General features: G+C 54.6%; 112 protein-coding genes, 1 tRNA gene and 1 pseudogene (1 of these 114 running past the window's edge). 92 read left to right on the top strand and 22 right to left on the bottom strand.

Annotated elements, in window-relative coordinates; genetic code table 11:
- Positions 1 to 17: 17 nt before the first annotated feature.
- The 21 genes from pilL2 (at position 18) to Y5S_RS03065 (ending at position 22134) form a co-directional block, all read left to right on the top strand.
- Positions 18 to 512, top strand: a complete 495-nt coding sequence (gene pilL2 / locus Y5S_RS03165) for a PFGI-1 class ICE element type IV pilus protein PilL2 (RefSeq protein WP_269319426.1) — start codon at positions 18 to 20, stop codon at positions 510 to 512.
- Positions 512 to 739 carry a hypothetical protein gene (locus tag Y5S_RS03160; RefSeq protein WP_035230329.1) on the top strand — a complete coding sequence of 76 codons (228 nt, stop codon included), beginning with the start codon at positions 512 to 514 and terminating at the stop codon, positions 737 to 739. The genes pilL2 and Y5S_RS03160 overlap by 1 nt, the downstream gene beginning before the upstream one ends.
- Positions 740 to 746: 7 nt before the next feature.
- Positions 747 to 1547, top strand: a complete 801-nt coding sequence (locus tag Y5S_RS03155) for a TIGR03759 family integrating conjugative element protein (protein WP_197055085.1) — start codon at positions 747 to 749, stop codon at positions 1545 to 1547.
- Positions 1548 to 1559: 12 nt separating this feature from the next.
- Positions 1560 to 2120, top strand: a complete 561-nt coding sequence (locus tag Y5S_RS03150) for a lytic transglycosylase domain-containing protein (RefSeq protein WP_035230325.1) — start codon at positions 1560 to 1562, stop codon at positions 2118 to 2120.
- A 37-nt stretch (positions 2121 to 2157) separates the two neighbouring features.
- Positions 2158 to 2676, top strand: a complete 519-nt coding sequence (locus Y5S_RS03145; RefSeq protein WP_052041391.1) for an integrating conjugative element protein — start codon at positions 2158 to 2160, stop codon at positions 2674 to 2676.
- Positions 2673 to 4802 (top strand): type IV conjugative transfer system coupling protein TraD, encoded by a 2130-nt coding sequence (gene traD / locus Y5S_RS03140; protein WP_197055084.1) that lies wholly within the window; start codon positions 2673 to 2675, stop codon positions 4800 to 4802. Before Y5S_RS03145 ends, traD begins: the two co-directional genes overlap by 4 nt.
- A gap of 5 nt (positions 4803 to 4807) precedes the next feature.
- Positions 4808 to 5536 (top strand): TIGR03747 family integrating conjugative element membrane protein, encoded by a 729-nt coding sequence (locus Y5S_RS03135; RefSeq protein ID WP_156107568.1) that lies wholly within the window; start codon positions 4808 to 4810, stop codon positions 5534 to 5536.
- Positions 5537 to 5634: 98 nt separating this feature from the next.
- Entirely contained in the window at positions 5635 to 6036 is a 402-nt protein-coding gene (locus Y5S_RS03130; RefSeq protein WP_035230319.1) for an MbcA/ParS/Xre antitoxin family protein, read from the top strand.
- Positions 6033 to 6737 carry an RES family NAD+ phosphorylase gene (locus Y5S_RS03125; protein WP_035230317.1) on the top strand — a complete coding sequence of 235 codons (705 nt, stop codon included), beginning with the start codon at positions 6033 to 6035 and terminating at the stop codon, positions 6735 to 6737. The genes Y5S_RS03130 and Y5S_RS03125 overlap by 4 nt, the downstream gene beginning before the upstream one ends.
- Positions 6738 to 6742: 5 nt before the next feature.
- Positions 6743 to 7360, top strand: a complete 618-nt coding sequence (locus Y5S_RS03120) for a 3'-5' exonuclease (RefSeq protein ID WP_035230625.1) — start codon at positions 6743 to 6745, stop codon at positions 7358 to 7360.
- Positions 7350 to 13637 (top strand): AVAST type 3 anti-phage nuclease/ATPase Avs3a, encoded by a 6288-nt coding sequence (gene avs3a / locus Y5S_RS03115; protein ID WP_331280426.1) that lies wholly within the window; start codon positions 7350 to 7352, stop codon positions 13635 to 13637. Before Y5S_RS03120 ends, avs3a begins: the two co-directional genes overlap by 11 nt.
- On the top strand, positions 13564 to 14373 hold the full coding sequence (avs3b, locus tag Y5S_RS03110; RefSeq protein ID WP_197055082.1) for an AVAST type 3 anti-phage proein Avs3b: 810 nt from the start codon (positions 13564 to 13566) through the stop codon (positions 14371 to 14373). The genes avs3a and avs3b overlap by 74 nt, the downstream gene beginning before the upstream one ends.
- Positions 14374 to 14610: 237 nt before the next feature.
- Positions 14611 to 14913, top strand: coding sequence for an integrative conjugative element protein, RAQPRD family (locus tag Y5S_RS03105; RefSeq protein ID WP_035230314.1), 303 nt, complete (start codon positions 14611 to 14613; stop codon positions 14911 to 14913).
- Between the two features lie 8 nt (positions 14914 to 14921).
- The gene (locus tag Y5S_RS03100) at positions 14922 to 15152 is read left to right on the top strand and encodes a TIGR03758 family integrating conjugative element protein (RefSeq protein WP_014704108.1); all 231 of its coding nucleotides are present in this window, start codon (positions 14922 to 14924) and stop codon (positions 15150 to 15152) included.
- 111 nt (positions 15153 to 15263) lie between these two features.
- A complete protein-coding gene (locus tag Y5S_RS03095) occupies positions 15264 to 15641 on the top strand; it encodes a TIGR03745 family integrating conjugative element membrane protein (protein ID WP_027948935.1) in 378 nt (125 codons plus the stop codon).
- Positions 15642 to 15679: 38 nt separating this feature from the next.
- The gene (locus tag Y5S_RS03090; RefSeq protein ID WP_035230310.1) at positions 15680 to 16060 is read left to right on the top strand and encodes a TIGR03750 family conjugal transfer protein; all 381 of its coding nucleotides are present in this window, start codon (positions 15680 to 15682) and stop codon (positions 16058 to 16060) included.
- Positions 16032 to 16709: a PFL_4703 family integrating conjugative element protein gene (locus tag Y5S_RS03085; protein WP_035230308.1), complete on the top strand. Its 678-nt coding sequence runs from the start codon at positions 16032 to 16034 to the stop codon at positions 16707 to 16709. The genes Y5S_RS03090 and Y5S_RS03085 overlap by 29 nt, the downstream gene beginning before the upstream one ends.
- Positions 16706 to 17539 carry a TIGR03749 family integrating conjugative element protein gene (locus Y5S_RS03080; RefSeq protein ID WP_035230306.1) on the top strand — a complete coding sequence of 278 codons (834 nt, stop codon included), beginning with the start codon at positions 16706 to 16708 and terminating at the stop codon, positions 17537 to 17539. The genes Y5S_RS03085 and Y5S_RS03080 overlap by 4 nt, the downstream gene beginning before the upstream one ends.
- Positions 17540 to 17573: 34 nt before the next feature.
- Positions 17574 to 19010: a TIGR03752 family integrating conjugative element protein gene (locus Y5S_RS03075; RefSeq protein WP_035230304.1), complete on the top strand. Its 1437-nt coding sequence runs from the start codon at positions 17574 to 17576 to the stop codon at positions 19008 to 19010.
- Positions 18955 to 19401 (top strand): TIGR03751 family conjugal transfer lipoprotein, encoded by a 447-nt coding sequence (locus tag Y5S_RS03070; protein WP_065130252.1) that lies wholly within the window; start codon positions 18955 to 18957, stop codon positions 19399 to 19401. Before Y5S_RS03075 ends, Y5S_RS03070 begins: the two co-directional genes overlap by 56 nt.
- A 9-nt stretch (positions 19402 to 19410) precedes the next feature.
- Positions 19411 to 22134: a conjugative transfer ATPase gene (locus tag Y5S_RS03065; protein ID WP_035230302.1), complete on the top strand. Its 2724-nt coding sequence runs from the start codon at positions 19411 to 19413 to the stop codon at positions 22132 to 22134.
- A 14-nt stretch (positions 22135 to 22148) separates the two neighbouring features.
- Here the strand turns inward: Y5S_RS03065 and Y5S_RS03060 are convergent, their stop codons facing one another.
- On the bottom strand, positions 22149 to 22976 hold the full coding sequence (locus tag Y5S_RS03060; RefSeq protein ID WP_027948929.1) for a nuclease-related domain-containing protein: 828 nt from the start codon (positions 22974 to 22976) through the stop codon (positions 22149 to 22151).
- 228 nt (positions 22977 to 23204) lie between these two features.
- Here Y5S_RS03060 and Y5S_RS03055 point away from each other — a divergent pair, with 228 nt between their 5' ends.
- Genes Y5S_RS03055 through Y5S_RS03035 form a run of 5 tightly spaced genes read left to right on the top strand, consistent with a single transcriptional unit; the run spans position 23205 to position 27878 of the window.
- Positions 23205 to 23576, top strand: a complete 372-nt coding sequence (locus tag Y5S_RS03055) for a TIGR03757 family integrating conjugative element protein (protein WP_197055081.1) — start codon at positions 23205 to 23207, stop codon at positions 23574 to 23576.
- Positions 23573 to 24598, top strand: a complete 1026-nt coding sequence (locus Y5S_RS03050) for a TIGR03756 family integrating conjugative element protein (protein WP_035230301.1) — start codon at positions 23573 to 23575, stop codon at positions 24596 to 24598. The genes Y5S_RS03055 and Y5S_RS03050 overlap by 4 nt, the downstream gene beginning before the upstream one ends.
- On the top strand, positions 24595 to 25935 hold the full coding sequence (locus Y5S_RS03045; protein WP_035230300.1) for an integrating conjugative element protein: 1341 nt from the start codon (positions 24595 to 24597) through the stop codon (positions 25933 to 25935). The genes Y5S_RS03050 and Y5S_RS03045 overlap by 4 nt, the downstream gene beginning before the upstream one ends.
- Positions 25925 to 26293: a hypothetical protein gene (locus Y5S_RS03040; protein ID WP_197055080.1), complete on the top strand. Its 369-nt coding sequence runs from the start codon at positions 25925 to 25927 to the stop codon at positions 26291 to 26293. Before Y5S_RS03045 ends, Y5S_RS03040 begins: the two co-directional genes overlap by 11 nt.
- Positions 26294 to 26309: 16 nt before the next feature.
- The gene (locus Y5S_RS03035; protein ID WP_035230299.1) at positions 26310 to 27878 is read left to right on the top strand and encodes a conjugal transfer protein TraG N-terminal domain-containing protein; all 1569 of its coding nucleotides are present in this window, start codon (positions 26310 to 26312) and stop codon (positions 27876 to 27878) included.
- 7 nt (positions 27879 to 27885) lie between these two features.
- Here the strand turns inward: Y5S_RS03035 and Y5S_RS03030 are convergent, their stop codons facing one another.
- Positions 27886 to 28095 (bottom strand): hypothetical protein, encoded by a 210-nt coding sequence (locus Y5S_RS03030; protein WP_008296020.1) that lies wholly within the window; start codon positions 28093 to 28095, stop codon positions 27886 to 27888.
- 263 nt (positions 28096 to 28358) lie between these two features.
- Here Y5S_RS03030 and Y5S_RS19620 point away from each other — a divergent pair, with 263 nt between their 5' ends.
- The 45 genes and pseudogenes from Y5S_RS19620 to Y5S_RS02815 all read left to right on the top strand — a co-directional run bounded on the left by Y5S_RS19620 (position 28359) and on the right by Y5S_RS02815 (position 74668).
- Positions 28359 to 28712, top strand: a complete 354-nt coding sequence (locus Y5S_RS19620; RefSeq protein WP_152025194.1) for a hypothetical protein — start codon at positions 28359 to 28361, stop codon at positions 28710 to 28712.
- A 132-nt stretch (positions 28713 to 28844) separates the two neighbouring features.
- Complete coding sequence (locus Y5S_RS03020; protein ID WP_023659436.1) at positions 28845 to 29345, top strand: DUF411 domain-containing protein; 501 nt, start codon at positions 28845 to 28847, stop codon at positions 29343 to 29345.
- A gap of 11 nt (positions 29346 to 29356) precedes the next feature.
- A complete protein-coding gene (locus tag Y5S_RS03015) occupies positions 29357 to 30694 on the top strand; it encodes a TolC family protein (RefSeq protein ID WP_035230297.1) in 1338 nt (445 codons plus the stop codon).
- Positions 30691 to 32292, top strand: coding sequence for an efflux RND transporter periplasmic adaptor subunit (locus tag Y5S_RS03010; protein ID WP_035230296.1), 1602 nt, complete (start codon positions 30691 to 30693; stop codon positions 32290 to 32292). Before Y5S_RS03015 ends, Y5S_RS03010 begins: the two co-directional genes overlap by 4 nt.
- The gene (locus Y5S_RS03005) at positions 32289 to 35417 is read left to right on the top strand and encodes an efflux RND transporter permease subunit (RefSeq protein WP_035230295.1); all 3129 of its coding nucleotides are present in this window, start codon (positions 32289 to 32291) and stop codon (positions 35415 to 35417) included. The genes Y5S_RS03010 and Y5S_RS03005 overlap by 4 nt, the downstream gene beginning before the upstream one ends.
- Positions 35418 to 36556: 1139 nt before the next feature.
- The gene (locus Y5S_RS03000) at positions 36557 to 37075 is read left to right on the top strand and encodes a MerR family transcriptional regulator (RefSeq protein WP_331280424.1); all 519 of its coding nucleotides are present in this window, start codon (positions 36557 to 36559) and stop codon (positions 37073 to 37075) included.
- A 20-nt stretch (positions 37076 to 37095) separates the two neighbouring features.
- The gene (locus Y5S_RS20135) at positions 37096 to 37413 is read left to right on the top strand and encodes a heavy-metal-associated domain-containing protein (protein WP_331280423.1); all 318 of its coding nucleotides are present in this window, start codon (positions 37096 to 37098) and stop codon (positions 37411 to 37413) included.
- A gap of 15 nt (positions 37414 to 37428) precedes the next feature.
- The gene (locus tag Y5S_RS02995; RefSeq protein WP_035230294.1) at positions 37429 to 39774 is read left to right on the top strand and encodes a heavy metal translocating P-type ATPase; all 2346 of its coding nucleotides are present in this window, start codon (positions 37429 to 37431) and stop codon (positions 39772 to 39774) included.
- 24 nt (positions 39775 to 39798) lie between these two features.
- On the top strand, positions 39799 to 40152 hold the full coding sequence (locus Y5S_RS02990; protein WP_035230293.1) for a cupredoxin domain-containing protein: 354 nt from the start codon (positions 39799 to 39801) through the stop codon (positions 40150 to 40152).
- Between the two features lie 13 nt (positions 40153 to 40165).
- Positions 40166 to 40504, top strand: a complete 339-nt coding sequence (locus tag Y5S_RS02985; RefSeq protein WP_035230292.1) for a P-II family nitrogen regulator — start codon at positions 40166 to 40168, stop codon at positions 40502 to 40504.
- Positions 40505 to 40512: 8 nt separating this feature from the next.
- Positions 40513 to 40806 carry a DUF2933 domain-containing protein gene (locus Y5S_RS02980; protein ID WP_035230291.1) on the top strand — a complete coding sequence of 98 codons (294 nt, stop codon included), beginning with the start codon at positions 40513 to 40515 and terminating at the stop codon, positions 40804 to 40806.
- 25 nt (positions 40807 to 40831) lie between these two features.
- Positions 40832 to 41482: a methyltransferase family protein gene (locus tag Y5S_RS02975; protein ID WP_035230290.1), complete on the top strand. Its 651-nt coding sequence runs from the start codon at positions 40832 to 40834 to the stop codon at positions 41480 to 41482.
- A gap of 10 nt (positions 41483 to 41492) precedes the next feature.
- Positions 41493 to 41918 carry a hypothetical protein gene (locus Y5S_RS02970; RefSeq protein WP_035230619.1) on the top strand — a complete coding sequence of 142 codons (426 nt, stop codon included), beginning with the start codon at positions 41493 to 41495 and terminating at the stop codon, positions 41916 to 41918.
- 47 nt (positions 41919 to 41965) lie between these two features.
- Positions 41966 to 42313, top strand: a complete 348-nt coding sequence (locus tag Y5S_RS19370) for a hypothetical protein (RefSeq protein ID WP_068812743.1) — start codon at positions 41966 to 41968, stop codon at positions 42311 to 42313.
- 12 nt (positions 42314 to 42325) lie between these two features.
- Positions 42326 to 42694, top strand: coding sequence for a hypothetical protein (locus Y5S_RS02960; protein ID WP_027948911.1), 369 nt, complete (start codon positions 42326 to 42328; stop codon positions 42692 to 42694).
- A 111-nt stretch (positions 42695 to 42805) separates the two neighbouring features.
- Entirely contained in the window at positions 42806 to 44158 is a 1353-nt protein-coding gene (locus Y5S_RS02955) for an APC family permease (protein WP_035230288.1), read from the top strand.
- A 74-nt stretch (positions 44159 to 44232) separates the two neighbouring features.
- A complete protein-coding gene (locus tag Y5S_RS02950; protein ID WP_051230004.1) occupies positions 44233 to 45741 on the top strand; it encodes a thymidine phosphorylase family protein in 1509 nt (502 codons plus the stop codon).
- On the top strand, positions 45738 to 46664 hold the full coding sequence (locus Y5S_RS02945) for a ribose-phosphate diphosphokinase (RefSeq protein WP_052041365.1): 927 nt from the start codon (positions 45738 to 45740) through the stop codon (positions 46662 to 46664). Before Y5S_RS02950 ends, Y5S_RS02945 begins: the two co-directional genes overlap by 4 nt.
- Positions 46661 to 48016, top strand: a complete 1356-nt coding sequence (locus tag Y5S_RS02940; RefSeq protein WP_035230287.1) for an MBL fold metallo-hydrolase — start codon at positions 46661 to 46663, stop codon at positions 48014 to 48016. Before Y5S_RS02945 ends, Y5S_RS02940 begins: the two co-directional genes overlap by 4 nt.
- Positions 48017 to 48048: 32 nt before the next feature.
- Entirely contained in the window at positions 48049 to 48507 is a 459-nt protein-coding gene (locus Y5S_RS02935; protein ID WP_035230286.1) for a hypothetical protein, read from the top strand.
- Between the two features lie 47 nt (positions 48508 to 48554).
- Positions 48555 to 48818 carry a DUF5676 family membrane protein gene (locus tag Y5S_RS02930; RefSeq protein ID WP_052041364.1) on the top strand — a complete coding sequence of 88 codons (264 nt, stop codon included), beginning with the start codon at positions 48555 to 48557 and terminating at the stop codon, positions 48816 to 48818.
- An 11-nt stretch (positions 48819 to 48829) separates the two neighbouring features.
- Positions 48830 to 49999, top strand: a complete 1170-nt coding sequence (locus Y5S_RS02925) for a hypothetical protein (protein WP_052041363.1) — start codon at positions 48830 to 48832, stop codon at positions 49997 to 49999.
- Positions 50000 to 50008: 9 nt separating this feature from the next.
- Positions 50009 to 52375, top strand: coding sequence for a phosphoketolase family protein (locus Y5S_RS02920; protein WP_035230285.1), 2367 nt, complete (start codon positions 50009 to 50011; stop codon positions 52373 to 52375).
- A 1-nt stretch (position 52376) separates the two neighbouring features.
- Positions 52377 to 52959, top strand: a pseudogene (gene petA / locus Y5S_RS02915) (ubiquinol-cytochrome c reductase iron-sulfur subunit).
- A 53-nt stretch (positions 52960 to 53012) separates the two neighbouring features.
- A complete protein-coding gene (gene hflK / locus Y5S_RS02910) occupies positions 53013 to 53993 on the top strand; it encodes an FtsH protease activity modulator HflK (protein WP_035230284.1) in 981 nt (326 codons plus the stop codon).
- The gene (gene hflC / locus Y5S_RS02905; RefSeq protein ID WP_035230283.1) at positions 53990 to 54937 is read left to right on the top strand and encodes a protease modulator HflC; all 948 of its coding nucleotides are present in this window, start codon (positions 53990 to 53992) and stop codon (positions 54935 to 54937) included. Before hflK ends, hflC begins: the two co-directional genes overlap by 4 nt.
- Before the next feature lie 16 nt (positions 54938 to 54953).
- Positions 54954 to 55451 (top strand): YHS domain-containing protein, encoded by a 498-nt coding sequence (locus Y5S_RS02900; RefSeq protein ID WP_052041362.1) that lies wholly within the window; start codon positions 54954 to 54956, stop codon positions 55449 to 55451.
- A 10-nt stretch (positions 55452 to 55461) separates the two neighbouring features.
- Entirely contained in the window at positions 55462 to 57324 is a 1863-nt protein-coding gene (gene ftsH / locus Y5S_RS02895) for an ATP-dependent zinc metalloprotease FtsH (RefSeq protein ID WP_035230282.1), read from the top strand.
- Between the two features lie 81 nt (positions 57325 to 57405).
- Positions 57406 to 58665, top strand: a complete 1260-nt coding sequence (locus tag Y5S_RS02890) for an MgtC/SapB family protein (RefSeq protein WP_035230281.1) — start codon at positions 57406 to 57408, stop codon at positions 58663 to 58665.
- A 29-nt stretch (positions 58666 to 58694) separates the two neighbouring features.
- Positions 58695 to 59327 (top strand): LemA family protein, encoded by a 633-nt coding sequence (locus tag Y5S_RS02885; RefSeq protein WP_052041361.1) that lies wholly within the window; start codon positions 58695 to 58697, stop codon positions 59325 to 59327.
- A complete protein-coding gene (locus Y5S_RS02880) occupies positions 59320 to 60009 on the top strand; it encodes a TPM domain-containing protein (protein ID WP_035230280.1) in 690 nt (229 codons plus the stop codon). The genes Y5S_RS02885 and Y5S_RS02880 overlap by 8 nt, the downstream gene beginning before the upstream one ends.
- Positions 60009 to 60626, top strand: a complete 618-nt coding sequence (locus Y5S_RS02875; RefSeq protein WP_035230279.1) for a TPM domain-containing protein — start codon at positions 60009 to 60011, stop codon at positions 60624 to 60626. Before Y5S_RS02880 ends, Y5S_RS02875 begins: the two co-directional genes overlap by 1 nt.
- 46 nt (positions 60627 to 60672) lie before the next feature.
- The gene (locus tag Y5S_RS02870; protein WP_035230278.1) at positions 60673 to 61668 is read left to right on the top strand and encodes a type I glyceraldehyde-3-phosphate dehydrogenase; all 996 of its coding nucleotides are present in this window, start codon (positions 60673 to 60675) and stop codon (positions 61666 to 61668) included.
- 11 nt (positions 61669 to 61679) lie between these two features.
- On the top strand, positions 61680 to 62918 hold the full coding sequence (locus Y5S_RS02865; RefSeq protein WP_197055079.1) for an SAM-dependent methyltransferase: 1239 nt from the start codon (positions 61680 to 61682) through the stop codon (positions 62916 to 62918).
- Between the two features lie 65 nt (positions 62919 to 62983).
- A complete protein-coding gene (locus Y5S_RS19980) occupies positions 62984 to 63100 on the top strand; it encodes a dicarboxylate/amino acid:cation symporter (RefSeq protein ID WP_231552613.1) in 117 nt (38 codons plus the stop codon).
- 15 nt (positions 63101 to 63115) lie between these two features.
- Positions 63116 to 63775, top strand: a complete 660-nt coding sequence (locus Y5S_RS02860; RefSeq protein WP_035230277.1) for a methyltransferase family protein — start codon at positions 63116 to 63118, stop codon at positions 63773 to 63775.
- On the top strand, positions 63768 to 64922 hold the full coding sequence (locus Y5S_RS02855; protein ID WP_231552612.1) for a phospholipase D-like domain-containing protein: 1155 nt from the start codon (positions 63768 to 63770) through the stop codon (positions 64920 to 64922). Before Y5S_RS02860 ends, Y5S_RS02855 begins: the two co-directional genes overlap by 8 nt.
- A 14-nt stretch (positions 64923 to 64936) precedes the next feature.
- On the top strand, positions 64937 to 67231 hold the full coding sequence (locus Y5S_RS02850) for a fatty acid cis/trans isomerase (RefSeq protein WP_081939638.1): 2295 nt from the start codon (positions 64937 to 64939) through the stop codon (positions 67229 to 67231).
- A gap of 35 nt (positions 67232 to 67266) precedes the next feature.
- Positions 67267 to 68454 carry a cation:proton antiporter gene (locus Y5S_RS02845; RefSeq protein WP_035230276.1) on the top strand — a complete coding sequence of 396 codons (1188 nt, stop codon included), beginning with the start codon at positions 67267 to 67269 and terminating at the stop codon, positions 68452 to 68454.
- Entirely contained in the window at positions 68451 to 69152 is a 702-nt protein-coding gene (locus Y5S_RS02840; protein ID WP_052041358.1) for a lycopene cyclase domain-containing protein, read from the top strand. Before Y5S_RS02845 ends, Y5S_RS02840 begins: the two co-directional genes overlap by 4 nt.
- Positions 69153 to 69180: 28 nt before the next feature.
- Complete coding sequence (locus tag Y5S_RS02835) at positions 69181 to 69627, top strand: ion channel (protein ID WP_027948889.1); 447 nt, start codon at positions 69181 to 69183, stop codon at positions 69625 to 69627.
- 79 nt (positions 69628 to 69706) lie between these two features.
- Positions 69707 to 70669, top strand: a complete 963-nt coding sequence (locus Y5S_RS02830) for an HlyD family secretion protein (RefSeq protein ID WP_035230275.1) — start codon at positions 69707 to 69709, stop codon at positions 70667 to 70669.
- Positions 70670 to 70675: 6 nt separating this feature from the next.
- The gene (locus Y5S_RS02825) at positions 70676 to 72475 is read left to right on the top strand and encodes an ATP-binding cassette domain-containing protein (protein ID WP_035230274.1); all 1800 of its coding nucleotides are present in this window, start codon (positions 70676 to 70678) and stop codon (positions 72473 to 72475) included.
- Positions 72472 to 73566, top strand: coding sequence for an ABC transporter permease (locus tag Y5S_RS02820; RefSeq protein ID WP_027948886.1), 1095 nt, complete (start codon positions 72472 to 72474; stop codon positions 73564 to 73566). The genes Y5S_RS02825 and Y5S_RS02820 overlap by 4 nt, the downstream gene beginning before the upstream one ends.
- Before the next feature lies 1 nt (position 73567).
- The gene (locus tag Y5S_RS02815; protein ID WP_035230273.1) at positions 73568 to 74668 is read left to right on the top strand and encodes an ABC transporter permease; all 1101 of its coding nucleotides are present in this window, start codon (positions 73568 to 73570) and stop codon (positions 74666 to 74668) included.
- Positions 74669 to 74859: 191 nt separating this feature from the next.
- Here Y5S_RS02815 and ppk2 read toward each other — a convergent pair whose 3' ends face one another.
- The 7 genes from ppk2 to Y5S_RS02780 all read right to left on the bottom strand — a co-directional run bounded on the left by ppk2 (position 74860) and on the right by Y5S_RS02780 (position 80661).
- Positions 74860 to 75603: a polyphosphate kinase 2 gene (gene ppk2, locus Y5S_RS02810; protein ID WP_035230272.1), complete on the bottom strand. Its 744-nt coding sequence runs from the start codon at positions 75601 to 75603 to the stop codon at positions 74860 to 74862.
- Between the two features lie 36 nt (positions 75604 to 75639).
- Positions 75640 to 76494, bottom strand: coding sequence for a DMT family transporter (locus tag Y5S_RS02805; RefSeq protein ID WP_269319427.1), 855 nt, complete (start codon positions 76492 to 76494; stop codon positions 75640 to 75642).
- 98 nt (positions 76495 to 76592) lie between these two features.
- On the bottom strand, positions 76593 to 76958 hold the full coding sequence (locus tag Y5S_RS02800) for a hypothetical protein (protein ID WP_035230267.1): 366 nt from the start codon (positions 76956 to 76958) through the stop codon (positions 76593 to 76595).
- A 67-nt stretch (positions 76959 to 77025) separates the two neighbouring features.
- Positions 77026 to 77607, bottom strand: a complete 582-nt coding sequence (locus Y5S_RS02795) for a c-type cytochrome (RefSeq protein WP_035230265.1) — start codon at positions 77605 to 77607, stop codon at positions 77026 to 77028.
- Positions 77608 to 77625: 18 nt separating this feature from the next.
- The gene (locus Y5S_RS02790) at positions 77626 to 77919 is read right to left on the bottom strand and encodes a hypothetical protein (RefSeq protein WP_035230264.1); all 294 of its coding nucleotides are present in this window, start codon (positions 77917 to 77919) and stop codon (positions 77626 to 77628) included.
- A 52-nt stretch (positions 77920 to 77971) separates the two neighbouring features.
- Positions 77972 to 78817, bottom strand: a complete 846-nt coding sequence (locus Y5S_RS02785; RefSeq protein ID WP_035230263.1) for a copper resistance protein B — start codon at positions 78815 to 78817, stop codon at positions 77972 to 77974.
- A complete protein-coding gene (locus Y5S_RS02780; protein WP_035230262.1) occupies positions 78814 to 80661 on the bottom strand; it encodes a copper resistance system multicopper oxidase in 1848 nt (615 codons plus the stop codon). The genes Y5S_RS02785 and Y5S_RS02780 overlap by 4 nt, the downstream gene beginning before the upstream one ends.
- 170 nt (positions 80662 to 80831) lie before the next feature.
- Between Y5S_RS02780 and Y5S_RS02775 the strand changes: the two genes are divergently transcribed.
- From Y5S_RS02775 to Y5S_RS20070, 6 genes are all read left to right on the top strand, one after another.
- On the top strand, positions 80832 to 81524 hold the full coding sequence (locus Y5S_RS02775) for a heavy metal response regulator transcription factor (protein ID WP_035230261.1): 693 nt from the start codon (positions 80832 to 80834) through the stop codon (positions 81522 to 81524).
- Entirely contained in the window at positions 81511 to 82968 is a 1458-nt protein-coding gene (locus Y5S_RS02770; RefSeq protein ID WP_081939637.1) for a Cu(+)/Ag(+) sensor histidine kinase, read from the top strand. Before Y5S_RS02775 ends, Y5S_RS02770 begins: the two co-directional genes overlap by 14 nt.
- Positions 82946 to 83368, top strand: coding sequence for an Hg(II)-responsive transcriptional regulator (gene merR / locus Y5S_RS02765; protein WP_035230259.1), 423 nt, complete (start codon positions 82946 to 82948; stop codon positions 83366 to 83368). Before Y5S_RS02770 ends, merR begins: the two co-directional genes overlap by 23 nt.
- 72 nt (positions 83369 to 83440) lie before the next feature.
- Entirely contained in the window at positions 83441 to 83800 is a 360-nt protein-coding gene (locus tag Y5S_RS02760; protein ID WP_035230258.1) for a mercuric transporter MerT family protein, read from the top strand.
- 38 nt (positions 83801 to 83838) lie between these two features.
- Positions 83839 to 84126 (top strand): mercury resistance system periplasmic binding protein MerP, encoded by a 288-nt coding sequence (gene merP, locus Y5S_RS02755; protein WP_035230257.1) that lies wholly within the window; start codon positions 83839 to 83841, stop codon positions 84124 to 84126.
- Positions 84123 to 84350, top strand: coding sequence for a GDCCVxC domain-containing (seleno)protein (locus tag Y5S_RS20070; protein ID WP_081939636.1), 228 nt, complete (start codon positions 84123 to 84125; stop codon positions 84348 to 84350). Before merP ends, Y5S_RS20070 begins: the two co-directional genes overlap by 4 nt.
- On the opposite strand, the gene Y5S_RS20160 is transcribed toward Y5S_RS20070, so the two are convergent.
- The 8 genes from Y5S_RS20160 to Y5S_RS02715 form a co-directional block, all read right to left on the bottom strand.
- Positions 84342 to 84644: a YkvA family protein gene (locus tag Y5S_RS20160; RefSeq protein ID WP_197055078.1), complete on the bottom strand. Its 303-nt coding sequence runs from the start codon at positions 84642 to 84644 to the stop codon at positions 84342 to 84344. The two genes, Y5S_RS20070 and Y5S_RS20160, sit on opposite strands and share 9 nt — an antisense overlap.
- Before the next feature lie 137 nt (positions 84645 to 84781).
- Entirely contained in the window at positions 84782 to 85024 is a 243-nt protein-coding gene (locus Y5S_RS02745) for a DUF6316 family protein (RefSeq protein ID WP_156107554.1), read from the bottom strand.
- A gap of 31 nt (positions 85025 to 85055) precedes the next feature.
- Positions 85056 to 88202: an efflux RND transporter permease subunit gene (locus tag Y5S_RS02740; protein WP_052041357.1), complete on the bottom strand. Its 3147-nt coding sequence runs from the start codon at positions 88200 to 88202 to the stop codon at positions 85056 to 85058.
- Positions 88203 to 88215: 13 nt separating this feature from the next.
- Positions 88216 to 89430: an efflux RND transporter periplasmic adaptor subunit gene (locus Y5S_RS02735; RefSeq protein WP_035230255.1), complete on the bottom strand. Its 1215-nt coding sequence runs from the start codon at positions 89428 to 89430 to the stop codon at positions 88216 to 88218.
- A 23-nt stretch (positions 89431 to 89453) separates the two neighbouring features.
- Complete coding sequence (locus tag Y5S_RS02730) at positions 89454 to 90764, bottom strand: TolC family protein (RefSeq protein WP_009575229.1); 1311 nt, start codon at positions 90762 to 90764, stop codon at positions 89454 to 89456.
- Between the two features lie 63 nt (positions 90765 to 90827).
- A complete protein-coding gene (locus tag Y5S_RS02725; protein WP_035230254.1) occupies positions 90828 to 91175 on the bottom strand; it encodes a hypothetical protein in 348 nt (115 codons plus the stop codon).
- Between the two features lie 138 nt (positions 91176 to 91313).
- Positions 91314 to 91637, bottom strand: coding sequence for a YkvA family protein (locus tag Y5S_RS02720; RefSeq protein WP_081939635.1), 324 nt, complete (start codon positions 91635 to 91637; stop codon positions 91314 to 91316).
- Positions 91638 to 91720: 83 nt separating this feature from the next.
- Positions 91721 to 91996, bottom strand: coding sequence for a metal/formaldehyde-sensitive transcriptional repressor (locus Y5S_RS02715; protein WP_022960217.1), 276 nt, complete (start codon positions 91994 to 91996; stop codon positions 91721 to 91723).
- Positions 91997 to 92069: 73 nt separating this feature from the next.
- Here Y5S_RS02715 and dmeF point away from each other — a divergent pair, with 73 nt between their 5' ends.
- Complete coding sequence (dmeF, locus tag Y5S_RS02710) at positions 92070 to 92996, top strand: CDF family Co(II)/Ni(II) efflux transporter DmeF (RefSeq protein ID WP_035230249.1); 927 nt, start codon at positions 92070 to 92072, stop codon at positions 92994 to 92996.
- A 385-nt stretch (positions 92997 to 93381) separates the two neighbouring features.
- On the opposite strand, the gene Y5S_RS02705 is transcribed toward dmeF, so the two are convergent.
- Positions 93382 to 94338, bottom strand: a complete 957-nt coding sequence (locus Y5S_RS02705) for an arsenic resistance protein (RefSeq protein ID WP_035230247.1) — start codon at positions 94336 to 94338, stop codon at positions 93382 to 93384.
- Between the two features lie 545 nt (positions 94339 to 94883).
- Between Y5S_RS02705 and Y5S_RS02700 the strand changes: the two genes are divergently transcribed.
- The 9 genes from Y5S_RS02700 to Y5S_RS02660 all read left to right on the top strand — a co-directional run bounded on the left by Y5S_RS02700 (position 94884) and on the right by Y5S_RS02660 (position 101578).
- The gene (locus tag Y5S_RS02700; protein WP_035230245.1) at positions 94884 to 95222 is read left to right on the top strand and encodes a hypothetical protein; all 339 of its coding nucleotides are present in this window, start codon (positions 94884 to 94886) and stop codon (positions 95220 to 95222) included.
- Between the two features lie 259 nt (positions 95223 to 95481).
- Positions 95482 to 96039, top strand: coding sequence for a translation initiation factor IF-3 (infC, locus tag Y5S_RS02695; RefSeq protein ID WP_035230243.1), 558 nt, complete (start codon positions 95482 to 95484; stop codon positions 96037 to 96039).
- A 53-nt stretch (positions 96040 to 96092) separates the two neighbouring features.
- Positions 96093 to 96287 (top strand): 50S ribosomal protein L35, encoded by a 195-nt coding sequence (gene rpmI / locus Y5S_RS02690; protein WP_035230240.1) that lies wholly within the window; start codon positions 96093 to 96095, stop codon positions 96285 to 96287.
- Positions 96288 to 96312: 25 nt separating this feature from the next.
- On the top strand, positions 96313 to 96672 hold the full coding sequence (gene rplT, locus Y5S_RS02685; RefSeq protein ID WP_035230238.1) for a 50S ribosomal protein L20: 360 nt from the start codon (positions 96313 to 96315) through the stop codon (positions 96670 to 96672).
- A gap of 262 nt (positions 96673 to 96934) precedes the next feature.
- On the top strand, positions 96935 to 97954 hold the full coding sequence (gene pheS, locus Y5S_RS02680; protein WP_035230236.1) for a phenylalanine--tRNA ligase subunit alpha: 1020 nt from the start codon (positions 96935 to 96937) through the stop codon (positions 97952 to 97954).
- A 30-nt stretch (positions 97955 to 97984) separates the two neighbouring features.
- Positions 97985 to 100360, top strand: a complete 2376-nt coding sequence (gene pheT / locus Y5S_RS02675) for a phenylalanine--tRNA ligase subunit beta (protein ID WP_035230234.1) — start codon at positions 97985 to 97987, stop codon at positions 100358 to 100360.
- A gap of 20 nt (positions 100361 to 100380) precedes the next feature.
- Complete coding sequence (gene ihfA, locus Y5S_RS02670) at positions 100381 to 100683, top strand: integration host factor subunit alpha (protein ID WP_035230232.1); 303 nt, start codon at positions 100381 to 100383, stop codon at positions 100681 to 100683.
- On the top strand, positions 100664 to 101023 hold the full coding sequence (locus Y5S_RS02665) for a MerR family transcriptional regulator (protein ID WP_035230230.1): 360 nt from the start codon (positions 100664 to 100666) through the stop codon (positions 101021 to 101023). Before ihfA ends, Y5S_RS02665 begins: the two co-directional genes overlap by 20 nt.
- Before the next feature lie 478 nt (positions 101024 to 101501).
- A tRNA-Pro gene (locus Y5S_RS02660) sits at positions 101502 to 101578 on the top strand.
- A 386-nt stretch (positions 101579 to 101964) separates the two neighbouring features.
- Here the strand turns inward: Y5S_RS02660 and ylqF are convergent.
- The gene (gene ylqF, locus Y5S_RS02655) at positions 101965 to 102909 is read right to left on the bottom strand and encodes a ribosome biogenesis GTPase YlqF (protein ID WP_035230228.1); all 945 of its coding nucleotides are present in this window, start codon (positions 102907 to 102909) and stop codon (positions 101965 to 101967) included.
- 205 nt (positions 102910 to 103114) lie between these two features.
- Here ylqF and Y5S_RS02650 point away from each other — a divergent pair, with 205 nt between their 5' ends.
- Together Y5S_RS02650 and Y5S_RS02645 are read left to right on the top strand one after the other, a co-directional pair.
- Entirely contained in the window at positions 103115 to 104317 is a 1203-nt protein-coding gene (locus Y5S_RS02650; protein WP_035230226.1) for an acyl-CoA dehydrogenase family protein, read from the top strand.
- A 25-nt stretch (positions 104318 to 104342) separates the two neighbouring features.
- Entirely contained in the window at positions 104343 to 105467 is a 1125-nt protein-coding gene (locus tag Y5S_RS02645; RefSeq protein ID WP_035230224.1) for an acyl-CoA dehydrogenase family protein, read from the top strand.
- Between the two features lie 274 nt (positions 105468 to 105741).
- Here Y5S_RS02645 and roxB read toward each other — a convergent pair whose 3' ends face one another.
- On the bottom strand, positions 105742 to 108033 hold the full coding sequence (roxB, locus tag Y5S_RS02640) for a rubber dioxygenase RoxB (protein ID WP_156107551.1): 2292 nt from the start codon (positions 108031 to 108033) through the stop codon (positions 105742 to 105744).
- Between the two features lie 449 nt (positions 108034 to 108482).
- On the opposite strand from roxB, the gene Y5S_RS02635 reads away from it, so the two are divergent.
- Positions 108483 to 109109: a TetR/AcrR family transcriptional regulator gene (locus Y5S_RS02635; RefSeq protein WP_035230222.1), complete on the top strand. Its 627-nt coding sequence runs from the start codon at positions 108483 to 108485 to the stop codon at positions 109107 to 109109.
- Between the two features lie 96 nt (positions 109110 to 109205).
- Here Y5S_RS02635 and Y5S_RS02630 read toward each other — a convergent pair whose 3' ends face one another.
- The gene (locus tag Y5S_RS02630; RefSeq protein WP_052041355.1) at positions 109206 to 110093 is read right to left on the bottom strand and encodes an OmpW/AlkL family protein; all 888 of its coding nucleotides are present in this window, start codon (positions 110091 to 110093) and stop codon (positions 109206 to 109208) included.
- A gap of 10 nt (positions 110094 to 110103) precedes the next feature.
- Entirely contained in the window at positions 110104 to 113430 is a 3327-nt protein-coding gene (locus tag Y5S_RS02625; protein ID WP_035230219.1) for an Ig-like domain-containing protein, read from the bottom strand.
- A gap of 296 nt (positions 113431 to 113726) precedes the next feature.
- Between Y5S_RS02625 and Y5S_RS02620 the strand changes: the two genes are divergently transcribed.
- Together Y5S_RS02620 and Y5S_RS02615 are read left to right on the top strand one after the other, a co-directional pair.
- Complete coding sequence (locus Y5S_RS02620; protein ID WP_035230217.1) at positions 113727 to 114620, top strand: oxygenase MpaB family protein; 894 nt, start codon at positions 113727 to 113729, stop codon at positions 114618 to 114620.
- Positions 114621 to 114629: 9 nt separating this feature from the next.
- Positions 114630 to 115343 carry the beginning of a class I adenylate-forming enzyme family protein gene (locus tag Y5S_RS02615; RefSeq protein WP_035230215.1) on the top strand. 957 nt of this gene lie beyond the right edge of the window, so 714 of the gene's 1671 nt are visible here — the first part of the coding sequence; the start codon lies at positions 114630 to 114632; its stop codon lies beyond the right edge, outside the window.

Raw genomic sequence — 115343 nt, 5'->3', positions numbered from 1 at the left:
ACGATCGAGGCCAAAACATGTCTTCGTTTAAACATCGCGGAATCCCTCGTCTCCTAACGATACTGGTGTGCTGTTCTGGTGCTGCCGTCGGGAGCCATTCGGTAGTGGCGGCAGAGCGGCCCGTCACAACCATAAGTACGCTGACCCAAACGGGTCGCTATTCCGTGATGGTCGCTCAGCCGACCGCCGGGCAGCGGGATCTGTTATCGGTGACGAGAGCGATCACCATTCCAGGCGACATCGAAAGTGTGGGGGAGGCCTTCCACTGGATGTTGCGAGATTCCGGCTATCGCCTGGCGGCCGATATTGTGCTGTCGGAGGAGGCGAAAGCCATGCTGGAGCTGCCGCTGCCAGCGGTGCATCGTCGCTTTGAGCCCATGCCACTCCAAACCGTGATGGGACTTATGATCGGTCCTGCTTTTCACCTTATCCAGGATCCCGTTCACCGCCTCATTGCATTCGAGCGTTGCGCGGATATTTCAGCCCCCAATGCGACGGGAGGTACACAGTAATGGAAGCCTTTGTCATTGCCATCGTTTTTGTTACCGCATGGGTTATGGGTGCTGAGTCCAGGCAAGTTGATCCGGAACCGCGTGCTGAAAGCGAGGCGGTTTCGATCAGCGATCGGGTAGACGACCGAGAACGCGCCGTGCGTATTTGTGATCAGGATTATCAGCTGGTCATTCAGCGTGATCTGACCGTGCCCGTCGATCAACAGGTAAATAAAGATGGCCATTGAGCATCGCATGAGAAAACCTGCCATCGCATTAATCGGGTTCTGTCTTTGCATCACGTTGCCCGTTAACGCGGATACTCCACAGGTAGCCGAATCACAATCTTCGAACACACTGGCGATCGAGCAATCTGCGACAGAACGTATCGACTCTCAGCCGTTTCGTGCTGACCAGTGGGGATTAGATGAATCGGAATGGCAGCGTTACCAATCTTTGCTGCAGGGTATCCGGGGCAGCGTGAGTCCTGCGACCTTGTCACCTCTCGAAGTGCTGGGCATCCACGCCCGTAGTGCCGATGAACGTCGGCGCTACGCAGAACAGTGGGCAGTGATGATGCGTGACGATGCCGAGCGCATCCTGGCATTTCAGCGGGCCTACGACGACGCCCAGCGGCGCTTGTTCCCCAACGGTTTGTTGATCGACCCCGGTGTTGCCGCGTCCACCAAGCCGGATCAAGGTCTCGCTGGAAAATTCGCGTGGCAGTCGTCTGACCGGGTGTTGTTCTTTACCGATACTCAATGCCCGACCTGCGATGCGGTGCTGGAGCGATTGGTCAGCCAGATCAATCAGTTCTCCGGCATTGATCTGTACCTGATCGATGTGTTTGCCGGTGAGGAATCCCGCATACGTGACTGGGCGGCCTCGAAACAGATCGATCCCCAATGGGTGAGCGAGCACAAGATCACCCTGAACATCGACGCCGGTGCGCTTGGTAAGGTGTCCGCACACACGGGCTTACAAGGACAAGATTTGCCCGTACTGATACTGCGGCGGGATGATCGCTTGATGCCCTTGCCGCTATCACGATTCTAGCGGGCGCCGGTCATGGTGAATTGGCCGATCATACCTTGTGTCATCGGTTTGCTGTGGTGGTCGACGGCCGCGCAGTCGCAATCCGTGCCAGTGGGGTATCAGCAAGTCGCGATCGAATACGGCCTGCCTCCGGGCCTGCTCTACGCGGTGGCCTTGACCGAGAGCGGACAAAGCTCGCTCAGCGATGGACAGTTCCGCCCCTGGCCGTGGGCGCTCAATATTGATGGGGAAGGGCACTATTTCCCGTCGCGCCAGATGGCATGGCAGGCCCTGCAGGCGGTGTTGACGCAAACGAGAACCTCGGTGGATATCGGGCTGATGCAAATCAGTTGGCGTTACCACCGTTCAGTCCTGGGTTCATCCTGGCAAGCACTGGATCCCTACCACAACCTGCGTGTGGCCGCCGCGATCCTACGCGACTGCTTCATCGAGCACACCCACTGGATTCAAAGCGCCGGCTGCTATCACGCACCCAACGATCCTGCCCGAGCTGATCGATACGGTCAGCGGGTCAAGGCGCACTGGATGCGGTTGACCGATACACCACAGGAGGTTCGCTTTGAGAATCCGTAGACAACGATCGTTGCCAGTCCTCGTGCTCGGGCTGGTCATGAATTCCTCCGTATTGGCTGAGCTGGCGGTGATTTATGACAGTCGTCATACTCGGCCTTTAGCGCAGTTACTCAGCCCACTTTTGTCAAAGAAGACTCAATCGACCGCCCCGGCTGAATCGGGCGATCAGAATCTATCTTCAAAGTCCTTACTCGGTCCGGCGACTCTCAGCAATTTATTGCCCATACGGTCACCCGGATTGGCCGTCGGCGATACTGCCGATAGCCAACTGAATCCCGAGACCCTGGCGCGTTTGGCACAAGGGAATCCTCGTCCCTTCTTTCTCATCGGCTCGGATGCGGTGTCAGTGCAATGGCTGGCGACTCACCACGACACTCTCAAAGCCCTGGGTGCGGTGGGCATGCTGGTACAGGCCGATACCGAGGCGGATATGCGACGGGTTGCCGAGGTGGCACAGGGCTTATCCATCACCCTGGGCTCCGGGAGCGATCTGGCCGCCGCACTGGGTATTCATCATTACCCGGTATTGATTACCCGTGATGGCATCCGGCAATGAGCCTGCATCCGATGGAAGCGCTGTTGCGGCCTCCCGTGGAGTTGTGGTCCACCTGTACGGCGTTTGCGGCGGGTACGCTGGCCTGGCTCGCCCCCTGGGCCTTGATGATGCCACCGGGTATCGCAATGGCCACCAGCCTGACCTTTTTCGGCTTTGGCTTGTGGCGGGGCCGTCAAGCATGGCGTGTGTTGCGCTACCAGCATCACATGAAGCGGCTGCCGGATTACCAAGTGCGGGCCAACCAGATCCCCGTCAGTCGCCATAAGCTGTTTTTGGGCAAAGGCTTTCGCTGGACCCAGCAACACACCCAGCGCCTGCGCGATACCCTGAAGCCCGAGGTTCAACGTTACGTTCAGCCGGGCGCGCTTTACCAGTGGGCGCGACAAAAGGAAGTGGCCTGGGAATCGATTCCTGTCCTGTCTTTGCTGGCCAAAGCCCTCCGCAGTCGCAGCCGTTGGAACCCGTTGGCGCCACTACCGGCCGTCGGCGGCAAGCCCGCCCTGCACGCGGTTGAACCGCAAGAGCAGCCGGTGTGGATGGATCTGGGTGAACGGGTCGGGCACACGCTGGTGTTGGGCACCACGCGCGTCGGTAAGACACGCCTGGCAGAACTGCTGATTACCCAGGACATCCGCCGGGGTGATGTGGTCATTGTCTTTGACCCCAAAGGGGATGCCGATCTGTTGCGTCGTATCTACGCTGAGGCGAAGCGCGCCGGTCGGCTAGAGGATTTTTATCTGTTTCATCTCGGCTTTCCGGAACTGTCGGCACGTTACAACGCCATCGGTAACTTCTCCCGCATTACCGAGGTCGCGACCCGCATCGCCAATCAGCTGCCCAACGAGGGCAACTCCGCTGCCTTCAAGGAGTTCGCCTGGCGCTTCGTGAATATCATTGCGCGCGCCTTGGTGGCCCTGAAACGCCGGCCGGACTACCAGCAGATCCGTCGCTACATCAACGACATTGAGCCCTTGTTTGTGGAATACGCCGGCCATTGTGCTGGCGTTGCCGGCATAGAAGCCTGGGCGTCTCTGGTTGAAGCGCGCGCGGCGGATATTAAAGAGCGCAACCTGCCCAATGCCCTACGTGGGCGGTCGATGGAAGCCATCGCCTGCATGCGCTTGCTGCAGGAGAAGGCCATTTACGATCCCGTGCTGGACGGACTGATTTCCGCGTTCAAATACGACAAGACCTATTTCGACAAGATCGTCAGCTCCGTCGGCCCGCTGATGGAAAAGCTGACCACCGGCACCATTGCCGGGCTGATCTCACCGGATTACCAGGATGAGCACGATGCCAGGCCGATCTTTGAGTGGATGGATGTGGTGCGCCACAAGGGCATCGTGTATGTGGGACTGGATGCACTCACCGATACCACCGTGGCCAGTGCGGTGGGCAATTCCATGTTTGCGGATTTGGTGTCCGTTGCGGGGCATATCTACAAACACGGTGTCGTGGCTAAGGGTACTGATGCACCAGACCCGGAAACCACATCACGCTCGACCCCCACCATCTCACTGCATGCGGATGAGTTTAATGAGCTGATCGGTGATGAATTCGTGCCACTGCTGAACAAGGCAGGCGGGGCAGGCTTTCAGGTCACGGCCTATACCCAGACCTGGTCGGACGTGGAAGCGCGAATCGGCAGTCGGGCGAAAGCGGGGCAGGTGGCCGGTAACTTCAATACCCTGCTGATGCTGCGGGTGAAAGAGCTGGACACCGCCGCCATGCTGACCGAACAGTTACCGCGGGTTGAGGTCTTCACCCTGATGAGTGTCTCCGGCGTCGATGATTCGTCGGATCCCGGTTCCGGGGTCGACTTCAAATCCCGCAACGAAGACCGGATCAGTGTTTCGGAAGTGCCGATGCTGACTGCCGCCGATATGGTCACCTTGCCCAAAGGGCAGGCCTTCGCCCTGCTGGAAGGCGGCCAGCTCTGGAAAATCCGTATCCCGTTGCCGGACGACCGCGAGGATACGGCCATGCCTGATGACTTTGAGGCGATAGTCGAGGCCATGCGTCGCAGCTATATCACCAACGATCACTGGTACCGGGTCACCGATCACTGGTGGCACGCCGTCTCCGAGGCCGCGATCCGCACCTCAGACGCCGGTGAGCAGGCTTGAGCACGGTGGAGCCCCGTGATCCCCGACGGCCGGTTGCACAGCCGGGTACCGTGTCCCGGTTGCTGACGGGTATCGCCCAGTGCCTTAAATGGCTGTTTCTCTCCCTGATGTTCTCCATCCTGGTGGAGTGGATCGGCATGGTGTTCTGGTGGGAAGAGCAAGGACTTGGCCACAGTCGGCAGATGCTGGTGAATGAGCTTCAGTTCCTCGGCACCGACTTTCATCGCAGCTGGTTAACCGCCCAGCCGATGGTGTTCGCTAGTAACCTCTCGGATCGCATCTACCAGTTTGCCTTCGAGTGGACGGGCCTCGTGGATCTGATTCATTGGATCACACCAGTACCGTCCGCGGAGGAAACCGGTCTGAGACCGGTGCTGCACCGGTTTTACCGCCCCGTCGCCGACTATGTGCTGGCGGGTATGCAAATCACCCAGGTCTTTGCGGTACGACTCGCCATCCTGACGCTGGCCACGCCGGTATTTGGGCTGTTCACCCTGGTGGCGCTGGTGGATGGACTGGTGCGGCGCGACCTGCGGCGTTGGGGCGGCGGCAGGGAAAGTTCTTTCGTGTACCACTACGCCAAGAAAGCCGCCATACCGCTGATCATCATGGCCTGGGTGTTGTACCTGGCGCTGCCGTTCAGTTTGCACCCGTCCTGGATCATCCTGCCATTCGCGCTGGCGTTTGCCTTTGCCGTCACTATCACAGCCAGTACCTTTAAAAAGTACCTTTAATACAAAGTCATTGAACCAGTTGACTGTACCGTTACAGTCTGCTAGGCTGCATTTAAGCACTGTAAAAATACAGTCTGAGTGCTGCTTAGGAGGTAATCATGATCGCTCAAGCCGAACAGCTGCTGCAACGCGGTTCCAGTGTCACCAGTTCACTGCTGCCGGCGATTTTCAATATCTTCAGCCAGTGGCGCCTCACTGGTGCCCAGCAGATGACGCTATTGGGGCTCAGTAATGAGAAGACCCTTTACAACTGGAAGAGCCAACCCGAGAAGGCCAAGCTGACGCGAGACCTGTTGGAACGGGCCAGCTACATTTTGGGGATCTACAAGTCCCTGCAAATCCTGTTGCCTGATCAGGTGTTGGCTGACCAGTGGCTGGCCACACCGAACGACAACCCGCTGTTCAATGGCACGGCGCCGCTGGACCGGATACTTGCTGGTCAGGTGGTCGACCTGGCCGTGGTCAGGGATTTTCTCGATGCGGAGCGGGGTGGCTGGTGATTGCAATCGATACGCTACCCAGCAGCGAGGTCAATGAACCGGTCTATCGGGTCATACTGTCGCGCTACCCGCAGATCAACCTGTTTGAGCGCGTCTCCAACCCACAGGATTGGGAGGTGCTCTACGCTGTCGAGTCCCTGACGAATCCCAGGCTACGGGATGAAGTCGGTGATATTCGCCTGGTGCCGCCGGAAGACCGCGTCTATGGCGATGGTGCCTCCTGGATCATGGCGGCCTTTACTCACCCGCCAGTCGATGGGCGAGGTGGTCGCTTCAACCGGGACTTCGGCATCTATTACTGTGCCGCCGATGAAGCGGTCGCCATTGCCGAATCGTCTTTCCACCGGGCGCGATTCCTGCGTGAGTCCCGAATCGACAAGACCACTCAGGAAATGCGTGTGATTCGCGTACAGCTGGGTCCGACAACCCTTCACGATGTACGTCACCTGGCCGAAGACGCCATCTACGATCCCGAGAATTACGGCGAAGCCCAGCAGCTCGGTTACGCGTTACGTGATGCCAAAAGCTTCGGTGTTCACTACCAAAGCGTGAGAGCGCAAGGGGAATGCTACGGGGTGATGCGTGCCCGAGCGCTGTCCGATGCGATCCACTGGCGTTATCTGCGCTACCACTATGACCAGGGAGCGATAGTCAACGTCGAATCCATCAATGGCAATAGTGGCGGCAGTGGCAGGAGGTGATGGCAATGTACAAAGAACTGCTGTGGATCTTCACCCAACTCCCGGACGATTACATCGTCCTTGATACCGAAACCACCGGACTCCCTGACGAAAACGGCCCGCCGGATATCGTGACACTCGGTATCACCGTGGTAAGAAATCGAGAGATAGCGGAATCCGTCGAATTTAAAACACGGCCACAAAAACACATTTCAGAAGAAGCACAAAGAATACACGGGATCACCAATGAACAGGCCGCTGAATTCGAATCCTTCGACGCCCAATGGAACCAGATTGCCGAATACCTGAAAGATCGGCTTATCGTCATTCACAACGCCAGTTTTGACTGGCCGATTATGCTGGATCACGTTGCCCGCTACGGTTTATCAATGCCGCCAATTCAAGGTGTATTTTGCAGTCAGAAAGCAGCCATTCCCTGGGCGCAGGCAATGAACCTGTCGTGCAGCCACAGAGGACCGTCGTTAGATACTCTGACAAAAGTATTGGATGTTGAAGATCTTAGAGCTAAGAGTGGTGGAATTCATGGGGCGGGGATTGACAGCCGGATGGCGGCTCGCGTTATAGATGTAATGATACGTTATGGAAGAATGGATGGGATCTCAACGTTGAATAATGATGTCTAAAACTAATTTAGTCCGCCCGAGTCGCGACGGAGATCAATTTCACTACCTCTGGGCTGCCCGACGCTGCCTAAAGCTACTCACTGCAGAAAGTGGTTTGATGGCCGTGAGCATCGAAGGTCCGTCGCCAGGTGAGCAGCCAGGCGCCGAGCCAGTCGACGCCGGTGAAGAGCTGATTGATATTGCGGAGTATTTCGAAAACGAGGATATCGGACAAGCACGGTTAGTCCGGTACATGCAGCTCAAGCACTCAACGCTGCATGCAAATGATCCGTGGACGGCGAGTGGGCTAGAAAAGACTATAAAGGGATTTGCGAAACGGTATGGAGAACTACAGAAGGCGTACACCCCAGCACACTTGGCAAGAAAACTGGAATTTTGGTTTGTCACGAATAGGCCGATCAGCACTAGTGTGCTTGAAGCTGTCACCGACGCTGCTGGAGAGGCGAATCCCCGTCATCCGACTGAGCTGAAGAAGCTGCAGAAATTTACAGGGCTTACGGGAAGCGAATTGGCAGCATTCTGCGATCTTCTCCACTTCGAAGATAGCCAAGACGGGTATTGGGATCAACGCAATATCCTGTTCCAGGAGGTCAGTGCTTATCTGCCTGATGGAGACGTTGATGCACCGACTCAATTGAAGGAACTTGTTACCCGCCGGGCTCTTTCTGAAGGAGAACAGAATCCAACGATAACGAAGATCGACGTCTTACGAGCGCTGAAAACTGACGAAAGCTTATTGTTCCCCGCTCAATGTCTTATCGAAAACTACGGAGAAGCCGTTTCACGCGAGCAAGAATTCGAAATCATCGGCCAAATTGTTAGCGCGACGGGTCCGATCGTCATCCACGCTCCCGGTGGTGTCGGTAAATCAGTCTTTGCAACTCAGATTGGCAGAACCCTTCCTGATGGCTCAGCTTGTATTCTTTATGACTGCTTTGGTAACGGGCAGTATCGAAATGCGACCGGCTATCGTCATAGACACAAAGATGCCCTTGTTCAAATCGCAAACGAACTAGCTGCAGATAGTCTGTGCCACCCTTTAATTCCGACGATACACGCAGATGCAGCGGCATATGTTCGAGCGTTTATTTATCGGTTGAGTCAAGCGGTGAAAATCCTGCGCTCGTCTAATCCGAAGGCCTACTTATGTATTGTAATAGACGCAGCGGATAACGCTCAGATGGCAGCGGAGGAAGTTGGAGAGGCTCGATCTTTCGTACGCGACCTCATCCGCGTGAGTATTCCCGAAGGGGTTCGCCTCGTCTTTCTATGTCGCTCGCATCGTCAAGACCTTCTTGATCCACCGATCAATACGATACCAATTGAACTAAACCCATTCAGCCGTGATGAGACGACAGTTCTTCTACGGGAGACATTTCCCGAAGCAAATGAACACGATATCGATGAATTCCATCGCTTAAGCTCACACAATCCACGCGTCCAAGCCCTGGCCTTGTCTCGAAAGTTGCCATTGCAGGAAACATTACGACTTCTCGGCCCCAATCCTACAAGCGTAGAAGATACAATTTCGGACTTATTGGATAAAGCCATCGCGAATCTCAAGGATGCTTCCGGACCGATTGAGAAGGGACGCGTTGAGAAAATCTGCGCAGGACTGGCGGCGCTGAGGCCATTAATTCCAATCCGCATCCTTTCGGCAATGTCCGGAGTCGAGCAAGAAGCCATCAAAAGCTTTGCCTTTGATATTGGCCGACCTCTTCTCGTAGCTGGAGAGACCATTCAGTTCCTGGATGAGCCTACCGAAACGTGGTTTCGTGATAAGTTCAAGCCTTCTGCGCAAGGGATGGCGGGCTTCATTGCCAGCCTAAAGCCTTTAGCAAATGGAAGTGCATATGTAGCATCCATGCTACCTCAACTGATGCTGGAAGCTGGACAGTTCTCTGAACTGGTAGAGCTGGCGCTGTCTTCATCTGCTCTTCCGACAGGAAGCCCCCTTGAAAAGCGCGATGTCGAATTGCAACGACTCCAATTTGCGCTGAAAGCGGGGCTTCGATCCCAACGCTATCTTGAGGCAACCAAGCTAGCCCTGAAAGCAGGTGGAGAAACGGCTGGTGATGAACGACAACGTAAACTGCTTCAAAATAACACCGACCTCGCCTCAGATTTTCTTGAGCTTGACCTCATTCAAGAAATTGTTTCCCGCCGCACATTCGGCTCCGGATGGATCGGCTCTCATCATGCATACGAGGCTGCACTTCTTTCAGGTCGAAAGGAGCTAGCGGGAGACGCTCGCAGTCGATTGCGTATGGCCTACGAATGGCTAAGAAACTGGGCACGCTTGACGCCAGAAGAGCGCGAAAACGAACATATTTCCGATCAGGATATAGTTGAGCTTACCCTTGCGCACCTGAATATTCACGGCCCGACAGATGCTGCCGAGAGTTTAAGGCGCTGGAAACCACGGGAAATCTCATACAGAGTTGGTCGGCTTGTAACTCGACGCCTGATTGACCATGGGCGTTGGTCAGATGTTGAGGCAATTGCTCGTGCTGCCGGAATCAATTTTAATCTAATCCTTGCTGTCGCCGCTGAATTGCGTGAGGTTCATAAAACGCCTCCTGACAAAATTACCCAAAAAGTGCTGCGCCAACTTTCCAGAGGCCGCATCAAACTTAGCAATCGCAATGGGTGGGATGACGGAGAGCCAGCAATTGACGCCGTGACGGCTGTAGTTGAAGCCGCATTGAAGAATAACCTATGTACTCACAGCGACGCAGTTACGATACTGAACCATTATTTGCCCCCGGACCCACCCCGAGGATTCGCGTCACGGCTCTCAAAATTTCGCCAGCCTCTTCTGCGCGCTTATTGCTTGCGGGCCGCTCTCGAAGGAGCGACAATCGAGTTGATCGATGTTGCCCATTCCGAGTTGAAAAAGGAGATTGAAAAGGCTAACAAACACTCAGCATCTCGCGATCTTCAGGAATTCAAAGAGGATATTGGTGCGCTACTCCCATGGCACAAGCTCTGGGCGTCAGTGTTACTTGGACAGGTGAAGAAAGAAGACGTTACGAGCGAAATAGAGAAAGTGGCCGCTGCGTCCAGAAAAGCCGAGCGTTTCCGATACGGCGAAGAGTCTCACACCTCGAATGAGATTGCCCTACTCTGGATGGATATCCTGCACCACTCTGAATCCACGAATGAAGAGTCGTTGGCGGCATTCAACCAATGGAAAGAGCAGCTCAAAAGGCCATTGTTCACCCCAATACTCAACGCGCTCTGTCGGCTGTGCGCACAGCGGGACGAAACGAAGCCTGCTTCACTGGCCTATGCAACAGAATCCTACACGCTAAATAAAGAAGAGCGTTCAGAGGCGGAAAGCACTTCCGACGGGTATCTAGAGGTGGCGCGCGCAATTCTCACCACAAGCAAATCAGACGCAAAGGCCTATTTCAATGAAGCGGTGAAAGTTGCAGGAAAAATAGGCGAGGAAAATCTGGCTCGATGGGATGCCATGCTTGATCTTGCCGATCGTGCTGCATGCATTGACCGGCCATCTCCCAAAGTCGCCTATCAATTCGCGCGTTGCGCCGAGCTGACCTACCACTTTGTTGTGCGGGACAAGCATTTCCCCTGGGATAGCACCATTAACGCCTTATGCGGATTATGTCCGTCTTCCGCTGTCACCATCTTAAGCCGATGGCGAGACCGTAGTTTCGGATGGCACGAAAGGTTATTGCCAGTTGCGATCAGCAATTTAATCGACTGGGATGTCGTTGACCCTCGCGATGCTCTGCCGTTGATCGGTTTCCGAGCGCAGTGGGACTATGCCGAGCTACTTGAGCCGGTACTGGCAAATTCGAGTGAAGCACAAGAGAAGGCTTTAGCGAGCTGCATTCTCTATCGCTATGCCCAGTTCTCCAACCTCACTTCGTCAGAACTAAGAAGGCTTCAACAGGTGACGTCAAACCATGGCGTAATATTGGAAAACCTGGCCGATACAATTGTATCGTCTGAACGGGAGGAATCAACACGGACAAAGACTTCTCAACAGCAGTCACCATTCCTGACTGATAATGAACACAAGATCCCCTCATGGGATGATATCTTCGCAAACAAGGATATGGAGACAACAAGCGGCCTCACTCAAGCTTACCTTGCCTTCAAACAAACCGAGGCGCCTTGGCGTCATGAAGATTTCTTCACAGAGGCGATGCGTCGCATTCCTGTTGGTGCGGAACCCGGCTTTATTGGAGCCGTCGCAGATACAACTGAACTCAGCCTATACAGCTTTAGAACCTTTCTGGAGAGAGTACCAGAGAATTGGAAGGGACGACCAGCCATATCTCACGCCATAGCAAGTGCTCTAAAAGTTATCTGCCGCCGATATTGCATGGATGTGAGGAAAAATCGGTATTACGAAGTCATGCCTTTTGAAGTGGCGTGTTCGCTGGCGGATGTAAGCCAATCCGAAATTATCGATGTTGTGCTGGCCGCAACTGGTGAAATACCCGATCTAATCGAAACAGGACAACTGTTTTCTCTTGTCGGGCTTCTCGCGATCAAGCTATCGAGCGACGAGGCCGTGAGCGCATTGGCATACGGACTGGATCTGTTCAGCACTGCCTTGGAAGAAAATGATGGTGATGGGCCCTGGAGCGACGCATTTTCTCCACCCGTCGATCCTCGGGAAGCTATTGCTGGCTATATCTGGTCCGCATTGGCCGCACCGGAAGCTGTATTGCGCTGGGAGGCAGCGCATGTCGTTCTCGAACTTTTCCGTCTCGGCAGAGAGGATGTTACTGATTATTTGATGAGGATGGCCAATACTAAGAATGGTGGTCCATTTGTCGATGCACGGCTACCGTTTTATAGTCTTCATGCACATCAATGGCTACTCATTGGCTTGGCCAGAGCGACATTGGAAGCGCCGGGGTCGGTCGTACCCTACGCCAACCAGCTTGCCGACTGGGCACTGAAAGGCCAGCCCCATGTATTGATACGACAATTCGCCGCGCGCGCAGCACTTCAACTTATAGAAAGCGGCCATCTGGCTGATGAAGACGGACTTTCGGATCGTTTGAAGTGTGTCAACAAATCGCCGCTGCCCATTGTCGATTCCACAAACCATGAACGAAAAATTTTGCATAAGCACGATAAAAATGCCGAAACAAATGAAGATCAGTTCTATTTTGGTATAGACATTGGTCCTTACTGGTATGCGCCGCTCGCCCGGGTGTTTTCCTTATCCCAGGGTGACATTGAGGCGGAAGCCCTGAAGATCATACGGCACGATTTTGGCTTTAGCGCGAAAGGCCGCTGGGACGACGACGAACGGGCTCGACGTAGACTATACGATGATAACCGCTCCTATCCATATAAAGGTGACTATCCTCGGACCGACAATCTTCATTTTTACCATTGCTACCACGCAATGATGATTGTCGCGGGACGATTATTAGTGACTATGCCGACACATCGAAACCCGGATTACGGCGATGACGATGAGTTCACAGAATGGTTATCGGGTCACGGCCTCACGCACCAGAGTGGCCGTTGGCTCTGGGATCGGCGTGATCCAGAACCACTCACAAAGGGCGCGTGGTTATGTCGCGACAAAGAACATCCTGACCACTGGCACATAACGGATGGCGATTTTGACGATGCGCTTCGAACGCAAGACTGCCTTAACTTGTGGGGACACTGGACGGAAGCGGATGAAAAACGAGAACAATCTATGTCCATCTACAGTGCCTTGGTTACACCAGAAAAATCGGAAGCGCTTCTGCGTGCTCTGTCCACTACCAAGGATCTCCATGACTATGCAATACCGAGCGCCGGCAGTGATATGGAGATTGATACATCTGGTTTCGAACTGGAGGGGTGGGTCTTCGATCAGAGCAGAGATAGAGGGCTGGACAAATATGACCGTTGGTCGGGAGGAATTACTTTACCACCGCCACGACCGGCAGAATTCATCATTGAACAAATGAAACTTGAGAGCGACTCGGACCTTCGCATCTGGATAAATCAAACTACATCGCCGGTCATGGAGAGCCAGATCTGGGGCTACTACGACGAGGCGAAACGTCATGAAAGCACAAATCCCAACAGGGGCAGCCGTCTACAGGCGCGTGCTTCATTCATGGCATCAATATTGAAGTCTTTGGACCGAGACCTCATCATTGAAGTGCAAATAGATCGGCGCCGCCGATATCAGCCATATACAAGTAGTGAAGAAGATGACAACGAACGAAAACGAACCAGAGCAAAGCTCTTCCTTCTCGACAAAAACGGACAAATTCGTACCTGCTAATAGCCTCCTGGCGCTTGGTCAAAAGCTTGTTCAAGAGCTGGGCCTGGAAGAGTCAACCGACACGCTCGGACGCTGGATGGCTCATCATATTGCCGATCTCATGATTAATGCTGAGAACGCAATTGGAGATGAAAAGGCCGCCGCCGAACGCAAGTGTTTCGATGCAATTTTGGAGTTGTGGAAACACCGGTCGGAATTACCAAACGGCAAGCGTCCATTTGAGGATCTGGAACCTGTTATGCGGGCGATTGAAAGTCTCGATCCAGAAGACGATACTCCGCGCTACTATCGTGCGGTCCGCCCACCGAAGGGCGAGACAGTGGAAACTTCTGAACAAGAAGAATGGTTGAGTCTAGTCGACGGGCTGGACTATACGGCCAAAGTACTCATTGGCTACTGTCTTACTGAGGCCGCTGATGCTGCGTTAGATAAATCGAAGGAATGGATAGAACTTGCGACGGCAATTGATGATCAAAGCGTACCTGAAATTGTCATCCGTTACGTCTCGACAACTGCGGACGTCAACAAGGAGCCTGACCCGAATAAGGAGATCCGTTCGCTTCTCGATGACAGAATAAAGCGGTTACGGGGTTTTTTACGAATATCAGAATCCTTAGCCAACACTCTTGAACAGCGCATTCAGTCATTGCCCGCTGCCGAGGAAGAACCAGCAGATGAAGATACGTTGGTTATAACACCGCGACCAAGGCCACCTGATGACTTCCCTTCTGGATGAGCGATAAGGGAAAAAGCGGGTATAGGATATTCGAATATAATCAGTTAAGGGCACGTTTGGCGTCATTTTTTTAAAGTAATAATTTTAATATTTGCCTGGACAATCTCTCACTCTGGCTCAAAGTAAACTTTACATAAAAATTCAAAAACCACCCCACCCACCGAATAGATTTCCCATCGTCCATCGTCCCTAATTCTCGCATTATGCCCCGTAACAACTTGCGGGAGCAGCAGTGCCATGAAACGCCATCTCTGGCTACCTTCTTTTCTGATTATAGGCTTGGTTGTCACGCCGGCGGCTTTTGCCGATGCAGACGCCGAGCGCGAGGCGCTCGCCAAAGTCATCCATGAGATCAATGCCCTCGACTCATTAATCAAGCGTGCCGAGGCCAACGCCGAGCAGGATTCCCGTATCCGATTTCGTTATGACTGGTTGCGTCAGGACCTGAAGAACATCAAGGACGGCATCCAGTCACACATCGACTCTCCCCGTGCTCAGCCTCGCTCATTTCCGCCATTGCGCGGCGATTACCGTCGATAGGTTTTGTCATGAACGCCGCACAACAAACAGCTTTTCAAGCCGGTTCCGGTATTACCCCAGCCACCATGCTGACGGCCATCGCGTCGATGGTGTTGGTGTTGGCGTTTGTCTGGGTGATTTGGGTGGCTTTAGGCACTTTTAGGGCATGGCAGGAAGGGCAGGCCACGCTCTTTGATCTGACCTGGAGCACTCTGCGGGCAAGCATTGTGTTGATGGTTTTGGGCTTCTATTTGCGGTGAGTCGATCGAGTTGAGACCGAGAAAGTCCGGTAAGGGCAAACGGCGATGCAGCGCAGTGGGATGCGGGGATGGTTCCCCTTTTTATCAGCATTACAGAAGAGGACATTTGTTATGGACACATCAAATACAAAAAACGATTTCAACAAGCAATCTGTTGCCATCCGCAAGTCGCTATCGGCAGCGGTCGCGGTGCTACTACCAATGCCGCTCTGGGCGGCGTTGCCGACGCCGGTTGCGCCGAGTACGGCGCCGCCGGCGGGTGACTGGATCGGCTTGATTCAGGGCTACATCAAGGATGGCGGCTTGGTACTCGGATTGGCCATTGCAGTGCTGGGTTTTCTCTGGATCGCCTATCTGGGCTTCGCGAAATTCAATGAAGCTCGCCAGGGCAAGGCGGAGTGGGCTGAAGTCGGTGTCCTGGGAATTGTCGGCGCGATCGTGCTGATCTTCGCCAGCTATCTGCTCACAGAAGCGGCTGGGGTTATTTAACAGCCAGCGTCAATATCAACTTGCCGTAGGAGATACGAATGTCCAACGACCATGAAATTCTGGCGGATCGGCTCAATGCCGAGCCCGCCATCTTTAAAGGCTGCTCTTCTTCTGAGCTGGGCATGATTGTGGGGCTGGCCATTGTGATATGGCTGCCCCTCAGTCTGTTACTGGCTTGGTTGCTGGGTGCCATCACCATGGGTTTTGGTATTGCCGGTGTCGGTGTGGTGGCCACTGTGGTCGCTCTGGCGACGCTGTTTCAGCGTATCAAACGCGGCCGGCCTGAAGGCTATTACCAGCAGTGGCTGCGTATTCGTCTGCAGACGATGGGGCTGTATCGCACGCCCTGGGTACTACGCAGCGGTTCCTGGGATATAGGGAGAACGCACTATGCGCCGCTACCGACTCGAAATCGATAACGTGCGGTCCCATTTGCGCTCCCTGTGGATCGTGATTGGCTTGCAAGGGCTGATCATTCTCGCGCTCTGGATCGGCTGGAGCCAGGCACCCAAGCAGCTGCGGGTTTATGTGCCTCCCGATCTGCGGTCGGGCGCTGTTCTGGCGGCCGAAGAAGTGCCTCCGGCCAATGTATATGCCTTTGCGTTCTATATCTTTCAGCAGCTCAATCGCTGGCCCGAGAATGGCGCAACGGATTACGGCAGCGCAATTTTCCGGATCTCGCCCTACCTGACACCGCGCTACCGCAATGACCTGATTGCCGATATGGAACTCAAAGCCCGGCGCGGCGAGTTGGCCTACCGGGTGCGCGGTGTCCATGAAGTGCCAGGGCACGGCTACGAGGAGCGCCGCGTCGATGTGTTGTCGCCTGATGTCTGGATTGTCTGGCTGGATCTGGATCTGCTGGAGTCCGTGAAAGGCATGACCGTCAAGCAAACCACGATTCGATACCCGGTTCGCGTGGTGCGTCAGGCTATCGATCCGGAAACCAATCCCTGGGGCCTGGCACTCGATGGGTACGCCAGTGACGGTCCGCGTCGATTAACCGATGCCGAGCTGGCTGAACCCAGTGTGACTGGCGCCACTACAAATAAGGAATCCTCCCAATGAATCCTCGTGTTTTCTTTCCGCCATTGAGATGGATCGCTTTGCTCGGTCTATGTTTCCCGCTGCTGTCCTTTGCACAAGTCGATGACACGGCTTCGAACGTTCCAGAACGCGTTGTCTGGAACAAGGCGCCCATCGCAATTCCGTTGGTCGTCGGTGAAGAGCGCCTGGTGCATTTTCCGGATTCGGTGAGCATCGGCCTGCCGCAGTCACTGACACCGTTGCTGCGCAGCCAAAGCATCAACGGCACCCTATATCTGTTGGCCAGACAGCCTTTTGAGCCCACCCGTGTCATGGTGCGCTCGGAAACCGACAGCCCGATCTACGTCCTCGATATTTCAGCGGCGCCAGGCGGAGTAGACAGTGGATCATTGCCGGATGTGCAGGTACTGCTCCAAGCATCACAAAAGCCACCGCAGGATTTGTCGGAAGATGCCGGTGCCGATCAGTCAATATCGGACAAGCAATCACAGCTTTTGGGTTATGCCGCTTTAACCCGGTATGCCGCGCAACAACTCTATGCGCCAACGCGACTGATCCCCCGGCAGCCGGGCGTGGTAGCCATACCCGTGAACCCCGAACCGGTCGATCTGGTAGTGGGCGGAAAGATCGAAGCCGTGCCGGTTGCCACCTGGAAGGCGGGTTTACGGTACGTCACTGCCGTCAAGCTGATCAATCGTACTCGACAACCCGTGGTGCTGGATCCACGCGAACTGCGCGGGTCATGGCTGGCGGCGACCTTTCAGCACAATCGCCTGTTACCCGCTGGCAGTGAGGCCGATACCACAGCCGTCTATCTGGTGTCGGATCGGCGCTTTGATGCGGCCTTTTGATGTGGCGCTTTGAGAGAGGATAGGAATCTACCCCATGTCGATGGTCACCAGTAATCGTTTGTTACCACTTCTTGCCGGTTCCGTTGTGCTGATGGCGGCGCTCGTCGCGGTGAAGTCCTGTTCCCCGAGCGACGAGCAACCTCAGCTGTTGGAAGCCGTGCCACAGGCACCGAAACCGGATGCCGATACACCGGCGGACACCATCAAGACACTGACGGCCAATGTCAGCGCCATGACTTCGGAGCTCAATGCCCTGCGTCGGGATAACACCGCACTCAAACAGGAAAACCGCGATCTGATCGAAGACCGAAAGCAGATCGAAAACAACGTGCTGTCGAGAGTGCAGACAGCTTTGGAGGCAAAACGTACGGACGCCGCGCCAAGCGAAACCACGTCGGCCATCGCCGCGTTGACTGCGAGGGTGGATTCCCTGGCCAACCGCTTTGGGGCGCCATCAACACAGCGGACTTCCACGGGTTCTGATATTCCGGTCGGGCTCGGCCTGGATGGTGTCAGAACATCGGCGACGGAAGCGGAATCACTGGTGTGGGTCAACCCCCTGGAGCTTGCGCCATCGCCTGATGCTGATAAGGAGACGTTGCTTAACAGCTTCACTCGCGGCAGCCGCAATGCGTTAGATAGCGCCGGTCCGGAAGTGAAATCGCTGGTAGCGAAAGGATCCGAAGCCCTCAATACCGCTCTGCCGGTCTACACCGTGCCGCGCAATGCCACTCTGATTGGCTCCACTGGCATGACCGCCTTGGTGGGCAGGGTGCCGATTCAGGGGCAGGTACGCGACCCCATGCCGTTCAAGGTGATTACCGGCAAAGAAAACCTCGCCGCCAATGGACTGCGCATACCCGGTATTGAGGGCATGATCTGGAGTGGAACGGCTGTTGGCGATTGGACGCTCTCCTGTGTGACCGGGAAATTGGAATCGGTGACCTTCGTGTTCGAGGACGGCACCATTCAGACCATTTCCTCTGATGAAAAGTCCAGTGGCGGCAACCAACGGGGTGGTTCCAGTGGAAGCAGCGATAGACCGCTGGGCTGGATCTCCGATGCGCGGGGTATCCCCTGTATCACGGGTGAACGCAAGACCAACGCTCCCGCATTCCTGACACAACGCATTGGTGTGATGGCCCTCGAAGCCGCCGGTGAAGCGGCGGCACAGGCCGAAACCACAACGCTGATCAATGATTCAGGCTCGGCCACCAGTGTGGTCTCCGGGGAGACGGGTAAATACCTACTGGGCAAAACCCTGAGCGGCGGTAGCGACGAAGTCGCCCAGTGGTTGCGGGAGCGTCAGGCACAGAGTTTCGATGCGGTTTTCGTGCCCGCCGGTGTCGAGCTGGCAATTCACGTTGATCATGAACTCCCCATCGATTTCCATTCCAACGGCAGGAAACTTCATCATGAAACCAATCCTTTCCAACAAGCGACGATTATCACTGGTTCTGGTCTGGACTAGCGCCCTGATGGTCGGCTGCGCCAGCACTAAAGAGACAGTACTACCGCAGGACGGCCCGACCATGAAGTCCATTTACGATCAGCACATGGTGGATGTTCAGAAGCCAGACCACCGGCGAGTCATCGGTGGTCAGCCGTTACCGCAATCTGGTATCGACCACTATCAGGGCTTTGTGCGAGAGGCTGCTAATGAAATCGACACGGTATTTCCTCGTCTGCCGAATCCTACGCTGGTGATGTATATCTTTCCCCACCTGTCGGGCAGTGAGCGCACCCCGGTACCAGGTTATGTCACCACCTTTCCCTTTTATGAAAAGGTGGAGTACGCATTACCGGGGGAAGTGCCTGGTGAATCGTCCGCAACGGCCAATCACTCGACGTTGGATCAGTAGGAACGCTTGATGCCAAAACATAAACCTAACCTTCCCGAGGGTTCACCCTTAACCACTGCCGCGGTCAAACAACACTATACCCGCCCGCCGTCGTTTACCGATTTGCTGCCCTGGATGGAATACATTCCCGAGAGCAAAGCCTTTTTGTTGGAGGACGGGGTCAGCCTCGGCGCTCTGTTCGAGGTGCAGCCGGTCGGGTGCGAGGCAAGGACGCCGGCCTTTATGACCCAGCTGCGAGACGCCATTCAAACGGCAATCAATGAGGCCATTCCCGAGCGTGACGACGCACCCTGGGTATTACAGATCTATGTCCAGGACGAGCCCAGGCTAACCCAATTTAATAAGTCGTTGGCGAGTTACCCGTCGCCGACGGTTCGCGCATCGGATTATTCTCAACATTACCAGTCGGTGATGTCGAAGCACCTGCAAGCGATTTCCCGACCGGGTGGATTGTTTGACGATACCACCGTCACCGGCTCGCGTTGGCAGGGGCAGCAACGGCGGATCCGCGTTGTGCTCTACCGCCGTTTGAAAAGCAACAGCAAAATGCCACCCGCTGTTGAAGTGGAGGGGGCGCTCAATGACGTGGCCACCAAATGGATCGCCTCACTGGCCTCTGCCGGAATCAACGCCCAACGGGCCAATGGTCAGTCGTTTTATCAGTGGTTGCTGAGCTGGTTTAATCCCAATCCACCGCTGGCAGACGGTAATCCGGAAGCACTGCTGCAGTTGGCACCCTATCCGGGTGATGACAATTTACCCTTCGGCTATGACTTCGCCGAACAGCTGACCCTGTCGATGCCACACTCCGACGAGGCAACGTCGAGCTGGATTTTCGATAAACTGCTGCACACCGTCGTGACCGTCCAAAGCTTGCGGCGGGCCCCGGACATCGGGCACTTCACGGCGGAACGCCAGGCCGGGGATCAGGTGTATTCGCTGTTCGATCGTTTGCCCGAGCACACCATTATGGCGATAACCCTTACGCTCAAACCGCAAGACACCACCCGCAATCACATTGCCCAGATCAAGCGTGCTTCGGTAGGAGATTCCGCTGAGGCGTCGATCACCCGGGAAGATGCGGAACAAGTGGAGCGGGAAATGGCGCAGGGCAACAAGCTGTATCCTGTGAGCATGGCCTTCTATGTGCGCGGAGATAATCAAAAGGCGCTACGGAACAATTTGAATCGTCTCCACGCGCTGCTTTTGCCCAATGGTCTGCAGTCCATTGCCCAGGAAGCTGACCTGCTGTCGCTCGACAGTTACATCCGTAACCTGCCCATGGCCTACGACGCCGACCTGGACAAATCCCGCCGACGCTCGCGCCTGATCTTCTCACGGCATATTGCCAATTTGGTACCGTTCTACGGCCGTTCCCGTGGCACCGGTCATCCCGGCCTGGTGTTCTACAACCGGGGTGCCGAACCGCTGGTCTTCGATCCGCTGCACCGGGATGACCGCAAGAAGAACGCCCACATGCTGATCCTGGGGCCGACGGGGGCGGGCAAGTCAGCACTGCTGGTGTATCTGTTGCAGCAGATGATGGCACGACACCGGCCACGGATTTTTATCATCGAGGCCGGGGCTTCGTTTTCGTTACTGGGGCAGCATTTTGCGCATCACGGTCTGTCAGTGAACCAGATCACCCTGAACCCCAATGTCGATGTCAGCCTGCCGCCCTTTGCCGATGCGCTTCGACTGCTGGATCGGCGCCATGCGTTTAATCCGCTCGACGTCGATGAGTCCACAAGCGAGGAGACGTTAGACGAAGATGATGAGATGGACGAAGAGGGCGGCGGTCGCGATATCCTCGGTGAAATGGAGATTGCTGCACGCATCATGATCACCGGTGGCGATGAACGCGAAGACGCGCGATTGACCCGGGCCGACCGACTGCTGATCCGCAACGCCATCTTCCTTGCCGCAAAAACGGTGAAAGAGACCAGTCGACCCCAGGTGATTACCCAAGATGTGGTCAACGCCTTCCAGACCATCGCCACCAACAGGGAATTGCCCGAACACCGACGTAATCGAGCCCTGGAGATGGGGGACGGTATGGCGCTTTTCTGCTCGGGCCTGGCGGGCCACTTTTTCAATCGGCCGGGGCAGTCCTGGCCAGAAGCCGATGTCACCATCCTCGAAATGGGCATGTTGGCCAGAGAAGGCTACGAGGATCAGCTCACCGTTGCCTACCTGTCTATGATGAGCCACATCAATGACCTGGTGGAACGTCATCAACACGACGATCGGCCCACGCTGGTGGTGACTGACGAAGGCCATATCATTACCACCAATCCCTTGCTGGCGCGCTACGTGGTCAAGATCACCAAAATGTGGCGCAAGCTCGGTGCCTGGTTCTGGATCGCCACCCAGAATTTGGAAGACTTTCCGGATGCCAGCCGCAAGATGCTCAACATGATGGAGTGGTGGCTGTGCCTGGTCATGCCGAAAGAGGAGGTGGAGCAGATCGCCCGCTTCAAGGATCTCAATGACGAACAGCGCAACCTGCTGTTGTCTGCCCGCAAGGAGCCGGGAAAATACGTGGAAGGAGTCGTTTTGGCCGACAAGGTCGAAGCGCTGTTCCGCAACGTGCCGCCAGCCTTATCGCTCGCCCTGGCCATGACCGAAAAGCATGAGAAGGCTGAACGTGCAGCGATTATGCGTGAGAAGAACTGCTCGGAGCTGGAGGCGGTTTACGAGATCGCCAAGCGTATCGAACAGTCTCGTGCGTAGCAGTTTTACTGATCTCAGGGGTGTTTCACGACTCCACGGCAGGCCGGATAGGTTGCGCATCCCCAAAATTGATTGCCCGCGTTTTGTCCCTTTCTGGCCGTTCTTAGTACCATCGTAGCGCCACACTTTGGGCACTGTTTTCGACTTTGGGGCGTCGTTGACGCTGTGACTGGCGGCATGACTGCGGGGGCGGCTGGCGGTGAGGGAGCCTTCTTCTGGAGCAAATGGTTGACGTGCTGTCGGTTGGTGGTAAACCCCCGCTGTAATCTCAGCTGTTCGATTTGTGCCGTCACAGTCTCCACGGCGGCCTGGCTGAGGATCACTTCGCGCCGCGCTTTGATATACCGGATATACCCACCGGCATAAACCACATTCTCGGGCAATTCAGTCTTGAACGTCGAATCACCGACAAACACCACCAGCGAGTGAATCGCGGAAGCCGGAATATCCAGCAGGGTTTCCAGGGTTTTGACGTGTTTATAGTTCTGGTGCAGTGGGTTCTGAAATTTATGGGTGTGTTTGTAGATTTTCTGGGTCCAGGTTTTCTGGTTGGCCGAGCCGAATATCCAGCCCTTCATATTTTTGGTTTCAATTACGAATACGCCGTAGCGCGACACAATGATGTGGTCGATCTGTGTGGTGCCATCATCGGTTTGTAATGTCACATCCTTGATCAGGCGGTATTCGTCCTTTGGAAGAAACAGTCGTGCGGCGGTATTCACCAGAAACTCACCGGTAATGCCTTTGAACCAGGGGGACTTGAGAACACCTGCCAGGATGGCGAGAGGTATGAGGTACCACAGCGCGCCGTAGACCTGTTGGATGATGGGGCTGAAATCCATTCCTGTATTTCTTCCGTTACGAATGTCCCGCCATTATAGGAATGTCGCCTCTGGTCGGCCAGAAACATCGACGCTTCATGTCTGGATTTTCCGTTTATCCCCCACCGTCAATCCTTCAGCATGAATGCTCTGTCAAAGATATGTGGATCTGGATGGCCGCCAGTGAATAGTGCAAGAGCTCATCTCATTCTTTCGATCGTTCTAATAGGGGTGCTCTGTGAGCCGGTTTTGGCTGACGAACCATCAATTGCGATCGAGGTATTTACCGATTCAATGAACCCGGTCGCGAATGGTGCGGATGGTATAACTGTGTACCACATAGACCGTATTGATCGACTTCAGCAAGAGCTCTCCAAAGACTTGCCAGCGAATCCCGAAGCCGCAAAACAGACAGCCCTCCATCGCTTTCAGCGTATGGACAATAAACTCAGCCATGAACTGGAAAACGCCGCTAACGGCCTGGTGCAGGCGATGCAATACGGCATTGATCGCTATCCGGCCATGGTCTTCGATGGCAAAGCTGTGGTTTACGGCATCACCGACATTCGAGCGGCAACCCAACGATATCGGCAGTGGCAGGCCGGGGAGGCTCGACCATGATGTGTGCTATCCGCCGTTGTGGATTCATCCTGCTGATGTGGGCGCCCCTCATGAGTCATGCGGGAACGATCTCTACCACGGAAATCGTTTCCCAGACCACGAGTGCCGCACTCAGCTGTATGCGCTGGATGCCGGTGGGGATGTGCTTTTGGCTGCGCTGTTCCATTTACGAATGCGATGTCGAGACCTCAATCAAAGTTGGCCATTACCAGCCGGATGCGGTGGTGAGCAGTTACAACGAACTCGGTAGCAATCCCTGGACAGAGATCCGCAGTATTCTTGGGGCCGCTCAAAGTTCCGCCGCGACAGGACTGCTCGGCAGCTTGCTGCCCGTGCCCATCGAGAGCGCCGGGAATCGAACGGAAGGTGGGCAGGGCAACAAGGACCACCGTAATCTGATCTTTCGGGAGACCGATGTCATCGGCCATCCTTTAGGTTCGCTGTCAGGTGTCCTGGCGGGTACCGGCTATTTGTGTGAATCGGAAACCACCTCCTTTTATCCCTATTTCATGTCGAGCCTGGATGCGCTCTCCTGGCGTATGGAAATCCCGGAAATGTTCTATCCAGCGAGTCTGATACCCGGCATGCGGGAAATCGGCACCTGGCCTCTGCAGACCTGGGGTGGTGTCTACCCCAGAACAGGCTGGACCACACAGGCAGAGGAGCCCAAGGCCGCGGCAATCAATGCGCAGCGAGCCGGGGATATCGTGACCCGGAACGGTCAGCCGCACATTTACGATCAGATCGAAGCTTCTTCCAGCTCCGATCAGCGTATTTGGTCGCCGGGTCCATTGGTTGAAGACGATCCCGCCACCGGTGAGTGGCAGATGTTGCTCCCCAAAGCAGAATCAAGCTGCGCTGTTTTTGGCACCAACGATCTCGCCAGCGCCAATGGTTGGGGTGGTGGCCGCGTGGACGAGGAGGGTGATTACGCCTGGAACCTGTGGAGGCCTTATCAGTGCTGTGAAAAAGAAGGCCAGTTTTTTCTGTTCGACATCAACTGGATCAATTACCCGCCATGATCAAACACAACCCTATCCACTGTCTGCTGATCGCTTTGGCGGTCGTCATTGGCTCTGACAGCTATGCCGCTCAGGCGCCCACAGAAGATGGGCTGTGGTATTACGAGATCGGTGGCGCCGAACCGGTCTCGGTACCGGCGAATCCCGCTGTGGTCTCCACGACATTGGGAGGCTCTGCCCAACTGGGACTCGGCTACAGCTGCGGCAAGTTCGATCCGGTGGCGGCGGTCACCAATACCCTGAACGACATCGGTTCCGGTGTCGACAACATGATGAACGCCATGACGGCAGCGGCCACCAGCGCCATAGCGTCGTTACCTGCACTCATTCTGCAACGAGCCAACCCCGGCCTGTACGATCTCTTCCAGAATGCCCTGATCAAGGCCGAAGAAACCATGCAGCTGGCCACCAAGTCCTGCGAGCAGATGGAGGCGGAGATTGCCCAGGGCAAGAACCCCTACGCCGATCTGATCACCTTATCCAAAGGTAACGATTGGAAGGTGCAGATGGGTATTGGCGGCAATGATGCCGTGACCGCCAAAGACACGGTGGAATCCTCAAATGGCGACAATGGTGTGCCCTGGATCGGTGGGCAGGCCGGAGGAGCCGGCCAGCCAGTGCTGGAATTTACCGGCGATATCGTCGAGGCCGGTTACAACATCAATATGAATCGCGTCGTGACTGACACCAGTCCGGTACCGACCGCATCGGCCACCCGCCTGTCGGAAATCTGGGCGTCGCCCGCCGAAGCTCGGGACTGGACCGTGGATGTGGTGGGCGAGAATATCGTCACTACCTGCGATACCTGCCGCAAGGACAGCATTCCCGGTACGGGCCTGCTACCGAAGCTCTATCAGGAGTCCGCCACCGTCACCACCGAGATCCAGAACCTGGTCAGTGGCGCGACACCGCCCACGTTGGCCAATCTCGATCAGATCACCGCCCCCGGCGTGGCCATCACCCGTCAGGTGATCGAAGCCATCCGCGAGATGCCGGCCTCAGAGCAGAGCCTGATCATGGGCCGCCTGGTCTCCGAGATCAGCACTGCGCGCACGGTCGAAAAAGCACTGTACGCCCGGCGTCTGCTGCTGTCGGGGCGGCAGGTCCCTGAGGTTTACGCCACCGAAGTTGCCCGCGAGCATGCGGACAACTCCATCGCCGAGCTCGATAAAGAAATCGAAAACCTGCTGTTTGAAACCCGTGTACGCAAAGAAGTGGTATCCGACACTGTTGCCACATTACTGGAGCGAGCGGCTGCCAAACGGCAGAGTTCACTTACCGTACCGGAAGTGCCCACCCTGGATCCCAATCCGTTGCGAGGTGGGCGTGTTCAATAACATCCGATCAAGGCGAAAAAGCTTTCTGCTATTCACCACAGTGGCCGTGTTGCTGACGGCACTGGCGGGGTATCTCCTTATGCATCGATTGCAAACGGATTCCGTGCAATCCATCCAACAGAGCATCGATGCCTGGCGGACGACGCTGACAGTCATACGCTGGGTAGCGATCGCCGCTGTTGCCCTCGGCTGGAATCATCTGGTTGCCTGGCTGGCTGATGCGACAATCCTGAGCCGGGCCAAAGCAACCAGACTAACAGGATTACGCTGGCGCGCCGTCACCTGGTTGGTTTTGCTCGAATTGGTGTTAGGGCAGGGTGTATTGGTCAATGCCATTGGCTTGATGGTTAGAGCTTGATCATTGGAGCTGGGCAATGAGTGTCGATAGCTATCTGGAGCTCTTTACTTCCCTCTTCGGCTGGACCTTCTACGGCATTCTGTGGGATGTGCTGGTCAGTACCGGTATCGTCTATCTCCCGTTTCTGGGCATCCTGATCGACAACTGGCGCGAACCGGCGCAGGGCGGTGAGGTGGGTCATGCCAGTGGCCTCTCACTGCGGCGCATGGAGATCGAGCTGTTCATTGCGCTGTTGGTAGTCGTGCTGGCCGGGCAACCCGCTACCCTCACACCACTCAATGCCGGTACCTTGTCCTACTCGCCGCCGCCGACCTTGCTGAATCCAACGCCAACAACCGCGACCGTAGCGGCCCCACAGAGCACCTATGGCACGACCGGGTTCACGGGTTCTGCCGCAACAGTCAATGTTCCCGTCTGGTGGTACGGCGTGATCGCCCTCAGCTCCGGCCTGAATCACGCCATTGTCCAAGGCCTCCCAACCGTGGCGGATATGCGCACCTTCGAGCAACAAGCACACCTGGCCACCATTGCTGATCCGCGACTCCGGCAGGAGGTGAGCGATTTCTTCAGCCAGTGCTATATCCCGGCCCGCTCCAAATACCAGGCTGAACGACCAAACACGGCGGCCATCAATGGCATTCTCACCACCTACGGTGCCGATGATCCCGACTGGATGGGCGCACACGTCTACCGGGAAACTGCAGGCTATTACGACACACTGCGCCCGGCCAACCAAATTACCGGCTGGGCTTACAGCGCGGCCAGGGATACGGAATACGATCCGACCACTCCGCCAGCCTGGGGCAAACCTTACTGCAAACAGTGGTGGGAGGATGGGGCCATCGGCTTGCGGGAAAAACTGATCAACGAGGCGGATGCCACCTCGGCCGGCTTTTCCGGTCTGGTGGTCGCTATCGCGCCGGCACTGGCCAGCGAGCAGCAAAATGACGCCGTCGCCAAAACGGTTCTCACCAATGCGCCACCCTCCTGGTCGAGTAATGAGCTAATCGCCAATAATGCATCTGGGGCAGGATTGGTCAACACCGCTGGATCCATCGTCAAAGGCGGCCTGGCGACCGGTGGTGTAGTCACCGCATCGGCCCTGTTTTCCGTCACCATGACCGCCGTGTTGCAGTCATTGCCCATGGTCCAGGCCATTATGCTGCTGGGCATCTATGCCCTGCTGCCACTGGTGGTGGTTTTGTCCCGCTACTCCATTGCCATGATGGTGGTCGGTGGCATGGCCATCTTCACCATCAAGTTCTGGACAGTGCTCTGGTATCTGGCCATGTGGGTGGATCAGAACCTGATTCTGTCCATGTACCCTGACGTCAATGTCTTCCTGCAGATCTTTGCCAACCCTGGTGAACATGACGCCAAGCGCATGCTGTTGAATATGATCACAACCAGTCTCTATCTGGGATTGCCGCTGCTGTGGAGTGGGATGATGGCGTGGGCGGGGGTGAATATAGGGCGCTCTATCACTGCAGCTACTTCCCCGCTCGCAAGGCCTGCTGATGATGCAGGAAGGCAGGGCGGCAGTTTGGGTAAAATGGCCGTCTCAAAAGGGATGAAGAAGAAATAGGGAGCTGTTACAAGTCCTCCTCATACCAGCCATCTGGATCAGCTCCAGAGTCCATACGTCCAGTACGAAAATTGTGCTCCCCAAATCGGTCTGAGCCATCTCCTAAGGGACGGTCTTCGCTTTCGTCGTCATCGGCGCTGAATAGAATGCCCACAGCGGTTACGAGCAAAGCAGCACTGGCTCTGAGGATATTGGCAATGCGGTTGACAGTATTCATCGGCAGACTCCACCTGCGGGTTACTCCAGCTCAGATTTAAGTATAGCGCCGTTGGACAAAAAAACTTAGCTCAGCCACTCAATCCTGACGGGGTGGGCCTCAAGTCAATATTTGCAGTTCTGGCGCTTAATGGAAGTATCCGTTGATTGATCTATGTCAATCATCAAGGGCGTTATGTTTGAACTTTCGAGAGAATAAGGTATCTTTCCTAATGTTAATATAACCATTTGCAGATTATGTGGCTTAGCAGATTCAGATTTTACATGGCGATCTTCGCGTTACTGGCTTTTACCAGCCAGTCGTTCGCTGTTGCGAAATTGCCCTGCCACAAGATGAGTCACGAACCTGATGTTCCAGTAATGACGGGGGCAATGGATCATGGAAGCCATACCAAGGCAAACAATATCCAGATCAATAATGCCCTTACGGCTGATGCCGCTGATTGTTGCAGCCAGGATCACTGCTCTCAGTTGGATTGCATCTCTGCAAGCGTTGCGGTGGTGAGTACACTGTCGCCGTTTTCCGTTCAGTTTTCTCAAACCCTCAATACAGCGTATTCGGTTTCCTTCCTCTCCCAGGCAGCTTCCTCGCTGTTTCGCCCCCCCATTTCCCGCTGAAGTAGGGTTGGTACGCCTGAAATTCAGGCGTCTGACGACTCGATAAGCGGGAGATAAAAACTCCCATAACGTATGTTTAAAACGCGCCATCGCTACGAGCGCGTTCACTGCAACTCTTGATTGGGAGTCATCATGAAGCCGTTACATACCTATCTGCGCTTTCCGGCGCTGATCGTATTCCTGTTATTTCTTACCGCTTGTTCAGAAAGCGAAAATCACGCAACTAAAAGCGCAACGATTGCCACGTTGGATGTTTATAAAAGCCGCACCTGTCAATGCTGCCAGCAATGGGTTCACCATATGGAAGATGTTGGTTTTGACACAAAAACCCACCACCCGTCGGACTTGAATCGCATTAAAAATGACTATGGCATAGCACCTGAGTTCCAGTCCTGCCATACAGCAGTGACGAGTAACGGTTATGTGTTCGAAGGCCATATCCCTGCGCGCTTTGTTCAGCAGTTTCTGGAAAACCCTCCCGATGACGCCATCGGCCTTAGTGTGCCTGGCATGCCGGCAGGCAGCCCTGGTATGGAGATGGGTGACAGGTTTACGCCTTACAAGGTATGGCTGCTTAAAAAAGACGGTTCGGCTGACGTGTTTGCATCTGTGAATAGTCGCGATCAGCAATAGGACATATAACGATGAACATTCAATGGGTATTTTTATTGTTTTTGCTGGTGGGGCTTCCTGTATTTGCGCAGAGCCCGGCTAATACGTTGAGTCTGGATGAGGCCATCGCCCATGCCATTGCCACGGATCCCTGGCTGAACGGTAGCCGGCATCGCGAAGACGCTTTGACCAGCGAATCAATTTCAGCATCGACGCTTCCAGACCCCAAGGTCAGCCTGATGGCGGCTAACTTTCCTACCGATAGCTTCGATATCAACCAGGAGCCTATGACGCAGCTCACTGTAGGTGTCAGTCAGATGTTTCCTCGCGGCGATAGTCTGGCGCTGTCCAGCCGTCAGAAACAGGAGTTGGCGGAACAGGAGCCATTGCTTAGGCAGAATCGCCAGGCCAAGGTATCGGCTACTGTTTCGCAGCTGTGGCTGGACGCATTCAGAGCCCAGGAGAGCATTCGATTGATTGAGCGGGATCGCTCGCTGTTTGAACATTTGGTGGATGCAACCAAAGCGAGCTATTCGTCGGCACTGGGACGTGCCCGCCAGCAGGATATTATCCGGGCCCAATTGGAGCTTACCCGGTTGGACGATCGTTTGACGGTGCTGCGGCAACAGTCGGAGTCAGCCCAACAGCGTTTATCCGAGTGGGTCGGCGGTCTTGCCAGTCTGCCGTTAGCGCAGCTTGTGCCCAGTCAGTACGGTGATGAGCCGGCGTCGGTGGGAGGTCAGCCGGATAGTGATCGTTGGCTCTATGAACAGGTCAACCGGCACCCACTCTTGCGGGCGCTTGATCAGCGTATTGATGCCATGGAGACCGGGGTCGAATTAGCGCGCCAGAAATATAAACCTGAGTGGGGTCTTTCCGCCCAATATGGCTATAGGGACGATGATCCCATGGGGCGTGACCGGGCTGATTTTTTTTCTGTCGGTGTGACCTTTGACCTGCCGCTTTTCACCGGCAAGCGACAGGATAAAGACGTCAGTGCGGCCACTTCCCGGGCTGAGGCCATAAAAACTGACAAGTTACTGATGGCGCGAAAGCTGATGGCGGAACTGGATACGGCCTTGGTACAGCTACAGCGCCTGAATGATCGTCGCGCGCTCTACGCCGAGCAGTTATTGCCGCAAATGGCCGAGCAGGCCGAAGCTGCCCTGGCCGCCTACAACAACGACGACGGCGACTTTGCCGAAGCGGTGCGCGCCCGCATTGCTGAGTTAAATGCCAAGATCGACTTTTTAACGATCAGGATTGATCGGCTGAAGACGATTACCGAGTTGAATTACCTCTTGTCCAAAAATGGTTCAGAACCGTTTCCCGCCACCAACAGTAACCAGGCGCAAGGATTAACCCCATGAAGATTCAATTGAATAAATCTTTTTTCATTACCGTTGCCTTGTTGATTGCGACAGCGACCCTTGCGCACTATTCGGCCCTATGGCGTATGAAAGGGACCACGGGCGGTGATGACGTTGCAGCCGAGAAAAAACCACTCTACTGGGTCGCGCCGATGGATCCCAATTACAAGCGCGACAAACCGGGTAAATCCCCTATGGGGATGGATCTGATACCAGTGTATGAAGATGCGGGCGGCGATCAGGAGATTGGCACAGTCACCATCTCTCCCGATGTGGTCAACAATCTTGGCGTACGTACAGCGTCTGCTACTCGGGGGCAGCTGGACGTCTCTGTCAATACCGTGGGCTATGTGCAATATGATGAAGACCGTCTTGTTCACATTCATCCACGGGTAGAAGGCTGGATTGAAAAACTCCATGTCAAAGCCGCCGGAGATCCGGTCACTCAGGGCGAGCCGCTCTATGCCTTATATTCGCCTACCCTGGTCAATGCCCAGGAAGAAGTGTTGCTGGCATTAAAGCGAAATAACCCAACACTAATCACTGCTGCCATGGAGCGGCTGTCGGCTTTACAGGTGCCGGAATCGGAAATCCACCGACTGAAAAAATCTGGCAAGGTCAGTCAGACGATCACCATCAAGGCCCCGCAATCCGGCGTATTGGACAATCTTATGGTCCGTGAAGGCATGTTTGTGAAACCCGGTATGGAAATGATGGTCATCGGGCAACTGGAACATATCTGGGTCATTGGCGAAGTGTTCGAGCGTCAGGTCATGAGCGTACGGAAGGGCGATGCCGTGCGCATGTACCTCGATTATCTGCCAGGACGCACGTGGTCTGGCACCGTTGACTATATCTACCCGTCACTGAATACCCAGACTCGAACAGCTCGGGTGCGCGTACGATTCGACAACCCGGACGGCTACCTGCGACCGGGTATGTTTGCGCAAATGACGATAGCGACACAACCCGCTCGGGAGGCGTTGCTCATTCCGCGGGAAGCACTGATTCGCACGGGTAGCCAATCGCGAGTCGTGTTGGCTAAAGGTGACGGGCGCTTTAAATCCATCGCCGTAGAGGTAGGGCGAATTGGCGAGAACCAGGTGGAGATTCTGTCGGGGCTCAACGAGGGCGACCGGCTTGTGACTTCCGCGCAATTTTTGCTTGATTCCGAATCCAGCAAGACCTCGGATTTTCGTCGCATGAACCACAGCCCGGATGACGATACCCAGCCTGAAACACCGGCATCGGTATCAGTCGGCGCCCGTATTGAAGGCATCATGGTCGAACACCGGATGCTCACGCTGGCACACGACCCCATTGATGCCTGGCAATGGCCTGCCATGACGATGGATTTTATCGCAGACCCTGCGGTGGATCTGGATGGGCTGAAACCCGGCATGAAGCTGCACGTGGAAATTAAGCGGGACGGGGGCAGTAATTACGTTGTCAGCCAGATCCATGGTTTGGAACCGATATCCGAAGACTCACACGAGGATGGAGACGACCAATCCATGGGCAACAGCCCGCATCAGGGTATGAGCCATGATGGGATGGATATGGATCAAGGCCAGCGCAACGGGGAGGACAAGCCATGATCGAAGCCATTATCCGCTGGTCTGTCCAAAACCGCTTTTTTGTGCTGCTGGCCACTCTGATTCTGGTGGGGGTCGGCGGTTGGTCCCTGAAAAACACGCCGGTAGATGCCATTCCCGATTTGTCGGACGTGCAGGTGATTATCAAAACCAGTTATCCGGGGCAGGCGCCGCAGGTGGTGGAAGATCAGGTCACCTATCCACTGACTACTGCCATGTTGTCGGTGCCTGGTGCGGTCACCGTACGCGGCTACTCGTTTTTTGGCGACTCCTATGTCTATGTCATTTTTGATGAGGATACCGATGCTTACTGGGCGCGTTCGCGGGTACTGGAATACCTGTCGCAGGTGGCGCCCACTTTGCCGCCCAATGCCAGGCCGCAATTGGGGCCGGATGCCACCGGTGTGGGTTGGGTCTACCTCTACGCACTGGTGGATCGCACCGGTCAGCACGATCTCAGCCAGCTGCGCAGCCTGCAGGACTGGTTCCTGAAATACGAACTGCAAACTGTGCCCGGGGTATCTGAAGTCGCTGCACTTGGCGGCATGGTGAAGCAGTACCAGGTTAAGGTGAACCCGGACAAGCTGCGAGCTTTTAACATTCCACTCTCTCATATCCAGACGGCAATCCAGCGCGGCAACCAGGAAGTCGGCGCTTCTGTGGTGGAAATGGCGGAAGCGGAATACATGGTGCGCGCGTCCGGCTACATCCAGGGGCGTGATGATCTGGCCAATATCCCTTTGGGCCTGAACGTCAACGGTACCCCCTTGCTGTTAAAGGATGTGGCCGACATCGAAATCGGGCCACAGATGCGCCGGGGCATTGCCGAACTCAATGGCGAGGGTGAGACAGTAGGCGGCATTGTGGTCATGCGCTTTGGCGAGAATGCGCAAAAAACCATTGATGGTGTCAAAGCCAGGCTGGAGACACTCAAGGCCGGGTTGCCTGAGGGTGTGGAAATCGTGACGGTCTATGATCGTTCCGGCCTGATTGAGCGCGCCGTGGAAAACCTGTGGCACAAATTGCTGGAAGAATTCATCGTCGTGGCCCTGGTGTGTGTCGTCTTCCTGTTTCATATCCGCTCCAGTCTGGTGGCCATTGTCAGTTTGCCGGTAGGTATTTTGGCCGCATTTATCGTCATGCATGCGCAAGGACTTAACGCCAATATCATGTCGTTGGGCGGGATCGCCATTGCCATAGGCGCCATGATCGACGGCGCCATCGTCATGATTGAAAACATGCACAAGCATATGGAACGCACGCCACTGACCAACGAAAACCGCTGGCAGGTAGTCGCGGAATCTGCCGCCGAAGTCGGTCCTGCGCTATTTTTCAGCCTGCTGATCATTACCGTGAGTTTCGTGCCGGTGTTTACCCTGGAGGCCCAGGAAGGCCGTATGTTCTCGCCGCTGGCCTTTACTAAAACCTACGCCATGGCCGCGAGTGCTGCATTGGCAGTAACGCTGGTGCCCGTGCTGATGGGCTATTTTATCCGTGGCAAAGTACTGCCTGAGCACAAAAATCCACTCAATCGCGCGTTGATTGGCGTGTATATGCCTACGCTTAAAACCGTGCTTAATTACCCTAAATCCACGCTCGTGTTAGCCCTGGTGATTACGGTTATCGGATTTTGGCCCGTCAGCCAGATAGGTAGCGAATTTATTCCCCCTCTGGATGAGGGTGATTTGATGTATATGCCCACCACCTATCCCGGTCTGTCGATAGGTAAAGCGCGGGAGATCCTGCAGCAGACCGACAAGTTGATAGCCACGGTGCCCGAAGTGAAAAGTGTATTCGGCAAAATCGGTCGGGCAGAAACGGCCACTGATCCGGCGCCCCTGACCATGATTGAAACGTTTGTCCAGTTGAAACCGAGAGAGGAGTGGCGCGATGGTATGACTACGGAATCGTTAAAAAAGGAACTGGATGCCTTGGTGAAGTTTCCTGGACTGACCAATGCCTGGGTGATGCCCATCAAAACCCGTATCGACATGCTGGCCACGGGTATTAAAACCCCGGTGGGTATTAAGGTGGCTGGCCCCGACCTCAAGGAGATCGAAAAAATCGGCAAGCGTTTGGAGCAGGTGCTCAAAGATGTACCTGGCACCGCCTCGGTCTACTCCGAGCGAGTAGCGGGTGGCCGTTATATCAAGGTGGATATTCAGCGGGAAAAAGCAGCGCGTTATGGTCTCAATATTGCTGACGTGCAGCAGGTGGTGGCCACCGCCATCGGCGGCATGAACGTCACGCAGACAGTCGAAGGGTTGGAGCGTTATCCCGTCAATCTGCGTTATCCCCAGGACTATCGTAACTCGCCGGAACAATTAGCCCTGTTGCCCATCGTAACAACCAGTGGCCAGCGCATTGCATTGGGGGATGTCGCTCGTGTTTATGTGGAAGACGGCCCCCCGGCCATCAAGAGCGAGAATGCCCGCCTCAACGGCTGGACCTTTGTTGATATCGATGGCGTGGATATTGGCAGTTATGTAAAAAATGCCATGGCCGTGGTGGCCGATCAGGTCGAGCTACCAGCAGGCTACTCCCTGAACTGGTCGGGGCAGTACGAATACATGCTGAGAGCCAAGGAAAAACTCACCTATGTGGTGCCGCTGACGCTGGCCATTATCATCGTGCTGCTCTATTTCAATTTTCGCAACTTTGCCGAGGTCGCGATCATCATGGGCACTCTGCCGCTAGCCATGGTGGGCTCGATCTGGCTGATGTACGTGCTCGGCTACAACTTCTCTGTCGCTGTTGGCGTGGGCTTTATTGCGCTGGCAGGTGTGGCAGTAGAAATCGGCGTCATCATGCTGGTGTACCTCAATCAGGCCTATCGCCATATGCTGGAAGACTGTGAGCAGAAAGGTGTTGAACCGCGAAAGGAAACATTGCGCCACGCGGTGTTGCACGGTGCCGGCCTAAGGGTAAGACCCGTGATGATGACTGCAGCGGCGATTATCGTGGGGCTGTTACCTATTATGTACGGCACGGGTACCGGTTCGGAAGTCATGAGTCGGATTGCGGCGCCTATGGTGGGTGGCATGCTGAGTGCCGTGGTATTGACTTTGCTGGTATTGCCGGCGGTTTATCTGCTTTGGAAGCAGAGTAAGGGTAAAGACGGAACTTAAGCTATGAACCTGGCGTACCCGATTATAAAGTTCGGGTGCGCCGTTCTGAATTCTAACCCTATATTCTTGGCCTCTCTGTTGCTTCTGGAGCTGCAACCGATGGGGAACACGTCGGTGTCAAACATTTGATTCAGGTCAAGAACTGGCGATATCAGATCTGCTAGATTAAAACGGTCAATAAAGGGAGCCGATATGGTTCATTATCTGGGTATTATGTTGGTCATTTGGGGGTTGCTTGCGCAACCACTGATGGCTGCATTGCCCAGGGATATGCAGGTTCACCTTCCAATACCGGCAAACGCGCTCAACCATGGCTCGATCGCCTCGATATTGGATCTGGACCATACGCGACCAGTCCCAGCGCCCACTTCCGATTCTCTCAACCCGAATGACCGTGGTGAACAGGCGGCCGGACATAGCCTCACTGCTTCGACAATGCCCTGTCATCAGATTGCCAAGAGCGATTCGCCCAAACCCCGCGGTAAGTGCTTAGCCGGTCATTGCGACTCAGGCTGTCTATCGGCCAGTCACTGTGCGTCAACCTGTTCAGCCTCGGGAACAGTTGGGGCGGTCGGTTCATTTTTTAAAAATACTATGAATCATGCCGCCTGCGACATGTTCAATACTGCGCCGGAACCATTGTTGGCACGGCTCCCCTCACGCATTTTTCACCCTCCCAAAACGGCCTGATCAGGCCGGTAAGCCCGCTGGTATAACAACCGCGATACCTGTTTCCTGAAGGGTTCCGCCTTTGCGGGCCCTGGTTCTTGAACCTTTGAAATCCCTGCTGGTGGTTCTCCCGCTTTGTGCTGTGAGCAACGCATGTTCCGACTTGCCAGGGTAAACAGGATTACACATACATTACTGGAATGTAATACATGGGTCATCTTAAGGTCAAAAACGCCGCTCTACTATGACAATGGATAAGTCCAGGTGCAGCTTGGGAGTTGTGTACGGGTCGATTCAATGCAGAAACGCCGTGACAGGATATCGGGCCAATATTGACGGTTGACGGCGTACAGGCTACAGATCGAGGTGCGTGTAATAGTGAGTACGAGAGGCCTGATACCTGTTAATGAAAATTGCTTGGCCTGTGTCTTGGACACAGGTGTAAGGTGACAAAAAGCCGGACAAATTCTTTGGATTTTCTCTCGGGTTTAGAACTGATGATTGACTCATATCAAGGCAAGGAACAGATCTTCGGGGTTAATCTGAATCCTGCGATAGTCAGACTGAGCTGCGAGGAGGGCTGTGTGAAAGTTATCGAAATGGCCAGGCGTTTAGGGGTTACGGCCGATACCGTGCGGTTTTATACCCGGATCAAGATTCTGAAACCGGGTAAGAACAAAGCCAATGGATATCGGGAATACAGCGAAAAGGATTACAACCGCTTGCGATTCGTGCTGAGTGCACGGCAACTGGGCTTTTCCGTTGAGGATATTCAGGAAATTTTGAACCACGCGGATAAGAAGAAATCGCCTTGCCCGACGGTTCGCCGCTTGATTGACCAACGCCTGAATGAAACTGAACAACGGTTCGCCGAGACTCTGCAACTGCGGGAACGCATGCAGCAGGCCGTGGTCGAGTGGAGCCAAAAGCCGGATAAGGTGCCGACCGGCCATATGATCTGTCACCTGATTGAAGAGTTTGCCCAGTAAATCAACATAGAGGATTTGCCATGAATACACAGAAGTTTGAGAGCCCTGCTCATCACCAGGGCGGCTGTTGTTGCGCCAGCAAGTCATCCACAGCAGCTACCACCCGGAGCAGTGTTGGCTCAGATAGCGATATCCCGCTGCAGCGGTTACAGGTGCAAGGCGCCACGTGCGGTGGTTGTGTAAGAAGCATTGAGCAAACGCTACGCTCTGTTTCCGGTGTAAGCGATGCGTGTATGGATCTGGCGACGGGTGTCGCTTCGGTCGTTGGCATGGTCGAATCTAACGCTCTGATAGAGGCGTTGAATCGAGCGGGTTTTCCTGCGGCGGTCATCAAATAATTCAGGAGTGATCCCATGAGTTCAGTGAACACGGAATCCGGCAAACCGGGTTGTCATAAAGATACCGATAACAACGCACAGCATCATAATCATGAACACGGTTCTGATCCCCATGTTCATGTTGATAGCGCGGCGCACCAGGAACTGATTATCGAGGGTGCTGGTTGTGCCAGCTGTGTGGGAAAAATCGAATCAGCTCTGAAGGCGGTACCGGGTGTGGAGAACGCGGAAATGAATTTCGCTCAGCGCACCGTCAGCGTGATTGGCAATGCAGCCGCGTCTGACTTGCTTAAGGCGGTGGAGAAGGCGGGCTATAACGCCAAGCTTGCGGCTGCTGAGAATGAAGATGATGCATTGGCCGAAAAAGAGAAGGCGGATCAGGCTTATTACAAGCGCTTGATGAAAGAAACCTGGATTGCTCTCTCACTGGGTGGCCCTTTGATGGCCTATGCGCTGATCACTGGTGAAGTCAACGTCAACACCACCACAGAACGCATCGCCTGGTTGGTCGTGGGTATTCTGACTTTTGGTGTTCTCTATTTTTCCGGCAAGCACTTTTTTGTCGGCGCCTGGAAGTCCTTTCTCAATCATTCTGCCAATATGGATACGCTGATTGCTTTGGGTACTGGCACGGCGTGGTTGTATTCCATGGTGGTGGTGTTTTTCCCAGACGCCGTTCCCGATCAGGCGCGCCATGTCTACTTCGAGGCTACGGCGATCATTATCGGCTTGATTGATCTTGGCCTTGCACTGGAACTGAAAGCCCGCGGTCGTACCTCGGAGGCCATTAAGCGCCTGATTGGTTTACAGGCAAAAACAGCACGGGTCATTCGCGATGACAAAGAACTGGATATTGCTATCGAACAGGTTCTACTGAACGATGTGGTCCGTGTGCGGCCAGGTGAAAAAATTCCCGTCGATGGCGAGGTAATCGAAGGGCATACCGCTATTGACGAATCCATGCTCACCGGCGAGCCGATGCCGGTAGAAAAAGCTACTGGGGATACCGTGGCGGCGGGCACCATCAATAAGTCAGGCTCAATTCTGTTTAAAGCTACCCGCGTTGGTAAAGACACGGCGCTGGCGCAAATCATCAATATGGTCAAGCGCGCACAAAACTCTAAGCCGCCCATTGGTCGTTTGGCTGATGTCATCTCAGCCTATTTTGTTCCGGTGGTCATGATTATCGCCGTAGCGAGCGCCCTGACCTGGTTGAATTTTGGGCCGGAACCAGCGGTAGCTTTTGCGATTGTATCGGCGACCACTGTATTGATTATCGCCTGTCCCTGTGCGCTAGGCCTGGCAACACCGATGTCAGTGATGGTGGGCGTGGGCAAGGCCGCGGAGGCGGGCGTGCTGATTCGTAACGGCGAGGCCTTGCAAACCGCGTCGAAGATATCGGCGATGATTCTGGATAAAACCGGCACCATCACCCTGGGCGCGCCGAAGGTTACCGATGTGTTGGTGGCAGGTGAACATGACGAGCAGGCGGTGTTGCGATTGGCAGCAACGCTTGAATCCGGCTCCGAGCATCCGTTGGCCATGGCTATTGTTGAAAGTGCTCAGGAAAGAGGGATCGAAATGGGCAAGGTCTCAAATTTTAACGCCATTGCCGGCCACGGTGTGCAGGCGGAGGTGGACGGAAAAACACTGTTGTTCGGCAATGAAAAGCTCATGCGCGAGCGCACTATCGGACTGGGTGATTTTGTTGAAAAGGCCCAGGCGCTGGCCGCCGAGGCTAAAACGCCGATGTATTTCGCCGTTGATAATAAGCTCGCAGCGATTATCGCAGTAGCCGATCCGATTAAGGAAGACTCCATCGCTGCCATCAAGCGCCTGCAACATAACGGTATACGGGTGGTGATGCTCACCGGCGATAACCGCGCCACAGCCAAAGCGGTAGCGGAAAAAGCCGGTATCAAGGAATTTTTCGCCGAAGTGCTGCCGGAAGAAAAATCCAAAAAAGTGCAGGAACTGCAGATGGAAGGCGAAGTGGTGGGCATGACCGGGGACGGTATCAACGACGCGCCAGCCCTGGCCATCGCCAACGTCGGCTTCGCCATTGGCACAGGTACCGATGTGGCCATTGAAAGTGCCGACATCACCCTGATGCGGGGTTCGTTACATGGTTTGGCCGATGCCATTGCAGTGAGTAAAGCGACCTTGCGCAATATCAAACAGAATTTATTCGGCGCCTTTATTTACAACGTGGCCGGCGTACCTTTTGCGGCTGGCGTGCTGTACCCATTCTTGGGTTTGTTGTTGAACCCGGTGATTGCCGGGGCCGCGATGGCGTTTTCATCACTCACTGTCGTGACCAACGCCAATCGACTGCGTTTGTTTAAAGCGCAGGAACACTAAGTCCAACACCAGGAGAAATGCGACATGTTACTGATCAATATAGCCGGATTGGCGTTAATCGCTCTGATTGTGTGGTGGTTCTGGTTTTACAAGCCGAAAGAAGCCGAGCTGGGGGAAAGCGATTTGGTGATTACTGTTGAAAATGGCACCTATTCGCCTTCGCGGATTAAAGTGCCGACCGGAGAACCTGTCGAAATCAAATTTATCCGCAAAGATCAATCACCCTGTTCTGAGACTTTACTGATTCCTGAACTGCAAATCAGCGACACCCTGCCACTAAATAAATTGAAAACCATTCAGTTACCCGCGTTGGCAGCAGGTGAATACGCGTTTCATTGCCAGATGCAGATGTACCGTGGACAGATCACGGTGAAATAGGCAGGAGGATCTGATGGACATCAATAAAGTCACGGCCATTTTTGATGAGTTTCGCCTGAAAGAAGTGGAAGAAACCCTGATACGACACGGTGTGAAGGGCTTTACCTTACACCCGGTTCGTGGCCGGGGCTATTACTTCGACAGTTTTAACGAAAACCACTTGATCAAGCATATTCAAATGGAGATTTATGCCAAGGCTGAGCAGGCGAGGGAAATTGCGCAGCTGATTGTGGATGCGGCGCATGTTAATGCCGATAGCGAAGGGCTGGTCTGCATCGTGCCAGTCAACAATCTGCTGTGGATACACGATAAACGCAGTGCAACAGACAACGATTTTCAATTACACAGGTGAGGTGTGACATGGCAACCAAAAAATCATCATTCTGGTTGACCCCCAAAGGCCTGGCCGCCCTGGGTTTAATTGCAGCGGCAAGCTATTTCCTATTGATCGAGCATCGGCAACACGTCTGGCAGTTTTTGCCTTTCTTGATTCTCTTAGCCTGTCCGTTTATGCATTTGTTTATGCATGGCGGACATGGGGGGCATGGCGGTCACGGTGACCATGGCAAGCACGAGGATGAATCCGATCAGGATGCCTATCAGCGGGGGCTGGAGGAAGGCCGTCGGGAAAACGAAAACCGTCATCACCATTAACCCAATACATTACAGGAGAAGAAGCATGCACGGTGAATCTGCTTACGGCCTCTGGACGCTGGTGATACTCAATTCGGCGATATTTATTTTCTTTGCCTTCAGCTTTACCAAGCCGCAAACCAAAACTGATTGGCGCAGCTTTGGCGCTTTCTCGGCGTTTGTTATTGCCTTGTTTACCGAGATGTATGGCTTTCCGTTAACCATCTATTTCCTCTCTGGCTGGCTGGCAGAAAAGTATCCGGGCATCGACTTTCTGTCCCACGAAAACGGCCATCTGTTGCACACTTTACTTGGTTTTGAAGGCAATCCCCATTTTGATCCACTGCACATTGCCAGCAATATCCTGATTATACTGGGTTTCTTCCTGCTTGCTTCGGCTTGGAATGTACTGCACAAGGCGCAGCAAGCCCACTCCCTGGCCACTACCGGCTGGTATGCGCGCTGCCGTCATCCTCAATACATTGCTTTTATTTTGATTATGTTCGGCTTCCTGTTGCAGTGGCCGACCATTCCAACGCTCGTGATGTTCCCGATACTGGTAGTGGTCTACGTGCGACTCGCTAAGCGAGAGGAGCGGATGGCGCTGGAAGAATTTGGCGAAATATATCGCCATTATATGGAATCTACGCCAGCGTGGATTCCGAAATTTAAAATCAATGAACCTGAAACTGTCTGAGGATAAAACAATGAAAAATTTAATGTCAGCACTCGCTATTTCCGCATTATTGGCATCTCCAGTCTTCGCCGAAGGTGAGCATCAACATGACGGTGACCCGAACACACAGGGTAAGCAAGGCAGCATGATGATGAGCCATGAGCGAATGATGCCAATGATGCAAGAACACAAAAAATCCATGGAGCGCCTGATGGGTCAGCTGAAAAAGGAAGCAGACCAAGGCAAACGGGGTGAACTCATCGAAGCACATATGAAAGAGATGCAGCAATGCATGATGACGCTAAATCAGGGTGAAGGCGACATGGCATCCAGCTCTACCGAAGAGCGCATGAAAATGATGGAAGAGCGTATGGGGATGATGCAGATGATGATGGGGCAGATGATGGACAACATGGTCGAAGCTCGCAAGAGTCGTCCTAAACACATTAAGAAATAAGCAAAGCGGACTATTGATCGTTAGTAATCGATAATTTGGAGAAAGTGGTGGCAGAGCATCGACTGGGTATCAATCCGGGTTTTCTAACCAAGCACAGCTTAAGTTTGCGCGGGGTGAATGAAAGTAACGCGCATGCTATCACAGCGGAGTTGGATGGACTTCCTTGTGTTGACCGTGTTTGGCTGAACATGACGAAAGGTACTCTCAAAATCGCCTATGACGCCTCTCACCACAATATCGATGAAATGATCGCCATTGTCGAAAAACATGGCGCGGTTATTAAAGATAGTTGGTGGAACCGTACAAGGCTTAGTTGGCAGCGACAGACGGATGAAAATATCAAGGATAACGCCAGGCATGAAGCGCATTGTTGCAACAAGATGCCGCCTCATTAGAGGAAATCGAAAATGAGCAAAAAAGAGCATCGGCTGGGCGTATCAGAAATCAATCTTGTGGTACGCCATTTAAAACTGGAACCTGCCGATCAGAACAACCTGCAAGCAGTGGTTGCTGAAGTCGATCAGCTTTACGGGCTCGACGCCATTTCCTTTGATGAAAAAAGTCATGTGCTGAATCTTGCTTATGACGCCTCCAGGATTTGTCTGGATGGTATCGAAGATGTGTTGAAAAAGCATGGCGTCGAAGTAAGCCATGATTGGTGGACGCATTTTAAAGAAGGTTATTACAAATTTGTCGATCAGAACGTTAAAAACAACGCCAGTCACGAACCGTGGAGCTGTCATCAAATACCCCCGGGCGCTGGCCGCAAGCGCTAGTGTATACCTCCATGGTGAATGTCGATAAATAGAGAATTGCAGTTAAGCAGCCTGCATACCTTGCACCGAAAGCCCAGAAAGGGGATTAACCATTATTTTTAGGAGTCCTGAATGAAGGAAAAAGACGATCGTTCGACACAGTACGACGAAGGTAGCCTCACTCTATCAGGTACGGTAATGCTCGGTACTGGGGTGATGATCGGGGCGGGAATATTCGCGCTAACCGGTCAAATGGCAGAGATGACTGGTGCATTGTTCCCATTGGCATTTCTCTCGGCCGCAATCATCGTTGGTTTCAGCGCTTACTCTTACATCAAAATATCCAATGCCTACCCATCAGCAGGGGGTATTGGAATGTATCTGCATAAGGCCTATGGCGATCGGTTGCCCACTGCATTTAATGCACTACTTATGTATTTTTCGATGGTCATCGCTCAGAGCTTTCTCGCGCGTACGTTCGGTTCCTACACCATGCAATTGTTTGGCGGTGACCCATCAGGACAAATGACGCCTATACTCGGCGTCTCCCTAATCTTGGCGGCGTTCATTGTGAACCTGCTGGGTAATCGGCTGATTCAAGGAGTTGCAGGATTCATCGGTCTACTGAAAATTGGCGGCATTCTGATTTTTGGCCTCGTAGGCATCTGGTTGGCTGATGGCCTGGCGGTGGACTTTGACCAGGTAAGCGAGACCGGTTCAGCTAGTAATTTCCTCGGTGCCACGGCTCTGGGGATTCTGGCATTCAAAGGCTTTACCACCATTACCAATAGTGGTTCCGAGGTGATCGATCCACACCGCAATGTTGGTCGCGCCATTGTTATTTCGATTGCTGCCTGTGTCGTCATCTATACATTGGTTGGTTTTGCGGTGGCCAGCAACCTCTCACTCAGTGAGATTATCGAAACCCGTGATTATTCCCTGGCTGCAGCCGCTCGACCCGCACTCGGTGAGTATGGCGTGTGGTTCACTGTTGCGATTGCCATGCTTGCGACGGCGGGTGGGATTCTTGCCAGTGTTTTTGCGGTCTCCAGGATGCTCGCGATGCTAACAGAGATGAAGTTGGTGCCTCACCGACACTTCGGTATGCCTGGCAGCATTCAGAAACATACATTGGTATACACCGTGGTACTCGGTCTTGTGCTCACAGCGTTTTTTGATCTTTCCCGTATAGCAGCACTTGGCATCGTTTTCTATCTAGTGATGGATATCGCCATTCATTGGGGTGTTCTGCGCTACTTGTTGGACGATGTTAAAGCTAAAAGCTGGGTTCCCGTCACTGCGATTATATTAGATTTGCTTGCACTAAGCGGGTTTGTTTGGGTGAAGTTGAATTCAGACCCATTTGTGTTGGGTGTGGCCGTTGTCACAATGATGCTAATCGCTATCGGCGAGCAACTATTTCTGGGATCTAAAAAACGAAAGCAGGTTGTGCACCTGAGTCAGGATCATGAACATCACCATTAAAAATGGTGGTGGAGAAAGCCTGCTGGCCACTGAAAGAAAGGCAATGGCTAAATTTTGTTGTTCAGGAAATGCTAATGGATCAAATTAACACACTTAAGGTGATCGACATGGGCATCGACACCCACCAGGAACCGGTGGTGTATATGCGCAGTGATTGTCACATCTGCCGCTCTGAAGGTTTCACTGCCAACAGCCGTGTCATGCTGCGGTACGGGGAAAACAGCGTTATCGCCACGCTGAATGTGGTGGACGAACAGGTACTGAGTTCCGGGAGTGCAGGGTTGTCTAAAAGTGCCATGCAGCGCTTGGACGTCGATGATGGCGCCGCGGTTAGTGTCGACCACGCACCGGTAGTGACATCACTTGCCGCCGTGCGCAAAAAAATCTTTGGACACAAACTCAGTGATCAAGAGATTACCGCTATTGTCGAGGACATCGGCGACCACCGCTATTCGGATATCGAAATCGCCAGCTTCCTCAGTGTGTGCGCGGGTAGCCGTTTAGACGTAGATGAAATCATCAGTCTCACCCAGGCCATGGTGGCCTGTGGTAAGCGGCTGAACTGGCCAGACGAAGCCATGGTTCTTGATAAACACTGCATCGGTGGGCTGCCGGGCAACCGCACCACACCGCTCGTGGTGTCCATTGTCAGCGCTGCGGGACTCACCATCCCTAAAACCTCCTCGCGGGCGATCACCTCTCCCGCCGGTACTGCGGATACTATGGAGGCACTGACTACCGTCAATCTGGAGCTCAATGAGATTCAACGTGTAGTGGCTGAGACCCATGCCTGTCTTGTTTGGGGTGGCGCTGTCAACCTGAGTCCGGCCGACGATTTGTTGATTCGCATTGAACGGGCCCTGGATTTGGATGGTGAAGGGCAGTTGATCGCCTCGGTTTTATCAAAAAAAATCGCTGCCGGTTCCACTCATGCGGTGATAGATATTCCCGTCGGCCCCACCGCTAAAGTGCGTTCCCAGAACGACGCCGATCGCCTTTCCTCACTCTTTACCCAGGTGGGAGCCGCCTGTGGTATTCAAATTCGCTGCCTTATTACGGATGGTAGTCAGCCGGTTGGGCGTGGTATCGGCCCGGTAGAAGAAGCGCGGGATGTGCTGGCAGTATTGCAGCGCGAGCACAGTGCACCACAGGATCTTCGGGAGCGTGCCTTGTTTCTGGCTGCACATCTGTTTTCACTTGCTTATCAAGAGCGTTATGAACAAGGGCTGGAAAGAGCGATCGCGATTTTGGATGAAGGTAAAGCCTGGCAGCAGTTCCAGCGCATTTTGGCCGCGCAGGGTGGGATGAAAGCCCTGCCTGACGCCAGCTACCAACATACCGAAGCGGCCACAGCAGCGGGCACACTTACCGCTATCGACAATCGTCAACTCGCGCGTCTGGCGAAGCTGGCAGGCGCTCCGGCGACAGCGGCTGCGGGGTTGCGTCTACATGCTCGAGTCGGCGACAAGGTCACCGTCGGACAACCTTTATTTACGCTCTGTTCCGATACGATCGGAGAGCAACAGTATGCGATGGCGTTTTATCGCCAATCGACAATTTTTACGGTCGAGAAGGAACGATGAGCGAGGCGATGGCTGTGAAAGATAAATCTCCAGTGGTGTTTTCCCTGAACAATCATCCGTTGGCTGAGTCACTCAGTAACGCGATTGGTGGTCAACCTGGCGAGTTTAACGCTCGGCAGTTTCCTGATGGGGAGTCCTATCTGCGTATTCAATCTGATGTAGAAAATCGCGCCTGTATTGTGGTGGCTGATCTGTCACACCCAAACATCAAATATCTGCCGTTGTTGTTTTTATTGGAAACACTGCGGGAGCTGGGAGCGTCGCAAGTGGGGTTAGTGGCGCCTTACCTCAGTTATATGCGTCAGGATCGCCGTTTTGTCGATGGGGAAGCGGTTACTTCACGTATTTTTGCCAAGTGCCTTTCTCAACATGCTGATTGGCTGGTTACGGTCGATCCACATTTGCATCGCTATCATTCTCTGGATGAAATCTATTCCATACCCAGTCGTGTTGTGCAAGGGGCTCCGGCATTGGCGCACTGGCTCAAAACGCAAAGCAACCTACTGTTGGTAGGGCCCGACAGCGAAAGCGAGCAATGGGTTGATGAGATTGCTGCCTTTAGTCAACATCCTTTTGTGATTGGAGAAAAGCAGCGCTTCGGGGATCGCCAAGTCGAAGTGATGCTGCCCGACATCAACGAATTCAGGGATAGAACGGCAGTGATTATCGACGACGTTATTTCCAGCGGGCAAACAATCCTGGAATGCGTTAAAACACTTCGGTCCAAAGGTATCGACAACATTCAGTGCGTGGCGGTGCACGGCATATTTGCCGATCACTCCGATAAAACCTTACTGGCCTCAGGCCTGAGCCAACTGGTCACATCCAATACCATCCCCCATCCTTCCAACGCTATTGATATTACGTCGCAACTGATTGCGCCCGTTATAAGCATGCTTAAATTGCCAGGAAAATCATTATGAAAATTACCTTTGTCGGCGGCACCGAGACCGTTACCGGCTCAAAATTTCTGCTGGAAACTGAAACGACAACCGTATTAGTCGATTGCGGTTTGTTCCAGGGCTACAAGTGGCTGCGGGAACGCAACTGGCAAACCTTGCCCCTGGACATCGACAAACTGGATGCGGTGCTGCTCACTCACGCACATCTGGATCACTCCGGTTATATCCCGGTGCTATACAAGCGCGGCTTTCGCGGCCCGGTGTTTACCCATCACGCCACTAAGGCCCTGTGTCAGATTTTATTAGCCGACAGCGGCCATATCCAGGAGGAAGACGCTAAGTATTACAGCAAACATAAATTGGGCAAGCACGCGCACCCTGAGCCGCTTTACGACCGTCAAACGGCGGAAGCCAGCATGAGGCTATTTCAGTCTGTGGAGTTTGATGAACAGATCGAGGTCGGGGATATCCGTTTTTATTTACAGCCTGCCGGTCATATTCTCGGCGCCGCCAGCATTATCGTTGAAGCGGAAGGGAAACGAATCGGCTTTTCTGGTGATGTCGGTCGCTTCGATGATGTGCTGATGACCCCCCCTCGACCATTGCCGGAGCTGGATCTGCTGTTGATGGAGTCCACCTACGGCAACCGCCGGCACGACACCCAAGATCCGTTTCAGCAGTTGGCGGAAATTGTTAACCGTGTCGCCAAAAGCGGCGGCGTGCTGCTAGTCCCGGCCTTTGCGGTAGGGCGGGCGCAGGCCTTGCAACATCTGTTGGCGACCCTGATGGATCAGGGCGATATCCCCAAAATGCCCATCTATCTCGACAGCCCCATGGCGATCAAAGTATCGGATATTTTCTGCCAGTTCAGTGATCAGCACCGGTTGAGTCACGAGCAATGCTACCGCCTATGCGATGGCGTGACCTATACCCGCACGGTGGACGAATCGAAGGCGATTGCCGGACAGGCTTTCCCCCATATTGTTATCGCTGGCAGCGGCATGGCTACCGGGGGTCGTATTCTCCACCACTTCAAACGCCTGTTAGGCAGTTCTAAAACCACGGTACTGTTTACCGGTTATCAGGCGGGCGGCACTCGCGGCGCCAAAATGCTGGAGGGTGTTGATGCGGTGAAAATCCACGGAGGCTGGGTACCGTTGAGAGCCACTGTCAAAGTCATCTCCGGTTTGTCGGGGCACGCAGACTACCTCGAACTGACCCAGTGGTTACAGCAGTCAGCGCTGACCGATACTACTCGAATTCAACTGATTCACGGTGACCCGGAAGCCCTTGAAGGCCTTCGGGTGCACTTGCAGGAGCACACCACGTTTGCGGTGAATGTGGCGGGTTATCGCGATATTTTGCGCCTGTAATCGAAGAGATAATCCACAGCGGAGAAAAAGTTATGCAAATTGAAACCTTAAAAGATGTGCTGCACTGGACCCGGGAATTTCACCAACACCTCAGCCAGTGTTTATCCCACTGTGCGGACAAGAATATGGATGAACGGGCCCGGATGATCCTTGCGTATCTGTCCGATCATGAGAAGGCACTGACCAAGGTAGTCAGCGGGTTTGAAACCTCAGGCGACGAGCATGCACTGAATACCTGGTGTTACGAATATGTGGCAAAGCACCCCATCGTTCGGCATGCGCATTGCGACGCGCCCTTTGCCGAGCTGGATGCCACGCAAATCATGGAGGTGATAGTCGATCAACACCAGCAGGTGATTGAACTGTATCGCTATCTCGCCTCCAGGGCGGATATCCCCTCTGCCAAAGAGTTGATGGAATCACTCCGGTCGCTGGAAGAGCACGAAATGATGCGTATGGCGCAGTCTGCCAACCGGTTCGGGGATTTGTAGAGACACTAATTTCTCACAGATACACCACCATAAACGGAGGAATAATCATGACACTTAATGCGTTCAAATTCGGGATGGCCAGCGCGATTACCGCGGCGATACTGTGGCTGGCTTGCAGTCTGCTGGTGATGTTAATGCCTTCCATGATGTTGTCCATGTCCGGAGAAATGGTGCATATGCAACTGAATGAGATGGGTTGGCACTTGACTCTCACTGGTGTCGTTATCGGGCTGGTGGCCTGGTTCGTGGTAGCGGGTATCGCCGGGTGGTTGCTGGCGGCCATTTATAACCGCTTGCAGTCATCCGACTGATTATCCAGCTGATGAGCAGTTTGCCGCGCTATGACAAACCGGTTCTGCTGGTGTTGAATCCGGGTAGTTCATCCATCAAGTGGAGCACGCATAACGTCTCGGCGCTTGAATATGCGGGTGCAACGGTGCCTGTTGCTATTGGGCAAGCAGGTGTCGGCCAATCAGCTGCGCAGACTTATCCTGGCGCGCCCCCTTGGCTGACCGATGTGCTGACAAATCATGATGTTCGCGCGGTGATTATCAGAGTCGTACACGGGGGCTCTGAATATCTTAAACCTCTCCCCATCAACGACGATAACTTTCGGCAACTGCAAACCCTGATACCACTGGCGCCACTGCACAATAAGGCGGCCATTGAACTGATTGAGCAGCTTCGGAATACCCGATTTTCCATTCCCGTTTTTGCGGTTTTCGATAGTGAGTTTTTCAGCGACCTGCCGGTGCTGTCACAGACTTATGGACTATCCGTCGCACTCACTGAGAAATATCGATTACGCCGTTACGGGTTTCACGGTTTTGCTCATGAGTCCATGGTCAAACACTGGGAGGCAGTGAAGCCCAAGGCCGAACACTACACCCTGGTGACTGCGCAACTGGGAAGCGGCTGTTCCATGGCCGCCATCCGAGACGGCAAACCAGTCGATACCACCATGGGCTTTACGCCCAATGAAGGGTTGTTGATGCGCACGCGCAGCGGAGATATCGATCCCGGTTTGCTGACCTGGTTGCAGTGGCAGGAGGGTTGGACGCCCGAGGATACCGACAGGGTTCTCAATTGCGAATCCGGCTGGCGGGGTCTGTCCGGCGGAATCGATAACATGGCGGATTTGTTTGCGAGTGAACAGCAGGAACACCAACTGGCGTTTGATTTTTTCCGTTATCGATTCCAGAAAACACTGGGCGCGTATTTCGCCATTCTGGGCGGGCTGGACGGTGTCGTTCTTAGCGGCGGTATTGCGGAAAACAACATCGATATTTGCCGTCGTTTGTTGTCCGGTCTTTCCCACTTAGGCATCGCGTTAAAAGATCCCCTGGCTCGCTCCCCTTTACCACTACTTTTATCGTCACCGGCATCGCCGGTGCAGTGTTGGGTAGTGGTCGCCGATGAGGCAGCGGCCATGTTGCGATCCGTACAACACCACTTGTCTTTTGAGAATGAATTTCATTCGTTGGCTGATTGAGGAATTTCTATGTATGCCATAGATCAACAAAACGATCATCGGACACAACAGCGGGCAAAGTTATATCGCGATACATATCCTGCCTTTGCGCGCTGGTCGGAAGGTTATGGCGTGATCCAACACCGGGATGAAACGCAGGTGAGAGTGTTCGATCTTTGCCAGCAACTGCTGTGTACAGGACGGTTTAGACAGATCGATGAAGTGTTGGAGATACTATCTGCCGCTGACCGCCTGGCGACTGCGGCCATGTGGTTGGTGGTGCATATGACCTACACCAACAAAGTGAATTTCAACGGCAGCGCACTCGATGCAGACGACTTTAAATCCAACCCACAGGGGCATACCGGCGGTTCCCTGAATATGGTGCCTGCCTATGCGGGCTATATGGTTGCCAATCGCCTGGCCGGTATCACCCGCAGCTGGTTGATGGGACAGGGGCACTGTGTGGCCGCCATCGATGCGGTCAATGTGCTGTTGCAAAATCTTTATCCGGAACAGGCCGAACGCTATCCGTTGAGTGAGCAGGGTTTGACGCAGTTGGCGCGGGATTTTTACAGCTATGCCATGGCGGATGATGGTCGTCCTGGTGTTCCATTGGGTAGTCACGTAAACCCGCAGACCGCTGGCGGATTGATTGAAGGCGGCTATCTGGGTTTTGCCGAACTGCAATATGTGCATATGCCGCTGCCCGGGGAACGGCTAGTGGCGTTTTTAAGTGACGGTGCTTTTGAAGAACAGCGCGGTAGCGACTGGGCCAGTCGCTGGTGGCGCGCCGAGGATTGCGGGCTGGTGACACCGGTGATGATTGCCAATGGCAGGCGAATTGACCAGCGCTCCACCATGTACCAGCAAGGCGGTTTGTCCTGGTTCTACGAGCACCTGGAACAGAATGATTTTCACCCCATCGCCATCGACGGGCGTGATCCGGCGGCGTTTATCTGGGGAATTTTTGAATCCGAAGCGCGGCTCGAAGCCTGCAGTGCGCACATCCGTGAAGGCCATATGCACTATCCGGTGAAACTGCCATATCTGATTGCTGAAACGGAAAAAGGCTACGGATTCTACGGCGCCGGTACCAATGCTGCTCATGGCACACCGCTACCGGGTAACCCCGGTAGCGATGAACGCTCCCGCAACCTATTTAACGAACACGCGGCCAAATTATTTCTTCCACGAAGTGAGTTGGAACTGGCTATCTCACAAATTGCGCAGCATGAGGCGGATAATCGAGTGCCGGAAAAACACCATGCCCTGTGTATGCGCAACGTCAGGCTTCAATCTCCCACAGAGCCACAATGGCATACCGAGGGTGACCCGACATCCCCGATGGCAGCGGTGGACACACGCTTTTGTGAATGGCACCTCGCTAATCCCGATAGGCGGGTGCGGATCGGCAACCCGGATGAGCTGCGCAGTAATCGCATGGGCAAGACGCTTGATCTGCTTAAGCACCGGGTGCTGAAGCCGGAACAGGGTGTGGCCGAATCCATTCACGGCTCGGTGATTACCGCACTCAATGAAGAGGCGGTCGTAAATGCGGCGCTGGGAAACAAAGGCGGTCTGAACCTGGTGGTGAGCTATGAAGCCTTCGCCATGAAAATGATCGGTGCGCTGCGCCAGGAAATCATTTTTGCGCGCCATCAAAAAGCGCTGGGGCGCCCGCCGGGCTGGCTGTCGGTGCCGGTGATTGCCACCTCGCACTTATGGGAGAACGGCAAGAATGAACAATCCCATCAGGATTCCGCCTTTGGCGAGGTGTTGCTGGGGGAAATGAGCGATATGACGAGAGTTGTGTATCCCGCCGATGCCAATAGTGCGGTCGCCTGCCTCGATGCCTGTTACCAGACCCAGGGTCAAATCTGGGGGATGACGATTCCCAAAAATGACGTTGTTACAGCATTCACACCCAAGCAGGCAGCCCAGTTGGCAGAACAGGGCGCATTGACTTTGGATAAGACTGACGGTGCACCGGTACAACTTGTCGCGGTAGGTGCCTATCAATTAGGCGTTTGTCAGGAAGTAAAACGCACTTTATCTAAACAAGGTATTCAATGCCACATAACGTACCTGTTAGAACCGGGTCGCTTCCGGCAGCCGCGAGATCCCTATGAGAAGACTTATGTCTGCGATGTGGCTACCCGCATAAACCTGTTTCCCGATGACATTCGTTTGCGCATTTTTGTATCGCACCTGCGACCGGAAATATTGCTCGGTGTCTGCCGCCCTTTGGATCTTGGCGTTGATCGATGTATCGCTTTTGGTTACCGCAATCAAGGCGGTACCTTGGATACGCCAGGTTTATTACGGGCGAATCAGTCTGATGCGCAGTCCATTGCCACAGTGGTTATGCAGAAAATAGGCAGAGGAGAGGCATGAAATGACTGAAGTGAATGAACCTCGGCGCCGGTTTCTGATAGGAGCCACCTCCTTTGTTGCAGGTGCGGGTGTGGTCGGAGTCGCCACGCCCTTTGTTCAATCCTGGAATCCCAGTGCCAAGGCCAAATCTGTCGGAGCTCCGGTACAGGTGGATATCAGCAAAATTGACCCAGGTGCCATGATTACCGTGGCGTGGCAGGGAAAACCTGTGTGGGTCGTTCGGCGCACTGCCGAAAATTTAAAAAAACCTGGCTCTGGAAGAGCATAGCGGCGAATTAAGAGATCCCGATTCCGACGTTAATCAACAACCGGATTACGCCAGGAATGCCGTTCGCAGTATCCGGGACGATATCTTTGTGGCGGTGGGTATTTGTACCCATTTGGGGTGTGTACCCAACTATGAGCCGGATGGCAGAGCAGAGGTGAAGCACGCACTTTTCTTCTGCCCCTGTCACGGCTCCAAGTTCGATCTGGCCGGGCGGGTATTTAAAGGGGTGCCGGCCCCTACCAACCTGATTATTCCTCCGCATCAGTACTTGGGAAACAACGTATTGGAGATCGGTTCCGATGCCACCACCAGCTAGCGCCATTCAGCCAAAACCGCGCCACCTAAGCAATCAAAGAAAAGGAAACAGCCATGAACGATAAGTTTGAACAATCATTGCCGGACATACCCATTTCACCGCGTCAGATTGCTTTGGGTATTGTCATCGCGCTCGCGGTGTATCTGGGCTACAGCAGTTTTTACACAGTCTCGGCGGAATCCGTCGGCGTCGTACAGCGCTTTGGTCACTACCACTATGTCGTCGATCCTGGCCTGCATTTCAAAATTCCCTTCGGTGTTGATCAGGTGGTTCAGGTCCCAGTGAAACGTCAGCTCAAAGAAGAATTTGGCTTCGGTACACCCGGCGCGACGTTTACGCGACAGATGTCCGATCCCAGGGAATGGGAGCTGGAAACCACCATCGTTACCGGAGACTTGAATGCGGCGCTGGTGGAGTGGGTGATTCAGTTTCGCATTGAGAACGCCTTCGACTTCCTATTCAAAGTGCGCGATCCGGGGGATGCCCTGCGGGACATTTCCGAATCGGTGATGCGCGAAGTTGTCGGTGATCGTACGGTAGATGAAGTGTTGACCATCGGTCGTCAGGACATTGAGGCCAATGCCCAGACCAAGATGCAGGAGGTGGTTAACCTCTATGAAATGGGCTTGCGCATAGATCAGGTGCAGCTCAAGAACGTCAATCCGCCGAAACCGGTAAAGGCTTCCTTTGATGAAGTCAACGAAGCGCAGCAGGAACGTGAGCGCATGATTAATGTAGCCCGCGGCGAGTACAACAAGGCCGTACCCCAAGCCAGGGGTACGGCGGAACGCTCCATCCAGGCAGGGGAAGGGTATGCGATCCAGCGTGTCAATCAGGCGGAAGGGGACGCGGCCAAATTTAACGCGCTGCTGGCTGAATATATCAAGGCACCGGGGGTTACCAAGCGGCGACTCTACCTGGAAACCCTGCAGGAGGTATTGCCAGTCGTGAAAAACAAAATTGTGCTCGACGATAAAGCAGCGTCCGTTTTGCCGTTGCTGCAACTCAACGCCATGCAAGGAGAACCCCGATGAACAGATTCATCTACATCGCGCTGGCGGTATTATTTCCGCTACTGATCGTTGCCTATGAAGCGTTCTATACCGTGAACGAAACCGAGCAGGTGATCATGACGCAGTTCGGTAAACCCGTGGGCGGAATTGTTAATGAAGCCGGCCTGAAATTAAAGATTCCCTTTATCCAGAAAGTCAATCGTATCGAAAAACGGATATTGCTTTGGGATGGTTCCGCCAACGATATGCCGACCAAGGACAAGCTTTATATCACGGTTGATACCTTCGGCCGCTGGCGCATCAAAGATCCGCTGCAGTACTTCCTGCGGTTACGGGACGAGCGCAGTGCCCAGTCCCGGCTGGAGGATATTCTCGGCAGTGAAACCCGCAATGCCGTCGCCAAACACGAATTGATTGAAATTGTCCGAACCACCAAAGACAGAACGCCTGCTGTTGATCCCCTGCTGGCAGAAGCGGACGTTGGAAAATTGCTACCGATTAAGCGCGGCAGGCGGCAAATTGAAGAGGATATTTTTTCCGCCGCATCCGTAAAACTGGCGGAATTCGGTATTGAGTTGCTCGATATCCGGTTTAAGCGGATTAACTATAACGAAAGCGTCCGGCAGAAAATCTACGCCAGAATGATCAGTGAACGCCAGCAGATCGCTGAGCGGTTTCGTTCCGAAGGTGCCGGTGAGGCCGCCAAAATTATCGGCAACAAGGAAAAAGACCTGCAGCGTATTGAGTCCGAAGCTTACCGAAAAATTCAATCTATTCAGGGTGTGGCCGATGCCAAGGCGACAGAAATCTATGCGGCGGCCTACAACCAAACCAAGTCGGCACGTGAACTGTATGACCTTGTGAAGACATTGGAAACCTACAAGCAGGTGATTGATCCTTCCACCACGCTGGTATTAACCACCGAAAGCGAGTTGTACCAGTTGTTGAATGGTGTGGGCCAGTAACCCGGAGGCGGTTTTGATGAACAAACTGGAATTCACGATTCACTGCCCTGTTTGTCATATGACAAAAATCAACCGATCACTGTTGGTGAACTATCAGGGTGTCGACCATTATTTCTGTTCGTCTCAGTGCCTGGAGCGATTTAAGTCCCATCCACATCTGTTTGTGGGTGACCCAAAACATGGCAAGTCACCCAAGCAGAAAGACCAAGTGGTGTTAAAGAAGCGTCGCATTCGTTTTTGTGACGCTATCAGCGATCGCCTTAAAGCAGAACTGGACGCCTCACTGCAGATGCTGATGGGTGTTGAAGCAATGGTGTTTGAAGATGAAGACTTGTACGTGACTTACGACCTCATTCAGGTCTCTCTGGAGGATATTGAAAAAGCCATCGAGAAAGTAGCAGTTGGGTTTCGCGAAGGTGTGGTAGAGCAGGTTAAACGGGGACTGATTCATTACAGCGAGGAGTGTGAACTCGACAACCTTGCACACTTGACAAAGGACGGTGGTTGTCACTGAGGAAAATGCAATGAATAAAAAGCAGCAATTGAATCTGGTCTACCTGTTTGTGGCGCTGTGGGGGGTTGTGCTGTTTCAAACCTTCTGGGGGCATACCGCTAGTCAGGCGCAACTCAGTTATAGCGAGTTTGAGCGCTACCTGCAGCAGGGCTGGTTAAAAGACCTGGTGGTTGATCAGCAAACCATTCGCGGCAGCTTCAAGGAGCCGATCGAGGGAAAAGATCACTTTGTTACGCCTCGCGTCGATATCGATCTGGCGGAAAAACTTGCCCCCTATAACGTGGACTATAAAGGCGTTGTCTCCGGTGGCCCGCTCGCCACCTTAATTGGGTGGATCGCTCCGGCGTTGGTATTTTTTCTGGTGTGGTTTTTGATGTTCCGCAAGTTTGCCGACAAGCAGGGCATGGGTGGCATGATGAATATCGGCAAGAGCAAAGCCAAGGTGTTAGTGGAGAAAGATACCGGTGTTACGTTTGATGACGTGGCCGGGGTGGATGAGGCAAAGGAAGAATTGGTGGAGGTGGTGCAGTTCTTAAAAGAACCGGGGAGATATAGCCGGTTGGGTGCCCATATTCCCAAGGGGGTATTACTGGTCGGTCCGCCGGGTACCGGTAAAACGCTGATCGCCCGCGCCGTGGCGGGGGAGGCCGGAGTGGCGTTCTTTTCCATTAGCGGCTCGGAATTTATCGAAATGTTTGTCGGTGTCGGCGCGGCCCGTGTCCGCGATCTGTTTGAACAGGCCAAGCAACATGCCCCCGCTATTATTTTTATCGACGAGTTGGATGCCCTGGGACGTGTGCGTGGTGTAGGCCCCATGTCCGGGGGCCACGATGAGCGTGAACAAACCCTGAATCAGTTACTCAGCGAACTGGATGGTTTTAATCCCTCTGAAGGTGTGATCATTCTTGCGGCCACTAACCGGCCCGAAATCCTCGACCCGGCCTTACTACGCGCTGGCCGCTTTGACCGTCAGGTATTGGTCGACCGCCCGGATAAAGTCGGCCGTGAACAGATTCTGCGTGTGCATATGAAAAAGATACAAGCCGATGAGACGGTCAGCATCGAGGCGGTTGCGTCTCTGACCACCGGATTCAGTGGCGCGGATCTGGCGAACCTGGTTAATGAAGCGGCGCTGCTCGCCACCCGGCGCGGTGCCGACAGTGTCTCCATGGAGGATTTTGTCAATGCCATCGAGCGCATCATTGCTGGCTTGGAGAAGAAAAACAAACTGATCAATCCACAGGAAAAGGCCGTCGTCGCGCATCACGAAATGGGTCATGCCCTGGTGGGCATGGCGCTCAGCCCGGAACAGCCGATTCAAAAAGTCTCCATAATCCCCCGTGGTGTGGGAGCGCTTGGCTACACCATCCAGCGCCCCTCGGAAGATCGTTATTTAATGAGTAAAAAGGATTTGCAGAATCGTATCGCCGTGCTGTTGGCGGGGAGAGCGGCAGAGCAGTTGATCTTTAGAGAAGTGACCACCGGCGCCGCCGACGATCTGGTGAAAGCCACGGATATTGCCCGGGCCATGGTGACCCAGTATGGCATGTCGGACGAGATCGGCATGCTGTCCATTGATACGCCAAAATCGCCGTTTCTAGATCCATCCATCACCGATTCGAGCCTGCGCTTCGGCCCCGATATGGCACAACGGGTATCGGCAGCCGTCAGTCAACTGTTGAATGACGCTTTTGCCCTGGCGACGGATATCCTCACGCTCAATCAGTCGTTACTGGAAGAAACCGCCCAACGGTTGCTGGCGGAGGAAACCCTGGACGATCAACATCTGTCTGGCATCAAACAGAAAATCAGCCTGTCCACTGCGATTCAACAAGTGGCTTTTTCCACCTTCACGTCTGCGGAGAACCATTAATGCAGGCGAGAGTAAGGCGCATCAATCAGATCGTCTTCAGTCGCCACGGCATTATGGGCCGTGGAGGATGTAATACGTGCTATGAATGACTACCAAACGCAACTTTCCCATCTGATGCTGTTCGCCCAAAGCATCGGCATCGGCTTTCTGATCGGGCTCGAACGGGAGCGACACAACAAGGCCATCGCCGGGGTGCGCACGTTTACCCTGATTGCGCTCGCCGGCAGTCTGGCCGGCTATATTGCTACACCTGAACAGAATGTGGGGCTGGCCATAGCGATAGGCCTGTTGGTCGGTCTTTCATTGGTCGTTGCCCAGGCAAAATCGACATCCGAAGAGTCGGATACGACGACGGTGATGGCAGGGTTAATCGCTTTTGCGCTTGGCTATAGTCTGTGGCTTGGCCATCCGCTGTTACCGTCTGCTTTAGCCATTGTCATTACCGCTATTTTGTATTTCCGCGAGCAATTGAGACAGGTGCCGCAGCAGTTGACGGATAAGGATATCCGGTCGTTCTTCCAGTTTGCGGCGGTCGCGTTTATTTTGCTGCCTATCCTGCCTGATACCACCTATGGTCCCTATGCGGTGTTCAACCCCTATCAAACCGGTTGGCTGGTGGTGTTGATCAGTGGTATCAGTCTCGCCGGTTACGTGGCGCTGCGCTGTCTGGACGGCAAGGCAGGGCTGCTGATTATCGGCTTGTTTGGTGGCTTGGTTTCCACCACGGCGACGACCCTCGTCTATGCACGACACAGTAAGAGCCTGCGGGGATTCTCAGCCGTTGCCAGCACCATCATTCTGCTTTCTCACATCGTTCTGTTTGTTCGAGTGGGTATCCTGGTCTCAGTGGTGGAGCCGTCCATGTTGAGGCCCATGTTGCCCTGGTTATTAGGCGGCGGTTTGGCGGGTGGTGCTTATGGGCTTTGGGCTTATCGTCGTGCTGTCAGTGCACAAAAAGCCCTTCCGGACCTGGAGGTCAGGAATCCGGCGGAGCTGAAAACGGCGCTGGGCTTTGCGGCGGCATTCGTTGTGGTATTGCTACTGGTATCGTGGATGAACGATAACTTCGCCGATACCGGTGTTTATGTCGTTGCCTTTATCTCAGGTTTGACGGACCTGGATGCCATTACCATTTCCAATCTTAAATTGGTATCGAGCCAGACACTCAGTTCACCAGTGGCAGTAACCGCCATCGTGATAGCCTTTGTGGCCAACCTGATTTTTAAGTACGCGATTGTCCTGACGGCGGGGGCTAAGACTTTGCGTCTTCCGGTGGCCATGGGCTTTTTAACCTTGTTGATCGGCATCGCGTTGGGTATCGCTGCGGATCGTTTGTTGTAACCCCTATAACCCTGACGATGGAGAAGATTATGACAACGTTGATAAGCGCTCGATGGAAACTCAGGCCATTATTCCCCCGCGCTCTGCTGGTTCTGTTATTCACGCTGCCGTGGTTAAGCGGCTGCGGCATTAACAACATCCCCACCTACGATGAGCAGGCGAAAGCCGCCTGGGCCCAGGTGGAGAACCAGTACCAGCGGCGTGCGGACCTGGTTCCCAATCTGGTCGCTACTGTCAAAGGCTATGCTGCCCATGAACAGGAAACGCTGATAGCGGTGACTGAGGCCCGCGCCAAAGTCGGTTCCATTCAGGCGGGCAAAGATCTACTTGATAATCCACAAAAGCTACAACAGTTTCAGGCAGCGCAAAGCGAACTGGGAAGTGCGCTACAGCGTCTTATGGTCGTCGTTGAGCGCTATCCCGATTTGAAAGCCAATCAAAATTTTCTGGCGCTGCAATCCCAGTTGGAAGGCACTGAGAACCGAATCAGCGTGGCCCGTCGTGACTTTATCCAGGCGGTCAACCAATACAACAGGGAGATAAGAACCTTTCCTGGCAGGATCTGGCACTCGATTCTTTACAGTGATATGCCGCTACGGGAAACCTATGAGGCAACGAGCCAGAACACGGAGCAGGCCCCCAAGGTAGATTTCAATGACTAGGTCAAGTCGAATCAGCATCGGCCTGTTGTTGCTCTGGGTCAGTCTGCCGCTTATTGCAGAGATCTCATTCCCCCCGCTCACCGGTCGGGTGGTTGATCAGGCCGGATTACTGGATGTCGAAACTACCACGCGGCTTGAACAGCAGTTGCAGGCCCACGAGGCCGCGACCAGCAATCAACTGGTGGTGGTCACCTTGAAGGATCTGCAAGGGCTGGCAATCGAGGACTACGGCTACCAGCTGGGACGGGCGTGGGGTATCGGCCAGAAAGGTAAGGACAATGGCGCCTTGCTGATCGTGGTGCCAGGTCTTCGCAAGATACGTATCGAAGTGGGCTATGGCCTGGAAGGCGAGCTGACCGATGCGCTGTCTGCCAACATTATACAGGCGGTGATCCTGCCGCAGTTTCGTGATGGCAACTTCGCCCAGGGTATTACCGAAGGTGTGGATGCCATCATTCAGGCCATGGGTGGACAATACCGTTTCAGATCGCCCCAGAATCAATCCAATGAATTGCCACCCTGGTGGGTGATTTTCTTTCTTCCCCTGATCTTTTTGCGGCGCTTTGGTATGGGCGGATTTTATGGACACCATGGCGGCCATTACGGCGGGTCGCGCCGGGGCGGTGGATTTGGCGGCGGTGGCGGGGGTTTTGGTGGCGGCGGCGCCTCGGGAGGTTGGTGATGCAATATTCAAAACGGTTACAGCAACAGATCAGTCAGGCCATCAGCGACATCGAACAACTCACCGATGCGGAAGTGGTGTGCGTGCTTGCGCCACGCAGTGATGATTATTATTACATTCCAGCCCTTTGGGCAGCGTTGCTCGCGTTGGTGTCACCTCTGCTACTCGTATTGACACCTTGGTGGGGACACAGTAGCACAGTGTCACTGTTGCAGTTGCTGGTCTTCGTCGTGTCCTGGCTGCTATTTCGCTGGCAGCCATTTTTTCAGCACATTATTCCCCAACCGGTTCGCTACTGGCGCGCCGCCAATATGGCGAGGCGGCAGTTTCTGGAGAACGGTCTGCATCATACGCGGGAAGGGGCGGGCCTACTGATTTTTGTATCGGCGCAGGAGCGCTATGTGGAAATCCTTACCGACCGGGGTATCGCCCAAAAAATAGCGGATGAGCAATGGCAGGACATTGTTTCTGCCTTTGTCCAACAGGTAAAGCGCAAGCAAATTGCCGGGGGATTTATTCAGTGCATTCAATCCTGTGGTCGCTTACTGGCAGAGCATTACCCGGCAACGCAAGACAAAAATGAGTTGCCCAACAAGCTGGTGGTATTGCCCGATTGAATCAGTACCACTAACTGAAATTCATACGCAAATAGGGAGAAGAGCCATGAAACGATTTGCAATCAATGGCGCCGGCAGAATCGGCCGGTTAGTTATTCGCGAATACCTGCGACGCATGCCTGAAAACCTGCAACTGGTTGCGCTTAATGACTTGACCGACTGCGAGACGCTGGCCTATTTGCTGAAATATGACTCGGTCCACGGTCGCCTCGCAGCTCCTGTTGAAACCAGCGGTGATCAGTTGAGCGTGTCCGGTGTGTCCATTCCGATTTATCATCAGCCTGATCCCGGGCAGTTGCCCTGGTCGGATTTGGCGGTGGACTGGGTGCTTGAAGCCACGGGCGTTTTCAGAAAGCGCAACGATGCGGCGAAGCACTTGGCGGCAGGGGCGGGAAGGGTGTTAATCAGCGCCCCGTCTGAATCGGCTGATCTAACCATTATCTATGGCGTTAACCAGGGTGCATTTAACCCGGAGCAACACCAGATCATTTCCAGCGGCTCCTGCACCACCAATTCCCTGGTGCCGCCGCTGGCTGTGCTACTGGAGGCCTGGGGTATTGAGACGGCGTCGGCCACCACCATTCATGCCTACACCTCCTCTCAGGGGCTGGTGGATGTCGCCTCCCGAAAGCGCATTCGCGGTCGCGCGGCGGCCCTCAACCTGGTGCCCACTTCCACCGGTGCGGACAAGGTGGTCGCGGCTGTGCTGCCCGATCTTGCCGGGAAGTTTTCCGCCCTGGCGGTCAGGGCGCCGATAGCTGATGGCGGTTTGACTGATATTACCGTGCGTCTGCAACACGCGGTGACCGTTGATGAAGTCAATCAATGCTTGTTGGGTGCCTGTGGAAACGCTCTTAAAGGTGTCATGGATTTTACCCTGCAGGAGTGGGTGAGCAGCGATATTGTCGGCAACGCCCATTCCGCCATCGTACACGGGCTGTCCACGCGGGTCATCGGTGACCGAACCGTAAAGCTTCAAGTGTGGTACGACAACGAGTATGCCTATGCCTGTCGTCTACTGGATTTGTTGGAAACACTGTGATGAAGGGACGCATGGACAAAGCATATTTTTCCGAAAACAGTGAATCTGAGATACCAGAAACAAGAAAAGGAAAAGTGAGCAATATCCACCAGAAGCTTTTCTTGCAGGCTTTGAAGTCGCTTCAGTTCGGATCTTTGTCGCTTACCTGGCCCAATGGTCAGACAACACACCATGGAGGGAAAACTGCCTGTGTCAATGCTGAAATGACCCTGTTTCATTGGGATGTGATTGATCGTCTGATCACCCACGGTGACGTGGGCCTGGGGGAAGACTACATGGCGGGGAAATGGTCCACGCCCGATCTGCTGGCGCTCATGCGTTTAGCCGCCGCCAATCTGACCGTTTTCGACCGGTATTTACAAACCAACCTGTGGCTAAAACTACTGTACTGGTGCAAACACCACCTGTTCCCCAACACGCTCAAACGCAGCCGTCAAAACGTGCATGAGCATTATGACCTGGGCAACGACTTCTACCGGCTCTGGCTGGATAAGAGCATGACCTATTCCAGCGCTCTGTTTAACGGTGATGCCTCCGTCTCACTTTTTGATGCGCAAAAAGCCAAATACCAACGGATCCTTCAGCGATTGGCCCCGTCACCGGGAAGCCGCATGCTGGAAATCGGTTGTGGCTGGGGCGGTTTTATGGAAGTCGCGGCTGCACGTGATTGCCATGTCACGGGTGTGACTCTGTCAAAAGAGCAGGCGCAATATGCTGCTGAACGACTGCAATCCGCCGGACTGGACTCGAATACCGAGGTTCGATTGCAGGATTACCGCGAACTGACGGGATCGTTCGATTACGTGGTATCGATCGGGATGTTTGAACACGTTGGCGAGTCGTATTGGTCTACGTATATGAGGGATGTGTACAACTACCTAAGACCTGCGGGCAAGGCAATGATACAGACGATTACCATCGCAGAAGAGCGGTTTGACTGGTATCGAGCCGGCAGTGATTTTCTCAGAGAGCATATTTTCCCCGGCGGGATGCTGCCCTCCAGGGAACGCTTTGAAACGATTGCCGTGGACAGCGGGCTGGTGGTGAATGATGTTTTTGAATTCGGCCAGGACTATGCCATTACGTTGGAAAAATGGCTGGCAAACGTTGATAAACAAATTCCGGCAATACAGGCGCTAGGCTACAGCGAAATATCTATACGCAAATGGCGCTTCTACCTGGCCAGTTGTGCCGGCATGTTCCGTACCGGAGGGATCAATGTAATGCAAGTGGAGTTGGGCCGACCGTAGTAGCACGGTTCTGCCTCGGTCGTTGGTAGATAAGGTCTATGCAATTTACGACATAAGTAAAGCGCATGAAGAAAAGACATCTCAAGCGTTCAGCTATCAACGTCACCGGCGATATTACCGCTTGTCTGGTGCTGGACAGGCTATTGTCGAACAAATATGAAATTAACCATAACAGCACGTGAGCTGGAGGATTAAAGATGGAACAAACGATACAACATTCAGGCGCGTGGGCGCTCGCGATCATTATGATCGTGGTGATTTCCTGGTTTTTTTATCGCTATGTGGCACCCAAGTCCTGGCATGAATGGGCCAGTGCGGGCGTGGTGCAGGCATTTATCATCGCCTTATACGCCGAGATGTATGGTTTCCCGTTGACTATTTATTTGCTGTCCCGCTTTTTGGGTCTTGATCGGTACGATCTGAATGCCAGCCTGTGGTCCACCTTATTGGGCATGGGCGAGACGGGTATGATGATTTCGATGATTCTGGGTTATGCGCTGGTGCTACTCGGGATTGGCATTTTTTTCCAGGGCTGGCGGCAGGTGCATCGCGCACGTCAGCAAAACACGCTGGTGACCGATGGGTTGTACCGTTTTGTCCGGCATCCTCAATACACGGGCCTGTTTATCGCGCTGTTTGGCGAGGGTGTGGTGCACTGGCCCACACTGTTTTCTGTGGGGCTTTTCCCGGTGATTGTATTTGCTTATTACATGCTGGCCCGAAAGGAAGAGCGCCAGGTACTGGCGGAATTTGGCGAAACCTATCGCGCCTACCAGCAACGGGTGCCTATGTTTATTCCTCGACGGGAGCAATGGCGAGCGTTTGTCGGCAGTTCCAGTTTGAATTCTGATGATTGAATATTGCACAAGTTTGAACGTGAGGCCGGACGGAACGGAAAACCGATGTGACGGGAACGATTGCACCACATTACCCGATCATGCTGCGGAAACCTTCCAGTTGTTTACCGAGGGCGATGATTTATATGCATCCATGCTTTCGGCGATAGCGGGTGCGAAAGAGAGTATTCGACTGGAATCCTATATATTTGCCGATGACGCGGTAGGCAATCGGTTTTGTCAGGCGCTTATTGAACGGGCACAGGCGGGTATCGCAGTAAAGGTGCATATTGACGCGGCGGGCTCGCTGTTCTGGTTTTCGCGCAAGATGCAAAATCACCTGCGTTGCAACGGTGTGAAATTGCGCTGGTTTCACCGCTGGAGCTGGCGCAGGCCCTGGCGCTATAACCGCCGTAATCATCGCAAGATGCTGATTGTGGATGATCGTGTCGCCTTTCTCGGTGGCTTCAATATACATCAGGAAAATTCCAGGGAGTATTACGGGGATGCGCGCTGGCGTGATACCCATGTGAGTTTTGGCGGCTCACTTGTCGACGTGGCCGTGCAATTGTTTGACGCATTTTGGCAAGGTCGTCTGCGTTGGCAGCCCATGCAAAAGGAAGCGGGCAGCAGACTGCTGCACAATCATACGCTGACCTGTCGCCACCGCTTGCGATGTGTGTACGGCGCGGCATTCGACAAGGCGAAGACGTTTATTTATCTGACCACCCCTTATTTTGTCCCCGATAGTCATACCCTCAGCCAATTGCGTCAGGCCGCTGAGCGTGGCGTGGATGTCAGGCTACTGGTTCCCGGTGAGAGTGACGTGCGTATTGCGCGCTGGGCCGCCCGTCATATTTATGCCTCCTTGCTCGATTCCGGTGTGCGAATTTTTGAGTACCTGCCGCGAATGCTGCACGCAAAAACGGTGGTAGTCGACGACAACTGGTCGATGGTGGGAACGGCCAATCTGGATTACCGCAGTTTATTTATTAACTACGAACTCAATCTGGCAACAGCCGATAGGGGATTGGCCGCCGAACTTAAAGTGCAGTTCCTGCAGGATTTATCGCAGTCGGAAAGCATCGAGTCTCAGGATTGGGAACGGCGCGATGGGGTATCGCGATGGTTGGAGCGGATTGCCATGATGGTTAAACGCTGGCTGTGAACAGGTTGGTGCCAATGATTCCAATACAAACAATATCAATATTGATCGCCGCCTTTCTGTTGATGATCGGCAATGGTTGGGCTGACGCCACCCAATATTCGGAAAGCACCGACGTAAAGCGCATCCTGGATACACGCTGCGTGGTGTGCCATGGCTGTTATGACGCCCCCTGTCAATTAAAACTTGGTGCTTATGAGGGGCTCTTGCGCGGAGCGACCCCTCAAACTGTCTATAACCCCTCCAGGTTCTCGGAAGACGTCACCACAAGGCTGTTTATTGATGGCCGTTCCGTCACCGACTGGCGCAAGCTAGGCTTTCACGAGGTGATTACCGCCACCTCAGCTTCGCCCAAAAATACCGACTATCTGGACGACGCGTTATACAGGCTTGTTACACGCAAACCCGAGAATACCTTTCCCTCCGGAGGAAAATTGCCCACGGACTTTCCGTTGGATATCAACCGTGAATTGTCCTGTGCGGCAACAATCGAAGAAGTTGATAATTTTCTTGCCAAACAGCCGATGGCCGCCATGCCCTATGGCATGGCGCCCTTACCGCGCCAGGAACAACTGCAGTTGGAAAACTGGATAAAGCAGGGCTATCCGGATTTTGATCCACCTCTTGATCTGCCATCCAGTGTGATCGCGCAAGTCGACCAGTGGGAGGCATTTTTCAACGAAAAATCACCCCGGCATAAACTGGTTTCCCGCTATTTGTATGAACATTTGTTTCTGGGGCATTTGGCGATTTCCGATAAGGAGCAAACTTATTACTTTCGGTTGATCCGATCATCGACACCGACGGCTATTGCGCCGAATGAAATCGCGGCTCGTCGACCTAACAGTGACCCTGGGGAAAAGCCGTTTTACTACCGGCTCATTCCTGTCAGGGAAACACTCCTGGATAAAACACATAGCGTTTATCCACTCGATCAGCGTCGTATGGCTCGCTGGAACTCCCTGTTTTTCTACAGTGACTGGAAGGTTTCTGAGTCGGCTGGCTACACCACGAAAAATGCGACCAATCCGTTCTTGACGTTCAGTGCTATTCCCGCCGATGCCCGTTATCGATTTATGCTGGATAACGTCCAATTTTTTGTTGAATCCTTTATCAAAGGTCCGGTCTGTCGCGGGCAGGTCGCGTTGAATGTGATTAACGATTATTTCTTTGTGGCCTTCCTGTCGCCGGAGTATGACTTGTCGGTGGTCGATAACGCCTATCTTTTTAACACAATACCCTTTCTGGATCTCCCGCCGACAAGCGCTGGTCCTCTGGACTTTACCGCGTTGTGGCACGAAGGACTTCATGCCCACCGGCGCTATCTGGAATTCCGTGACAACGCCTATCGATCGCACGAGCTCACCCGGCAGGGCCTACCGATCACAGCCATCTGGAAGGGTGAAAATCAATCAACGCCGGTGCTCACCGTGTTCAGACATTTCGACAGTGCTTCTGTGTCGGAGGGTTTGATTGGCGAGGATCCCAATACCGTTTGGGTCATTGATTACCCGACACTGGAGCGCATTTACTACGACCTGGTGGTGAACTTCGATGTGTTCGGCAGTGTGTCACACCAAATATTGACTCGCATGTACATGGATTATCTGCGCATGGAAAGTGAGGGATTGTTTCTCTCCTTCCTACCCATTGCCGATAGAGAACCCATTCTGAAACGCTGGTATCGGGGGGCGCTGGCACAGGCCAAGGTATTTTACGGCCATTCCAAGTTGTTGATTGATACCCCGGCAGCCATCCGATATGCCGGTCATGATGTCAAAAGCGAACTGGTCGAGATGATCCGTGATCGATCTTCATTCACGCGGGATAAAGCCGTTCCCATCGGTGATCGCGTGCCCAACGCGCTTAAACCTCTGGATCACCTGTCGGCAAAGCAGTCAGCCTGGATACGCAACCTGCCCGAACTGAGTTATTTGGTGATTCATAACGAAGACGGTGAGATTGAGCAGGTGGTGTCGATGATTATCAATAAGGCTCACGCGAATGTGTCATTTATTTTCGGCGAGGAAGATCGTCGTATACCTGATGAAGATATGTTGATGTTGGTGGACGGGGCTATCGGCAGTTATCCGAATTTTATTTTTTGGGTAGAGCGCAGCGAGCTTGATAAATTTACCAGCCAAGCAAACAAAATCACCGACCCGGTGACTATGGATCGATGGGTCGAGCGTTATGGTGTCCGCAGGACAGACCGCCGAATTTGGTTGATCCTGGATAAGCTTCATCACTATCGAGGCCGTATGGGTGGTGGCGAAGGTCTGCTCGATGTGAGTCGTTATGACAATCTTTGAGACAGCAATGAAACCACGCTACAGGGAATTCAGCTTTGTTTTTTAACCTGACATTGTTTTTAACCGCATCACTGTTGATGGTCGCCTGTGATGGGGTGTCTGAGCGATTTAGGTTGCCGCAGGCGGCGGTGGTTATTGTCGTTGGCGTGCTGCTGGGGCCGGCGGGTTTCAGCCTGATTCGGATTGGTGAGGCTGAGCACGTTCTATCGGAACTGGCGGTTATCCTGATCCTGTTCTCAGCGGGTTACGATATTCAATGGTCACATTTTGCCGCTGCAATCAAGCCGGGAATCCTGGTGGGGTTGGCGGGAATAATCTTAAGTCTGCTGTCGGGATTTGCAGCCGCTTATATCGTATCGCAGGACATTGATGAAGCCCTGTATGTGGGTATCGCGTTGTCAGCCACGAGTATCGGACTCAGTGTCGCCCTGATGCATCATGCTGCGGTGCTTGAGAGCAAGGTGGGCCAAATATTATTGGCGGCAGCGATCGTCGATGACATTTTGGTGTTGTATTTGTTATCTGCCACCCATGCGGGGCTGAGCAGTGACAATGGTCTGGGCCTCATCTTGTTTTCGCTGTTAATGAGTTTGCTCGTCTTGTCCGGACTCAGTGTTCTTCTGTGGCTGTTGAATACCTTGCTGGTGCGCTCATCGCTAAGACGACTAACACTTTTGCGCAGGGTTTTTGCTGTTTTGACGGCGCTGCTGGCTGCATGGGTGACGGCAAGTTTTGAACTCTCACCGGTGGTCGGTGGTTTTGCGGCGGGTGCGGTTGCCGCCGTATTTAAAACGCGATTCGCACAATCAACAAAAGCGGCCAAAACAACGGACAGTGAATTTTTTGCCAGCGTCAGCAGGTTTTTTTCGCCGCTGTTTTTTTTGGCCATCGGTATGCAGATTACGGAGCTCGCTCTGGCGGACGATGAGTTGATTGGGTACGTGCTATTGGTCATCGCGGCGGCGGTTATCGGTAAGTTGCTTGCGCCCTGGGTAATGGGTTCTTTCCTGTCACTGCGTGAACGATGGTTGCTTGGGTTTGCGCTATTGCCTCGGGCAGAGGTTGCGCTGGTTGTTGCCAGTGTAGGGCTTCAACAAGGGCATTTGTCCCACCACGCCATGATCGCGCTGGTACTGATGACGCTGGCGACCGCCATTATCGCCTCCAGTGTCATACCGGTGCTGGCGAATCATCTCGATCCCCGGAGTGAAAACGGTCAATGATGGATATGCAATACACTTACTTCGTCTGGAGTCTTATTCTGTTGCTGATTTGGCTGGTCGTTTTTATTGTGCAAAAGAGCCAGCATGTAAAGATGATGACGATGAGTATCGGGACGGCACCGCTGGGACTGTCTGAACCGCTGTTTTACCCGGACTATTGGTTTCCACCGACCTTGTTTCGTTTGGGCGAAGCCACTGGCTTCGATATCGAAAGCCTGATTTTTTCCTTCGCGGTGGGTGGTTTGGCAAGTAGTCTCTTTGGGGTGTCGGATAAATACGTGCTCAAGCCGCTGGCTGATTGCGAGAAATCCAGCAGGCGTCATCGCTACCATAAATTCTTGCTCAGCTCGCCGGTGTGGCTGTTTCTCGGGCTTGAGGGACTTACCACATGGAATGCCATCTATACCGCCTCGTTGAGTTTGCTGGGAGGTGCAATGACAACGATAGTTTGCCGGCCGGATTTGTTATCGCAGGCAATAAAAGGTGCCCTGATGTTTACGGGATTGTATTTTCTGTTTTTTAGCGCCATGGCGGCCTCACATCCGGGTTTTGTGGCGCTGTATTGGAATCATGCCAATATCAGCGGTATACAGGTTGCCGGGATTCCGGTAGAGGAGTTGTTATTTGCCTTTTCCCTTGGCGCAATGTGGAGCGCGTTTTATGAACACCGACACTGGTTGCGTGTAAAAACATCCTAACCCTGGTTATTTTCGATAAGGTAATGTGATGGTTCTGATAATTTTATTTCCTTTTCTACTGGTATTAACCGTGACGGTGCATTATGGGTTTTTGACGCGGTTGATGGCTATATTGGATACCGGATGGGCGCAGTCGATTAAATTGATTGCCATCATTTGCGGATTGTTTGTTGCCCATGTCGTCGAAGTAGTGGTTTATGCCTTTGTTTATTATTTTGCGCATCTTATTCCGGGGTTTGGCGAACTGCCGGGCTCCAGCTTCGAAGACTGGATCAATACCCTGTATTTTTCATTTGTTGCCTACAGCTCGCTGGGTGCCGGCGATTTGTCGGCCTCGGGATGGTTTAAAATTCTCTATGGGCTGGAGGCCATTAACGGACTGGTGCTGATCACCTGGTCGGCCTCTTTTTCGTTGCTGGCGATGAACCGGATGAAATTTTGTCAGCCCTGTTCAGAGAGCGATTCCATAGAGTGAGAATTAGCATGGTGGTCTATGGCGCCCTGATACGAGGGCTATTGCTCGACTGAGTTGATGTGCGAACCAAGGAAAAAAGATGAAAAATCCATCCTGGATCTGGTCGTTAGCGGTGATAGTCCTGGTTGCCGTTGTTTCTTACGGGCTCTTTTGGCTCACCCAGGGTAAACCGCTACCCGAGGGCTTCGTTTATGGTAACGGGTATATCGAGGGGCGTGATGTAAAGCTTGCCGCTGAACGCGGTGGCCGGGTGCTGCGACATCGCCTGTTGGAAGGCGAAGCGGTCTCTACGGGTGACGTACTTGTCGAGATCGATCCGGTGGATGCCGACGAACAGATCCGTGGTGCCCAGGGCGAACTTGAGTCACTTAAGGAGAACATCGCCGTAATTGACAGTGAACGTGATACCTGGCGCCACCACGCCGCGACTGCAAAGCGCCAATTGGAACGTGTACGCGCCCTGCAGACAAAGAAACTGGGTACGCAGCAGGATGTCGATACGGCAGAAAATGCTGTTAAAGAAGCAATGGGGCGCTTGCAGGCGTTGCAGAAGCAGCGCGACGCGCTCAACGCACAGATGGAAGCCGCTGGTGCTACGTTGGCGTTGGCCGAATCCCAACGCAACAAACTGGAGGTGGCAGCCCCCTTGTCGGGCACGGTGTTGATTCGTGCAGTGGAGACCGGCGAGGTGGTCGCCGCCGGCCAGCCGCTGGCGTTGATTGTCGATCTCAACCGTCTGGAGTTGAAAGTCTATGTCTCCGCCAACCACCTGAACCGCCTGCACCTGGGTGATGAGGCGCGTATTCGCGTCGATGGTGTCGATCGAGAGTTTGTCGCCAATGTCAGCCGTATTGATGATTTTGCTCAATTCACCCCGCGGGATGTACATATGCCGGATGAGCGCCAGCGCATGGTTTACGGGGTTACCCTGGCACTGGACAATCCTGATGGCCTGTTGAAACCGGGGATGCCGGCCGATGCCTGGATTCGCTGGGACGCCACCCAACAATGGCCGGCTTCGCTACCGGTTCCGGCAAGTTGATACAACATGCCTGACGCCATTGTTGAACAGCCCCAGGCACTTATCTTACAGACTGAACAACTTTCGCGGCGGTTCGGGGAGACGGTTGCAGTGGGTGATATCAGCTTTGCCGTGCGACGGGGAGAGCGTGTCGGTGTCGTCGGCGCAGACGGTGCCGGGAAAACCACGCTGTTGCAAATGCTGGCGGGCATCCTCGACCCCAGCAGCGGTGACTGTCGGGTGTTTGGCCTTGATACACGCCGCGAGTCCAAAATCATTGCCGCTCGCATCGGCTATATGTCGCAGGGCTTTACCCTCTATGATCGCTTGAGCGTGGATGAAAACCTCGCGTTTTCCGCTCGCATCCGCGACGTACCTCAAGATCAATACCTTGCGCGACGCAACAGCTTGCTACAGATGGCCGGCCTCACGACCTTTACGCAGCGGCCGGCGGGCAAGCTTTCCGGTGGCATGCGCAAAAAGCTCTCCCTTTGTACCAACCTGATTCATGAGCCTGAACTGCTCATTCTGGACGAGCCGGGTCTGGGCGTCGATCCACTGTCGCGTCGCCAGTTATGGGAAATGCTGGATCGTTTTCAGCAGCGGCAAGTCACCAGCGTTATTGCGACTTCCTATATGGATGAGGCCATGCGCTGCGACCGTGTGGTTCTGTTGCGGGAAGGTCAAGTGCTGGCGGATGGGACACCCGGGGCACTGCTGGAACAGCTCAGGGGGCGGGTGTTCAGTGTAACATTTTCGACATCGCCCGAGCCGCTTGACGATGTCTCGGTAAAGCTGCGTCGACTGCAAGGGATGCGCGCCATACAGCGGCTGCCGGATCGTCTGCGCTGCGTCACTGATGCCGACGATTTCAAACAACTAGCCATGCGCGAGCTGCCAGCCAATACCGTGGTTACGCCAGCTGAACCACAGCTTGAAGATCTGTTCGTGCTGGATAGCCGTACGGAGGTTGAAATGGACTGTGTTGAACCACCTGCTATGGGGAATGGTGAACAGGCCAGTAGATTCCCTGTAGAAGCAGCCAAACTTGATGCGGATAAAGATCGCAACGGCGTGCAAACGCAAAACCTCAGTATCCGTTTTGGCGAATTCACCGCCGTCGATCGCATTAATCTGACGATTGAGAGAGGGGAGTTGCTGGCGCTGTTGGGACCCAACGGCGCGGGCAAAACCACGTTGATCCGGGCCATCTGTGGTCTGACGGCAATTGCCGAGGGCGGGGCGGTTGTCGGTGGCGAAGCAGTGAGTTTGAAAAATCGCAATCTGCGACGGCAAATCGGCTATATGTCGCAAAAATTTTCGCTCTATCTGGATATGACGGCGGGGGAGAATCTGGCGTTTTTTGCCAACCTCTACGGATTGTCGGGCAATACCGCGCGTGCCGCCGTGGCATGGGCCAGTGCAGTAACAGGGTTGACGGTGCCTCTTCGGACCATGGTCGGGGATTTGTCCGGCGCCATCCGACAGCGGCTGGCGCTCGCTGGCAGTATTCTGCATCGGCCGGCAGTACTGTTTCTCGATGAACCGACATCCGGTATTGACCCCGCCTCGCGCTACCGCTTTTGGGAGGTCATCCGGGTATTGGCGTCACAAGGCATGACCGTGGCCGTGACCACCCATTATCTTGACGAAGCCGCTTACTGCGATCGATTGGCGCTGATGATGAACGGTCGCCTGATCGCACATGGTAGCCGCGATGCACTCATTGAATCTCTCGCCTTGTCGCCCGATACCGATATGGAAACGCTTTTTCTCACCGCAGTTGCACGGGCCGATAGCGCATCATTGAGCGAAGGTGAGGGATGAACGCGCGTCGCATTGTTGCCTTGCTGCTCAAGGAAACTCGGGAACTGGTGCGGGACCCAGTGACGCTGGCGCTGGCCGTGGTGATGCCGCTGGTCATGCTTTTTTTGTTTGGCTATGCCATCAATATGGATGTTGATGAGCTGGCGTTGGGTCTTTACGATCAGGACAATACGCCTGCCAGTCGTGCGCTGGTGGCGCGCTTTGCTGGTTCTCCCTATTTCGACATCATCGAATACCGTCACAATACTCGCGACCTTGACCGCAGCCTGCAGCAATCCCGTATCCGCGCAGGCATTGTGATTCCTCCCGGTTTTGGCCGGGCGCTGCTAAGGGATCAGCCGGCGCCGGTGCAGGTGATCGTCGATGGCGGCTATCCAATGGTTGCCGGGTTGGGGATGGCGTATATCGACGCCGTCATCGCTTATTTTCCCGCGCCGCGGCCCGAGCCCGTTGAGATGCAGACCCGCGTTTGGTACAACCCGTCCCTGAACAGTATCAACTTTGTCATTCCCGGGTTGTTTGCGGTGATTTTGATGGCTTTTCCGCCGTTGCTGACCACCTTGGCCATCGTCAGGGAAAAAGAAACAGGCACCGTGGAACAGATTTATGCCTCGCCATTGCGCTCCGCTGAGTATGTGTTGGGAAAGCTGCTGCCCTATGCCCTGGTGGCTTTTCTCGAAATCCTGATGGTCATCCTGGTCGGCTTTGTCTGGTTCGAGATTCCTATCGCCGGTAGCCTGCCGTTGTTGTTTGTCGCCTCACTGGTTTATGTGTTTACCACGGTGGGCATCGGGTTGCTGGTTTCGTCCCTGGCGCGAACGCAGCTTGCCGCCATGCTGATTACCCTGATCGTCACCCTGATGCCGTCTTTCCTGTTTTCCGGATTTTTGTTCCCCATTTTTACAATGCCTTACAGCCTGCAGCTCTACAGTCGGTTATTCCCCGCCGGTTATTTTATGGAGGTGTCGCGAGGGATTTTATTAAAAGGGCTGGGTGTTGAGGCAGTGTTGCCCAATCTGCTGCTGTTGATAGGGTACACCCTGGTGGTATTCGTGTTTGCTGTCTGGCGTATGAAGCAGAAGGTGGCCTGATATGTCCATAGCGATGATTGGCCTGCTGCGCAAGGAAGTTATCCAGTTTTTTCGCGATCGAGTGATCCTGGTGTTGATTTTGTGGTTATACACCGTCGAAGCGGTGTTTTGCACCCTCGCGCTTAGCTTTGACGTGGAAGATGTGCCGCTGGCCATTGTTGACCAGGACCGCAGTACTATCAGTCGCGAGTTGGTGCAAAAATTTGCCCTGAGTGAATCCTTTGACCTTCAGTATCAGGAAAGCGCGGTATCGGTTGCGGAAACGCACTTAGCGCACGGCAAGGTGACTGCCATCCTCGTGATACCGCCGGGATTTGAGCGGTCGATTCGTTCCAGTGAGCAGACGACACTACAATTGTTATTGGACGGCACCGATTCCAATATTGCCGCTAACTCGCTGTATAACGCGAGAGGTGTTCTTGCCAGGCTGGTCCGCGAACAACTGCCGTTTGCAGCGAACACCGGTGCAATCGCGGTGACACGCGTCTGGTACAATCCGCAACTGACCACATCGAGCTTCATGGTACTGTCGATGATTGCCCTGGCCGGTATGATGGTGGGCGTCATTCATCCCGCCGCCTCGATTGTGCGTGAGAAGGAACGTGGTACCCTAGAGCAACTGTTAGTTGCGCCGATTTCCACGTTCCAGCTGTTCCTCGCCAAAATTGCCCCGACCATGATCATAGGCCTATTGGCCGTGTTTCCCAGCCTGTTGATTGTGCGTGCCTTTGACGTGCCAATGCGTGGCAGCCTCGCGTTGTTTCTGATCCTTACGGGATTCTTCCTGCTCAGTGCCGTTGCTCTTGGGGTGCTGATCGCCGCCTATAGCCGAACCCTGCAACAAGCCCTGTTATTGTCTTTTTTTGGGTTGTTTCCGGTGATGTTCCTATCGGGTACCCTGACGCCCGTGGAGGCGATGCCAGACGTTCTCCAGGCGTTATCCCGCCTGAGTCCGTTGCGCTATTACATGGATATTATTATCGGTGTGTTTTTAAAAGGTGTCGGCTGGAGGGATCTGTGGGATGAAAGCTTATGCCTGATCGCCATCGCAATTCCAATGTTGATTTTGTCATTGGGTATATTTCGACGTCGGTTGCAGTAACAATTCCCGAAGCTCCTTTAATATTCTAGCGAGTAATGAAATCCTCATGTGTGGCCAATTGGTGATGTATTTTTCCGATACCAACTATTTTTGACTTCTATGATGCTGGTTATGGCTCGGTAGTGGCGGCAGTAACTGACCACTACAAGTTAAGCTTTAGGCTTGAGATCTTCTGTTTCATTCTCGATAAATTACCTGCTAAATTGGAATACGACTTTAGCATCTGCTTTCGTCAAATGTTGATCTTTGTCAGGGCAATCAACAATAGACAATAAATGCCGTATGACATTCAAGCGGGCGCGCCTTTTGTTATCGGCTTTGACAATATACCAGGGGGCATGCTCGCTATGGCTGTGTTGTAACATGTCGTCGCGGGCGGCCGAGTAATCATCCCAATGTTTGATAGCGGTATCGTCGATAGGGCTGATTTTCCATTGTTTCAGGGGGTTTACTCTTCGATCCTCCAGTCTCCGTTTCTGTTCCTCTTTCGATATGTCGAGATAGTATTTAATGATTTGTATGCCGGAATCACAGAGCATTTTTTCGAAAGGGACGACTGTTTTTTGAAACTGATCGTATTCCGCTTCTGTACAAAACTGCATAACTTTTTCGACGCCTGCACGGTTATACCAGCTGCGATTCATGAGTACCATTTCCTGGCGGCTCGGCAAAAAGGCTGCATAGCGTTGGAAGTACCAGCTGTTGATATCTTTCTCTGAGGGTTTACCCAACGCGACCACTCGCGTCTCTCGCGGACTTAAATGTTCGGTGATCCGCTTTATCACGCCGTCTTTACCAGCTGCATCCCTTCCCTCGAAAATGACCAGTAGCTGCAGATCGTTCTTGATAATGTGGCGCTGCAACCTGACGAGCTGAATTTGCAGATTTTTAAGCTGTGTTTTATAGGGCTGTTTTGTCTTCGCTGATTTAGTCATGGTTTTACCTTAGGAATCAACTGTTCTTAATTTCACTCATGCTTCCGGCTTTCTGGACAACGAGGTCACCATGGGAATTGCTCCTATAATCAGAAGTATGCCCAGCCACTGAACCGGCGATAGCGTTTCAGAAAAATAGGCGTAGCCGAAATACAATCCAAACACGGGTGTTAAAAAACTATAGACATTGAGTTTGTAAAGCGGTGCCTTGTCCATTAGCCAAAACCACACAATAAACGGTAGTGCCGTACCGGGTATTGCCAGTGTGAGTAATATCCAGGTGTACTCCCAGTTCAAATTCAGGGATGGCAAGGGGGCTTGAAGCAACATCAACAAGCCCAAGGGTATTGATCCCAGTAGTAATTGGAAACCCATGGCGAAAAGAATATCGATGCTGTTGGCTGCTTTCTTCAACAGGATATTGCTGCTTGCTATCCCTGTAGCCGCTATGACAACAAAAACAACACCGCTTAATGGTTGGCTCTCCTTTGCCAGCAGGCTTTCCGCGCTGATGACCACGATGCCGGCAAATCCGAGTAGTGTGCCCAGTAATGCCTGTTTTCCGATGCGCTCGTTTAAAAGGTGCCAGCCAAGAATACCGGCAATCAGTGGTTGCGTATTGGTGAGCACGGTTGCCAGGCCAGGTGTAATTAAACTGCCCGCGTAGAACATGCCCCAGAAGCCAATACTGGTCGCTGTGATACCAATAGCCAGGATGTAACCGTACTCTTTAATGCCTTTGGGAGCAGGTCGACCCAAAAGAACAGCGATAAGAATCAAAGTACAGCCTGCCATCGCTGCTCTGATAAATGCGGTTAGCATAATTGGCGCATAGGGCAGGCTGAGAGTGATGAGTGGGTAGCAAATAGCCCATAACGCCATGGTTAGAATGGCGCCGAGGGCAACAGGTGAAAAAAGACGGTTCGATTTGTTAGCGATAACTCCTGACTCCCTTATTGGCGCTGTAGTTACTCAAGAAGCGCGATGTTTCACTGATTGAGCAAGGTATCAGTTTGCGTTAGCACTTTTTTGAGCTGTACCAAGGTGTCGTCAACGCTTTCCATATAGTCGAATTTGTATTTGCTCATCTTTTCCTTGATATGAGGGTAGTCGCTGGCCATCAAGTTTCTCAGGGTGAGCATTTTGCTTTCGAGAGCGCTGATCTGATCTTGCAAATTCTGTATTTTTTCTTCAGTCTGCTGAGATTGTTTAAATTCGACCTGCCGTTTGATGACGGTTTGATCGTATTTGGCGATGTCGTCCACCGGGTTGTGTGACGAGTGGGCGGTGGCGATTACAGGCAGTAAGACTAGGCCTGCCATTATGGGTTTTAACGCGATTTTCAACGTGTGCAAATGTCTCTCCTCGTACTGTTTGATGGTTGCGGGGTGATCTCAGCGCAGGAAGCCCTGAGATACTGCGTCAGTGACCGTGTCCCTCCGAGTCTTGCCCGCGCGCGGTGAGTATCTGGTATTGGTCGGGAGACAATTCCGGCAATCGCTTCAGGAACGCCACCATGTTCCAGATACGTTCATCGTCATGCCCCGGTCCCCAGGCGGGCATGCCCGAAGCCTTGATGCCGTGTTTAATAATCCAGAATTGTCGCTTAATGGCCTCGTCGTCATTTTCGGTGTCGCCGGTATGTTCGTGCCCATGTTCATCGCCGGCTAGAGTTAGATTAGGGGGAGCGGGATACAGTCCCAGGGTGAAATCACTTTCGGTTTTGCCCGGCTTCAAATGGCACCCCGCACACATATCATTGTAGTCGGCGCCACCCGCCAGTAACCGCTCCGGTGCGTTTAGGTCGCCAGGAACCTTAATGTCACTGGCAGCACGTGCAACTGAACGTTCACGCAAGGTTTCCAGCAGCCAGTAGGTCAGCCGATTGTGTGGTACATCGGCTCCCATGGGGTAGAGACCTGAATAGAGAAACAGCCCACCACCCACCAGCGCGAAGACAGCGGTAATGACCAGACTCTTGATAAAGGTGGTGAGCGCCGACATGAAAACTCCTTGGGTTGATCAGTGTTGGTGTTCTGAATGTTGCTCGCCTGAGCTTTTTTCGTTGTCCTGATGATCAGCCTGCGCTTGATCCTTTTCAGAGTCGTTATTATGCGTGTCATTCATGCATTGTTTCATCATGGCTTGCATCACAGGATCATTCATATCCATCTTGCTGTGATCCATATTTTTCATGGCTGCACAATCCGGCTTTTCAGCGTCTTTCATATGCTCTTTAGGATCATGGGCCTGTGCAGATAAAGCGATGCCCAGTGTGGAGAACACGATGACAGTGGCTAGTGTTTTCATATTCATAAAGGTGTTCCTCATAGGTGTTTAAAAAGTTTCTATATCAACTTGGTGATTGTTAAAACCAGAATCGCAGTCCCGCGACGAATTGGGTGCCTGACGTATCTTGGCCTGCCGCGCGGCGGTAATCGGCTGTGTCGCCATAGGTGTCTGTCCATTCCACACCGATGTAGGGCGCAAATTGGCGGCTGAATTCGTAGCGCAGGCGCAAGCCGACCGCGAGATATGAGAGGCCTGACCCCAAACCATTATCAGCATCATCCTTACCATATAGATTCAGTTCCGCACGGGGCTGCAAGATGAGTCGCTGTGTCAGCAGCAACTCGTACTCGGATTCGGCGGAGAGCGCGGTTCGACCGTCGTCGCCCACATAGGCAGTCACATCCACCTCGAACCAGTAGGGCGCCAGGCCTTGTACACCGAATGCCAACCACTGACGGTCCTTGCCTTCGTTAAACTGGTCGAGTCGAACACCGAGCTGGGTGTCGAAAAAGGCGTTAAATGCATGTCCCCACAACAGGTCGGTTGAGCTCTCTTCCAGCGTGCCGTCTGCGATATCACCCTCCGCTTTGATGACAAAGCGGTCGTAGGTGGTGCCATACCAGGCCTGGACATCGTAAACCGTGCTATCGCTATCTTCCTGATACTCCAGGCGATCACCCAGAATGGACCAGAAAGCGTGTTCGTCCGCCAGTTTCAGTTGCCGTGACCCCGGCTGTGCATAGGGCCCTTCGGTCAAGGTGTAACCGTCGGAATAAGCATGGGGATCGCGGGCATCGGCAGGAGCGCTGCCGCCCTGCATTTGCATTTCGCTGTGATCCATTTGCGCCAGTACGGTATTCACCGGAAAAGCACCGACAGTAAAAGCCAGAATAGTCAGGGGTTTTATCGCAATCAGCCTCATGACACCACCACCTCGCGGAACATGCCCGCATCCATATGAAACAGCAAATGGCAATGCCAGGCCCAACGACCCAAATCGTGAGGTGTAGTCAGGTAGCTGATGCGTTGAGCCGGTTGCACTGGAATGGTATGGCGGCGAACCCGCAATTCGCCCTGGGCAGTTTCTAGTTCGCTCCACATACCGTGTAAGTGCATGGGGTGGGTCATCATGGTGTCGTTTTGTAGAATGATTCTAACGCGCTCATTGTGGCGCAGGGAGACCGGTGTGCTTTTGCCGAACTCCAGTCCGTCAAAGGACCAGCTATAGCGTTCCATATTGCCGGTGAGGTGTAGTTCCAGCTCCCTCGCTGGCGGGCGGCGGTCATCCAGTACACCGTCGATGGATTTCAGGTCGGCCAGCGTCAGCACGCGGTGTCCCTGTGGGCGCAGCCCACGCTGGCTTAAGTTGCGCAGGCCAATACCGGGGTCGTCGAGATTGGTACTTGGCGTATCCACCCGTTGGTCAACCGAAGCCCCGTATTCGGTTCGGGCGTGGTGTATGGTAGATGAAGGTTTGCCAAGCGGGTTCTCAGAACCCTGCTGCATGCCGTGCATACTGTGGTCCATGGCCATACCGCCGGACATTTGGGAATGATCCATCTTGGTTTGGCCCATGGAGTCCATTTTCATCATGTCGTGGCCCATGGCGCCACCACCCATTGCTCCCATCATATCCTTCATGGTTAACCACTCGGGCGAATCGGGTTCTGGCACAGGCGCTGTTAAACCTTGCCGCACACTCAGGGTGCCGCGGGCGTAACCGCTGCGTTCCATGCTCTGGGCGAAGATCGTATAAGCGTCGTCCTGTGGCTCGACCATGACATCGTAGGTTTCGCCGGGGCCAAAGCGGAATTCATCCACAGTGACCGGCTCGACATCCTGGCCATCTGCCTGGATCACCGTTAACTTCAAACCGGGAATGCGAACATCATAAAAGCTATTGCTGGCGGCATTGATAAACCGCAGCCGTACGCGATCACCGCGCTGGAACAACCCGCTCCAATTGCCCGCCGGGGTGGTGCCATTCATTAGGAAGGTGAGGGTGGCCGCCGACAGGTCCGCCAGATCGGTCGGGTTCATCCGCATCTGGTTCCACATCTGGCGCTTTTCCAGGGCTGCCTGTAAGCCCATCTTTGAAACATCGGCTGTGAAATCGAAAAAGGTGGGCTGATTGAAGTTGTAGACATCGCTTTGTACTTTCAGCTTGCTGAAGGTATGCATTGGATCTTCGTCGGTCCAGTCGGACAGCTGCACCACATAATCCTGGTCGGCACGGTGTCTTTCGCCTGCCCGCGGCTCAATGATCAGGGCGCCGTACATCCCGGTCATCTCCTGAAAGCCGGAGTGACTGTGGTACCAATAGGTGCCGCTCTGGCGGAGGGTAAAGCGGTAAACAAAGGTTTCTCCCGGTGCGATGCCTGGGTAGCTGATCCCCGGCACACCATCCATTTGATAGGGCAGCAGAATACCGTGCCAGTGAATAGAGGTGGCGACCGGCAGGCGGTTGGTGACGCGGATGGTGACGTCATCGCCCTCACGCAGCCGTAACGTCGGTGCCGGGATGGAACCGTTAATAGTGGTGGCCATACGAGTGACGCCAGTGAAATTGACGGGTGTTTCGGCGATCACCAAATCGATTTCTCGGCCGCTGAGTACCGGTGCCGAGCCCAGCGCGGTCGCGCCTTTTACGGCCGCCTGCAACCAGGACGGTGTGGCGGCCAGCACGCCACCGGCTGCCAGGCCCTGCACGAAGCGGCGGCGACTAAGTTGCCAGGGCTGTTTGGGTCGGGGAAACCATGGGGTCATGAGTCAATCTCTTTTCGAATAAACGATGGTTGTCCGCATACTAGCGAGCCGAGCCTGTCACCCGCATGACTTCAAAATGACAAAGTTGTAATCTGGTCGTCATCTTCTTGTGGGTTAGCCAGGTTTAGGCTGTTTCCAAACCCATTCTGAACATACGGAGCAAGGCAACGATGCGGCTATTGGTGGTCGAAGACGAAATCAAGACCGGCGATTATTTACAGCAGGGACTGACCGAGTCGGGCTTTCTGGTCACGTTAGTGCGCAATGGCCTCGACGGCCATCATTTGGCGATGACAGAGATCTTTGATTTGCTGGTGCTGGATGTCATGTTGCCGGACGTCGACGGCTGGCGGATCGTGCAGTCATTGCGCGAGGCTGGCCGCCAGACACCGGTGCTGTTCCTGACCGCCCGCGACAGTGTGGATGACCGTGTTAAGGGCCTTGAATTGGGGGCCGACGATTACCTGGTCAAGCCCTTCGCCTTTGCCGAGCTGCTGGCTCGGGTGCGCACCCTGTTGCGCCGCAGTACGGTGCCGGTGATGACCGACCAGATCAGAGTCGCCGACCTCACCCTGGATTTGCCGCGTCACCGGGCCACGCGCGCCGGCCGCAAGATCAATCTCAGCCATAAGGAATTTTGCCTGCTGGAGCTGTTGGTCCGGCGGCAGGGTGAAGTACTGCCGCGCTCCTTGATCGCCTCCCAGGTGTGGGACATGAACTTTGATTCCGACACCAATGTCATTGATGTGGCCATACGTCGCCTAAGGGCAAAAATTGATGACGATTATGAGCCCAAGCTGATTCACACCGTGCGTGGCATGGGTTACAAGCTGGAGGTTGAAGACGACCATGACGAAAGTTAGCCTCGCCCGGAGACGACCGCTGTCACTCAACAGCCGGGTGATGTTGTTTGTCGCGATCGCCATCAGCCTGAGTCTGCTGATGATCGGCCATCTGGTGCAAAAGGAGGTGGAGCGCCATTTTGCTGAACAGGATGCCGACGAATTGGTGGTGATTACCCGTGCAGTTGAGAAGGCCCTGCAAACGGCGAAGGATCAGGGTCTGGCTCCGGAGGACGCCCTTGCGCGAGCTGTGTCTGGCCATCACGGCGTCTATTTTCAAGTTTGGGATGATGCTGGACGTTTGGTCTATAGTTCCGTGGACACCGGATCTTTGCCACAGGCGAACACCTATGCCCCTGTGGCCCGCATCCAGGTAGACAATCTGTACACGTGGCAATCTGATGGCAAAACCTACCGTGGCACTGCCACCCATACCCGCATCGCGGGCCAGGATTATCGCATCGTTGCGGCCATCGATATGGATTTCCACATCCACTTTCTGGAAAATTTTCGTCGCAGTTTGTGGATGATCATGGTGGCGGCAGGGGCCATCACTCTCCTGGCGGCTTGGTATGGCGTGCATCAGGGGCATGCCCCAATACGTACTCTCAGTGAGTCTATGGGTAATGTCCAGGCGGATCGGCTGCATGTGCGTCTCGATCCCGATACCGTGCCGGGGGAGCTGAAAACGCTGGTTGATTCGTTCAACCATATGATTGGGCGATTGGAGGACAGTTTTGTTCGACTTTCTCATTTCTCTGCTGATATCGCCCATGAATTGCGCACACCGCTAACCAACCTGATTACCCAGACCCAGGTGGGTTTGGGTAAGTCCAGAAGCCTGGAAGAATATCGCGAACTGCTATATTCAAACCTGGAAGAACAGGAGCGCCTGACCAAGATGGTCAATAACATGCTCTGGCTGGCCCAAAGCGAACACGGTCTGCTCAAGCCCGTCTGGGACCCGCTGGATCTGGCTTGTGAAGTGCGCGAGCTGTTCGATTTTTTCGAGGCGCTGGCGGAGGAAAAACACATCGAATTGGTATTGGAGGGAAAGGCGCCGATCATACAGGGTGACCGCGCCATGCTGAGGCGCGCGTTATCTAATCTGCTGTCCAATGCCCTACGTCATGCGCCCGCGGGGGCAAGTGTGCTGATCCGGCTGGATTCATCGGGTGAGGGTAGGGCGTTACTAAGCGTACAAAATCCGGGGCCGGAAATTCCAGCCGAGCATTTGCCCAGAATTTTCGACCGGTTTTACCGGATCGATCCCTCCCGACAACGGCAAAGCGAAGGCGCTGGTTTGGGACTGGCTATCGTCAAGTCCATAGTCGAAGCTCATGAGGGAAACATCGAGGTGATCTCCGAACGCGGCGTCACGCGCTTCACGATCAACTTACCCAGAGCAGCCGATGCAGAGGTAACTGTTATGGGAGAAAGTGATGAGTCAACTGACCATCGGTAAACTGGCGCAAGCAGCACAGGTCAGTGTCGAAACCATCCGTTATTACGAACGTCGCCAGCTTATCGAGCAACCGCCAAAACCAGCACAGGGATACCGACGTTACCCAAAAACTACCCTGGCGCGGGTCTTGTTCATCAAACGCGCCCAGGAACTGGGATTCACTTTGGAAGAAATCGATAATCTGTTGGCGCTTGGAGAATCGCATTGCGAAGAGGTACAAGGCCTGGCTGAAGGTAAGCTGGCCGAGGTGCGGGCGAAAATTAACGACCTGCACCGATTGGAGCAAGTCCTGGAGCATTTATTGATTCAGTGCCGCACCAATCCCGATAATGCGGTTTGCCCCATTGTGGAATCCTTGCAACCCCCTTTCGAGCAATCACAAATGGGCGATCAATCATAAATTTGAACTTGACTCCGTACCTGAGTACGGTGGTTACACTGGCTTCATCACAATTATTGGGTGGATTCAGCCATGACCCCAAAACATAAACTCGCTGAAAGCAACGTACCCGTTATAGGTGGCGTGATTGCCGCTATCGGTGCGAGTCTGTGCTGTGTCGGACCTTTTGTGTTGCTGACGCTGGGCATCAGCGGCGCCTGGATCGGCAACCTGACACTGCTGGAGCCTTATCGTCCTTTCTTTATTGTCATCGTGTTGTTGCTGTTCGGTTGGTCTGGCTGGCAGGTTCATCGACCAATCGAGGCCTGTGCGTCGGGCACCGCCTGCGCCGTACCGCAAACACGGAAACGGCGGCAGATTATTGTCTGGACCACGGCAATCATCGCGCTGATCCTCGTCAGCAGTAGCTACTGGATTCCCCTGATTGCCTAAAAAATGGCGCTCAACCGTTAAAGACTCTGGAGCCAACCATGCAGAAAATCATTCTCAGTATCGTATTCACCCTCGCCAGCTTCTCGGCCTGGGCCAAGCCACAAACCATCGAGCTGGATCTGCCAACCATGAACTGTGCCATGTGCCCAATCACCGTCAAAAAAGCGCTGACCAAGGTTGAAGGAGTAACCAAAGCTGAAGTCAACTATGAAAAAAAGCAAGCGGTGGTGACCTTCGAAGATACCAAGACCAGCGCTGAAAAACTGATCGAAGCGACCACCAATGCCGGTTATACCTCAACGATCGTTAGCGAAAAAAAACCATGACAGAAGTCATTCTACAATCGGAACTGACTTGCCCCGAATGCGGCCATAGAAAGATCGAAACCATGCCGACAGATACTTGCCAATGGTTTTATGAATGCGAAGGTTGTCATACATTATTGAAGCCGAAGGTCGGTAATTGCTGTGTGTACTGTTCCTATGGATCGGTGCCATGTCCTCCGGTACAGCTCAACCCGAATTCAAAAGGGTGCTGCAATTCACCATGACAGACCAACCCTTAAAAGTGCGCCATAGTGCATAACAATGGCAGCCAAGTTCACACACCAGAACAAGCCAATGGCCAAAACGGCGGGCCAGCTTTTAGGTAAATTAATGCTGCTTTTTTCGACCTGCGTTTGGAACTTATGCCATAAAGGTTCAGGGATTAACTTTGCCGCCAGATAGATTCCAAAGGGCAAGAGTATGAGGTCATCCACATAGCCCAGAACGGTGATGAAGTCTGGGATCAGGTCGATGGGGCGCAATGCGTAGCGTAGGCAACAACAATCATGACGAGGCATTTCGCATATCAGCACAAACCGTCAACATCTACCCCGCCGGCCATGATGCTCAGAGGCTGTACCAGTTCGGAAGCGAAGAGTTATACCAACGCATCTATGGGGGCGGCACATTGAATGCTGTGTTGTTGGGCCATTGGCTACTCATCCTTTTTGACAGCTTTCAGGAATTCCGCAAGGCTATCTTCGGCCGCTTTTTTGTTCGGGAATGGCCCGATATTTTGACCTTCACGGGTTAAAAAATACCAGTCACTGTTAATGGCGTGGATGCGATGTGTTCGAAAGTGTGGAGCTTCCTTCGGGTCATCTTTTCGTTGCTTGGGTGGATCGTTCATAGTCTTACCAGGGTGTAAACCGCAATAAAAGAACGTTGAAAAAATCATGGGGAGATTCCTCCCCATGGTAGGGCTTTGGTTAACTATCAGTGTCGTGCTTAATGTCGCCTGTGGGAGTGGAGTTACTGGCACTTCTGCCATGCAACAACGCATAGAGCACAGGGAGTACAAACAACGTCAACAGGGTGGACGAGATAATCCCGCCGATCACCACGGTCGCCAGAGGACGCTGTACTTCGGCGCCGGTGCCGGTATTGAGTGCCATGGGTACAAAGCCGAGGCTTGCTACCAGGGCGGTCATCAATACCGGCCGTAAGCGGATCAGGGCGCCTTCGACAATGGCCTTCATCAGGTCACCCTGCTCGTGCCACAGATCGCGGATAAAGGCGATCATCACCAGGCCGTTTAACACCGCCACCCCGGAGAGGGCGATAAAGCCAACACTCGCCGAGATCGACAGGGGCATGTCTCGCAGCCACAGGGACAGAACCCCGCCGGTGAGGGCCAGTGGCACGCCGGTGAAGATGATCAGGGCATCCTTGAGGGAGCCGAAGGCCATCACCAAGAGTGCGAGGATGATGGCGAGGGTCACGGGCACCACGATGGCAAGCCGCTGACTGGCGGACTGCAGTTGCTCGAAGGTCCCGCCGTAATCCAGCCAGTATCCGGGAGGTAGGTCCACGTCGTCCGCAATGCGCGCCTGTGCTTCCTCGACAAATCCGCCCAGGTCGCGGTCCCGCACGTTGGCGGTGACCACCACCCGACGCTTGCCGTTTTCCCGGCTGATCTGGTTGGGCGCCGGAGCCAGCTCCAGCTCGGCCACTTCCGACAGGGGCACATAGCCGCCGTCCGGCAGGGGGACTGGCAGGTCCGCGAGGCTGTCCACATCCCGGCGGATGTCTTCGGGAAGACGCACCACCAACTGGAAGCGGCGGTCGCCTTCGTAAATCAGGCCGGCGTTTTCGCCCCCGACACCGGCCGCCACCAGACCCTGGAGATCATCCACGGTCAGCCCGTAGCGGGATAGCGCCATGCGCTTGGGGTGTACCGACAGCATGGGCAGGCCGGTCACCTGTTCGACCCGGGCATCGGCGGCGCCCTCCATGGATTCCACAACCTCAAGGACGTCGTTAGCCGATGCCAGCAACTGATCCAGGTCATCGCCGAACACCTTGATGCCGAGGTCGGCACGCACGCCGGAGATCAGTTCGTTGAAACGCATCTCGATGGGCTGGGTGAACTCATACTTGTTGCCGGGAAGCATTTCCACCGCTTCTGCCATTTCCGCCACCAGTTCATCCTTGGTTTTGTCGGGATCCGGCCATTGGTCGCGGGGCTTTAAGATGACAAAGTTGTCCGCCACGCTGGGAGGCATGGGGTCGGTGGCCACTTCCGGCGTGCCGATCTTGGCGAAGACCTTGTCTACCTCCGGAAACGCCTTCAGCCGTTCTTCCAGCTGCGACTGCATCTCGATAGATTGCTCCAGTCCGGTGCCCGGGATGCGCAGGGCATGGAGTGCAATATCCCCTTCATCCAGTTGTGGAATAAATTCCGACCCCAGGGTGGTCGCCAGCCAGAGACAGACCGCTACCAGCGCGGTCGCGCCGCCCAACACCAGCCAGCGGAACCTCATGGCCACCCGTAGCGCGGGCCTGTAGAGCGATTTGGCGCCGCTGATTACCGGGCTTTCCTTTTCGCTGATCTTGCCCCCCATAAAGACCGCCACAGCGGCGGGCACCACGGTCAGTGACAGCACCATGGCCGCTAGCAGTGCCATTACGACAGTGGCCGCCATGGGGTGGAACATCTTGCCCTCGACCCCGGTGAGTGCAAAGATCGGCAGGTACACCACAGTAATGATGGCGACACCAAAAAGGCTGGGACGAATCACTTCGTTGGTAGCCTCGAACACCAATTGCAGACGTTCCTTGAGAGCCAACTGACCCTGGTGCTGGGCCTGGGACAGGCGCCGGATACAGTTCTCGACGATGATGACCGCGCCGTCGACGATCAGGCCGAAGTCCAGCGCCCCCAGGCTCATCAAATTGGCGGATACGCCAGACCGCACCATGCCGGTGATAGTGGCAAGCATGGACAAGGGGATCACCGCTGCGGTTATCAAAGCGGCACGCAGATTGCCGAGCAACAGAAACAGCACCACGATCACCAGCAGCGCCCCTTCGAGCAGGTTCTTCTCCACCGTGGCAATCGCCTTGTCCACCAAGGCTGTGCGGTCGTATACCGCCTCCACCTTGACGCCGTCGGGCAGGGAGGGCTGAATGGCCTCCAGCTTTTCGGCCACCGCCTGTGCCACCGCCCGGGAATTTTCCCCCACCAGCATCATGGCGGTGCCCATCACCGTTTCCTTGCCGTCGCGGGTGGCGGCGCCGGTGCGCAGCTCCTTGCCAATGGCCACTTCAGCTACATCGGCTACCCGGACTGGCACACCATCCCGGTTGGCAATCACCACCTGTTCAATATCACCAATGGTGGTCAGCTGCCCGGGCGAGCGCACCAGCAGCTGTTGGCCGTTGCGTTCGATATAGCCGGCGCCGCGATTGGTGTTATTGGCCCGCAGGGCGCTGACCAGTTCATCCACCGTGATGCCGAACTCCAGCAATCGTTGGGGCGACGGCGTGACGTGGTACTGCTTGTCGTAGCCGCCAATGGTGTTGACCTCGATTACGCCGGGCACCTGGGCCAGCTGGGGTTTGATGATCCAGTCCTGGATCTCCCGCAGTGCCGTGGCGTCCAGCGAATTGCCATCCGCTTGAGTGGCGCCGGGCAGGGCTTCTACGGTGTACATGAAGATCTCGCCAAGACCGGTGGCGATGGGACCCATCTCCGGCTCCAGCCCGGGGGGCAGCGCGCTCTTGATGGCGCCCAATCGCTCATTGATCAGATTGCGGGCGAAATAGATGTCCGTGCCTTCCTCGAACACCACCGTGACCTGGGACAGGCCGTAGCGGGACAGGGACCGGGTATAGGACAGGTTGGGCAGGCCGTACAAGGCCGTTTCCACCGGAAAGGTAATGCGCTGCTCCGCTTCCAGGGGCGAATAGCCTGGTGCTTCTGTATTGATCTGTACCTGGACATTGGTGATATCCGGCACCGCGTCGATGGGCAGGCGCTGAAAGCTCCACACGCCCACGCCGACCAGCACCAGAATAAGGGATAACATTAAAAACCGTCGCTCTACCGAGAGACGTAAGATGGCATTGATCATCATAGCCTCCTGGTTAGTGGTCGTGGGATGCGCCGGATTTTTCGATATCGGCCTTGATCAGGTAACTGTTTTCCACTACATAGCGGTCGCCTGCCTGCAGGCCGGCCAGCACCTCGGTGAAGTGGCCATCGCTGCGGCCCAGTTCCAGCGGGCGAATTTCGTAGGTGTCCTCCACCTGAATAAACACCACGGTCCAGTCCCGGAAAGATTGCAGGGCGCGGTTGTCAACCACCAAGGGGGCCTCCAACGTTTCCACCACGATCTCCCCGGCCACCAGCAAACCGGGGGTCAGCAGTCCCTCGGCATTGTCAACTTCAACCCGGGCCAGGGTGTAGGGCGCGTTGCCGGGTGCCGGCAGCAGGTGGCGGATGGTGCCTTCCTGGTCAATGCCGTCAGCTTTCAGCCAGACTTTCTGGCCAATGGCAACCTCGGCCCGTTGGCCGGGGAAGACCTTGAGTTCGGCCCACAGAGTGGTCAAATCGGCAATGGCGAATAGGGGTTGCTCCCCGGCCATTTCCCCGTTGCTGATCCGACGCTCAATGACGATTCCGTCGATGGGCGCGCGCAGTGCGTAGGTCTGCAGACTTTCGTTGGATTCTACTTGAGCGAGTACGTCACCACGTTCGACCCGATCGCCCAGATTGACCTTCACCTGGCTGACCACGCCCGGGAAACGGGCGCGGATCCGGGCAATCTGCTGCGGTGCCGTGGTCAGGCTGCCGTAGGTGGTGAGGCTGCGCTCGATGGCACCCGGCCCGGCTGCGGCCGTTGTTATACCCGCTTTATCTGCGATATCCGGGGCGATCCGGGTGCGACCTTCGTGGGATTCCCAGCGCCAGCGGTAGTTCTTGCCGTCCATGGCGAGGGTCACTTCTACGTCGAAGGAGTGGGGTTCGGCCACCACGCCATCCCCCAGCCAGTAGTCCCCCCGGTAGGCGAAGTCGAATGTGTCCACTTGCCCGCCCAGGCGGGTGAGCTGGACATTGAGGTCAATATCATCGGAAACGGCGCGGCCAGCCTTGGTGACCCAGGCCCGGTATTCCGGGGGAACGCCCTGCTCAAAGATTTGCAGTTCGATGGTGGCGTCGTTCTGTTGCAGCAGTATGCCGCCGTGAGGCCCTTTAGCCTCGGCCTGCGATTCGTCGTGTTGTTCCTCGGCAGCTTGTAAGGGGCTGATGGCAAGGCAGGTGGCCACCAGAATCAGACAGAATTGTTGTATCAGTTGCATGGTGTGAATCCTGAATTTGTGGGTTAGCGCGTCGGGGCACCCGGGACAGTGGCGAGTGGCTGTGCCGTGAGTTGTTCGATCAGCGCCTGGTTGAGCAGGGCGGTGGTGGCGGCGTCCACTAGTGCCTCCCGTGCTGAGAGCAGCTCCCGCTGTGCGGCGGTCCACTCCACATAGCTGTAGCGGCCGTTTTCGTAGGCCTCGCGGGTCTGAGTGAGTGCCTCGGTCAGGTCGGGAAGCATTTGGCTGCGAATCTGCTCAACAGTCTCGATACTCTGTTGCCGCAAGTGGTAGGCGTCGAACAGGCGCGAATGGAGGCGCAGCAGGGTATCCTCCCGGCGGAATCGGACCTCATCCCGCGCCGCCAGGGCGGCCTGCACCTCGCCGCGATTGCGCCGTCCGGAAAAGAGCGGTACTGAGAAACCAGCGGTCAAGGCGGTATCGTCCGTCTCCTCGAAACGCCGGACGCCCACCTGCCAACGGATATCGCTCTCGGACTGGCTGCGCGCCAACTGAATCTCCGCTTCACGGATACGCTGTTCGCTCGCGTAGATTTGAATGGCCGGGCTGTCGCTGACCCGCTGGTACAGGGCATCGAAGTTGTCGGAGGAACCGAACTGGAACAGATCGCCTTCCAGCATTTGAAAGTCCGGGCTGGTATCACCCCACAGCGAAGCCAGAGCCATTTTCCGGCTCTCGTAGGCGGCTCGAAGACGGGACTGCTCAATACGACTCTGGGTGAGCGCAGCCCTGGCGCGCAGGACTTCGGCCTGGGGCGCCGCGCCCCTGTCGGCGCGGCGGGTGACGATCTCGTGGGTGGCCTCGGCCAGCGCCACGGCTTCAGCGGCCAGTTCGAGTTTTTCCTGCAGGGCCAGTGTGGCGACAAAGCGCTGGGTCACCTGTCCCAAGAGATCCAGGGTCTCGGCCCGACGCTCGGCCTCGACCCGCCCGTATCGTGATTCAACCACGCTGACGCGGGCCTGACGCTTGCCGCCAAGTTCGAGGACCGATGACAAGGACAGGGTGTACTCCGCCCCGTCAACTCCTCGCAGATTGTCGCTGCCGAGGAAGTTTTCCACTTCCAGTCCGGCCTCCAGGGCAGGATTTTGATCTGCCGTAAGGCGGCGGCCCTCAAGGCCCTGAAGGCGAAAATCGAAGACCTGGAGGCCGGGGTTTTGCGCCATGGCCCGCGAGAGGGCCTCGGACAGAGTGAGCGGTTTCTCTCCGGCGTGTGCCAGGGCGGAACCGAATGCCAGCGCTAGAAGGCAAAAGGCATGGATAATAAAGTGGCACGGCATTGCGCGCCGCCCGTTTTTTACGGGCATTCTGAAAAGCATGAGACTGCTCCTACGAAAGTCTAAATGACAGTTGTTCCCCGGGTGGGGAAGGTATTCGCAGGATCAGACGATAGGAGGGCGGAAAAGGGAGGATTGAACCCCGGTGGTGAAGTTGGCTTGGTAGTCGGACAGTACTATTCCTGCAGTCAAGCCGGAAATGTTGGTGAGGGTTCCCATCAATACCATGTGAAAGCAGCTATGGCTGTGATGGCAATGGTCCGCTGAATGACTGGGGCTGTCGGGAGACGACTTGGTTGCCTGATTTTCGCTGGAAAAATCCGCTGATTCGTGTGAATGCTCATCATAATGTGGCATTGCGGGGTTGTGCGGTTGTGCTTCATAGGCAATAGACGCCACTGACTGCAAAGCAATCAACAGCGTCATTGCGACTATGAAACAGCGTTTAATCATGCAAGTGGTCCCGGAATTTGATCGTGAGCCTAGCAGAAAGGCAACCACATGGAAAGGACTGGACTCCCATGGCGTTACGTGAGTCAGTAGTGCGCTGGCCTGAGCAATTCAATTGGAGGCGATAATTAAATTGCGTCATCAATATCCCCATAGATAGATTGATACCGCTATAGCGTATAGCCACAGACCGATAATGACGCCTGCCGCGACCCGGCTGATCGGCGTTGAGTGGTGGAGTCTAGCGCGTTCGCGATTCTCATGAATGACAATCTTTGGAGTCATTTTTATTACCAGCCAGATGCCCGCCGGAACGATCAATAAGTCATCCAGGTAACCAATAACCGGGATGAAGTCTGGTATGAGGTCGATAGGGGAAAAAGCATAGGCACCGACGACGAAGGCCAGTATTTTGGTGTGCAGAGGGGTGCGAGAGTCCCGCGCAACCAGCCACACCGTATACATGTCCTGCCTGATAAGCCTGGCCCATCGTTTCAGGTGCCTTCGCAATGTCTTCACCGGTATTTCGGCACTAATCGTTGAATGACCTATTTTAAATACGATCGCAGTATGTCGATGACATCATCGAGTTCCTGCTGACGCTGTGCCTGAGAAATGTCTTCTGCGCCCAGATGTTCACGCAGATGACCTTCGAGCACTTCGGACATCAGGCCATTAATGGCGCCGCGAATAGCCGCTATCTGTTGCAGTATGGCGGTGCAATCCTTGCCCTGATCCAGGGCTTTTTCAATGGCTTCTGCCTGCCCCTTAATGCGTCGAACCCGGGTTAAGAGCTTTTTTTGATCCCTGTTGGTGTGTGCCATAAGCACTCTTCTCTAGTGTGAAAATATATACTGGGGTATAGTATATATCGCGATGCATTAAGGTACCAGTCCTGTGGAAAAATTTGACAACACCATTCCTTGGCAGCACTCCCATATTTTTGATGACGGCAATCCGTTAGCGGAACGAAACACCCGGTGGGCGGTTTGGCTCACCGCAATTACCATGGTGGTGGAGATCGCCGGGGGATGGATTTACAACTCCATGGCGCTATTGGCCGATGGTTGGCACATGAGTTCCCATGCCATGGCGTTGGGTTTGTCGGTCTTGGCTTACGGCGCAGCACGGCGTTTGGCCCATAGCAAACGCTTCGCCTTCGGCACCTGGAAAATTGAAATCCTGGGCGGTTACACCAGTGCGATTTTGTTGGTCGGGGTCGCCGGGTTGATGTTGTTTCAATCCGTTGAACGCTTGCTGGCACCGAGCCCCATTCACTATGACCAGGCGATCCTGATTGCCATGGTAGGTTTGCTGGTCAATCTCGCCTGTGCCTGGTTATTGAAAGATGGTCATGCTCTTCATCATGGCACGGATAGTCACGATAACCATCATCACGACCTTAATCTGCGTTCTGCCTATCTACATGTCATGACCGATGCGGCAACCTCGCTATTGGCCATTGTCGCCTTGTTTGGGGGCAAGTGGTGGGGGGCCAGTTGGCTGGACCCAGTAATGGGTATTGTGGGTGCAGGCCTGGTTTCCGCCTGGGCCTACGGGCTTTTGCGGGATACCGGTCGCGTGCTTCTGGATGCAGAAATGGATGCGCCTGTGGTGGCGGAGATACACGATGCCATCAAGTCGGCGCCGGTAGAGGCGGCAATAGCGGATTTGCATGTCTGGCGAGTGGGGAAGGGAAGCTACGCGTGCATCTTGTCGCTCGTGGTGGATGAAACCGTAGCGCCTGACGATATCAAACGGTATTTAGGCGTACACAGAGAGCTTGCTCATGTGACCGTGGAGTTGAATCAAGCCAGAGGGTAGCCCGCAGGAATCATCCCGCTCCTTTAGACGCTGCCAAGCCTTCGATGATTGCATCGTGATCACTGATCAGAGGCGGCGGACAGCACGAGTACGCGACCATGCCGAATAAGTCAACCTGGGACTGGAAGGGGTGGTGTACAGGAGAAAGCCCAAGGCCGGTCAGAGCAACACCTCCCGTTGACGGGTTTGCTCCGGCGAGGCCAGCCGGTGGCCATGCCGCCAGAAGGGCAACCAGGTTAAGCCAGACCTGATGCTGCTCCAGTATCTGGGCCACGGCGCCCTTATGAGAGTATATCCATCAGTGTCAAAATCGTCTATTTGTCGCGTCAAAATCCGGGGGTGATGTTCAGAGAAAGTTCCTCGATCATGCCGCTTATTGTCTGGCTCAGTGGGTATTCTTGATCAGACGCGGCAGCCAGCGCAGATACGCGACCATACCGAACAACTCGACTAGTGATTGGAAAACAATGACAACGACAGCGGCCCGCCAGGGTTCCGGCAGTGACAGGGCCAGTGGCAGCATAACGAAGGAGTTTCGGGAACCAAAGCTGAAGGTGAGGGTGCGGCCGATAGTGGGCGTGAACCCGAATAGCTCACTGAGCCCCTTGCCGATAATGGCGGCGGCAACCAGGTAAAGTACAAAGACCATGAGCGCCGACCACAGCAGGGCGCCATTGTCGATCACCAGGCTGACCTGGGAGCCGGCAATCAGAAACACCACCAGTGCCAGCAACGGCACGGGCAGCCACCCAAGCCAGTCCACCAGTGTTTGCGCTCGCGGGTACTTTTCCGTCAACCGTTCGGTTAACCAGGCCAGGATCAGGGGGGTGACAATCAGTCCGAAGAATGCCGGCAGCAAGTGGCTGCTAACCGCCAGCTTAATGGCGATATTGCCCATGAAGAGCCAGATATAAACGGGCAGCAAAATGAGCTGCACAATCAGCAGGATCGGCGCGGCGGCGATGGCCCGGGCCCCGTCCCCGCCGCCAAGATGGGTAAAACTGATAAACCAGTCCGTACAGGGCACCAGCAGTACCAGCAGCACGCCGAGACGAATAGCTGGATCATCCGGTAACAGCCACAACAGAAGACCAACGAGCACCGGTGTTAGAATAAAATTGCCCGTCAGCAAAGCGGCCAGAAAGCGGCGATCACGAAATGCCGACCTGAGATGTATCAGTGGTACCTGAGTGAAAGTGGTATACAGAAGAACACCCAGGGCTGGCCAAAGCAACATCTCCCAATGACGGGTCTGTTCTGGTGATACCCAGCCGATGGCCATGCCGGCCAGGATGGCAACCAGATAAATCCAGACCTGAGATCGCTCCAGTTGTTCGCGCATTCAAGGCTGTTCCTGTCTTTTTTCGAGGGTACGATAGTATCACTGGTAAGCAATGAACTCCCGGGACACACCCTGAGGATTTCGGCAGGCTCATCGAGGAGGGCCGGAATCTCTTTAGGCGGTGTCGGGAGAGATACGGTAAAATAGCCAGTGCCAGCATTTGACCTTTTTTTGCCGGCAGTAGATGGGATGGGCGTCTCCACAGGGTTGGTTTTTTTACCCTGTTTGGCTGGTTCTGACCCTGTTGAGCGCGGCTATCAGTAAAAAAAATGAAATTATTTATAAGGAATTTCTGAGCATGGTATTTTTCATGGTATTACCGATTAGCAGGAAAATAAGTCATTGAATTTAAAATATAAAAAAGGCTTATTGATAATAGAGTGGGAATGATCTGAGAGGCGTTAAAAGTGGCGGCGCGTAGCCGCCTTTTTTATGCCTGTCGAATTCAGGTTGATGGCTTACAGTGCTTTGAGACTTGAGCGCTGTTAATCACTCGCCTTGTTGCATAGGCTGGCCTCCCTGCGTTAATAGCCAAGGATGTGAAGATGAAATATGGAATTTCTCTGCTGGCGGTTGTGGTTCTGTTGTTGGCCGGATGCAGCCAGCCCTTGCCAGAGGATCGTCTGGACTACGCGGGGTTGTGGCAGGCTGAGAACATGTACCTTTTGATCACTGCTGATGGTCGGGTGGATTACCAGAGGTCAGAAGGGGGGCGCTCTTCCTCTGTCAGTGCCCCAATCAAAGAGTTTGTAGGTGATGATTTTGTCGCAGGTGTGGCTTTTGCCACGACGACCTTCGAGGTTGCGGAGCCGCCACGGTTGAATAATGGGCAGTGGGAGATGGTGGTCGATGGCGTCCGGGTGACTCGTTTGCCAGGAGAGTAAAGGCGCTGAGCCTGAAGGGCGGGATTGCTGCTTGAAAAATGACCCGATTTCCTTACAATACGCAGCCTTCCCGGAATCCAGAGCCGGTTTACTGGTGTCTGGATCGTGAGCAGGGTCTCACCGCCGGGTAGAATTCATTCCGTTTCAGTGAGTTGCGCGCTCCAGACCGTGTGTTTGGGGTTGTTGTGCCCGTTGTGGTGGCATACAATGCGCGCCTTTACTGGGCGGCGAGGCGTGTCGCCTCATTGTCGATAATAGATTGGAGGTTCACGACATTAAGCGTGGAGGCAATAAGGGCCGCGAGCAACGCGCCCGAATCAATCAGCAAATCCAGGCAACCGATGTTCGGTTGATCGATGTGGACGGCGAGCAGGTCGGTATTGTGACCCTGCAGGAAGCGCTGGAGAAAGCCACTTCTAAACAGCTGGATCTGGTAGAAATCTCCCCTGGTGCGGAACCGCCCGTTTGCCGAATCATGGATTACGGCAAGCATCTGTTTGAGGCGAAGCAAAAGGCCAAAGAAGGGCGCAAGAAGCAGCGTCAGACTCAGGTCAAGGAAATCAAATTCCGTCCCGGCACCGACATCGGCGACTATGAGGTGAAACTGCGTAACCTCAAGAAGTTCCTCGAGGCCGGAGACAAAACCAAGATTACCGTCCGCTTCCGCGGCCGGGAAATGGCTCACCAGGAGCTGGGCCGGGAACTGCTCGAGCGTATCGAGAAGGACCTGGAAGAAATCGGCACTGTTGAGCAGCGCCCGAATATGGAAGGTCGCCAGATGATCATGGTGATCGGCCCGGGTAAAAAGAAGAAGTAACTTTTCTATAACGGAACGGTTACTGCATTAACTAACCAACTTGAGAAGGTACCATGCCTAAAATCAAGACAAATCGTGGGGCTGCCAAGCGTTTCAAGAAAACCGCCTCCGGTTTCAAGCGCAAGCAGGCATTCAAAAACCACATTCTGACCAAGAAGTCCTCCAAGACTATCCGTCAGCTGCGTCCGAAAACCGAGGTACATGAAGCTGATGTAGCTCTGGTTAAACGCATGATGCCCTACGCATAACTGATACGGATCTGGAGACTGAAAAATGGCACGAGTAAAACGTGGTGTGCAGGCCCGTCGTCGGCACAAGAAAGTTCTCAAGCAGGCTAAAGGCTACTACGGTGCCCGCAGCCGTGTTTATCGCGTAGCGGTCCAGGCCGTTACCAAAGCCGGTCAGTACGCTTACCGTGACCGTAAGGTTCGCAAGCGTCAGTTCCGTCGTCTGTGGATTGTTCGTATCAACGCCGCTGCGCGTCTGAACGGCCTGTCCTACAGCCGTCTGATCGATGGTCTGAAGAAAGCGTCCATCGATATCGACCGTAAAGTACTGGCGGACATCGCTGTCCGCGATCTGGCGACCTTTAGCGCTTTGGCTGAAAAAGCCAAAGCGAGTCTTGCCGCCTGATTCACTGTTAAGCAATAGCCTGACAGTACACTAACGGGGGAAGAGCTCGCGCTCTTCCCCCGTTTTTGTTGGAAAAAGAAATAGTTACAAGTTGCAAGTTTCAAGATGCAAGGCGCGCCGGTGGTTTGTCGGTTTCTGTAGTGCTGCCAACGCGAAAAGTCGTTAGGGCGCGGAAATCAAGGCTTCAAATACGGCAAGGTCTTTTCCGCGTTGTAACTTGAAACTTGTAACTTGCTCCTGACCCAAGACTGCGGAGTCTTCAATGGAAAATCTCAATGCCCTGGTCGACGCTGCTCTGGCAGAAGTCGAACAAGCTGGCGATATCCGGGCCCTGGACGATGTGCGGGTGAAGTACCTGGGTAAGAAGGGTGAAATCAGTGCGCTGATGAAGGGCCTTGGCAAACTGAGCGCGGAAGAGCGACCCAAGGCAGGTGCGGTGATTAATGAGGGCAAGGAAAAGGTGCAGAGCGCCATTTCCGCTCGCAAGACCTTGCTGGAAGAGGCCGCCCTGGCCGAACAGCTGGCCAGCGAAACCGTGGATGTGACCTTGCCAGGCCGTGGTGATATGCCGGGTAATCTGCATCCGGTGAACCGCATGCGTCGCCGCATTGAGGATTTCTTCCTGCGCTTGGGCTTTGATATTTCCGAAGGGCCGGAAGTGGAAGATGACTTCCACAACTTCGAAGCGTTGAACATCCCGTCCCACCACCCGGCACGGGCAATGCACGATACCTTTTATTTTGGTGATGGCCGTCTGCTGCGTACCCATACCTCGCCAGTGCAGGTGCGTGTCATGGAGCAGGGCAAGCCACCATTCCGCATCATCGCCCCAGGCCGTGTGTACCGTTGTGACTCCGATCTGACCCACACACCTATGTTTCATCAGGTGGAAGGCTTGCTGGTGGACAAGGACATCACCTTTGCCGATCTGCGTGGCACCGTGGCGGAATTCCTGCGCTTCATCTTCGAAGTGGAAGACCTGCCGGTGCGTTTTCGTCCCAGTTATTTCCCGTTCACTGAACCCAGTGCGGAAGTGGATGTGGGCTGTGTGAGCTGCGGTGGCGAAGGCTGCCGGGTGTGTTCGCACACCGGCTGGATCGAGATCATGGGTTGCGGCATGGTGCACCCGAAAGTGCTGGAGCACGGTGGTGTGGATGCCAATGAGTACAGCGGTTTTGCCTTCGGCATGGGTATTGAGCGGATCACCATGCTGCGCTATGGCGTCAACGACCTGAGGCTGTTCTTTGAAAACGATACCCGTTTCCTGTCCCAGTTCAGCTAACGCCCGCAAACACGTTTAAGGAATTCGAAAATGCTAGTGAATGAAGCCTGGTTGCGGGAGTGGGTGAACCCCGCGGTTGATACAGACACTCTGGTCAAGCAGCTGACCATGGCCGGTCTGGAAGTGGATGGCGTGGAACCGGCAGCACCGGAGTTTTCCGGTGTGGTGGTCGGTGTTGTGGAGAGCTGTGAGCAGCACCCCGATGCCGACAAGTTGCGGGTGTGTCAGGTCTCCAATGGAACTGAAACCACCCAGGTGGTATGTGGTGCCAGCAATGTGCGTCCGGGCCTGAAAATTCCCTTTGCCCAGGTGGGAGCCAAGCTTCCCGGTGATTTCAAAATCAAGAAAGCCAAGCTGCGTGGCGTTGAGTCCAACGGCATGCTGTGTGGTGCCTCTGAGCTGGGTCTGGAAGATCTGATCGATGGCTTGATGGAACTCCCGGAAGACGCGCCGGTGGGTAAGTGCTTTCGTGAGTACCTGCAGCTGGATGATGCCGTTATCGAGGTGGACCTGACGCCCAACCGGGCAGACTGTCTGAGTGTGCGTGGTATTGCCCGCGAGTTGGGGGTGATGAACCAGTGCTCACTCAACGAAGTGGCGATCAGCAAGGTTGCGCCTGAGATTGACGATACCCTTAGCGTGAGCCTGGCTGACAGCGAAGCCTGCCCCCGTTATCTGGGGCGTGTGATCAAGGGCGTCAACGTGAAGGCCGAGTCTCCGTTGTGGATGATCGAACGTCTGCGCCGTGCCGGCCTGCGTACTATCGACCCTATTGTCGATGTGACCAATTATGTGCTGCTGGAGCTCGGCCAGCCCCTGCACGCCTTCGATCTTGCCAAACTGAGTGGCGGCATCACCGTGCGCAAGGCGAACGCTGAAGAGAAGCTGGTCACCCTGGATGATCAGGAGCTGACCCTGCGCGATGATTCCCTGGTGATTGCCGATGACAAGGACGCCCTGGCGCTGGCGGGTGTCATGGGGGGCAAGTCATCTTCGGTGACTGACAGCACCCAGGACATCTTCCTGGAATGTGCCTTCTTTGCGCCGCTGGCGATTGCCGGCAAGGCCCGTTCCTATGGCCTGCATACTGATTCGTCCCACCGTTTCGAGCGTGGGGTGGACCCACAACTGCAGAATGATGCCATTGAACGTGCCACTGCCCTGATTATGGAGATTGCTGGCGGTCAGGCGGGACCTGTCACTGAAGCTGTGGAAGAGAGCAAGCTGCCGAAGCAGGCCGAGATCAGCCTGAGTGCTGCTCGAATCGAAGGATTGCTGGGCATGGGTTTACCCGCCAGTCAGGTAGAAGACATTCTCAGCCGTCTGGGTATGGAAGTGTCCACCCAGGAAAGCGGCAAGGAATGGGTCGTGCTGGCGCCCAGCTGGCGTTTCGATATGGCCATCGAGCAGGATCTGATCGAAGAACTGGCCCGTATCTATGGCTATGAGAAGTTGCCGAGCCGCGTGCCGGCAGGCTCTCCGTCCGGTGAGAGCGTGGGTGAGCATGTGGTGGCGCTGCGCCGTCTTGGCGACACGATGATCGACCGTGGCTATCTGGAAGCGATCACCTATACCTTCGTGGAGCCGGGCCTGCTCAAGCAGGTAGAGCCGCGTTTCGAACCGCTGCCATTGCTTAATCCCATCTCTGCGGATCTGGGCGTGATGCGCACCACGCTGCTGGCTGGCTTGTTCGCCACCGCGCGCCATAACCTGAACCGCCAGGCAGATCGTCTGCGTCTGTTTGAAACCGGTCTGCGGTTCGTGCCGGGTGACCAGGGGCTGGAACAGACCCCGATGATTGCTGGCCTTGTGTATGGCAGTGCCCAACCGCAAAACTGGGAAGGCAAGCGTCCAGTGGACTTCTTTGACCTGAAAGGGGATGTAGAGGCTCTGCTGACCCTGTCCGATGCCAGTGCCTTCACTTTTACGGCAGGCGAGCATCCGGCGCTGCATCCGGGGCAGACTGCTGCGCTTAAGCGGGGTGACGAGGTGGTGGGCTATCTGGGCCGAATCCATCCGCGCCTGGCGGCGGATCTGGACCTGCCTGCCAATCTGTATGCTTTCGAATTGGCTACGGCTCCCTTGCAAGAGGGCGTATTACCCAAGTTTGCTGGGGTATCTGACCAGCCGCGCATGCGCCGGGATCTGGCTTTCGTCGTGGATGACAGCGTTCCTGCGGGTGAACTGGTCGCTGCGGCGCGTTCAGCCTGTGACGAGCGTCTCACTGACGTGCGGATTTTCGATATATATCAAGGTGATAGCATCGGTAAAAATCGCAAAAGCCTCGCTTTGGGCTTGACCTTCCAGGACCGTTCACGCACTCTTAAGGATCAAGAGGTCAACGACTTGGTTGAAGCTGTTGTTTCCTTGTTAAAACAGCAGTTTAACGCCACATTAAGGGATTGATTCGGGACTGGGAGTGATTCATGGGAGCGCTGACCAAAGCGGACATGGCCGAGCGCCTGTTTGAAGAGCTTGGCCTGAACAAGCGCGAAGCCAAGGAAATGGTGGAGATGTTCTTTGAAGAGATCCGTCATTCTCTGGAAAGCAACGTTCCCGTGAAACTTTCCGGTTTCGGAAACTTTGATCTTAGAGACAAAAGCGAACGACCAGGTCGCAACCCGAAAACCGGTGAGGAAATTCCCATCACGGCCCGTCGGGTAGTTACCTTCCGTCCAGGACAAAAACTAAAACAACGGGTTGAGGCCTATGCTGGAACCAAGTCATAACGACGAACTCCCGGCAATCCCGGGTAAGCGTTATTTCACCATTGGCGAAGTGAGCGACCTGTGCGATGTCAAACCGCACGTGTTGCGGTACTGGGAACAGGAATTTCCCCAGCTCAAGCCGGTGAAACGTCGCGGTAACCGTCGTTACTATCAGCGCCAGGATGTGCTGATGATCCGCCAGATCCGCAGCTTGCTGTACGATCAGGGCTTCACCATTGGCGGTGCCCGTCAGCAGCTCACTGGCGGAGCTAATGCTGAATCGGCCACCCAGTACCACCAGCTCATCAAGCAGATGATCGTGGAGCTTGAAGACGTCCTCGACGTACTCAAGGCCTCCTGATCCAAGCCGGCTCCTGAGGGAGCTTGCTTGCCCGAAAGCCCCGGTAGCGCTGCTCTCGGGGCTTTTTTGTGCCTGGCTGCTACCTTCCGCTCTTTGCCTGCCGTAGGCGCCTGCCTGCTGGCGATCCTTTTTAAGCGACAAGCTACGACGCGAGATGAGGCTTGCCGGTCTGGAATGCCTTGTTTCGCGTCTCACGCAAGGGAAGCCGCCTCCTATGGGGGCGGTTGTTCGATCGCGATAACGTCTGGTCAAGGAAAACCTGGCCGATACCGCTGCTCCTGCGGCCGGCAAGGTCTGTCTGTCGGGAGTGCGGGTAGGCGATGGTCTTTGGCGCGACTTTCCTTCGTGCAGCCGCTTGTCGCTTGAGACTTGCCGCTTCACCGCTCAAACCCTGACCAATCAGCCGCTTACTGGTTCCATCCCGCGAATGAATCCGCTATGATGCACGCCGCTTTGGTAGCTCTGCTGCCAAGCATCTCGGGGCGTAGCGCAGCCTGGTAGCGCACTTGCATGGGGTGCAAGGGGTCGGAGGTTCGAATCCTCTCGCCCCGACCAAATTTGGTCGGATTGAAAGAAGCTCGGCATCTGCCGGGCTTTTTTTATGGCCGCTCTGCGGCTGCATCACGCTTCACGCAAAGCCCACTCGCTGTTCGATTGGGCACTGTGGGAGCTTGCCTGCAAGCGATTCCGAGCCTAAGGGAGGTAAGGATTCCAGAAACGCATTTCGAAGATCAAAATCCGAACCGCTATCCATTCTCCTGGTTTTGCCCTTCGAAACTCGCTTCTCGTAACTCGAAACTGGTTACCTCGCTGTCGCTCGGAATCGCTTGCAGGCAAGTTATTCGCTTCGCTCACCCTTTGGGCCGCACTCAGTGCGTTACTCCGCTACGCTACGTTCCCGCAGCGGGGTATAGCGAGTGTTTTGCCGACCCCAAAAGACATCAGGCCTTTTTATTCGCCTTCGCCTTGTAGGCCGCTTTCCTGGCCTTCTTGCGGTCTTCTTTTTCCTGCGCCTTTCTGGCGCGAATCTCCGCTACCTTGACGTGTTCCTTTACCGCCATGGCCGGGGTTTCCAGGGTGATATGGCCCAGTTTTCCGCTGCGGAATTCGTTGATCAGCAGGGCGGCGGTGCGGTCGAAGTCCACGTGGCCGCCGCGGCCCAGGCAGCCGCGTTGTTTGCCGATGATCTCCAGAAACGGCACCCCTTCGCTGGGCAGCTCTGCCTGCTTGAAGCGTTCCTGCATCAATGCCGGGTAGGCCTCCATGAAGTACTCCGCGGCAAACAGCGCCACATCATCTTCCTGCATGGCAGTGGCCTTGATGGCGCCGGACAGGGCCAGGCGATAGCCGCTGGCGGCGTTCTCGATCTTGGGCCAGAGAATGCCGGGGGAATCGATCAGGATCAGGCCTTCGCCCAGTTCGATGCGCTGCTGGCGCTGGGTTACCGCGGGTTCATTGCCCGCCTTGGCCACCTGACGCCCGGCGAGAGTGTTGATCAGGGTGGATTTGCCCACGTTGGGGATGCCAGTAATCAGGGCAGTAATGGTGGTGGCCCGGTCGATTTTCTTGTTGACCATCTGCCGGCAGGTGTCCGCCAGCTTGCGGATGTTTTCCGGTTTCTGGGTGGTGATGGCCTGGGCGCGAACGGTGGGATCCTGCTGCAGGTGTTCCAGCCATTGGCCGGTGACCGCCGGATCGGCCAGATCGCTTTTGCTGAGCAGCTTGAGACACGGCTTGTCCTTGCGGAAGCCTTCGATCACCGGGTTGCTGCTGCTGTAGGGCAGGCGGGCATCGACGATTTCGATAATCAGGTCTACCTTGGGCAGCAGATCATGGATTTCTCGGGTGGCCTTGTTCATGTGGCCGGGGAACCAGTTGATGCTCATGGAGGTGCCTGTTGGTGACCGTGATACGTTGGCGGGGATTATAGCGGGTATGAGGGTGTTCTGCTGATTGCCTGCTGCAGGCCGAATGCGCCATGGAATTGCGCATGACGGTTTGCGCCAAGGCCATGATACGTCCCGTCATGAGTGTCTCACACGGCCTCATATACACTGTATACCATTGATTCTGATAACAGCGGAGTACGGTATGGATCTGCGTGTGCCGGAGCAGGAGAAGGCATTTCGGGAAGAGGTGCGGACGTTTCTGGAAGACAGTCTGACCCCCGAGATTCGGGAAGCGGGCAAGATGGTGACCTCGGTGTTTGCGCCAGTAAAGGAAGCCATGGCCTGGCAGAAAATCCTCAATGACAAGGGTTGGGCAGCCCCCCACTGGCCGAAAGAGCACGGTGGTACAGGCTGGAGCGTGACCCAGCGCGCCATCTTTGCCGAAGAGCTGGTGCGTGCCGAAACCCCGCCGCTGGTCCCCATGGGCCTGCACATGTGTGGCCCTTGCCTGATTGGCTGTGGTACTGAAGAACAGCAGAAAGAGTACCTGCCGAAGATTCTCAATGGTGAGCACTTTTGGTGTCAGGGTTATTCCGAGCCGGGTTCCGGTTCTGACCTGGCGTCACTGAAAACGTTTGCCGAAAAAGACGGTGATGACTACATCATCAATGGCACCAAGATCTGGACCACCTACGCCCACTACGCCAACAAGATGTTTGCGCTGGTGCGCACCAATAAAGACGGCAAGCCGCAGCAGGGCATTACTTTCCTGCTGTTGGACATGGATCTGCCAGGTATCACCATCGAGCCCATTGTTGGCCTGGATGAGGTCACCGAGCAGTGCCAGGTATTCTTCGACAATGTGCGTGTCCCCCAGGCCAACCGTGTTGGCGCGGAGAATGATGGTTGGACCGTGGCCAAGTACTTGCTGACGTTCGAGCGGGGTGGCCAGGAATACGCGCCGGGTCTGAATGTGCAGCTGGAAAAGATCCGCCTGATGGCTGAGAAGCAGCAGACCGTACACGGCCCGATGAGCAAGGATCCTGTATGGCAGCACAAGTTTGCTTCCGTGGAAGCGGATGTACTGGCGCTGGAATTCACTGAGATGCGTATCAAGTCCGCTCTGTCCGCGGGCAAGGATCCGGGCGCACTGTCTTCCATGACCAAGATTCTCGGTACCGAGTTGCTGCAGAAAGTGACCGAACTGCGTATCGAAACCCTGGGAGCCCAGGCGGCCATCTGGCAGCCCCAGGCGCTGGTGCCGGGTGCCGAGCAGCCGGTGATTGGCCCTGAGTATGCGCTCACCGCCATGCCGCATTACCTGAATTCACGAGCCTGCTCCATCTACGGCGGCTCCAACGAAGTCCAGCGCGGCATTATTGCCAAAGCCGTTCTGGGTTTGTAAGCGTCCGCCAACAAGGAGAAGTCAGATGAATTTTCAGTTGAGTGAAGAGCAGCAAATGCTGGCGGACAGCGCCAAGCGTTTTGTCCGAGACAACCACGATGTAGAGAAGCACCGCCAGAACAAGAAGCTGATGCCGCTGGACGAAGCCACCTGGGGCCAGTTTGCGGAACTGGGCTGGCTGGCCGTACCGTTCGCTGAAGAGCACGGTGGTCTGGGCATGGGCCCGCTGGAGACCATGGTACTGCTGCAGGAGCTGGGCGAAGGCCTGATCATGGCACCGTACATTGCCACGGTGGTGCTGGGTGGCGGTTTCCTGCGTCACGCTTCCGACACGCAACAGGCAGAAACCATTCCCTCCCTGCTGGAAGGCGGTCTGCAGCTGGCGTTTGCCGCAGAGGAATACGAGCGCGTCTTTACCCTGGAAAATACTGCCATGAAGGGTGAGGCTCAGGGCGATGGCGTGATGCTAAACGGTACCAAGGCCTGTGTTTTGAACGGCGACCATGCTGACCAGCTGATTGTGCTGGCCCGTACTGCCGGCCAGCCCGGTGACAAGGACGGCCTGAGCCTGTTCCTGGTGGATGCCAATGACGAGGGTATCGAGCGCACTCCGCACCGCACCGTGGATGGCCGTCAGGGTGCCGAGATTCGTTTCAGCAACGTCAAGGTATCTGAAGCCGCCCGTATCGGTGAGCTGAACCAGGCCTATGACATCGCGAAAAGCGTCTTGCTGGAAGGCTTGCTGGCGCTGTCTGCCGAGTCTACAGGTAGCCTGGCAGTACTGCTGAACGACACGGTTGAATACAGCAAAACCCGCAAGCAGTTCGGTCTGCCCATTGGTAAATTCCAGGCGCTGCAGTTCCGTATGGCGGATATGTTTATTGCCATGGAGCAAACCAAGTCGCTGCTGATGGCAGCTACCCTGAAACTGGTGGAAGGCCATGACGATGCTGCCAAAGCAGTACATGCCATGAAGGCCCAGTTGGGCCGTGCCGGTCGCAAGATTGGCCAGGAAGCTATTCAGATTCACGGTGGCATGGGCATGACTGATGAGCTGAACGTGGGGCATTTCGTGAAGCGTTTGAGTGCGGTGGATGGCCTGTTCGGCAATGCCGACGTTCATCTGATGGAGATCGCGCGTTCCGCGTAATCCTTTCTGGATCGAACAAATCAAGGCGGCCGAAGGCCGCCTTTTTTGTGGCCGCTTTGCGGCCGGTTGGTTCATCGCGTTTTGGCGGGAAGCCTGGTTGGGAAGATCAACCAGTACCCCTTATCTACCTCACCGTGGGAGCGACGGTTCCGTCGCGATTCAGCGTTTCTATCGTGTCTTGCTACATTGCGGCGGAACCGCCGCTCCCACAAAAGAAAACCCGCACATCTTGCGTTGTGCGGGTTTCTTTTTCTGCATCAATGCGGGGTTGGGCTTACAGGGTTTTCAGATACTCCATGATGGCCAGACGTTCCTGGTCTGTGAGAACGCTGTTGAACTCATGACCTTCGTTGCCCTGGCTATACAGGATGGTGTTGTAGATCTTGCGATCTTCCACCTGGGCATTGGTGATGGTCGGTGGTGCCCAGATATTCCAAACCAGGATCAGGTTGTCGAACAGTACCCCCAGGATTTCCTGGGCCAGCGGGGTATTACGTTCGTCATTGGGATCACAGGTATAGCCGGGCGTTACCGCCGGGTTCCACCAGGTGCGCCATTCGCATTGAATTTCGTCGTACTTCCAGCCCATCTTGTTCTTGTCGTAGGCGCGCTCGAAGTTGGTGTCGAAACCCATGACCACATTGCCGTTGTTGTACCAGGGGTTCTTCATCTTCGGTGCAGAGACGCGACGCCAGATGGTCGGGCGATCTTCCGGTTTGAGCAGGCTCCACATGTCCGGGATCGCACCATTATGGAGGTAGGGTGCGGTTGCCCATGCGCCATACAGTGGCGGTGCCAGATAGCCCAGTTCACGATCGCCACGCAGACGCTCCTGATTCTGTGGGCCGCAATCGTTTTCTGTGCCCTTGGTGGGTGGGTAGCCGAAGAAGTTCACGGTACCCGCACGCTGCATGCTTTCGTTATTGGTTTCCCAGCGTACAGCGTCAGTGCCGATAATTCGCTGCGGTACGATATAGGAAGCCACCCCTTCCAGGGCAGGATCTGCCAGGAAGTTCGGGTCGTTCACATAGCGTGGCGAGTAGGCACCATGGCAACTGGCACAGGAACCGTTGCCCTGTGGACGGTCAACCGGGTTACTGCGATCCGGTCCCCACATGTCCAGCTCATGGAACAGGATGGCACCTTGTTCAGCCAGCGCGGTATTGATCTGGGCGGGGTACTTTGGCGCCTTGAGGGTTTCAATCCAGGCGTTAATCGGTGGGCCTGCCTTGCGCATGTAATCCTGGCCGGCTTCGCTAAGGGGGCCAAGAACGGAACCAAACAGACCGAAGATCGGGGTGTAGAACACCTGATCGATCCGTGGCGCATCTGCGGGGAACATGCCGTCGGCAAATTTCACCGGACGGTGTCCCAGGTTCCACCAGGCTGGTGTATCCATGGAGGCAGTGGAACCACTATTCAGCAGGCCGACGAAATCACGGGCAGAGTAGAATCCCTCATCCGGGAAGAAGAAAGCCAGGTTCACGTCCGATGCATTGTTGGTGCCCCGGCCATGGCTGAGATTGGCGAGGGTTGCCACCGACGCCAGGTAGCCTTGGGGCAGGGCATCACGCAGGAACAGATCCAGATCGGCAAGCGGGCTACCGCTTCCCAGGGTGTTGCCCATTCCTTCATGTTCCACATTGCCACTGTGACAGGCATGGCAGGTGATCCCGATTCGCCCTGACCAGGAGCCGTCTTTCAAGCGCATCTGGGTAAACATCAGCGGCAGCTGGCCGGAGCCACCGTCGGTCTTGTTCGGGTCCTCACCGGCAAGAGGGTAAGGGTTGCGGGTGTCGCTGATGGGCGAACCGTAACGTTCGGCAACACGTTGGTCATAGTTATTTGGCTGAGCGATGTATCTGCCCCAGGATTTCCACAAGCGACGATACTGGCCCGCTGTCAGGGTAGAAATCCCCATGGCGCCTTCCAGAGTGTAGGGATCGGTGCCAGCAAACAGCGCTCCAACGCCTTCAGAGCCACCAGTCAGCAGGCGGCCACCCCACTCGAATCGTTCGCGCAGCTCGCCGCAGGTTTCCGCATTACCCACTTCCTGTACTGCCTCAGGATCCACATGGCAGTTTTTCCAGTGAGCATTGAAGTGAACGGCCTTGCCATAACTAATACCAGGCTGAATCATGGAGCGTGGATCCTGCGGCAGCACGGCTTCATCCGGTTTGCCATAACAGAAATCCCATACTGCCCAGCCGCCGCGACTGCTTTCGCCCAACAGGGCATAGGGATCGTAGTTGGCGGGGCGGTTATAGACATTCACCGGCGGTTCATCATGGTAGGGATCACTGCCGCTGCCGTCATACCCCGAAGAGGATGTCTTTCCCTCGCCTGCGCTATAGGCATTCCGGGGGGCGGCTTGTTCCGGTGTTAGCGTCACTTTGTCCTGACTCGATGGTGGCAGAGCCTGTGTAGTGCTGCTGGCTGGAGGAGAGTCCGTTGCTGTGCTGGCCGATTCTCCGCCGCCACAGCCGGGGGTTGCTGCTATAGCCGTGACCAGCATGGTCAGGGCTTTCCAGCGGGGTATCATTGTTTGAAGCGTTATTTTTTTCATTGCAGGCATACCTCCGACAGTCATGTCGAACTTTATTTGTTTTTATCCCCGCGGCGTTTCTGCCCGGTTTCCCGGTCGCCCCGGATCACATGGTTGAGGGTTCCAGGTGATAAGAGATGATCGAGGTCAAAATGCGACCGTGATACAAATTAATCTTATTGTATCGATCGGTCAAATGTTGATCTCGCCAATGTGACTGCGTAGTCATTGTTTGCCGGTGCGGTATATAGAGAGGCAGCAATGGTGCACGCGCCACTGTGAAAGGCGATATATAAAGCGTAAAGAAGTGAATACACTTGTTCGCTTGAAGGTTTCTTCACAGAAAATGGCTTCCCCGGAGGTGACAATGTTTACCGGGCTGTGGTCGTTCACGTTTGCGGATGTATTTGCTACCGTTACGGCCTTTGGATATCCGCCTTCCAGATAACAACTATGCACATGGAGTCTTAATGTCACGGAACACAGCTGCTTCAAATGCGCTCCTGCAAGGTATTCAACTCCCTGAGGGCGACAAGACCTATGTGAAGATTATTGATGCAGGGCTTGAGCTGTTTATCGAGTTCGGTCTGCGTCGCACCACCATGGAAGATGTGGCGAACAAGGCGGGGGTAGGGCGGGCGACAGCCTACCGTCGTTTCCGCGACAAGGATCAGCTTACTCAGATGATCATCCTGCGTGAGGCCAAGCGTGAGCTGGATCGGATTGAAGAAGAGTTGGAATCAGTTGAAGGTGGGCTAAACAAGCTGCTGGAATCATTTGTACTGGCAGTGACCCGAGCGCATGCGCATCCGCTTTGGCGTCGTCTACAGACTTCCGATACGGACATCATTCTGCCGTTTTTTACTCAGGGGCTGTGGCGGATGATGGGCTTTTTCCGCATGTATCTTGCCGCCATGCTGGAAAAAGTAAAAAAAGAAGAAGCGATCAGCGACCTGTCGCCGGACTTTCTCGCTGAATTGATGCTGAGATTGATGCAGTCCATGCTGCTGTCCCCGGAGGGGGTGATGAATCCGTCTGATGAGGCGTCGGTGCGGCAGGTGGCCGAGCAGTGTTTGCGTCCACTGATGAAAGGCTGAGAGCGACAGTCTTGGCAAACCTGGACTGAATCAGTATGCAGGGATTCTCCCGCCGGTCTTTTTGCTTTATGGCCATGCTTTGTTGACAGAGCGTCATCAGAAGGTAAAGCCGATTCCAAGTGTATAGGCGAACACATTGATGTCAGCGTTGTATTCCACATCGCCCACTTCGGCGTAGGGGAACTGTGGTAGCCCGGGCGCTTCCACTACCATGTTTTCAACGGTGGCGGAGATATCCGGGAAGGTAATGTATTTTGCATCCAGTGACAGCCACCAGTGCTTGTCCAGATGAAAATCCATCCCGGCCTGGGCTGCCCAGCCAAACTTGTTGTCGACTTCAATATCCGGTTCGCCCAGTGCTGTGGCGATGGGGTTGGTCACTTTGGTGTCATAGGTGAACAGATAGCCAATACCGCCACCGAGATAGGGCTGTACCCGTTTGTCCAACCGAAAACGTTTTACCAGTGTTATCAGTGGAGGGGCGGCTTTGGTTTCTGCGATTTTCTCCCCCAGAGGGGGGACACCTGTAGGGATGCCGTTGACTTCCTCCACCAGTGGTTCGTCAGCCAGTCGCCCCTTGGCTTTGATTTCCAGAGTGGGCGGTGCGGAAGCGATGAGCTCCAGTGACCAGCCTTTACCCCAGGGTAGTTTGTAGCCAAAGATCACCCCCGGCATTAGCAGCGGATCCGCGGAGGTTTCCCCTTCCAGCGGCTGCGGGCTGGGACCCAATGCGGTTTCTGCGATCTCGGTCAGGTTCTTTGCAGTGATGTAGTTGGTCTTTACATCGGGGGCAAAGTACATGGCACCAAGCCGGAAATAGAAGCGATCTTCACCGGCGATGTCACGAACGAAATCAGATCCAGGGTAATCAACCCGGACATCATCGTATTCCGGAATGGTTCTTTCCTGCGCCATCAATGGGGCGCACAGCGCCAGGCCGGCGACAAGCGCCGGCAGGCGCAGAACAGGATTCTTGCTCTGCATGTTGTTGTCCTTATTGTGCGTTCTCAGGCAGTTTGCGAGCCCGTGAGGGCAGGTTCATTACCTGCAGGCTCACCCCTTCTGCTGGCAGCAACAGATCGGCGGAACCGGCGGTGGCCGACAGGAAGCCAGGGAAAAGCTCCACACCGAGGGTGGCCTCAACATTATTGAGGTTGGAAACCTTGAGAGTGATGCGGCCGTCATCCTGGAAGCTGATAGGGCCATATAAGTAGGGCGTTACCGCAAGACTGTAGGCGGTATGGTTCGCCCCAGCTGCGACCAGATCGTTCAGGAAAGTGCCGGTAATGAAGGCATTCCCCGAGCCCAACAAGGCTTCCTGAAGTGCTGTGAGCAGATCCAGGTCAGGCACATCCAGCCAAGCGGGCAGACGAACGATAAAGTAGGGTTTGTCTTCGCCCTCGAGGTTGACTACATAGCCATGCAGACGCTGCACTTCACTATTCTGATCCGGGCGTTCCGGGCGAATTCTCAGCAGTACCGAGCGGGTGTTTAGTGGCAGGGGAATAGCCAGTTCGAAGAAACCGAAATCCAGCCCGACATTCGCTTTCACGGTCAGACCGGTACCCAGAATAATCTGGGGATTGACTTCAACCGGAATCATGGCCGTGCTATCCACATTCAGGCAGTGCTGTTTCCCGAGAGCGTCAGTTTGCGAAGGGTTGGGAATACACCAGCTGCCGTCGCCCTGATCTTCCAGACCCAGATCCGGCACGGACAGGTCCAGCGGTTGTTTGGGCAGGAAGGCCATGGGCAGTGCGCCGGTGGCGTAGATCTTGTCCTTGTCGGGATCGTCGAAGCCGGCGCTGGTAATCAGGCCACTGGTGTCTTTGACTTCGGCGGTCGCAAAATTGCTTTCGGAATCCGGCTCTCCAGCATCCCAGCCACCACTGCCGTTGTAGTCCGCGTAGGGGCGGGTGTAGACCGTCGCGTAAACGGTATCGAAGGGAGCGACAGCGCGGAAGTTGATAACAATATTATCGCCACCCTGGTTGTCGATATTGTTGCCCTTACGCATGCCTTCCAGAGGCGTAGTATTCAGCGCCAGGTGACCCAGGTTGCTGTGACTGTAAAGACGAGGCTGGCTGTCACCATTGACGACCAGACGATAGTCTTGTCCATCTACGAAGCTGCCTTGCACAGGATGAATTTTCAGATTCAGGTTGGCTGGCACCAGTGAGGCATCAATGGTTTGCCAAGTGCCTTCCACTTCCTGACCCAGGCAGATAGGCCCGTTTTCACAGGCGCTGCCGTTAGCCGTGATAGTGCCGAGTACCATGGAGTCGGTATCCATCGGCTGGCTGAACGATGCCTCGATCACGCGTCCGATTTCATATTGGAAATCCAGGTAGAGTTCGTCATCGCTTTGGCCTCCCACGCAGCGGCCGGCATAACCCTGCACGCCGGTTTCAGTCAGCGCACAGCCAATGCCGGGATGCAGGCCAAGGATGATAGGCGGAACCTGATCACCACCGTTTTCGGTGCGTGTGTAATCAGCAGTCGTAAAGGTAAGGGTATTCGTGCCCTCCAATGCATCCTCCTGGGCTGATTCCAGGAAGCGGGGGTTGAAGGCATGGATATCACTAAGACTTTGCGGTATCTGCAACTGATACTCGGTGGCGGGATTCAAGCGTACCTGAGGAGAAACCACCAGGCTGGTGCCGCTACGCTTGACCTGGATATTGACGGGGGAGCCGCCATTGCCCATATCCAGTAGCTGAATTTCGTCGAGTCCGCTGGTACTCAGGGGTTCGTTGAAGGTAAGCAGCAGGGTGTCATTGGTTTCCACCCCGGTCTTGTAATTGGAGGGGTAGCTGCCGGTGATACGGGGTGCGTCATAGTTGGTGAAATCAATAGCGATATTCGGGTCGCTGCGGGCGGCCAGATTAAAATCTGCACTGACTTTTGTGGCACCACCCAGCACATCCAGCTCCAGTGTGCGGAAGACTTCCAGCGTGAGAGTGCGGTTTTCAATGGTGGCCACACCGATGGCGCGAACGTGCATCAGGTTCTGGTTAAGGGAGGCGTTGCCCTGGTTGTTTTCGGTTTGCAGTGCCAGATCGAAGTCCATGTACACGTACAGCGGAGCCCGATCATCATCAGGCTGAAAACCTGCAGGACGATAGATGTTAGGCATCAGGTAACCGGTCACATTGCTCAGGAAGGTGCCGGTGATCAGGCCTGTGTTCAAATCAGTGCGGACCTCGCCGCCCAGCTTGGCCGGGTCGATACCCGTGAGCTGCAGCTGCTGGCCTTTACGGGCCAGAACCGGGGTGATGACACCACCAAATTTTTGTGGGTTGGCGAGAAATGCTTCCAGTCCATTGGGTAGCGAGTTAGCTACATTTTTGCCAAGGGCGGTGTTTTCCAGGCTGAACTGGTTGGTTGGCCCCCCCGTGATTCTGGAAGTGCCCGGGTAGCCTGGGGTTTCCATGTCAGGGTAGGTCTGTAGTGTTTGTGCAATAGGTGGGTTGGCCGTTTCGGTGGTGGCTTTTGTTCCGCGCGGCTCAAAGCTGTAGGTCACCGGGTCGAGAGCTTCACCGTTCAAATCCAGAATGTCGCCGCTGAGACGCACTTCATAACGGGCGTTGGGTTGCATGTCCTGTTCTGGCTGCAAAGTGATGTAGTGGCGCTCGGCGAGCATGTCCACTTCAACGCTTTCTTCGCTGTTGTCCTCGTTAATCTTGATGAACTGCACTGAGTCGCCCAAGACCACGGAATCATCAAACAGGGGCTCGCTGAAGGTCAGGCGAACAGGAGAAATATCGACAATGGGAAACTGCGGGGTGATGTCGCTGCCATCAATGTAGGCCTCAGGGTTTTCCTGATTGAATGCCAGTACCACTGGCGGCTGCCCTTTCAGTGGGGATTCCTGTCGGGTTGTGAAGCTGAACAGCGGCTTGTCGTTCGTCAGGTTAACAGCAGACGGAGAAGCTTCCCGGCGGATCCAGACTTGATAGGAAGTGCCGGGGGTGAGGCCGTCCATACTGAACTCGATAGTACGACCCTTGTTAATGATGTTGATGCGGCCGGCGGTGTCCACAGGTCCGTCCGGGCCGGTCACGCAGAAAGCGCCAACCGGGGCATCCGAAGTCCCCGTACAGTTGGCTTTCACCAGTGTCTCGTTCACTTGGCTGGAAAACACCAGCATGGCCTTGCTTGGGGTGGGGACATCCACCATGCCGTCCACCGGGTAGGTGTATACCAAGGCGTTACCGGGCTTCGGTGGAACGAAGGGGGCGTTGTCACCCCCGCAACCGATCATCACCGAAGAGAATGCGGGAATAAGTAAGCCTAAGCCTAGCTGCGAATTTTTCTTCATTGTTTTTCTCCAGCACCAGTTTTAGGTGTTGTTTGGATATAGGGCTGGCAGGTCCGTCCAGGTTTTCAATCCAGAAACATTGCGCATTCAAAAAATCATACTATGATACAGAAATCAATATCTGTATCGTTGTCTGAAACAAACATATGTCATTTATTTATGTGCAAGCCCCAGTCTGCATGAAAAGTGAGGGCCGGGTAGTCGACAAGAGAAACAAATATGTTTCTTTGTCTTGCTAATGGCTGGATTGAGACGTATTTTCTAATTTGTCTCATTTTGGATGACTGGAGTGCCCAATGACACAAACTGCTGAGCAGTCACGCCGTGACGTGCTAAAGCCCCTTGGTCCGGACTCGTTGACCTGGCAGGACTTTGGTTCCTGGCGCTTTAACTTGATGCTGCCGCAGGCGTTCGTACTTCAGGTGTCGCACCCCATTGTTGATGCAGGTGTGGACGAGCATTCCGTTTACAAAACAGACCCCTGGGGTAGAGCCAGGCGCTCGACAGCCCTGCTGTGGCCAATTGTGTATGCACGGCCCCAGAAAGCGATCGAGATGGGAGTGAAGCTCTATGATCTTCATCGTTCCATCAAAGGGGTGGACAAGAACGGCAACAAGTACTTTTCGCTCGATCCGGAGGCGTATAGCTGGGTACACATCACAGGTTATGACGCCACCATTCGGATGCACGAGATGCTGGGTAAGTCACCCACCGAGGAACAGCGAGAGCAGATGTTTATCGAATGGCGTCAGCTGGGAGGCTTGATGGGTATTCGTGATCAGGACTTGCCCGCGACCCGCGACGAATACTGGGAATACTTTGACCACATGATCAAAGATAAGCTGGTGATGGGAGATGTGGCTAAAGACCTGTTGGCGCACAACCACTATCTTGAGATTCCGAAGCCCCCGGTTGACTGGCTGCCGGAGTTTGCCTGGAAGATGATCCGGGCGGTGGTGGGACCTTTCTTGCGATTCAACCTGCGCGCCACGTTGCCACAGCAATATCGAGAGCGCTTTGATATTCCGTGGACCCGTCGTGACCAGCGATTGTTCAAGGCCTGGTGTCGTTTTTATCGGGTGATGTATTCACTCACACCGAAGAAGCGACGTTTGATCCCCATGGCCCGCAAGGCGTTTGAAGATGCCCGCAAACACCCTGAAGCCTATAAATTGAACAAATCCGCTTAAGGTGCACATATGAAATCGGATAATCGCCCCTGGTTGTCGACCTACGAATCTTTGGGAAAGGATTGGCACGCCCTGCCAGATCTGCCAGAGAAAACACTCTCTGATTACGTGCGTGACTATGCGTCCCGGTTCCCTGATCGTGAAGCGCTGGTGTTCCTCGGCCAGGCACTGACCTACAAGCAACTGGATAGCCTGGCCGATCGGCTGGTGGCATTGTTTGTTGCCCAGGGTGCAAAAGAAGGGGATGTGCTGGGCCTACAATTACCCAACACCCCACAGTACGTGATCGGCTTTATTGCCGCTGCCCGTCTGGGCATGGTGTCTACCAGTATTTCTCCGCTGATGACGCCACCGGAAATTACTCACCAGGCCAATGATGCCAAAGTAAAAATCCTGATGACCTTGGTGCCATTCTGGCAAACATCAGTGCCCCCGGTGTTGGGTAAAGTGCCTACGCTCAGCACGGTGATTGTGTCTGGCCCGATGGATATTCTCACCGGCAATGGCGAAGCCGTTGAGGAAACAAGCGAAGGCGTGACGGCGATTTCCCTGCATGATCACCTGCCAGAGACTGGGGAGCCACTGAATACCCGGGTTGATATGGACAAGGTGTTGTACCTGCAATACACCGGAGGCACCACCGGCTTGCCCAAAGGTGCCAAGCTGACGTCCCGTAATCTGTTCATGAATAACCTGCAGGCGAATGTCTTCTACGGTTACCGC

Source organism: Alcanivorax nanhaiticus, from assembly GCF_000756665.1.
In the GTDB taxonomy this organism is placed as follows: domain Bacteria; phylum Pseudomonadota; class Gammaproteobacteria; order Pseudomonadales; family Alcanivoracaceae; genus Alcanivorax; species Alcanivorax nanhaiticus.
The sequence above is the reverse complement of the archived record's forward strand: the minus strand, read 5'-3'. Positions and strand labels throughout refer to the sequence as shown.

Bases quoted from the DNA above. Each gene is read 5' to 3' on its own strand.
- pilL2 (WP_269319426.1), top strand. From the start codon at position 18: ATGTCTTCGTTTAAACATCGCGGAATCCCTCGTCTCCTAACGATACTG.
- Y5S_RS03160 (WP_035230329.1), top strand. From the start codon at position 512: ATGGAAGCCTTTGTCATTGCCATCGTTTTTGTTACCGCATGGGTTATG.
- Y5S_RS03155 (WP_197055085.1), top strand. From the start codon at position 747: ATGAGAAAACCTGCCATCGCATTAATCGGGTTCTGTCTTTGCATCACG.
- Y5S_RS03150 (WP_035230325.1), top strand. From the start codon at position 1,560: ATGGTGAATTGGCCGATCATACCTTGTGTCATCGGTTTGCTGTGGTGG.
- Y5S_RS03145 (WP_052041391.1), top strand. From the start codon at position 2,158: ATGAATTCCTCCGTATTGGCTGAGCTGGCGGTGATTTATGACAGTCGT.
- traD (WP_197055084.1), top strand. From the start codon at position 2,673: ATGAGCCTGCATCCGATGGAAGCGCTGTTGCGGCCTCCCGTGGAGTTG.
- Y5S_RS03130 (WP_035230319.1), top strand. From the start codon at position 5,635: ATGATCGCTCAAGCCGAACAGCTGCTGCAACGCGGTTCCAGTGTCACC.
- Y5S_RS03120 (WP_035230625.1), top strand. From the start codon at position 6,743: ATGTACAAAGAACTGCTGTGGATCTTCACCCAACTCCCGGACGATTAC.
- avs3a (WP_331280426.1), top strand. From the start codon at position 7,350: ATGATGTCTAAAACTAATTTAGTCCGCCCGAGTCGCGACGGAGATCAA.
- avs3b (WP_197055082.1), top strand. From the start codon at position 13,564: ATGACAACGAACGAAAACGAACCAGAGCAAAGCTCTTCCTTCTCGACA.
- Y5S_RS03105 (WP_035230314.1), top strand. From the start codon at position 14,611: ATGAAACGCCATCTCTGGCTACCTTCTTTTCTGATTATAGGCTTGGTT.
- Y5S_RS03100 (WP_014704108.1), top strand. From the start codon at position 14,922: ATGAACGCCGCACAACAAACAGCTTTTCAAGCCGGTTCCGGTATTACC.
- Y5S_RS03095 (WP_027948935.1), top strand. From the start codon at position 15,264: ATGGACACATCAAATACAAAAAACGATTTCAACAAGCAATCTGTTGCC.
- Y5S_RS03090 (WP_035230310.1), top strand. From the start codon at position 15,680: ATGTCCAACGACCATGAAATTCTGGCGGATCGGCTCAATGCCGAGCCC.
- Y5S_RS03085 (WP_035230308.1), top strand. From the start codon at position 16,032: ATGCGCCGCTACCGACTCGAAATCGATAACGTGCGGTCCCATTTGCGC.
- Y5S_RS03080 (WP_035230306.1), top strand. From the start codon at position 16,706: ATGAATCCTCGTGTTTTCTTTCCGCCATTGAGATGGATCGCTTTGCTC.
- Y5S_RS03075 (WP_035230304.1), top strand. From the start codon at position 17,574: ATGTCGATGGTCACCAGTAATCGTTTGTTACCACTTCTTGCCGGTTCC.
- Y5S_RS03070 (WP_065130252.1), top strand. From the start codon at position 18,955: ATGAAACCAATCCTTTCCAACAAGCGACGATTATCACTGGTTCTGGTC.
- Y5S_RS03065 (WP_035230302.1), top strand. From the start codon at position 19,411: ATGCCAAAACATAAACCTAACCTTCCCGAGGGTTCACCCTTAACCACT.
- Y5S_RS03060 (WP_027948929.1), bottom strand. From the start codon at position 22,976: ATGGATTTCAGCCCCATCATCCAACAGGTCTACGGCGCGCTGTGGTAC.
- Y5S_RS03050 (WP_035230301.1), top strand. From the start codon at position 23,573: ATGATGTGTGCTATCCGCCGTTGTGGATTCATCCTGCTGATGTGGGCG.
- Y5S_RS03045 (WP_035230300.1), top strand. From the start codon at position 24,595: ATGATCAAACACAACCCTATCCACTGTCTGCTGATCGCTTTGGCGGTC.
- Y5S_RS03035 (WP_035230299.1), top strand. From the start codon at position 26,310: ATGAGTGTCGATAGCTATCTGGAGCTCTTTACTTCCCTCTTCGGCTGG.
- Y5S_RS03030 (WP_008296020.1), bottom strand. From the start codon at position 28,095: ATGAATACTGTCAACCGCATTGCCAATATCCTCAGAGCCAGTGCTGCT.
- Y5S_RS19620 (WP_152025194.1), top strand. From the start codon at position 28,359: ATGGCGATCTTCGCGTTACTGGCTTTTACCAGCCAGTCGTTCGCTGTT.
- Y5S_RS03020 (WP_023659436.1), top strand. From the start codon at position 28,845: ATGAAGCCGTTACATACCTATCTGCGCTTTCCGGCGCTGATCGTATTC.
- Y5S_RS03015 (WP_035230297.1), top strand. From the start codon at position 29,357: ATGAACATTCAATGGGTATTTTTATTGTTTTTGCTGGTGGGGCTTCCT.
- Y5S_RS03010 (WP_035230296.1), top strand. From the start codon at position 30,691: ATGAAGATTCAATTGAATAAATCTTTTTTCATTACCGTTGCCTTGTTG.
- Y5S_RS03005 (WP_035230295.1), top strand. From the start codon at position 32,289: ATGATCGAAGCCATTATCCGCTGGTCTGTCCAAAACCGCTTTTTTGTG.
- Y5S_RS20135 (WP_331280423.1), top strand. From the start codon at position 37,096: ATGAATACACAGAAGTTTGAGAGCCCTGCTCATCACCAGGGCGGCTGT.
- Y5S_RS02995 (WP_035230294.1), top strand. From the start codon at position 37,429: ATGAGTTCAGTGAACACGGAATCCGGCAAACCGGGTTGTCATAAAGAT.
- Y5S_RS02990 (WP_035230293.1), top strand. From the start codon at position 39,799: ATGTTACTGATCAATATAGCCGGATTGGCGTTAATCGCTCTGATTGTG.
- Y5S_RS02985 (WP_035230292.1), top strand. From the start codon at position 40,166: ATGGACATCAATAAAGTCACGGCCATTTTTGATGAGTTTCGCCTGAAA.
- Y5S_RS02980 (WP_035230291.1), top strand. From the start codon at position 40,513: ATGGCAACCAAAAAATCATCATTCTGGTTGACCCCCAAAGGCCTGGCC.
- Y5S_RS02975 (WP_035230290.1), top strand. From the start codon at position 40,832: ATGCACGGTGAATCTGCTTACGGCCTCTGGACGCTGGTGATACTCAAT.
- Y5S_RS02970 (WP_035230619.1), top strand. From the start codon at position 41,493: ATGAAAAATTTAATGTCAGCACTCGCTATTTCCGCATTATTGGCATCT.
- Y5S_RS02960 (WP_027948911.1), top strand. From the start codon at position 42,326: ATGAGCAAAAAAGAGCATCGGCTGGGCGTATCAGAAATCAATCTTGTG.
- Y5S_RS02955 (WP_035230288.1), top strand. From the start codon at position 42,806: ATGAAGGAAAAAGACGATCGTTCGACACAGTACGACGAAGGTAGCCTC.
- Y5S_RS02950 (WP_051230004.1), top strand. From the start codon at position 44,233: ATGGATCAAATTAACACACTTAAGGTGATCGACATGGGCATCGACACC.
- Y5S_RS02945 (WP_052041365.1), top strand. From the start codon at position 45,738: ATGAGCGAGGCGATGGCTGTGAAAGATAAATCTCCAGTGGTGTTTTCC.
- Y5S_RS02940 (WP_035230287.1), top strand. From the start codon at position 46,661: ATGAAAATTACCTTTGTCGGCGGCACCGAGACCGTTACCGGCTCAAAA.
- Y5S_RS02935 (WP_035230286.1), top strand. From the start codon at position 48,049: ATGCAAATTGAAACCTTAAAAGATGTGCTGCACTGGACCCGGGAATTT.
- Y5S_RS02930 (WP_052041364.1), top strand. From the start codon at position 48,555: ATGACACTTAATGCGTTCAAATTCGGGATGGCCAGCGCGATTACCGCG.
- Y5S_RS02925 (WP_052041363.1), top strand. From the start codon at position 48,830: ATGAGCAGTTTGCCGCGCTATGACAAACCGGTTCTGCTGGTGTTGAAT.
- Y5S_RS02920 (WP_035230285.1), top strand. From the start codon at position 50,009: ATGTATGCCATAGATCAACAAAACGATCATCGGACACAACAGCGGGCA.
- hflK (WP_035230284.1), top strand. From the start codon at position 53,013: ATGAACGATAAGTTTGAACAATCATTGCCGGACATACCCATTTCACCG.
- hflC (WP_035230283.1), top strand. From the start codon at position 53,990: ATGAACAGATTCATCTACATCGCGCTGGCGGTATTATTTCCGCTACTG.
- Y5S_RS02900 (WP_052041362.1), top strand. From the start codon at position 54,954: ATGAACAAACTGGAATTCACGATTCACTGCCCTGTTTGTCATATGACA.
- ftsH (WP_035230282.1), top strand. From the start codon at position 55,462: ATGAATAAAAAGCAGCAATTGAATCTGGTCTACCTGTTTGTGGCGCTG.
- Y5S_RS02890 (WP_035230281.1), top strand. From the start codon at position 57,406: ATGAATGACTACCAAACGCAACTTTCCCATCTGATGCTGTTCGCCCAA.
- Y5S_RS02885 (WP_052041361.1), top strand. From the start codon at position 58,695: ATGACAACGTTGATAAGCGCTCGATGGAAACTCAGGCCATTATTCCCC.
- Y5S_RS02880 (WP_035230280.1), top strand. From the start codon at position 59,320: ATGACTAGGTCAAGTCGAATCAGCATCGGCCTGTTGTTGCTCTGGGTC.
- Y5S_RS02875 (WP_035230279.1), top strand. From the start codon at position 60,009: ATGCAATATTCAAAACGGTTACAGCAACAGATCAGTCAGGCCATCAGC.
- Y5S_RS02870 (WP_035230278.1), top strand. From the start codon at position 60,673: ATGAAACGATTTGCAATCAATGGCGCCGGCAGAATCGGCCGGTTAGTT.
- Y5S_RS02865 (WP_197055079.1), top strand. From the start codon at position 61,680: ATGGACAAAGCATATTTTTCCGAAAACAGTGAATCTGAGATACCAGAA.
- Y5S_RS19980 (WP_231552613.1), top strand. From the start codon at position 62,984: ATGAAGAAAAGACATCTCAAGCGTTCAGCTATCAACGTCACCGGCGAT.
- Y5S_RS02860 (WP_035230277.1), top strand. From the start codon at position 63,116: ATGGAACAAACGATACAACATTCAGGCGCGTGGGCGCTCGCGATCATT.
- Y5S_RS02855 (WP_231552612.1), top strand. From the start codon at position 63,768: ATGATTGAATATTGCACAAGTTTGAACGTGAGGCCGGACGGAACGGAA.
- Y5S_RS02850 (WP_081939638.1), top strand. From the start codon at position 64,937: ATGATTCCAATACAAACAATATCAATATTGATCGCCGCCTTTCTGTTG.
- Y5S_RS02840 (WP_052041358.1), top strand. From the start codon at position 68,451: ATGATGGATATGCAATACACTTACTTCGTCTGGAGTCTTATTCTGTTG.
- Y5S_RS02835 (WP_027948889.1), top strand. From the start codon at position 69,181: ATGGTTCTGATAATTTTATTTCCTTTTCTACTGGTATTAACCGTGACG.
- Y5S_RS02830 (WP_035230275.1), top strand. From the start codon at position 69,707: ATGAAAAATCCATCCTGGATCTGGTCGTTAGCGGTGATAGTCCTGGTT.
- Y5S_RS02825 (WP_035230274.1), top strand. From the start codon at position 70,676: ATGCCTGACGCCATTGTTGAACAGCCCCAGGCACTTATCTTACAGACT.
- Y5S_RS02820 (WP_027948886.1), top strand. From the start codon at position 72,472: ATGAACGCGCGTCGCATTGTTGCCTTGCTGCTCAAGGAAACTCGGGAA.
- Y5S_RS02815 (WP_035230273.1), top strand. From the start codon at position 73,568: ATGTCCATAGCGATGATTGGCCTGCTGCGCAAGGAAGTTATCCAGTTT.
- ppk2 (WP_035230272.1), bottom strand. From the start codon at position 75,603: ATGACTAAATCAGCGAAGACAAAACAGCCCTATAAAACACAGCTTAAA.
- Y5S_RS02795 (WP_035230265.1), bottom strand. From the start codon at position 77,607: ATGTCGGCGCTCACCACCTTTATCAAGAGTCTGGTCATTACCGCTGTC.
- Y5S_RS02790 (WP_035230264.1), bottom strand. From the start codon at position 77,919: ATGAATATGAAAACACTAGCCACTGTCATCGTGTTCTCCACACTGGGC.
- Y5S_RS02785 (WP_035230263.1), bottom strand. From the start codon at position 78,817: ATGAGGCTGATTGCGATAAAACCCCTGACTATTCTGGCTTTTACTGTC.
- Y5S_RS02780 (WP_035230262.1), bottom strand. From the start codon at position 80,661: ATGACCCCATGGTTTCCCCGACCCAAACAGCCCTGGCAACTTAGTCGC.
- Y5S_RS02775 (WP_035230261.1), top strand. From the start codon at position 80,832: ATGCGGCTATTGGTGGTCGAAGACGAAATCAAGACCGGCGATTATTTA.
- Y5S_RS02770 (WP_081939637.1), top strand. From the start codon at position 81,511: ATGACGAAAGTTAGCCTCGCCCGGAGACGACCGCTGTCACTCAACAGC.
- merR (WP_035230259.1), top strand. From the start codon at position 82,946: ATGAGTCAACTGACCATCGGTAAACTGGCGCAAGCAGCACAGGTCAGT.
- Y5S_RS02760 (WP_035230258.1), top strand. From the start codon at position 83,441: ATGACCCCAAAACATAAACTCGCTGAAAGCAACGTACCCGTTATAGGT.
- merP (WP_035230257.1), top strand. From the start codon at position 83,839: ATGCAGAAAATCATTCTCAGTATCGTATTCACCCTCGCCAGCTTCTCG.
- Y5S_RS20070 (WP_081939636.1), top strand. From the start codon at position 84,123: ATGACAGAAGTCATTCTACAATCGGAACTGACTTGCCCCGAATGCGGC.
- Y5S_RS20160 (WP_197055078.1), bottom strand. From the start codon at position 84,644: ATGCCTCGTCATGATTGTTGTTGCCTACGCTACGCATTGCGCCCCATC.
- Y5S_RS02745 (WP_156107554.1), bottom strand. From the start codon at position 85,024: ATGATTTTTTCAACGTTCTTTTATTGCGGTTTACACCCTGGTAAGACT.
- Y5S_RS02740 (WP_052041357.1), bottom strand. From the start codon at position 88,202: ATGATCAATGCCATCTTACGTCTCTCGGTAGAGCGACGGTTTTTAATG.
- Y5S_RS02735 (WP_035230255.1), bottom strand. From the start codon at position 89,430: ATGCAACTGATACAACAATTCTGTCTGATTCTGGTGGCCACCTGCCTT.
- Y5S_RS02730 (WP_009575229.1), bottom strand. From the start codon at position 90,764: ATGCTTTTCAGAATGCCCGTAAAAAACGGGCGGCGCGCAATGCCGTGC.
- Y5S_RS02725 (WP_035230254.1), bottom strand. From the start codon at position 91,175: ATGATTAAACGCTGTTTCATAGTCGCAATGACGCTGTTGATTGCTTTG.
- Y5S_RS02720 (WP_081939635.1), bottom strand. From the start codon at position 91,637: ATGTATACGGTGTGGCTGGTTGCGCGGGACTCTCGCACCCCTCTGCAC.
- Y5S_RS02715 (WP_022960217.1), bottom strand. From the start codon at position 91,996: ATGGCACACACCAACAGGGATCAAAAAAAGCTCTTAACCCGGGTTCGA.
- Y5S_RS02705 (WP_035230247.1), bottom strand. From the start codon at position 94,338: ATGCGCGAACAACTGGAGCGATCTCAGGTCTGGATTTATCTGGTTGCC.
- Y5S_RS02700 (WP_035230245.1), top strand. From the start codon at position 94,884: ATGAAATATGGAATTTCTCTGCTGGCGGTTGTGGTTCTGTTGTTGGCC.
- rpmI (WP_035230240.1), top strand. From the start codon at position 96,093: ATGCCTAAAATCAAGACAAATCGTGGGGCTGCCAAGCGTTTCAAGAAA.
- rplT (WP_035230238.1), top strand. From the start codon at position 96,313: ATGGCACGAGTAAAACGTGGTGTGCAGGCCCGTCGTCGGCACAAGAAA.
- pheS (WP_035230236.1), top strand. From the start codon at position 96,935: ATGGAAAATCTCAATGCCCTGGTCGACGCTGCTCTGGCAGAAGTCGAA.
- pheT (WP_035230234.1), top strand. From the start codon at position 97,985: ATGCTAGTGAATGAAGCCTGGTTGCGGGAGTGGGTGAACCCCGCGGTT.
- ihfA (WP_035230232.1), top strand. From the start codon at position 100,381: ATGGGAGCGCTGACCAAAGCGGACATGGCCGAGCGCCTGTTTGAAGAG.
- Y5S_RS02665 (WP_035230230.1), top strand. From the start codon at position 100,664: ATGCTGGAACCAAGTCATAACGACGAACTCCCGGCAATCCCGGGTAAG.
- ylqF (WP_035230228.1), bottom strand. From the start codon at position 102,909: ATGAGCATCAACTGGTTCCCCGGCCACATGAACAAGGCCACCCGAGAA.
- Y5S_RS02650 (WP_035230226.1), top strand. From the start codon at position 103,115: ATGGATCTGCGTGTGCCGGAGCAGGAGAAGGCATTTCGGGAAGAGGTG.
- Y5S_RS02645 (WP_035230224.1), top strand. From the start codon at position 104,343: ATGAATTTTCAGTTGAGTGAAGAGCAGCAAATGCTGGCGGACAGCGCC.
- roxB (WP_156107551.1), bottom strand. From the start codon at position 108,033: ATGAAAAAAATAACGCTTCAAACAATGATACCCCGCTGGAAAGCCCTG.
- Y5S_RS02635 (WP_035230222.1), top strand. From the start codon at position 108,483: ATGTCACGGAACACAGCTGCTTCAAATGCGCTCCTGCAAGGTATTCAA.
- Y5S_RS02630 (WP_052041355.1), bottom strand. From the start codon at position 110,093: ATGCAGAGCAAGAATCCTGTTCTGCGCCTGCCGGCGCTTGTCGCCGGC.
- Y5S_RS02625 (WP_035230219.1), bottom strand. From the start codon at position 113,430: ATGAAGAAAAATTCGCAGCTAGGCTTAGGCTTACTTATTCCCGCATTC.
- Y5S_RS02620 (WP_035230217.1), top strand. From the start codon at position 113,727: ATGACACAAACTGCTGAGCAGTCACGCCGTGACGTGCTAAAGCCCCTT.